Here is a 114842-nt window from a genome sequence, read left to right on the forward strand (position 1 = left end):
CTTGCACCGTGTTTCTCAACAAGACCATGCGATCTCGTTGCCTATCCGGTCTTAGCATTCGTTTCCGAATGTTATCCCGGTCTTCAGGGCAGGTTGCCTACGTGTTACTCACCCGTCCGCCGCTAACCTCTTCAGGAGCAAGCTCCATCAGAGATCCGCTCGACTTGCATGTATTAGGCACGCCGCCAGCGTTCGTCCTGAGCCAGGATCAAACTCTCCATAAAGGGTAGTTCGACTTGCTCAATTCAATGCTGGTATAACTTTTGCTTCAGCCCCGAAAGGCTTCAGCGTCCGTTTGTTTTAACGCTCGATGTTCAGTTTTCAAGGAGCAATCTTGTCTTCGCTCTCGGCCTCGTTCTCGGCGGCCTCTCAGCGGCGACTTGAATAATATATCACACTCGCCTAATCCATTGCAACCCACAATTTCTGGAATTTTGCTTTCTTCCCGACGGCCGCTTGGCCGCCGCTCTTAGGCGCGAGAATTAATTTAACATATCTAAGCATAGCTCGTCAATGCGTTTCTCGATTATTTTTGCATTTAAATGACGAGCATGTGTTGCAGACCGAGTACGAGCGCGACGCCAGGCAGTCCGAGCAGCGTCACTGCACCGATCGTCGCCGGATTCAAGGGCACGTGCCATCCGCTGATCCAACCCGAAAAATTGAGCGCATAGATCGCAAAGGCAGCCAGCCCCATATGGGTTCCAAACCTCAAAAGCCAGCCTCCCGGCGCGCTCCTTCGCAATAGAAGCAGCAGCAGGGAGGCCGTAGAGACGATCAGCACGATGAGCCATATCGTCTTCATGCGCCCTCGCTCCCGACTACAGCAGATTCCATGCTAAACTCAGGCAGTTGCGCGGCCAGGTCCGCATGCCAGTGCATGCGCGCGCGCCGTAGCGTCATATCGAGCTTCTGCTCGGCAGCCTCAAGCAGATAGATGGCATAGTCGACTTGGTCCGCTCCGAGCGCATCGTCAAATCGCACGCACGCCTGTCTCCATTCCGCCTCGGCCAGACGAACCTCGTCCACGAGCCGTTCCCGTTCGGACTTGCGCTGCTGCGCCGCCAACCTCTCCCGTCTCCCCTTCAGCATTGCTCACCGCTCCCTCTCCTGTGTGGTCAAGCGCCCGCAAGGGACAACCCGATACCATTTATATGTCACAGAATCGGCATTCAGAATCAGGCAGGCATAGAAAAAAGCGCCCTAGGGCGCTTTTCGGTAAATATATGGATTGAGATTCTTAAGACAAGTAGAGACGTCAGAAAAGTTCGCGACGCCCTTCGAGCGCCTTAGAGAGCGTCACTTCGTCCGCGTACTCCAAGTCTCCCCCAACCGGAAGCCCGTGCGCGATACGCGTAACCTTGATGCCAAAAGGCTTCACCAATCTCGACAGGTACATCGCGGTTGCTTCTCCCTCGATGTTGGCATTGGTCGCCAGAATCAGCTCCTGCACGCGTTCGTCGCTGAGGCGCTGCACGAGCTCTTTGATGCGAATATCGTCGGGACCCACGCCGTCCATTGGCGAGATCGCCCCGTGCAGCACGTGGTAATAGCCTGCGAACTCGCGCGTGCGCTCCATGGCGACGAGATCCTTGGGCTCCTGTACGACGCAAATCGCGGACGGATCGCGGGTCTTGTCGGAGCAAATCCGGCAGGGGTCCGTATCCGTTATGTTGCAGCAAATCGAGCAATAAGTCAGATTGCGCTTGACGCTGACCAGCGCCTTCGCAAAATCGATCGTATCCTCTTCCTTCATCCGAAGCACGTGGAACGCAAGCCGGGCCGCCGTCTTGGGGCCGATGCCCGGCAGGCGGGAGAAGGACTCGATCAGCTTGGCGATCGGTTCAGGATAGAACAAGAGTCAGACGCCTCGCTTAGAACAAGCCCGGAATCTTCATTCCGCCCGTATACTTGCCCATGTCTGCGTTCGCCAACTCGTCCGCCTTGGTCAGGGCGTCGTTGACGGCGGTCAGCACCAGATCCTGCAGCATCTCGACGTCCTCGGGATCGACCGCTTCAGGCTTGATCGTCACGTTCAACAGCTTTTTATGGCCGTTCATGGATACCGTCACGACACCGCCGCCGGCCGTACCATCAATCGTCTTGTCGCCGAGCGCCTCCTGGGCCTTCAGCATTTGCTCCTGCATCTTCTTCACTTGCTTCATCATTTGGTTCATGTTGTTCATCTTATATTCCTCCTCAGTCTTCTCTAATGACAACCAATTCTTCTCCGAAAAGCCGAAGCGCCTCGTCGATCAACGGCTCGCTCTGCGGCCCTGCGCCGTCGTCCGGCACGAGCTGCAGCACTTCGGGTTCTTCTCTGCCCGCTCCGGAGGCGTCCGCGGAGGCTAACGCTTCCTGCCATTCCTTCTGAAGGAGCGTAGCAAGTTGAGTAGGTCTGCCGAGCACCGCGCTGAGCACGCCTTCGATTACCTGCCTGTTGGCGGGCTTCTCCGTCGTCTCGCGGTGGATCGAGTTGCGGAAGGCGACGAGCACCGTATCGTCCGCATAAGACACCGGTTCTCCGTCGACCAGCCAGGCGTGCACGGTCACGCGCTCTTCCTTGACCCGCTGCATGGCCTGCGGCCACTTGCCAAGCGCCTGCAGCACGTCCGGCGAACCCTTGACCGCAAGGAACGGGTCGACCTTGACGCGCGCGCGGAGCGGCGCCTTGGCCGCCCCCGACGCCGCGGCCCCTGCGGAGCCGCGAGCCGTGCCGGCTCCGCTGACGCGGTTGCCGCCGGCGTCGCCAGGACCGCCGGTACCCGCGGCCCCGGCCGGCACGCCTGTGCGCGCCAGCTCCGCGAGCTTGCGCTCGAGGCCGGCAACCTGCTGCTGAAGGCGCTGCAGGTCTGCGCCGGCGGAGGCGGGAGGAGCCGAAGCGGCCCCCGCTTGTCCGCCGGCGGCGGTTGCGCCGCCGTCCGAGCATAGCTTGAGCAGCGCGATCTCGAACATCGTCTGCGGATGCGCCGCGTACTTCATCTCCGTCTGATAGCGGTTCAAATGGTCGATGACGGCGAACAGCCGCTCCCGGCTGAAGCCGGATGCCGCCTGCGCAAGCGCCGCCGGATCTCCGGCACGGCCCGTCGCCCCCTCGGCATCCGGAGCCAACTGCGCCAGCAGCATGTCGCGGAAATAATGCATCAGTTGCTCGAGACACTTGTCCGCGCTCTTGCCGGCTTGCATCATCTCGTCGATCTCGCGAAGCGCCGCGGCGGCATCCTGGTCCCTGATCGCGGTCGCCATGCGCACGAACTGATCGGCCGGCAGTCCGCCCGTCGCGTCGACGGCGCCTTGAAGCGTGACCTCTCCGCCCGTGAACGAGGCGATCTGATCGAGCAGGCTTACCGCGTCGCGCATCCCGCCGTCGGACAGCCTGGCAATATAGCCCAGCGCATCCGGTTCGGCCGCAATGCCTTCCTCGCCGGAGATCTCGCGCAGCCGCTCGACCTGCTCCGATAGCGGCACACGGCGGAACTCGAAGCGCTGACACCGCGAGATGATCGTCGCGGGCAGACGATGCGATTCGGTCGTCGCCAGGATGAACATCACGTGCGCCGGCGGCTCCTCGAGCGTCTTGAGCAGGGCGTTAAAGGCCTCTGTCGTCAGCATGTGCACTTCGTCGATAATATACACTTTGCGCCGAACCTCTGTCGGCGCGTACTTTACTTTGTCGCGGATGTCGCGAATCTCCTCGACGCCCCGATTGGAGGCGGCGTCGATCTCGACGACATCCATCACCGCGCCGGACGTAATCCGCCGGCAGGCGTCGCATTCGTTGCAAGGCTCCGTCGCTGGGCCGCGCTCGCAGTTAACGGCCTTGGCCAGAACCTTGGCCGCCGTCGTCTTGCCGGTTCCCCTCGGACCGCTGAAAAGATATGCATGAGACAGCCGGTCTTCCCGGATGGCGTTCTGCAGCGTCTGGACGATATGTTGCTGCCCGACCATGTCCTTGAACGTCTGGGGACGCCAGGCACGGTACAATGCCATATGGGCCATTCCAAGTCGCTCCTGCCTGTGGTGTATTGCTATTTATTATACATCATCGCGGGGAAACGCTCCACCGCCGGATGCATGGCTTCCGGTACCGGAAGCGGCGCAAGGGATCAGAACGGTGAACACCGTGCCGGCTTCCGAGGAAGAGACCGCGATCCTCCCGCCCAAATCGTGAACGATCCGTTGACAAATGGACAGACCGAGCCCCGTTCCGCTTTCCTTCGTCGTATAAAAGGGGTCGAATATGCGGTCTAACGCGGCTTTGGGAATGCCCGGCCCCGAATCGCACACCTCGATGGCGACGAATCCGGGAATCGAGGGACTGCCGTGCCGCTCGCGAATGAGCAGACGGCCGCCCTTTCCCATGGCCTCGATCGCATTTTTGCCCAAATTCAGAATGACCTGCTTGAGCATCTCTTTGTCGGCGAGCACAGGCGGCAGATCAGGCTTAGTCTCATACAAAAGGACGATGTCGTGTAGAGTGGCTTCATTGCGGAGCATCGGCATCATCTCGCGCATCACGTAGCCGAGACGCATCGACGATAACTTGGTCTCCTTCGACTTGCCGAGCAGCAAGAATTCGCCTACCAGCTCCTGCACGCGATCCAGCTCGGACAGCACGATATGCGCATACTCCTGCTCCTTGGCCATCCGGCGCTCGTCGAAGGACTTTTTCATCAATTGGACGAAGCCCTTAATCGCCGTGAGCGGATTGCGAATCTCGTGCGCGGTTCCCGCCGCGACTTGTCCGATCATCTTGAGCCGGTCCGAACGGCGCACCTGCTCCTCGAGCATCATCCAGGGCGTGACGTCGTGGAAAAGCAGATAGGCTCCGATCACCTCTCCGCCGGAGACAAGCGCATCCCCGTCGACGACGACTTCCCGGGCCGCCCCTTCTTTGGTCCAAGCCAGCCGGCGGTTGCGGAAAGCTTCTCCCTGAAGAAGAGACCGGCCGAAGGGCAGCGGCAACCCCAGCGTCTCGGCCCAAACGTCCGCCGGCTGCCCGGCCCACGCGGACCGGTCTCCGCCGAATATGTCCCCCGCCATCGGATTCGCCTCGACGATCCGAAAATCGGCATCGACGAGCAAGACGCCCGTCCATTCGTCAGCCAGCATCCGATTCGCGAACAATCGCACGAAGTGATCCCGGCGCGCGCGGGAATCTCCCCGCCACTGCGCGACCGCTCTCACCGCTCCCTGCTGCTGCCCCTTGTCCCCCATGCTTCCCCTCCGCTCTGACACCTTAACCGCTCGCGCCGCCCGCCCTCTCGCGTTGGAATACGCTTACGCAGAAAATAAAAAAACACACCCCGGCGCAGCTCTGTCTACGCTGAGGTGTGTTGATATTGAGATATGAAAATCGTCATCGAATGAAGGACCGTGCACCTGCCCTCGATCGATACCATCCAGCCGTACTTCGTTCGTACGCTCCCGAAAGGCTACCCTTCAGCACAAGAACGTGACCACTTACGGCTGCTTCCTTCCGGACCTGACCGGGTTCATGGGCGTCCCTCGCGAAGGACCCTGCGATCAACGCGCCGGGACGAAGCCGGAACTGCGTGGCATGACCTCAAACAGGAATTCGATCTCGCTATAGCGGATTGCGAGTGACAGGGCACCGCTACCTCCCCATCTAGCACGGCATGACCTAGTATAACGAATATCGTCGTCAGGCGCAACTCACTCCGGCATAACGTTTCGCGGGAATCGTTCCCTGGCCGACGAATGCCGATATTAGCGGCCTCCGACCGTTCGAACGTGAATGTTATATCTCGGAAAATTGAAGCGAAGCACGGTCGTCGCCTGACTCTCCACCGTCTGCCGTTGCTGCGCGTCAAGCCCCGGCTTCAGCTTGACGGTCACGTAAGCGTCGGCGCCGTTGAAGGTAACCTGCGAACCGGCCACGCCGTTCAGGTTTTGAATCGTCGTCGACATCATCTTGTAGTCGTTGTCGTAATTGAGCGCCATGTGGCGTCCCGGAATGCGCGGGTAACTGCTCGTCCTCCCGAGCAGGCCGTCGTCTGCGTAGCTTTGCTGCTTGATGGAGCTGCTATTCGAGCCGCCCGAAGCGCCGCAACCGGCGATCGGAAGCGCAGCCGCGAGCAACGCGGCAGCCAGCAGCATATTAAGGCGGATCCCCGTTGGCTTAATCATGAAAAAAACCTCCCTTCGTATCCGTTAGGATGCGGAGGGAGGCTGCGCTCTATTCGTGGTTATACGGCTTGAATTAGATGCCGTACTTCTTCTTGAACTTGTCGATCCGGCCGCCGGCGTCCAGGAACTTCTGCTTGCCGGTGAAGAACGGATGGCACGCGGAGCAGATTTCGACCTTGATGTTCGGGCGAACCGAACCGGTCTCAAACGTGTTGCCGCAAGCGCACGTAGCCGTCGTGACGGAGTACTTCGGGTGGATGGCTTCTTTCATCTTAGAATTCACCTCTTCTGCCCTGGAACACATGCGGCTCCAGAGTTAATGGACATACTCGCACATTATATCACCGATGCACGCGTCCCGCAATGGGGGTCATACGCCAACTTCAAACGCGTGCGGCGACCCGATTTTTCCGCGATGGCGGGATATGCGTATAGGAGCCGATAACGACGTCCGGCAGCTCCTCGCGGAAGATCTCGAGCAGCGTCTTCATGCCGTAAATTTCGCCCTTGGCCTTCGGAATAAGGTTCAGGTAGGCGTCGGGATCGATGTTCAGGTTGCGCATCTGGATAAGCTTGAGCTTGGTCCGGCGCGCGAACTCGATCATGGCCTCGATCTCTTCTTCGCGGTCCGTGACGCCCGGGAAAATTAAATAGTTGATCGAGGTGTAGACGCCTTGGCTTTCCGCATACTTCATCGTCTTTTCTACGTTGGCGAGCGTGTACCCCCGCGGCTTGTAGTAAGCGTTGTAGTGCTCGTCGATCGCGCTGATCGTGCTGACCCGCATCAGATCGAGTCCCGCATCGGTGATGGCTCTCAGATGGTCGCTGAGCCCGGCATTCGTATTAATGTTGATATAGCCGTTCGACGTGCGCTCGCGCACTTTTTTAATCGCTTCGATGATCGTCTTGGCCTGCGTCGAGGGCTCGCCCTCGCAGCCTTGGCCGAAGCTGATGATCGTGTCGGGCTTTTTCAAATGCTCGAGCATGATGTCGACGACTTCGTCCGTCGTCGGCTTGAACTTGAGACGCGTCTGCGGGGACACGAAGCCGCTGTCGTCAGGCTGTTCGGAGATGCAGCCGAAGCACCCGGCATTGCAGGCGAACGATACCGGTACGGCTCCCTCAAGGCGCTGGAGGAACGTGTTGGACGATGTCAGGCATTCGTAGCCGAGCGCGCAATGAGACAAGTGCTGGTACAGCCGATTGTCCGGATAGGCGGCAAGCAGCCTGTCCACCTCGACCTTCAGCTCCTTGCGGTCGCAATTGTCAGGATTCCAAGGTTCGGGATCGTCCGTGGCGGCAGCCGCCACGTAGAATTCGCCGTCCTTCCAGACAACCGCCGTGTATCCGAACAAGGGAAACATCTGCTTCTTGTCCGTCTTGGTGTAACCCGGAACATAAAAGCGCGTGAAGCCTTGGGGCAGCAATGCCCCGACCGCCTGGCTGCCCGCAGGCAAAGCCTTCATCTCGCCGGTCTTGGGATTCATCCCGATCGCGCGCGTATGCGGCAAGCCGACCAGCGTAGCCCCGGCGGGGAGCGGAATCAATTCGTCTTCAAGCAGCTCGACCAGCCTGTCGCCGCTCCGCGCAACGGCATGAAGTTTATCGTGATCGTATACATTGCCGTGCTCGTCGGCGTAAACCAGGTACATGGCGTATAGCTCCTTTCGTGACTTGGACGCGCCCGGAAGATGCCGGGCGCGTCCTGTATGGCTTGGGCGGGCTTATTCGCCCGCCGGATTGTTCTTGGTCGTGCGCCGCTGACGGGGCGCCTTGGCCGCAGGGGCTTCGGCGTCCGCGGGCGCAGCAGGCGCGGCTGGAGCAGGCGTCGCGAGCGTATCGCCCGTGGCGCTGTCCGCCGCCTTGGCGGCGCGAGCGCTAGTCTTGGCGCCCGCGGCGGAAGCGCGCGTGCGCGGCTTGGCCGCGGCTGGCGGCGCTGCAGCCGGCTCCGACGCCTGCGGCGCTGCGGCCGACTCTGGCGCCTGCGCGGCAGGCGCGTCTTCGGCCGCTGCCTTGGCAGCGCGGCTGCCGCGGGTAGTGCCGCGCGGCGTCGAAGACAGAGCGCGCGTGCGCTTCGCGGGAGCCGGCGTGTCGCCGCCGGTTGCCGGCGCCTCAGGCGCTGCTGCGCTTGGCGCGGCGGCCGGCGCGGATGCTGCCGGCGTCGCTGCGCTCGGCGCGGCAGCCGGGGCAGATGCCGATGGCGCTGCTGCGCTTGGCGTGGCGGCCGGTGCCGTCGATGCCTGCGTTGCCGCGGCCGGTGTAGATCCCGTCGGCGCAGCAGTCGCATTGGACCGCGCAGCCCCCGAAGCGGCGTCGGCGCCGCTTGATGACGGTCGGCTGGATGCCGCGGAAGTGCTGCCGGACGCCGGCCTCGAAGTACGAGCTGCCGCTCCCGGCGAAGAAGCGGTCGGCCGCGCCGAAGACCTCGCCGCCGAAGATGCCGACGACGACGTGCCCCCTGTTCTGGATGACGCGCTCGTACGAGGCGCCGCTCCCGCCGGTGGCACGCCGCCCCCCGTTGTCGAGGTCGTGCCTGCGCCCGCGTTCCCGACGTTCGGGTTCGTCGCAGCCGAAGGCGCGATCGGCGTACCGTTGCCCGTTCCCGGGGCTACGCTCGGCGGGTTCCCGGCCCCTGCGCCCATCGACGATGATCCCGCAGGCGAAGACGGCATCTGCGATGCCGGCGAACTGCCGCCGGCGGACGGCGAAGTGGCGTTTGGACGCCCTCCATAAGAGGACGTGCCGTTCGAGTAGGTCGGACGGCTGCTTGAATAGCTGCCGCCGCGCGGCCCTGCATTGTAGCTGCCCGGACGGGACTGCGACAGCGGCCGGGAGCCTGAGGCCCCGGAATAACGCGAACCGCCGGTCGATCCGGACGAAGCGGAGCCGTAGCCCGCCCCGGTTCCCGAAGCCGCGCTGCCGGAAGAAGAGCTAGCGGAGGCGGAGCTGCCGCTAGCCGGCGAACCGCTCGAAGCCGCGCTGCCGGAAGAGCCGGAAGTTGTCGTGCCTCCGGTCTGTCCCGGACGCAGCGGGCCGCGCCCCGGCGTATTCGCTGCATTGTCCAGGACGGCCAGAAACTCCACGTTGGTCTTCGTGCCGCCCAGCTTGCGCAGGAACTGATCCACGAACTCGATCGAGTCGTTCATGCTCTTGCGCAGCGTCCATACCTTGTCGAGCTCCTCCTTGGAAAGGAGCATCTCCTCGCGGCGCGTGCCGGAGCGGCGAATGTCGAGCGCCGGGAAAATCCGGCGTTCGGCGAGCTTGCGGTCGAGATGCAGCTCCATATTGCCCGTTCCCTTGAACTCTTCATAGATAACGTCGTCCATCCGGGACCCCGTCTCGACGAGCGCGGTCGCCAGAATGGTCAGACTGCCGCCCTCCTCCACGTTGCGCGCGGCGCCGAAGAAACGCTTCGGCCGATGGAATGCCGCGGGATCGACACCGCCCGAAAGCGTACGGCCGGATGGCGGCACGACGAGGTTGTAGGCGCGCGCCAGACGCGTAATGCTGTCGAGCAGGATGACGACGTCGCGCTTGTGCTCCACAAGACGACGCGCCCGCTCAAGAACAAGCTCCGCAACCTTGATGTGGTGCTCGGGCACTTCGTCGAACGTCGAGGCGACGACTTCGCCTTTGACCGAACGCTGCATATCCGTGACTTCCTCCGGCCGCTCGTCGATCAGCAGCACGAACAAGTCGATATCCGGGCGATTCGTCGAGATGCTGTTGGCGATCTCTTTGAGGAGAAGCGTCTTGCCTGCTTTGGGAGGAGCCACGATGAGGCCGCGTTGGCCGAGTCCGACGGGAGCCAGGAGATCCATGATGCGGGTAGACAGGCGATGAGGCGTCGATTCGAGTACGAGTTTCTGATCCGGGAAAAGCGGCGTCAACGCCGGGAAGTGAAGTCTCTCTTGCGCGACTTCGGGGGTCTCGCCGTTAACGAGATTGACCTGCAGCAAACCGAAGTAGCGTTCGTTTTCCTTGGGCGTCCGGCATTTGCCGGAGACGAGATCGCCGGTGCGCAAGTCGAACTTGCGAATCTGGGAAGCGGAGATATAAATATCCTCCGCGCTGGGCAAATAATTGATCGGGCGGAGAAAGCCATAGCCTTCGGGTAAAACTTCCAGCACGCCTTCGAGAAACATGTGTCCGCCGCGTTCGGCCTGCGCGCGCAGAATGGCGATCATGAGTTCCTTTTTTATCATCTGGCTGTAGCCAGCGATCTGAAGGTCCTTCGCCAGCTTGTAAAGCTGGGTCAGGCCGAGGCCTTCAAGATCGGACATTTTAAAATCCGTCAATACAATCCCCACTTCATATTAGGATGTGCGGAACGCCGGAGCGGCTGTCGCCGCTCAAGCTTCTCGCCATACGTCCGCGCCGAGACCTCGCAAATGCTCTTCGAGCCTCTCGTAGCCGCGATCGATGTATTCCAGACCGGTGATCTCCGTCACCCCTTCTTCGACGGTCAACGCAGCCACGACGAGCGCAGCTCCCGCGCGCAGGTCGGATGCCCGAACCTTAGCGGCGTTAAGCTTGCTGCCTTCGACGATCGCCGAACGGCCTTCTACGCGGATCTGAGCGCCCATCCGCGCAAGCTCGGGGACATGCTTAAACCGGTTGCTGTACACGTAATCGGACAAAATGCTGACGCCGGTCGTCTGAGTAAGCAGGCTTGTCATCGGCGACTGGAGATCCGTGGCAAACCCTGGATAGACGAGTGCCTTGACGTCGACTGCCTCGTAGTCTTGCTGGCCGACGACCCGGATGGATTCGTCCATCTCGTAGACGTGAACGCCCATTTCTTGAAGTTTGGCGGTGAGTGCTTCCATGTGCTTGGGAATGATGTTGTCGATGAGAACGTCGCCGCGCGTCGCGGCGGCCATGATCATATAAGTGCCGGCCTGGATGCGGTCGGGAATGATGGAGTGTCTGCAGCCGTGCATGCGCTCTACGCCTTCGATGCGGATCGTCTCGGTGCCCGCGCCCTTGATCTTGGCGCCCATAGAATTGAGCAGCGTGGCTACGTCGATGATCTCAGGTTCCTTCGCGGCATTTTCGATAATCGTGGAGCCCTTGGCTCTGGCCGCTGCCAGCATAATGTTAATCGTGGCGCCAACGCTGACGACGTCCATATATATTCTAGCTCCGCGTAATTCGTTAGCTTTGATGCGGATAGCTCCATGTTCGTTGGTTACGATTGCGCCCAGGGCTTCGAAGCCCTTGATGTGCTGGTCGATCGGTCTCGGCTCGAAGTTGCAGCCGCCCGGCAGTCCGATGGTGGCTTCCCCGAAGCGTCCGAGCAGAGCGCCCATTAAGTAATAAGAAGCTCTCAATAGCTTGACCCGGCCGTTAGGCATCGGGATCGACTGAATGCCGCTCGGATCGATGGATAAAGTCTCCTCTTGCCACGAGACCCGGCAGCCTAGTTCCTGAAGCAATTCCTTATAAATCTCGACGTCGCTGATATGAGGCAGATTGTCGAGCCTGACCTCGGATTCGGCGAGTATAGCGGCAGGAAGCAACGCGATCGCGCTGTTCTTGGCACCGCTGATGGAGACCGTTCCGCGAAGCGGACGTCCCCCGCGTATCATCAGTTTTTCCATGAATGCATGGTCCTCCTAGTAGATGCTTCATCTACTCCGGGGGCGCGTGGCGACCGCGTTCGATGAAGGAAAGGAAAGACGCCCGGCGAGGCGTCTTGTCCGTACGTAAGACAGACGCCGCCGTCCGTCCGGATCTCCGGCTGCGGACAAGCCGCGGCGCGGCGGGACGGATTGCGGCGACGATTCTTCGATTAGGCTTGGTTGCTGCTGCCGAAAAGACGGATCTTCTCTTGAACGACGGCCTTCATCGCGTTGCGCGCAGGCGTCAGATACTTGCGGGGATCGATGACGTTTGCGTCTTTGCCTAGCACTTCGCGGATCGATGCGGTGCAAGCCACTTGGTTTTCCGTGTTGACGTTGATCTTGCCGGCGCCCGCTTGAATCGCCTTGCGGATCATGTCGTCCGGTACGCCGGAGCCGCCGTGCAGAACGATCGGCACAGGGATCTTGGCGACGACTGCTTCAATGATATCGTAGTGAATCTTGACTTCGCCCTTGTACATGCCGTGAGCCGTGCCTACTGCGATAGCCAGCGCGTCGACGCCGGTTTCTTCGTAGAAACGGATCGCTTCTTCAGGCTTGGCCAGCGAAGCGTCGGCCTCGTCCACGCTCAGGTCGTCCTCGACGCCGCCGATCGTGCCCAGCTCGCCTTCGACGGAAACGCCCATCGCGTGAGCGGCTTTGACGATTTCCTTGGTCAGCTTGATGTTCTCTTCGTACGGGTGGTGCGAACCGTCGAACATGACGGAGGAGAATCCTGCGCGGATACACTTCATGGCGATGTCGAAGGTGCTGCCGTGGTCGAGATGCAAGGCGATCGGAAGGCCGGATTTCTTCGCTGCCGCCTCCGCGATGGCAACCGTGTACTCGATGCCCATGTACTTCAACGCGCCTTCGCTGACGCCGAAGATGAAGGGGGACTTTTCTTCCATGGCGGCTTCGGTGATCGCTTGGGCGAATTCAAGGTTGTTCATGTTGAATTGGCCTACCGCGAACTTGTTCGCCTTCGCCTTGGGAAGGAATTCGTTCATTGATACGAGTGGCATTGTGATTCCTCCTGCGCTCTGAATAAGTCGTGTGCTGTCTTACTGCCCGACTTGCATGCGACGTTATTATATCACAAATGAAAGAAGGATTGTAAAATGACTGCCTTCTCCGGACCGCCCACTTCCAGGCAGGAAAAGCAAAAACCGCCGGACGTCTCCGGCGGTCTCCGATTCCAATAATCCGAGCAGACTTCAGGTACCTGCCGCGAACCTTGGCGACGGGCCTTCCTCCGCCAGCTGCATGTTGACGGCCACCCGAAGTTCGTCGATATCGAACGGCTTCGTGAAGTGCATCAGCGCACCCAGGTCGGTGGCCTCCTTGATCATGTCCAGCTCGCCGTAGGCCGTCATCATGATGACCTTGACGTCCCGGTTCATTTCCTTGATCTTTTTCAAAATCTCAAGCCCGTCCATGCCGGGAATCTTCATATCCAGCAGAACAAGATCCGGGGTATGCGTACGTACGATCTCCAGCGCCGCGCGTCCGTTCGCCGCCTGGAAAGTCTCGTAACCTTCGACGCTGAATACCTCTAGCAGCAAGATCCGAATGCCGATCTGATCGTCCACAATTAGCAGTCTCTTCTTGGCCACCTCATGATCCTCCTCTTCCTGTTGGTTCCTTCTTCCCGTATTCGCGCCCCGACCGGGAATTCCTTCCTAACTTCTGGCAATTGCAAAAAAAAGCTCCGGCTTTTGCCGAAGCTGGAATACCCTATGTTGAAATAATCAAGATTCTGCGCCGACCAGCGCCGCCTTGACGAATTCGCGGAAAAGCGGCTGCGGACGATTCGGACGCGAGATAAACTCCGGATGGAACTGCACGGACAGGAACCAAGGGTGACCCGGCAGCTCGACCATCTCCACCAGCCTGCCGTCCGGGGACGCGCCGCTGATCTTGAGACCCGTCGACTCGATGAGATCGCGGTACTCGTTGTTGAATTCGTAACGGTGACGATGGCGCTCGTAGATGAGCTCCTCGCCGTAGCATTCGGCCGCGAGCGTGCCCGGCACGATCTTGCAAGGATAGAGACCGAGACGCAGCGTGCCGCCCATGTCTTCGATATCCTTCTGATCGGGCAGCAGGTCGATGACCGGATACGGCGTAGCCGAATGGAACTCGGAGCTGTGCGCGCCGTCCAGACCGGCCATGCTCCGCGCAAACTCGATAACGGCGACCTGCATGCCGAGACAAATGCCGAAGAAAGGCACCTTGTTTTCGCGCGCATACCGGATAGCCGTGATCTTGCCCTCGATTCCCCGGTCGCCAAAGCCGCCCGGCACGAGGATTCCGCCGACGCCGCCCAGCAGCTGCTGCACATTGGCAGGCGTGACTTCCTCGGCATTCACCCATCGGATGTTCACTTCGGCGTCCGCGTCGATGCCCGCATGCGCGAGCGATTCGACGATACTCAGATATGCGTCGTGCAGCGCGACATACTTGCCGACGATGGCGATCTCCGTCGTACGCTTCAGCGACTTGACGCGGTTCACAAGCTCGATCCACTCGCCCATATCCGGCTTGTCCGCTCCGCCAAGCTTGAGATGGCTCACGACATAGTCGTCGAGACCTTGCTCCTGCAGCATGAGCGGGACCTCGTACAGCGTCGAAGCGTCGCGGCATTCGATGACCGCATTCGCGTCGATATCGCAGAACAGCGCGATCTTGCGCTTGAGGTCTTCGGCCAGCGGATGCTCGGTACGGCAGACGATGACGTTCGGCTGGATGCCGATGCTGCGCAGTTCCTTGACGCTATGCTGGGTCGGCTTGGTCTTCACCTCGCCGGCAGCCTTGATATATGGAATCAGCGTCACGTGGATATACATGACATTGTCGCGTCCGATGTCGCTCTTGATCTGGCGGATCGCTTCAAGGAACGGGAGACTCTCGATATCGCCGACCGTGCCGCCGATCTCGGTGATGACGACGTCGGATCCGGTCTCGCGTCCGGCGCGGAACACGCGGTCCTTGATTTCGTTGGTAATGTGGGGGATAACCTGCACCGTACCGCCCAGATACTCGCCGCGACGTTCTTTGCTGATGACGGTAGAGTAAATTTTGCCGGTCGTCACGTTGCTGTTCTTGGAAAGATTGATATCGATAAAGCGTTCGTAGTGGCCAAGGTCGAGGTCCGTCTCCGCGCCGTCGTCGGTTACGAACACCTCTCCGTGCTGATACGGGCTCATCGTGCCCGGGTCAACGTTAATGTACGGATCGAACTTCTGGATCGTCACTTTGAGGCCGCGATTCTTGAGCAGACGCCCCAGCGACGCCGCCGTGATTCCCTTGCCGAGCGAGGAAACGACGCCGCCCGTCACGAATATATATTTGGTCACCCTCTGTCATACCTCCCGCATGTGCCCCTGGCATCATGTTAATGGTCTCCAAAAAAACAAAAAAAGTGACACCCAATTAAATGGGGGCACTTTTAAAAATAACGCTATTGAAATGCCTGCTTGAAAAGCCCAAGCATAAGTTTACCCGCTGACTACAATGGTGTCAAGCCTCCGGAGCCCTCCGCGATATCGGCCGATCGAGCCTCGAAACGCCAGCAAAAAGACCCAGACCAAGCCGCGCGCTCGCCGCAGCCGGTCGCGGAAAGGGACGCCGATTCGGCGTCCCGCACGGTAGGAATTAGCGTTCTTCTTCCTCTTCTTCCGCGTCTTCCTCGTCCTCATCCTCGTCGAAGCCGTCTTCCTCGTCGACTTCGCCTTCGATGCCTTCTTCTTCCTCGGATTCCTCGTCGATCGCGACTTCTTCGTCGGACTCGCTGGCTTCTTCGCCTTCGTCGAAGATCTCCTCGCGATCTTCGTCGAACAGGTCGAAGCCCTCTTCGGCTTCCGTGAAGGTCTCTTCCTCGTCCTCGCCGTACAGATCCTCGTCGTCGAGATCGTCGTCGTCGTTGATGATGCGCGGACGCTTGGCGCCGCCCGTGATCGGATCGTCGGAGCGATCGACCGGATACCAGCGCTTCAGGCCCCAGACATTGCTGCCGACGCACGCGAAGCGGCCGTCGATATTAATCTCTGTATACACCTGTGCGATAAATTCATTGATCTGCTCGGGAGAGAATCCCCGCAGCTTGGCAATCTCCATCATGAGATCCCGGTAATAGAACGGCGTATTGGCCGCCTTGAGCACCTCGAAGGCCAGGTCGACCATCGGCATCTCCCGGATCTTCTCGGCGTCGAACTTCAGGACGTATTCAGCGCTCACGCTCTAAGTCCCCATCCTCTCTGTATGTTAAACGTACTTATACCCCTCGGGCGTCAACCTTTAGTTAACCGCATTTGCCGTCAAAATGCAAGTACGGCGGCCCGCTAGCAAGGCCTCTCAAGCGATTGCCCGCATATGCTTTTATTCGTCATTTTCCGCGAGAACGAAGCGGAGAATGAAAGTTTTGCGCAGTCCGGGCTTGTCCTCCGCGATGAAGACGCCATTAAGCGAAGGCGCCTCGGAGCCGCGCCTTCGCTTAACCGACTGTACCCTTCCGCGCTCCTCGGGAGGAGGAACCTACATGGGTGCGAGAGTCTCTCCGGGGAAACTCCCACTTCATACTATGTGCCGGGATTCGAAATGACACTGCCTGTCGCCCAATTTAAACGGTTCCGGGCCATACTCCCAAGCTTTGCTCCGCCGGTACACATAGTATGGGGAATCTAAGCCGGGAAGGAGACCAGCACATGGACTCGAGCGCTCTCCTTCGCCTCCTCCGCCGCCTGCTCGCCGGTGGCGGAGAGCGTGGCGCCAGAACGATCGTACGTTTTGCGAGGCACGAGGACGGCCGCAGGTTTCTCGCGAAGCTGGCCGCAAGGCGATCGCGCGGTATGGCGCTGCGCGCCGCTCGTCCGATCCGGGTCATCGGCGGCTTCAGCCTGCCGTTGCGCGCCGACTCTCTTATACCCCTGCTGAGTTACGGCTGCGTGTTGGAGGAAGACCGCAGCGTCAAGATTAGCCGCCGCGCGCTGCCCAGGCCGTTCGTTCAGACGGACAGCAAGATGGACATTCCTTGGGGCGTGCGGCGCATCCGCGCCCCCCAGGCCTGGAGCCGCACGACAGGTCAAAGGGTAAAGGTCGGCGTAATCGACACCGGCGTCGACTTTGGCCACCCCGACCTTCGCCATGCCTTAAGCCGTGGCATCAATCTCCTGCAGCGAGCCTCGCTGCCGCATGACGACAACGGGCACGGCACCCACATCGCGGGGACGATCTCAGCCGCGAATGCCTCGCGCGGCATGATCGGCGTCGCGCCGCGGACAGAGATTCACCCCGTGAAAGCGTTCGATACCGACGGTTCCGCATACGTGTCCGACATCATCCTCGGCATCGAGTGGTGCGTCCATCACGGCATGGACATCGTCAACATGAGCTTCGGCATGCCGAACCGGAGCGAAGCGCTGCTGAAGGCGGTGGAGAGCGCGCATAGGGCCGGCGTGCTGATCGTCGCCTCGTCGGGCAACGACGGCAGGAAAGGCCGGATCGACTATCCGGCCGGCTACGGGCACACCGTGGCCGTCGGCGCGCTCGACCGGCGCGGACGGATCGCGCGCTTCACAAACCGCAGCGCCGCCATCGACATCTACGCCCCCGGCGCGAAGGTGGAATCCGCCTGGCCGAACGGCCGCCGCCGCGTAATGAGCGGCACGTCGATGGCGACCTCCCACGTGACCGGCGCGGTCGCGCTGCTGCTGGCGCTCCGGCCAGGGCTGTCCCCAAGCCGGATCAAGGACATCCTGCGCCGATCCGCAAAGCCGCTCGGATACGACAAAGCTCCCCAGGGAGCCGGGGAGCTGGATGTGTTGCGCATGCTGGAGATCGCGGGCGAGTCTTCCGGCGGAACCGGGGGACCGCCGGGGGACCGCTCCGCAAGGCCGAAGGTGCTGTAGAGGGGGCGGACCTTCGCTATCTTTCTATGCGCTATGCGTTTTTTCGCAAGCGAGGAGCTTGAAGCTTTAGCGGCATGAAATGCCGCTAGCGCCGAAATCTTCGCTGCTCTGGCGTTTTTTTTACGGCATAAATTGCCGTTAGCCGTCCTAGCTAGCCGCCCTGCATGCATTTAGCGGCATAAAATGCCGCTAACGCCTACATACATTCGGCCAACGTGGCCTTAGCGGCATAAAATGCCGCTATCACCTTCAGCTTGCCGTCCTAAGCACCTTTAGCGGCATAAAATGCCGCTATCACCTTCAGCTCGCCCTCCTAGTTACCTTTAGCGGCATGAAATGCCGCTAAAGCTTGTGGCTCGCCGTCCCAGTCGCCCTTAGCGGACAAAAGTTCCGCTATCCGGCACAACCTCACCATCAAATGAGTGTTAGAGGAAAACACTTCCGTTGTAAGTGCCAAATTCACCATCTCAGGGTCCCTCAGCGGAAAATACTTCCACTATCTACTGCAACTCCACCGTCCGAGAGGCCGTCAGCGGAGAATCATTCCGCTATCGACTCCTCCCGCACCGTCTTAGCTGCCCTCAGAGGACAATTTTTTCCGTCCGTTTTCCACCATTTCCATGCCCTACCGGTACCAAATAGGGCCAGCTCCAGCCAAGCCCCTCTTACATCTGCTCCGGCGCGGATACGCCGATCAGGCGCAGACCGTTAGCGAGCGTGTGGCGCAGCGCGGCCAGCAGTTGCAGACGCGCCTGGCTCTGTGCGGCATCCTCGGTGATGACCCGCTCCGCGCGGTAATAGCTGTGGAACAACGCCGCCAGCTCGTATACGTAACGCACGATATGGTGCGGCGCGTAGTCCTTCGCCGAGTCTGCGACGACGGCAGGGAACTCGCCCATTTTGCGCAGCAGATCGTACTCGTGCTCGGCCGCGAGCAGCTCCAGGTTTGCCTCGGCCACAGGCAGCACGGCGACGCCTTGCTCCTCGGCCTGGCGGAAAATACTGCAGATGCGCGCGTGGGCATACTGCACGTAGAACACCGGATTCTCGTTGGACGTCGAGACGGCCAGATCCATGTCAAAGTCCAGATGCGTATCCATGCTCCGCATCGTGAAGAAGTAGCGGATCGCATCGACGCCGACTTCGTCCATCAGGTCCTCGATCGTGATCGCTTTGCCCGTACGCTTGGACATTTTGACCTTCTCGCCGTTCTGGAACAGACTGACCATCTGTGCGATCAGCACTGTCAAGCGCTGCGGATCGTGGCCGAGCGCCGCCATGGCCGCCTTGACGCGCGGGATGTAACCGTGGTGGTCTGCGCCCCAGATGTTGATCAGCTCGTCGAAGCCGCGCGCGAACTTGTCCATATGGTACGCGACGTCCGGCGTCAGGTAAGTGTAGCTGCCGTCGTTTTTAACGAGCACGCGGTTCTTGTCGTCTCCGAACGCCGTCGTATTCAGCCAGACCGCGCCTTCCTCTTCGTAAACATGGCCTTGCGCGCGCAGCGCTTCAAGCGCGCCTTCGACCTTGCCCGTCTGGTAAAGCGAGGTCTCGCTGTACCAGCTGTCGAAGCTCACGCCGAACCGGCCGAGGTCGCGCTTGATCTTGTCCAGCTCGCGCTCGAGGCCGTAGCTGCGGAAATAGTCGAAGCGTTCTTCCTCCGTCTTTTCCAGCAAGCGCGCGCCTTCGCGCTCCGCCAGCTCCTTGGCGAACCCGATAATATCCTCGCCGTAATAGCCGTCCTCCGGCATCGCCGCATCCTCGCCGAGCGCCTGACGATAGCGCGCCTCGATGGAGCGAGCCAGGTTATTGACCTGGTTGCCCGCGTCGTTAATGTAATATTCGCGCGAGACGTCGTAACCCGCAAACGCAAGCACGTTGCACAACGCATCGCCGACCGCGGCGCCGCGCGCGTGGCCCAGATGCAGGCTTCCCGTCGGATTCGCGCTTACGAATTCGACCTGCACTTTGCGCCCGTTGCCCGCGTCCGTACGCCCGTAACCCCCGCCCTGCTCCAGTACCGATGCGACGACAGGCAGCAGATAGCGCTTGTCCATTCGGAAATTGATGAAGCCCGGACCCGCGATTTCCGCGGACGTGACGTTGGCCTTCGCTTTGTCCAGGTGCTCGATGATCGCGGTTGCGATCTCGCGCGGATTTTTCTTCGCGATGCGCGTCAGCTGCATGGCCGCGTTGGTGGCCAGGTCGCCGTGCGCCTTGTCGCGCGGCACTTCGATGACGATCGCCGGCACCTGTTCCCGCTCCACGACCCCCGCCTTGACCGCGGCTTCCGCGATCGCTTCTTTTAACACCTCGTATGTCTGCTCCAGCACGTTCATGAACTTATTCCTCCCGTATATCCAGTCCGATCTCGAACCGGCCCATCTCCTGATCCTCATTGCGCATATCGTAGCGCCAGAACAGCGTGCCGCCGGCATCCGTCAACGCAGCCGTCAGCTCGTGCGTGAACGCCTCAACGGCCATCGAGCCCTGGGGCAAGCGCACCGCGCCCGGCGTCGCCGCGCCCAGCCGAAACGTCTGCTCCACGCCGACCTCTCCCTGACGGACGACGCGCACGTCGCCTTTCAGGATCGAAACCGTCATCGCGTCCGGGCAGCGCAGCACCCAACCCGTCGCCATACGGAACCATTGCCCCGTCAGCCGCTCCTCCGACCATGCGCCGGATTCGCCGCCGTGCCGGCTGCGGAACACGACCGTCACGCGCCTGTAGTCCGGCATTTCGATCCGCTCCCGTCTGTCCGATTGTCTGTTATTACTATATACACAACGCACTTTGAATTCAACGATGGAGGCCGCTCGCCCCTCTTGTCTCCCGCCGCCTCGGCATGCTATGATATGGGCCAATATCCGATCGACGATGAACGGGAGAGTACCGGATCGCATAGCCGTACCAGAGAGCCGGAGGGGTGGAACCCGGCACGGCGGGATCTTCGGGAAGCGGACCCGGGAGTCGGTCGCCCGAACCGGCGCGGCGCCTTAGCCGATAGTCCGGATGTAGGGCGATCCGGCCTTGCGGCCGTTATCCTTTTGAGCGGCGTCCAGCGCAGACCATCTGCCCGGGCGCTATAAGAGTGGTACCGCGGACTAACCTCCGTCTCTTGATGAGACGGAGGTTTTTTGCGTTCGGATTTTGCGGTTGGATTGCTCGTTCGTTGGATTGCTCGTTCGGTTGGATTGCTCGTTCGGTTGGATTGCTCGTTCGGATTGCTATTTGGGTGGAGTGCATCCGGATGGCGTGCGTTTGGATTTTGCGTCTCGAATAAAGCGAAGGAGGACATCGACATGCTGTTAGAGCAAGCCGCAGCGCTGCTGCAACCCCACGTTCCGTTAGAAAAGGAGGCGCTGCTCCGCCGGCTCGAAACGCCTCCGGAGCCGAAGCTCGGCGACGTCGCATTCCCTTGCTTCGTCCTGGCGAAGCAGCTTCGCCGCGCGCCGGGCGTCATCGCCGCAGAGCTCGCCGATGCGGTGGGCGCCGCCGGCCAAGGCGTCCGCGCCGAGGCCGCGGGCGGGTACGTCAACCTATTTTTCGATCCCGCCGTCTGGCTGGGTCGAATCGTCGACGCGTCGATCGAACCCGGCTACGGACGCAGAGATGTAGGCCGCGGCCAACATGTCGTTATCGACATGTCTTCGCCCAACATCGCCAAGCCTCTCGGCGTCGGCCATCTGCGCTCCACGATGATCGGCAATGCGCTGGCCAACCTTTACAGAGAGACCGGGCACGCCGTAACGACCGTCAATCACCTCGGCGATTGGGGCACTCAGTTCGGCAAGCTTATCGTCGCCTACCGTCGCTGGGGAGACAAGGCAGCGCTCGATGCCGATCCGATCGGCGAGAGCCTGCAGCTTTACGTCCGTTTCCACGAGGAAGCGGCAGCGAATCCGGAACTCGAGGACGAAGCAAGAGAAGCGTTCCTGCGATTGGAGCAGGGGGATGAGGAGACGACGGCGCTCTGGCGATTTTTCGTCCAAGCGAGCATGAAGGAGTTCGAGCGCGTTTACGCGCGTCTTGGCGTCCGATTCGACGCGGTGCTCGGCGAGAGCTTCTATAACGACAAGCTCGGGCCTGTACTGGAACGCCTCCGTGCGCAGGGGTTGCTCGAGGAGAGCGACGGCGCGCTCGTCGTCAGACTGGACGAGGAAGGGCTGCCGCCTTGCCTGATTCTCAAGAAAGACGGCGCCACGATCTATCCGGTGCGCGACCTCGCGACCGCGATCTACCGCAAGCAGGCGATGAAGGCGGACCGCTTGCTCTACGTTGTCGGCGCCGAGCAGCAGTTGCACTTCAAGCAGGTGTTCGGGGTACTCGGGAAAATGGGAGAGCCGTGGACGGGAGACTGCGAGCATGTGCCTTTTGGACTCATGACCGTGGAAGGCAAGAAGATGTCCACCCGCAGGGGGAAGGTCGTCTTCCTGGACGAGGTGCTGGACGAAGCGGTACGCAGAGCGCGCGAGATCATCGCGGCCAAGAGCCCGGATCTGCCGGACGCGAACGAAGTCGCCGAGGCCGTAGGCATTGGCGCGGTCGTGTTCGGCGATCTGAAAAACCGCAGGCAGCTGTCCGTGGACTTCAAGCTCGAAGAGGTCGTCAGCTTCGACGGCGAGACGGGACCTTACGTGCAGTATACGTACGCGAGGATTGCCAGCCTGCTGCGCAAGGGCGGCTTCCTGCCGGAACAAGCGCTCGGGCAAGAAGGCGCGAATGTCTCGGTCGAGGGCTTCGCCATGGCGGAGGCCGCCTGGGTTTGCGCCAAGCGACTCACGCTGTGGAGCGATGCTATGAGCGAGGCGGTGCGGGACAACGAGCCGTCGGCCGTGGCGCGTTATCTGCTGGAGCTGGCGCGCGACTTCAATCGCTTTTACCACGACGACAAAGTAATCCAACCGGACGACGAGTCTGGCACGCAAGCGCGCTTGCGCCTATCGGCGGCGGTCGGCTCCTTGCTGGGCCGCGGCTTGAAGCTGCTGGGCATTGCCGTGCCGGAGCGTATGTAAAGGATAGTCGGCAAGAAGACGGATGAGGGCGTTTTGATGGGTATGTTGCACCAACTGCGTCACTCCAGCGAAAAAGCCCGGAACGAGATACGTCTAACGACGTTCCCGCCCGGGCTTTCTACCATACAACCCTACATCCTTTACCGGACCCGCGTCTCCGTCAACTGGAACTGCCCGACCAGCTGCCGCAGGAAGGCGGTGATGCCTTCGACGCTGTGCGACGTATGCCGGACGCCCAGAATCTCGCCGAGCAGCGCCTGCACCTTGGTCTCGACCTCGGCCGAGATGGCGCGGTTCTCCTTGCTGACGTCGGCGATCTTCTCCATCAAAGCGACGACCTCGTCCACGACCTGCGTCTTCATCGCTTCCTCCGACTTGGCGGCGACAAGCGTCTCGGATGCGACGGCGACAAGCTCCGTCCCCTCCTCGACCACGCGGGTACCTTCCTCCATCGAGGCAGAGGCAAGCTTCGCATGGTCGTATATTTTGGCCACGATCGCGTTGACTTCCTCCGTCGACCGCCGCGTCGAGTCGGCCAGCTTGCGGATCTCGCCTGCGACGACGGCGAAGCCGCGCCCGTGCTCGCCGACGCGCGCCGCCTCGATAGAAGCGTTAAGCGCGAGCAGATTGGTCTGCGCGGAGATCTCCTCGATGACCGAGAGCACGCTGCGGATCTCGCCCGCCGTATCGATGAACAAGCGGATCGTGCCGTTCGTCTGCGCGACGCGGTCCGAGATCTGCGACATTTTGCCGCCGATCCGCTCGACCTCGCCCTGCGCGACTTCGATCTGCACCGCAGCCTTCCGTTCGAGCTTGGCCAGCGTCTCCCGCATCTCGCCGGCCACGTCCTTGGCCACATCGATATCCTTCAGTTGGCGGCGGAGACTGCGGATCATATCGTGGATGCGCTCGCTGACCCGCTCCGTCGATCCGGCCGTGGAAGCGGCGGTCTCGTACATGAGCCGCTGGCTGCTGGATACGTCGGATGCAGCAAGGCGGACCTGCAGCATGATGCCCTCGAGCGAGTCGATCATATTGTTAATCCACTTGGCCAGGTCGCGGATTTCATCGTCGTCGTATTCTGCCGTTCGTATTCGCTGTGTCAGGTCGCCTTTGCCTTCGGCATTGATCCGGATGAACTTGCTCAGGCTGCGCAGCGGCTCGGACACGCGGCGATCGCTTCTGCGATGCACCAGCCCGATGCCCGCCCAGCCGGCAACCAGCGACAAGACTAGCTCGCAGACGGCCGTCCATACGGGGGACAACTCGGATGCGAGGTATCCGACCAACGCCGCCGACAATGCCGAAAATGCGACGACGCCTATCCACAGCGGCTTCGCGAGCCGCACCGACACGCTGCGAATCCGGTACACTTCCTCCAGATCGCCCTCGCACATCATGCCCCAACGATCCGGACAATGCGGCAGCTCGAAGGTCACCCCTTTGCCGATGACGGGAATGTGGCGGTAATCCGAGTAGCCGGGAAATTCGACGAACAGGTTGCTGCCGTTGCGGATCGTGCTCTCGACGCCCGGATGAAGCCGCCCGGTGGCCGGATCGGTGAACACAAGCTCGAGCTCGGTATGTTCCTTGACGGACACGACGCCCCAGTCGGTGGTGACGCCGTCCTTCAGATTTTCGCCGTGGGTGAAGGTCCTGTCCTCGAACCGGCTGCGCGACAACGCGGTGCCCGGCGCAATGTGCGTGCTCAGCGAGGGCTTCGCCATGAACAGGTAGTTGTCCCCCGAATCGGGATAGACATGGCCGGATTCGCGCTGGATGAGATCCCCGACGACGTCGTTCGGCACTCTTCCGCACAACGCGCCCTGCCACTCGCCATTTTCCGAGAACGGCAGAATGAAGAGCAGGGTCATCTTATCGTGAAAAGCGGACGAGCGCGCGCCGATCTCCGCCGTCATCGGATCGGGGTAAGGACCGAACAGGCAGGGACGCGCGCCGATGCCGCCGCCTTTCGCATAATCCATGCCCGCCGCGAATCCGGCTCCGTTCCCGTAGGTCCGCCCCTCGTGGGGCTGGTGCGTCGAATAAACGACCGTTCCCGCTGCATCGGTCACAAAGATCTCGGTAAAATCGATCGCGCGCGTATATGCCGAGCCGATCAGCTTGCCCATCGCTTCGCGGGCTGCCCCGCTGCCGGCAGGCGCCGGACCGCTGCCATTCGACCGAAGCTGCTCCAGCAGCCGGTCCAGATGACGCCAGTAGTCCGTCGTCCAATCCTTCAGGAGCTGCATCCGCGTCTCGGCGATGCCTTCGAAGATCTCCTCGATGTCTCGCTTCAACCGCCTGTTGAGCCTGTACGACCACCATAACGGTAGTCCTTTTTTAAAGCCGAGCCAGTCGAACATGCCGCCACCCCATTTTTATGTATGATGTAAGTAATAATAACATTTAAGATTGCGAATTTCCTCATATTTCCGAATGTTTCGGTCTATTTGTTTAAATAATGTTAGTCTTTGTAACGCATTCATCATTCAGCGCATGAAAAAAGCCCAACTCTTTAAGGAGTGGGGCTCATTCTACGTAATTAGCGTCAAATTACTTGGTCAGATCCTCGACGAACTTCGGCAGCGCGAAGGCTGCGTGATGCAGGCGAGGCGTGTAGTACTTCGTGTCGAGCTCCGGCAGCTGGGCGGCGTCGACTTGAAGCGGATCGTGCTTTTTGCTGCCCATCGTGAACGTCCACAGACCGCTCGGGTACGTCGGAATGTTCGCCGTGAACACGCGCACGATCGGGAACACTTCCTTCACGTCGCGGTTTACGCTTTGGATCAGGTCCGCTTTGAACCAAGGGTTGTCCGTCTGGGCGACGAACAGTCCCTCCTCCTTCAGCGATTCGTAGATGCCCTGGTAGAAGCCGCGCGTAAACAGATGCGCCGCGGGGCCGACTGGCTCGGTCGTATCCGCCAGGATGACGTCGTACGTGTTTTTATGATCGAGAATATGCTTGAAGCCGTCGTTCACCTGTACGTCGACCCGCGGGTCTTCGAGCTTGCCGGCGATCGAAGGGAGATATTGCTTGGAGTATTCGATAACCTTGCCGTCGATGTCGACGAGAACCGCCTTTTTCACCTTCGGATGCTTCAGCACTTCGCGGATGACGCCGCCGTCGCCGCCGCCGACGACCAGTACCTGCTCCGGGTTCGGATGCGTGAACAGCGCGGGATGCGCGACCATCTCATGGTAAACGAACTCGTCCTTGACTGTCGTCATGACCATGCCGTCCAGCACCAGCATATTGCCCCACTCTTCCGTCTCGATCATCGCCAGTTCTTGAAAATCGGTTTGCTCGTGTACGTATGTTTGCTTGATCTTCGCCGTGATGCCGAAGTTTTCGGTTTGCTTCTCGGTGTACCACAATTCCATGGAGGACATGGGATCCCTTCTTTCCTGTCGGATTCGACTAAACAAGTTGTATTATAGGGGATCGTGCGCAAAAAGCAATGTAGATTTGGCCGGGTCTGGAATAAGAGAAAGCCGTCTTTTCCATAATAAGGGGTGAGTGTGTTCGGAATGTAACGTTAAACGTCGACCTGTGTCAGACAATTGTCGGATGATGAATAGAATCGCTCGGCGCGAAGCCCGCAACATTCGCATACGGCGCAAAGGAGGGTTCGCATTTGGACATGTACTCGGAAAAAAGGGCAGCCGGCCGGGAGGCTGGCGGCGCTCCCGTGCGCGCGGAGACGACTCCGCGGCCCGAACGCCCGGAACGGGCAGGCGGCGGCAAAAGGCGCAGACTCGGTTGGCGGATGGCGCTTGCCATCGCCCTGTTGCTGCTCGCGGGCGGGGTCGCCGCTGCCGAGCTGGCGCTTCGGTTCGGCAGTCTGCCTATGGCCGAGATGCCGCAATCGACCCGCATACTAGACATGGACGGCCAAGTGCTGTCCTCCCTGCAGGGCGGCGTCAACCGGCGGACGGTGGCGCTGCGCGAGATCTCGCCCTGGCTGACGAAGGCGACGCTCGCGGTAGAGGATCGCCGGTTTTACTCGCATTCGGGCGTCGATCTGCGCGGACTCGCGAGAGCCGCCTGGGTCGACGCGCGCCACCTGTCCCGCGAGCAGGGTGCCAGTACGCTGACGCAGCAGCTCGCCCGCAACCTGTACTTGAGCCACGAGCGCACCTGGACCCGCAAAGCCAAGGAAGCCTGGTACGCGGCTATGCTGGAGCGCAAGTACAGCAAGGACAAGATTCTCGAGATGTATCTGAATCAAATCTATTACGGCAACGGCGTTTATGGGGCCGAGGCGGCGGCACAGCTCTACTTTGGCAAGCCGGCTGCCTCGCTCACCTTGGCGGAGAGCGCGTTGCTCGCCGGCATTCCGAAGGGACCGCGCTACTATTCGCCGTATACGCGGCTGCCGCAGGCGCTCCAAAGGCAGCGCATCGTGCTGCAGTCGATGGAGGACAGCGGCGCGATCGATGCGCAGCAGCGGCGGCAGGCGCTCGCCGAAAAGATCGTCGTCCGGCCGATGCCGGACAACCGCGGACAGAGCGCGCCTTACTTTGCGGACTATGTGCGGAAGTTGGCAGCCAGCAAGCTCGGCATCGAGGAACGGCTGCTCAACGAAGGCGGACTGCAGATCTATACGACGCTCGACAGCCGGATGCAGCGCGAGGCGGAAGCGGCCGTAGAGAAGCAGATGCCCAAGAACAGCCAGCTGCAAGCCGCCCTCGTCTCGATCGATCCTGCGACTGGATACATCAAGGCGATGGTGGGCGGCCGACATTACGTGGAAAATCCGTACAATCGCGTCTTCGCGGCTACGCGCCAGCCCGGCTCCTCGTTCAAGGCGGTCGTCTATGCGGCCGCGCTCGAGAGCCGCGCCGTTACCGCCGCGACGACCTTCCGCAGCGAGCCGACCGTCTTCTACTACGACGACTACCGCAAAGTGTATCGGCCGAGCAATTACAACGACCGTTATTTCGGCGCGGACATCGGACTGCGGCAGGCGATCGGCACGTCGGACAATATTTTTGCGGTCCAGACGCTTATGAAAACAGGGCCCGATAACGTCATCGCGATGGCGCGCAAGCTTGGCATCGCCGGCAAGTTGGACGCGGTGCCGTCTCTCGCGCTCGGCACGTTTCCTGTGAGCCCGTATGAAATGGCCTCGGCCTATGCCGTATTCGCCGCAGGCGGCGTGAAGCGGGAGCCGACGGCGATCCTTCGCATCGCGGACAGCGGCGGGCACACGTTGTACGAAGCGCGGCCGAAGACGGAACAGGTCGTGTCGCCGGCACTTTCCTACGTGCTGACCGACTTGCTGGGCAGCGTGTTCGAACCCGGCGGCACAGCTCGGCGCGTCGCCCACCTGCTGCACCGGCCGACGGCAGGCAAGTCGGGCACGACGAGCTCCGACGCCTGGTTCGTCGGTTACACGCCGGACCTGGTCACGTCCGTCTGGGTCGGCTACGACAAAGGACGGGCGATCACCTCCAGCGAAGCGCACAGGGCCGCTCCCATCTTCGCCGAGTATACCGAGGCAGCGCTGGCGGGCGTGGAGCCCCACACTTTCGCGATACCGGAAGGCGTCGTCTCGACGGATATCGATCCCGTGTCGGGGCTGCTCGCGTCCGTCGCTTGCCCGGCGCGCGTGCATGCGGCGTTTCTGGCCGGCACGGAGCCGACCGGCACTTGCGGCCAAAATTCGGAAGCCGCGGACCCAGACGGCGGCGGAACAAAGTCGCTCTGGCGCAAAATACGCGGTTGGTGGAAAAGCTGACGCGCAAAGACGTTGAGGCATCACTATTTCACGCCCGGGGCAACAATTCCGGCGAATAAGACGATGGCACATCGTTATTTCGAGCCCGAGACGACTTTTTCGGCGAATAAGACGCTGGCACATCGTTATTTCCGGCTTGGGACGACCATTTTGGCAGACAGGACACCGGCACATCGCTGCTCCGACACGAGCCCGCCATTTCGGCTCCCCCTCCTAATACCGCAGCAGCACCTAAGCTAAACCAAAAAGACTGCCTACGCTCGCGCGGGACATTCCCCCGCAAGCAGGCAGTCTTTGTTCATGCCGCGACAACGCTTAAGCCAGCTGGTCCTTCAGTTCCTCCGGCGAGCGGTCCCACCACTCGTAGTTGTGCGATTGCAGCAGCCGGCGGAGCGCCGCCTTGTCCTCGTCGCCCAGGTCCTCGAGCAGGAACTTGCGCTTGATCGCGCGGTCCATCCGGTTCACATGCTCGGCCAGCAGCTTCCAGCCGCGCCGCGCTTCGGTATCGATCAGCATCTCGCAGGCCGTCGCGCCTCCGTAGAAGCTGCCCCGCTCGTCGCGGTCGACGGCCACCCATACGATCCACACCTGGCGGCCGTTCGGGACGTTTTCTTTTTCCGGCGAGAACTTGATGCCCTTCTCCACCTTGCTCTTCGCATGCATCGCGCCTACGTCAATATAAGCCTCTCCGCCGTCGATAATGACGGGCGATACCTGGCTGAGATCGATGGTCCCCGCACCGAAGCCTTTATGTTCTTTACTGCTTACTACATTCAGCGCCAGCTTCTTTTTCTCCGGCTTCGGCTGCTGATCGTTCGCGTTCGTATCCACGACTCATCCTCCATCCTTTTCGCTAACCCTATTTTATCGAAAAGCAGCATAAAAAGCACCACGCGGCACCGCTCCTCCGGAGTGCCTTGCGGAAGAGCATTAGTCGCGGGAGATGCAGATGTTTGGGACAAACCAAGACATTGCGTTAAAAAAACCGCCCGCCGCATCTTCCCGCGGCAAGCGGCTTCCCTATCTTAAATATCGTCGTTCGGCGTCGTCGGACCTTCGGACATGAGCAAGTCCTTATGCGCGAGGGGCTTGCCGCCCGCGTCCGTTAGCGTCTCAAGCTCGGGCACGAACGCGCCGTACCGATACGTATAAGCGGTCGTCAGCCATCCGATCGCCGACCGTTCGCCGTCTGCCTCTGCCGCGGATACGCGCTGCACCGTAACGATTTTTCCGGGAGAAATTTTATAAGAGGACACCGGGTCCACAGCCGCTCCCTTGGCGCGAACGCCGGGGATGACGCCGCCGAGCCCGCTCGCAGGATCGGTCAGCTTGACGCCGCCGCCCGCGATTCCTTTCAACTCATAGCGCTGCGCCAGGTCCGCGATCGTAAAAGCCGGGTCCGTCACATCGAACAATAGTCTGAAGCCTTCCGCGCCGTCGTAGACGCTAAGCCCTGTTCCCGCCTCGACTTTCGCCGCCTTGCGATAGATGAGCAGCTCCGGTACGCCGTCGCCGGTCAGATCCTCGAACTTAACCTCAGGCTTCTTTAAGTAATCGATCTCGGCCGCCTGCATGAAGGCGAACCGGAGCGAGCCGTCCGCCAGTACCCGCCACCTGATCGGACGTCCCGATTCGTCGAGATCCGCCTCAATATCAATCCCTTCCCGAAGGTTCAGCGCCTTCGCCAAATCGGGATTGCGATTCGTAAATACGGTTTCCGTGCGCGCGATCGGCAACGTGCCGCCGTCGGATACGCCGCCGGCCAAGGGAGGCCCGGCGAGAGCTATGGATGGGATTCCCGCGAACGCGGCGGCAGCCGTGCCTGCCGCGATCAAGCGGAGCGTACGATGAATGGGGTTCATGACCATCCCTCCTTCTAATATAGTTATACCCATTCTATGTAGATGGACAACCGCCTAGACCGGCTTGTCCTTCCGATGCCGGGCTTGCCGCTTGCGGCGGCGCGCGAATTTCAATTGTTTGGGACAAAGATATAATCTGCGGACAACCCACATATACATCTGCTAGATGCTTGTCAACGGGAGGGTTACCGTCATGCCCCAACGCCCCATTTATCGTATCGCCGCGCTCGCCGTTTCCGCCGCCGTGCTGCTGAGCTCGGCCAGCTTCGGATTCGATGCCGCCTGGCAGTCTCAGTTCACCCTGCCCGCCTATGCCGCACAGGACCCCCTGACGGCCGCCTCCCGGGATTCCGGCGATTTGACCGGAGCGCCCGACGCCAATGCCGCAGTCGACCCCGTCGAGTCGCCCGCCGACTCGCCCGTCGGCTCCGACGCTGCCGGCGCCTCGGAAGGACAGCACAGCGCGGCTGCGGCGCCGCAGCCTTCTCCGATTCCAGCCCCGCAGCAGTCCGTAGCGCTCAGCAACCGGATCGTCGACTACGACATCTCGGTCAAGCTTCTGGACGGCGGCCAGCTCGAAGGCTCCGAGACGCTGACTTGGAAAAACCCCGGTCGCAAGCCCGTGACGGATCTGTACCTTCATTTGTATCCGAACGCGTTCGCGCCCGGCAGTACGTTCCTGAACGAATCGAACGGCCAGCTTCGCGGCGTGAAGATGACGCCGGGCAAGGACGGCGCCATGGAGCTGAGCGAGCTTACGACCGAGGATGGCGAGACGCTGCTGCCGCGCCTTCGTTATGTCCAGCCGGACGACGGCAACGCGCAGGACCGCACGCTGGCCTCCTTCCGTCTTCCCAAGGCCGTAGCGCCGGGACAGAGCGTCACCGTCCGCATGAAGTTCACCGTCAAGCTGCCGCAGGTATTCGCCCGCATGGGACAGGCAGGAGACTTCGTCATGGCCGGCCAATGGTTCCCGAAGGTCCCCGCCTACGAAACTGCGGGCGTCCGCGGACGCGCGGCGGAGGGCTGGGATCTCCACCAGTATCACGGCAACTCGGAATTCTACTCGGACTTCGGCGTATACGGCGTGAAGATCGACGTACCCGAGGACCGGACCGTGGCGGCAACCGGTTTTCAGTACAAGCAGCCCGTCGTCAAGGACGGACGCAAGACGTACCAATTCTATGCAGAAGACGTGCACGACTTCTCCTGGTCCGCCTCTCCCGACTTCGTGACCGCGGAGGACTCCTTCTCCTCGGCCGGCGTGCCCGGCGTGCGGATCAAGCTGTACCTGGACCCGCTGCACGCAAAGCAGGAGGAGCGCTACATGCACGCGGCCAAATCCGCGCTGGCAAAGCTCGGCGAATGGTACGGCGACTATCCGTACACGACGCTCTCCATCGTTATCCCCCCTGCCGACGCGGAGGGCGCGGGCGGCATGGAATATCCGACGCTCGTCACCGGCGCGGCGGCAAAGGACGACAATCCGGGGTACGAGCTCGAGCGCACGCTGGTGCACGAGATCGCGCATCAATACTGGTACGGCATCGTCGCTTCCAACGAATTCGAGGAGGCTTGGCTGGACGAGGCCTTCACGTCCTACACCGAGGATAAGCTGATGGCCGCCATCTACGGCGTCTCGGCCCGCACGCCGATCGAGTCCCTCTACATGACGAACCCGCTGCCGCTCAAGCTCGACGCCTGGAATTACGGAAGTTCGGACGCTTACGCCGAAAACGTATATATGCGCGGCAAACTCGTACTCAAAGCGATCGAGGCCAAAACCGGGGAAAAAACGATGTCGAAGATCATGCGGACTTATTTTCAAAAATACCGCTTCAAGCACCCCGACAGCCAAAGCTTCCAGCGTGTCGTCGAAGCCGTAACCAAGGATGACTGGAAGGATTTCTTCCAGGCCTACGTGTACCGGGGAGAGTCGGCCGACTTCGCGGTAGCCTCCATCCGCACGGAGCCGGACGGCGAGGGCGGCTATCAGTCCATCGTCCTGCTCACGAGGACCCAGGGCAGCCCGCAGGCGGCGACGGTGCAATTCGGCTTCAAGGACGGCAAAACCGTACGCAAGACGTGGGACGGCATTCAGAGCCACATCCAGATCCGCCTGCAGTCGGCATCGCCGTTGTCGTACGTGGCGGTCGATCCGATGCTCGACATCGTGCTCGATCACAGCCGTTACGACAACTATCTGAAGGCCGAAGCGCCCGCGCGCAAGCGGACCAAGCTCGACGTGACGCTAGGACAGCTGATCGACGCGATCGTCGGCAGCATGGCCTGGTGATGGAGGAGGAAGCGACATGAACGACGCGATCCGAAAAGGCTGGGAGACGACCAAGCGACACAAATTCGTACTCGTCGCCTTATTCCTTTACCGCCTGTTGTGGGGATTTTTCCTCTACCGGTTTATCGATTCGGTCGTGGCGCCAATCCTGACCCGGTATCCCGACGAACATCCGCTCGGCGCGGCAGCCAAGCAGCTTTTTGCGATCGAAGCCCAGTTCCGTCTGCTCAAGACGGGTCTGGCCGATCGCACGCTGCTCATGCTGGGCTGTATGCTCCTCTTCCGCATGCTGATCACGCCGATTCTGAATGCGGGACTTTACTACTCCTTCACCCATGCCGAGGAGCAGGGCGGCACCCAAGTGCTCAAGGGCATCCGCCGGTCGTGGAAAAAGGTGTCCTTGCTCTACGGCACCGAGAAGCTGATCGCCCTGGCGCCGGCGATCTGGCTGATTCCGTTCGGACGGAACGCATACATGGAAATGCCCGACGCCGCTTCATGGCTCGGACAGATGCTCCCTTACGCCGCGGGCTGGGCGCTCTGGATGCTGGCGGTGCATCTCCCCTTCTTATTCATGCAGTTCAGCGCCGCCGCAGGGGACAGCCCTTGGCAGGGCGCGCTTCGCTCGATAAGCCGCCTGCTCCCCCTGCTCGGCGTAACCCTTTTGCTGCCGCTGCTCTCCCTGCTCGGTTCCGCCGCCGTATCCGGCGCCACGCTGATCTGGACGGGCTTGCTCGCGATCGCGCTGAACCAGGCGTTCCACTTCGTCCGGTCGATGATCGCGCTCTGGACGGCGGCCTGCCAGCATCGCTTGTGGCAGCGCGAACAGGCTTAAAATAACGCTTATAAACAGAAAAAGACGGCGCGCCGTTCATCGGATGATGAGCGGCGCGCCGTCTCTTTTTTTTTGCAGGCTATTAATATCGGTCGAGAGGGCGGCATAGACTACGTTCATACTCTTGCGACTGCAGCCTTGTCGAAGACTTGCGTCCTCTTAATCTTTCTCATTTATTCATAGGCTTGGCCTTTCGCGGGCGCAAACCCCGCATCCCTTGCTGTGATTGGGTTATGAGACTTCGCCAGCATATTCCTTTTGATTTGGGACATTAAGGATTTCTAATCTTGAAGGAGCAGGAGTTGGGGCCTAAAAATCGAATTTCTAAAGCTAAGGTGCGAAAACTGCCGAATTCCCGCGCACTGGGAAACGGGGGAACCAGTCTTTACCGGGTGAATTGGCTTTGCCTCGCGCAGAAGCCATAGGGAACCTTCAACCGAACCCTCCAGCTAACCTCGTAGGCACTTGGAAGGAGCTTCTTGTTTTGCGCAAAGTTACTGTACTTCTACTTGCTTTAACCTGCCTCCTGGCTTTCCAGTTGGGCAGCGCGTCCGCAGCTTCCAAGCTCGACTCGACCGTCTCCAAGCTGATCGGCATCGACTACGATTACGGCGGCACGACGACTAGCGGCTTCGATTGCTCCGGATTCACGGCTTATGTTTTCAAGAAGTTCGACGTCAAGCTGCCTCACTCGTCCAAAGGCCAATTCGCCATGGGCGACAAGGTCGCTCGCGACGATCTTCGTCCGGGAGATCTCGTATTCTTTAATACGAGCGGCGAAGGCGTGTCCCACGTAGGCATCTATGTCGGCGACAACAAATTTGCGCACTCGGCTTCCAAGGGTGTTACGATCTCGGATCTGGATGAAAAGTATTACGCGAAGCGCTATGTCGGCGCTCGCCGTGTAATGGACTCCGACACTTACACGTCCGTGGCAATCGATCACGTGTAAACTCGGCTGAAGTGGAATGGCTTAGGCAAAGACCCGCCCCAAAGCGGGTCTTTGCTGCTGCTTGGAGTGAATGGAGAGGTTACTTAGGTTGTACCCCCCCGTAAAGATTTCGAAACAGGCTTTGCGTAAAAAGTTGCACGAAAAACGGGCTTTGGCGTCGTATGCCAAAGCCCGTTTTTTCGTCATTTTTTCCAGGGGAATTCCGCGCCGAGCCGTTCGGCTTCCTCCGGCTTCACCCGGCCGCCGTAGCGCGCTCTGCCATACAGCTCGCCGAGCTGACGGGACGCGCTCGCCAGCCAACCTCGGGATGCCGTTTCCGGCGTACGGGCCCGGGGCGCTTCGTTTTGAACGCGCCACGCCTCGATCGCCCGGAGCGTCTCCGACGGCGTAAGCGATTCGCGGTGCGCGTATCCTTCTTTGACCGCATCGGCGATGAGCGCGGCATATAGACTTCTGACCTTGTCCTCCGCCGACATCGCCGTCCACTCCTCGCGCCCGAGCGCGCGTTTCGCTTTCGACCGATTCCGCGAGAACAGTCTGCCCAGCAGCTTTTCTCCTTGGAGCAGGCTCTCTCGTTCTTCGGTGTAACCGAGATCCGCCTCGGCCGCGCGCCGCCCCGCGAGCAGCCTGCCGTACCACGCTTTCAGACGATCGGAGATGCGCCGCCACCAGACGGCGCTGAGCAAATATCGCCGCGCCAGACGATAAACGACGGCAAGCGCCAGCAGCGCGAGTACGACATACAGCGCATACTCGAGCCATACCCACAGCCGTCCGGTGCCTCCCTCCTGCGGCGGGAACGCCGGCGGCTGCGCGGACTGCACGGGTTCGGGCGTCTGTTCGGGGGCAGGTTCGCCCGCCGGGACGCGCGAGACCAACCAGCGGATGAGCCGAAGGACCTGCGGCCAGATCGGAAGTCCCGCAAACGGGAGAAAGACGAGCGCGACGACGATGCCCCACAACGCGAGGTACCGCTTGCCCGCGGCGGCAAGCCGTCTCGTGACGAGACCGGCATGAAGACCGGCTTCGGCCAGCGACTTCGACTGCTGAAAATATAGCGCCGCCGCCAGCCAGGCGATGCCCGCGGCGAGCAGCAGCGGCTTCGCGCCGTCTGCAATGCCAAGCGGCGATGCCGCCGCGAGGACGATCGCGTGGAGGCCGACCGCGACGGCACAGCGTACGCTGCGCGCCCAGTCGAAGCGGGCGATCCACGACAGGAAACCAAGCGGCAGCACGAGCCAGAGCAGCCGCCAGTCTACGGCGCTTGCGGCGGCGATGAATGCCGCGACGAGCGCCAAGTGAACGAGCGACGCCGGCAGCTTGCCGCGCAGCACCGAGGGCAGCGATCGCCCGACCGCGGCGCTTAGCCAAGCGAGGGCGATCCAGCCGACCGTCGGGAAAGCGAGACCGGCTTGCGCGTGGAGAATCAGCAGAAGCGGGTAGACGGCGAGCGCGTCAGCCAGGCTGCGGAGAATGAGCTTCATGGCGTTCCTCCTGCGGCTTGGCGTGATGCCTGCTTGTCCTTGTACAACAGCATGACCTCTACACGGTTGCCGGCCTGCCGCAGCATCCGCACGGCCAGCTCCTGCTTGGGCGTCAGAAAAGCGGTAATGAGCAGCAGATTCGCTCCGCGCATCCGTCCCTGGATCAGATCGCCGAGCAGATAGCCCAGCTCCAGCCGGACGACGGGCTCAAATCCGGTCATCGCTTCGAGCAGCGCGTAGAGTTGGCTGCGGCCGCGCGCAGGCTCGATTCGCAGCGGGACCGCCTCCCCGCCCTGTACGCGGCCGTTGAAGATCAGTCCCGCCCTGCCCCCGCTATCGAGCGTCTGCTTGGCGACGGACGCGGCGATGCTGATCGCTTCTTCGAACTGCTCGAGCGCAATCCGCCTGTTCGTCGAAGCATCGGCAAGCTCTGCGTTGAGCAGCACGGTCACGTCGCCGCCAACCATCGTCTCTCTGCGGTTGACGAGCAATTCGCCGGTTCTGGCGGTGGCGTTCCAATTGACCTGCTTCATGGCGTCGCCGCCGCGATAGGCTCTGACGCCCGCGGTATGGTAATGATCCTCGCGGAAGGCGTCGGGCGAGCTGAGCGCGCTCTGCATCCATTCGCGGGCCGCGCGAGGCAGCTCTCTGGCGCCGAGCAGCCTCGGGTACACGGTAACCGAACAATCCGACTCGACCTGCAATGCGCCGCTCGTCATGCCCATGAGATCCCCGTGCGTGATCGTCAGCGTCTGCGTCCGGTATCTCCCCCGCTGCAAGCAAGTCACTTCATGACGGCGCACAAGCTTGGTGTAAGGCCCAAGCGTAAACAAGCTCGCGTGGTTTTGCAGCGTCTGCCCGACGCTTACCGCGAGATCCGACGTTTCCTTGCCGAATCTTAGCGCGGCAGGCATCTGCGTCTCGGCCCGCAGCCAGGGGAGCGGCAGCCACTTGGCATTGACGAGCCGCTCTTCCATCCAGATCTTGTCCCCCGCAAACGCCCGAGGCACGCTGAACTTGCGTTCATACCGAATCTTGCGCAGCCCGAGCCAACTGAAAAGCATTCGCTGCACCATCGCGAGGACTGCGACGACGACGAGCAATTTGATGATCGGCATGCCTTATGCGTATACCGCGTCCTGCTCGGCAGGCACCGCGGTCTTGTTCACGATCTCGCGCACGATCGCTTCGGCGCGGCCGCTTCCCGCGAGCGGGTCGTGAAGAACCAGCCGATGAGCGAGTACCGGAACGGCCAGCGCCTTGACGTCCTCGGGCAGCACGAAGTCGCGTCCGCGAAGCAGCGCCCTTGCCTGCGCCGCGCGCATGTACTGGAGGCTTGCGCGCGGGCTCGCGCCGACGGCCGTGTCCTCGCTGTCCCGCGTGGCGGAAACGATCGCGAGCATGTACCGCAGCACGTCATCGTGGCAGCGGACATTTTGCAGCGCGCCCTGGAGCTGCACGACTTCTTCGAGCGCGAGGACAGGCTCGGCCGTCGCCAGCGGATCGCCGCTCATGAACCGGCGCAAGATCTCGGCTTCCTCCCCGGCGGCGGGGTAGCCCATCGGAATCCGCAGCATAAAGCGGTCGAGCTGCGCTTCGGGGAGCGGGAACGTGCCATGGCTCTCTACCGGATTTTGCGTGGCGATGACCAGGAAAGGACGTTCGAGCGGATAGGTTTCGCCATCGATCGTCACCTGACGCTCTTCCATGCTCTCCAGCAGGCTCGACTGCGTCCGCGGCGTCGCCCGATTCAGCTCGTCGGCCAGGAGAATGTTCGTGAAGACCGGACCCTTCCTTAGTTCAAAGACGCCTGCCCGTTGATTGTAAAAGTTGATGCCCGACACGTCCGACGGCAGCAGGTCCGCCGTGAACTGGATACGCTTGAACGCGCAGCCGAGCGACCGGGCGAGCGACTTGGCGAGCAGTGTCTTGCCGGTACCGGGCACGTCCTCCAGAATGATATGCCCGGAAGCAAGCAGCGCAATCAGCGCATACTCCGTCGCATCCGGCTTGCCGACGACGATCGCGGCGATCTGATCCAACACGCGGCGCGTCTTGTCCCGTACGTCTTCCATATGAACCATGGATAAGAACCTCCTCTGCCTCAAACGCTTTCAATTGCCTCTACCTTCATATTACAGAGGCGTGGGCGGAATCACAAACGACAGTCGGATGCAGGCGGATGCGGGCCGGCGGGGTCACGGGGGTGGGGAAGCGCAGCTGCGGCGGCGTTCCAAAAGGCGAGCTTATCTTCGCAAGCGTCGTCTTTGCCGCAATGCCTGCAAATATACATCTAATTTCGCCGATCTCTATCCATCTGAGAAGAAAAGATGCAAATGCGCAGGTTTTTATCTCCATCAGCCCGATTTCCGGCTTGCGTTTTAAAATTACCTGCACATTTGCAGGTATTTCATCAAGTGTCGCGTATCGATAGAAAATACCTGTACAAATGCAGTTTTTTTCACGCGCCGGAGTAAAGGACTGAATAAATTCAGCCCCTCCTAGTGCCACTTGACTTCGGAAGGGCGTCCTTTCTTGTCATCAATCGTCGGAGTGCCGAGCGGACGCTTGCTTCCGCCTTTCTTCATTTACTTCATGTTACGGCCTGGCCCGCTGCTCGCACCGTCCCTGACGGTTACTTTCATCAGTGCGCTTCTGCGCACGGATTTCGCCATTTGCAAGCATCCTAGTTACGCGGGGACTTGGCCCCTCTCGCCCAAACTCAAAAAGGCCGCCTCCCCAGTAAGGGAAAGCGGCCTTCCATTGCCGATCGCTATACGACCGCAGCCGTCAAGCGACCGTCTTCGCGAACCGAGGCTGATTGGCCTGCTACCGACGCTTGAGCGACGTTCTCGGCCAAACCGTATGGCAAGCAGAGCGGCGCGCCCGTACGCGGATCCGGGATGACGTCGGCGTCGATGCCGAACACGTCGCGCAGCATATCCGGCGTCATGACGACTTCCGGATGCCCTTCGTAGAGTACCGTGCCGCGCTTGAGCGCGACGAGGTGCTGGGAGAAGCGCGCCGCATGGTTGAGATCGTGGACGACCATGATAATGGTGCGCTTTTGCTCGCGGTTCAGCTTCTCCAGCAGGTTCATGACCTCGATCTGATGCGCCATGTCAAGAAACGTCGTCGGCTCGTCGAGCAGCAGCACCTCGGTGCCTTGCGCGAGCGCCATCGCGATCCAGGCGCGCTGGCGTTGGCCGCCGGAGAGCTGGTCGACGGCGCGGTCGTGAAACTCGCTCATGCCGGTCGCCTGCAGCGCCCAGTCGATCATCCGGTTGTCCTCGGCGGACAAGGTACCGAAGCCGCGCTGGTGCGGGTAGCGTCCGAACGAGATCAGCTCCCGTACCGTCAGTCCTTCCGGAGATGTCGGGTTCTGCGGCAGAATAGCGAGCTGCTTCGCCACTTCCTTGGTCGGCTGGCGGTGGATCTGCTTGCCGTCCAAGAACACGCCTCCGCTCTGCGGATTCAGGATGCGCGCGAGCGACTTGAGGATCGTGGACTTGCCGGATCCGTTCGCGCCCACCAGAGAAGTGATCTTGCCGTCGGGTACGGACAAATTCAGATTCTCCACAATACGCCGGCTGCCATAGGCGAGAGACAGCTGATTCGTGCTTAACCGCGACATATCTTCACTCCTCCGGCGAACGGGTTCGCCTTTATGTTCGATCTATGATAATCGTTATCATTATCAATTCATACTAAGAATGATAATGGTTCTCAACTCGTAAGTCAACGATTTACCATATTTGTTTTTGAATTTTTTAAATGCAGCAGCTCGGATACCGTCACGAACCGGTACCCCTCTTCCGTCAGCTTGGGCAAGATCACCCGCAGCGCGTCGATCGTCTGCGTCTTCCCGCTCACGTAGTCGTGCAGCAGGACGATATCCCCGCTCCGCACGTCGCCGAGGATTCCTTTGACGATATGGTTCACGCCCGGGCGCGCCCAATCGTCGGTCGGATGATGCCAAGACCAGAGCACGGTCATGAGCCCTTCTTCGCGCCCCACCGACAGCACCCGTGCGTTGAAAAAGCCTTCGGGCGGCCGGAAAAGGACCGGCTCCGTGCCCGCGGCCAGCGTAATGCTCTTCTGAGCCATCGCGATCTCGCCGCGAATTTGCGCGTCCGTGCAATGCAGGAGCATCTTGTGCGTGTATGTATGGTTGGCGACTTCATGGCCTTCCATCGCTTCCCGCTTCACGATGCCGGGGTATTGCTCCGCTTTTTTGCCCGTAATAAAAAAGGTCGCATGCGCCCCGTAGGTCGCAAGCAGATCCAGAATCGCCGGCGTATCCGCCGGATCCGGTCCGTCGTCGAACGTCAGCGCGATGAACTTGCCATCCAGCGGCACTTCCCAGATCGCTTCCCCTCTGGACTCGTAGTACGACCTGCCTTTAAATGCCGGCTTGTACCCGACGGCGTCCGCCTTCCCCGTCGGCTCCAGCGCGAGCGCGATCGGCGCCGCGAAAAAAATCGCCGCCGCAACCGATTTTACCGCCAAACGGCGAATGATGGCCGACGCTTTCTCCTGCCGCATATAGTTGCCCCTTTCTAGCGAAGAAGGAGTCCCGGGCGAGCCGGAACTCCGATCCTCGAACAGAATTAGCGATTCTAGAATCCTTTGTACTGCGGCTCTTCCTGCTCCAACTGCTGTACGCGCTGCTCGACCTGGTCGACGATCTGCTGCGTCTGCGCGGCTGCATCGGTAAAGAGCTGCTTGGCTTGCTGATTTTGCGTGCTGATCGCGAATTGCTCCAGGCTCGCTTGAGCGCTTTTGAGCGACGCGACGGTTGTCTTCACTTGGGATGCTACAGTCATCTGAGCTACGCCTCTTTCTCTTCGGTGATGTTCCCCGCAGAGGGACCTGTGTACTTTGCCCGACTGCATGCGGATTCACAACTGTAAACATTTGGCGGTCACCTGAATACCGGCCGGAAGCGGGTAAAAATCCGCCCGGCGAGGCATCCTCAACCTATACTGCCCGACATTTGCTCAATCGCAGGAGGCGAACGCCATGGCGAACAATAAGATCAAAAAGCTGACGCCAACCCAGCAAGAGTACCGTCAGCTTGCCTTAAAGCGTCAGCCCGCGCGCCCCGTCGCTTTGAACTGTCTCCGGGCCTTCATCGTGGGCGGCCTCATTTGCGTGCTCGGCCAAGGCATCCAAGAAGCGTTCATGCACTTCGCGCATATGTCGCAAAAGGAAGCCGCCGCCCCGACGGTCGCCGTACTGATCGCGGCCTCGGTCGTGCTGACCGCGGCCGGCGTCTACGACAAGCTCGGGCAATGGGCGGGCGCCGGCTCGGCCGTTCCCGTGACGGGGTTCGCGAACGCGATGTCGTCCGCGGCCATCGAGCACCGCAGCGAAGGCCTCGTGCTCGGCACCGGCGCGAATATGTTCAAGCTGGCCGGGTCTGTCATCGTGTTCGGCACCGTGGCCGCGTTCGTCATCGCGCTATTGCGATTTATTTTCGGATATGGAGGGTGATCGAATGACGATTCTGAAAGGACATCAGAGCTGGCTGTTCCGCGACAAGCCCGTCCTCCTGTCGTCCGGCACCGTCGTCGGCCCCTTCGAGGGACGCGGCCCGCTCGGCCATGACTTCGACATCGTGCACGACGACTCGCTGGTCGGCCAGGACAGCTGGGAAAAGGCGGAGCGCACGTTCCTGGAGGAAGCGGCCAAGATCGCGCTGCAAAAAGCGGGCAAGACGCAGGATCAGATCAGCTTCTATATCGGCGGAGACCTGATGAATCAGATCACGAGCAGCAGCTATGCCGCCCGCACGCTGGCTATGCCCTACATCGGCATGTTCGGCGCTTGCTCCACTTCGATGGAGAGCCTCGCGGTCGCTTCTTATCTCATCTCGACGGGCGGCGCCAAGTATGCGCTGGCCGGCACCTGCAGCCACAATTCGACCGCGGAAAAGCAATTCCGCTATCCCACCGAATACGGCTCGCAGAAGCCGCCTTACGCGCAATACACAGTGACCGGCGCCGGCGCCGTTCTCGTCGCGGGCGAGGGAGAGGGCCCCCGCGTCGCGGCCGCCACGATCGGCCGGGTCGTCGACATGGGGATTACCGATCCGTTCAACATGGGCGCGGCGATGGCGCCGGCAGCGGTCGACACGATTATCTCGCACTTCCGCGATCTTGGCGTAGGCCCGGATCACTATGACCTGATCGTGACCGGCGACCTGGCGAAGGTCGGCCACGAACTCGCCGGCGACCTGTTCGAGAAGCATCGCATTCCGATGCACAAGACGCGTTTCCGCGATTGCGGCATGATGATCTACGATTATGACAAACAGATGGTGCAGGCGGGCGGCAGCGGCTGCGGCTGCTCCGCCGTCGTGACTTACGGCCACTTGCTGAAAAAGCTAAACGCGGGCGAGCTGCGCCGGATTCTTGTCGTCGCAACGGGAGCGCTCATGTCGCCGCTGGCGCTGCAGCAGAGCGAGTCCATTCCGGGCATCGCTCACGCAGTCGCGCTGGAGGCGCCCGATCTCATTTTGCAGAAAGAGGGTTGACGTCATGCCGATGTGGGGTCAAATCATATTCCGATCGCTGGGCGCGCTGATCGTTCTGTTCATCATGGCCCGGCTGCTCGGCAAAAAGCAGATATCTCAGCTTACTTTTTTCGAATATATACTGGGCATCACGCTCGGGGAACTTGCAGGCTTCATCTCGACGGATATCGAGACCCACTATTCGCACGGGCTCATCGCGCTTGCCGTCTGGTTTGCGGTGCCCTTCACGCTGGAGTACCTGTCGATGAAAAGTCTCCGGCTGCGCCACCTGCTCGAAGGCCGCGGCCGGGTCGTCATCAAAGAAGGCAAGGTCATGGAGGACAATCTAAAGAAGGAACACCTGACGACGGACGAGTTGATGGAACAGCTGCGCGGCAAGAGCGCCTTTAATCTGGCCGACGTCGAGTTTGCGGTCATGGAAACGAGCGGAGAGCTGAGCGTTCTGCTTAAAAAGGAAAAGCAGCCGCTCACGCCGAGCGACATGGGCATGCCGAAGGTGCACGAGGTCGAGCCGCAGGTCGTCATTATGGACGGCAAGATGATGAACGAGCCCCTCGCCACTGCGGGTCTTAGTCCGGGCTGGCTGGCGACGGAGCTGGAGAAGATCGGCGTTAGCGTGGACAACGTGTTCCTTGGTCAAGTGGATGCGTACCAGCAGTTGTACGTCGACCTGTACGACGACAAGCTCCAGGTACCGGCGCCGCAGGGCAAGGCGCTGCTGCTCGCCAACCTGAAAAAGCTGGAGGCGGACCTGGAATTGTTCGCGGTATCCACCAAGGACGCGGAAGCCAAAGCCATGTATACGCGCACTTCCGCTGCGCTGGCGCAGGTCATCTCTGATCTGAAACCGATGCTCATGTGTTGATGCGGCTGATACGTCGGAGCATCGAGCCGATCAATAGATGCGGCTGACAATCTCTTCGAACTCGGGCTCCTCGACGTGAACGTCCGCGATGTCGCCCCAATCGGACAGCAGCCGCAGCACCTCCATTACGCCGATTCGCTCGCGGTTAAAGCTCACTTCCGCTTCTCTTCCCTGCGCTTCTACCACGCGAACCTCGTCGGAGGCGGCCTGCCGGCTGCCTCCGATTCGCATGTCCGGCGCAAGCTTCGTGTCCTGGCCGTACGTCACGCGGACGGTCGTCGGCAGCCCGATTCGCTCACGGAGCTTATCCAGCGCCCCATCGTAGAGCAGCTCGCCGCGGCTGATTACGATGACCCGCTTGCAGAGCGTCTCGATATCGTCCATATCGTGCGTCGTGAGCAGAACCGTTTTGCCGTATTGTTCGTTTAGCAGCTTCAGATGGTCCCGAATCTGCCGCTTGGCCGCGGCGTCCATGCCGATCGTCGGTTCGTCCAGCACGAGCAGCTCCGGATCGTGGAGCAGCGCCGCGGCCAGATCGCCCCGCATCCGCTGCCCGAGCGACAGCCGCCGGACGGGCGTATCCCAGAAATCCCGAAGCTGCAGCACGTCCTCCAGCTTGGCCAGCTGGCGGTCCTTCTCCGCGGCGCCGAGCCGGAACATCGCGGCCAGAATGTCGAAGCTGTCCTTCAGCGGCAAATCCCACCACAGCTGCGACCGCTGCCCGAATACGACGCCGATTCGCCTCGCTACGCGCCGCCGGTCCCGCTGCGGGCTGAGCCCGCCGATCCGGACCTCCCCCGCGCTGGGGTGCAGGATGCCGCACAGCATTTTGATCGTCGTAGACTTGCCCGCGCCGTTGGGCCCGATGAAGCCGACGAACTCGCCCTCCGCAATTCGCATATCGAGCGCGTTCACGGCCGTAACGACCTTGCGTTCGCGGGAGAACAGCGTACGGACAGCCTTGAGCCTGCCCTCCTTGGGCAGCGTCGTCGTAAATGTCTTGCCGAGTCCCTTGGCTTCCAGCATCGTTGTCATAGCAATCCCTCCTCGGGTCGATTTATCTGTTAGCTGTCTGACACAGAGCAGTATCCAAAAAAGTCAGGTGCCCGTACTTTGATACTTCCGCACCCCGATGCGCCATAGGGCGAGCGCCGCTCCGAGCGCCGTCGCCGCCACGGCTGCCGTCGCCGGAATCGTCCACCATCCCCATTCGGACCGGACGATAAACATGGCGGGCACGTAATTGATGAAGCCGAACGGAACGACGGTCAACAGCAGCGTGCGAAGCCAATCGGGAAAAAGGCTGAGCGGCAGCTGGCATGCGGTCGTGGACGCGTTGTCCGTCAGGACGGACAGGTCCTCGGTTCGCGTCGTCCAAAATCCGACCGCCGCCGTCGCAAGCCCGACGGCGAACATGATGACGGTCCCCGTGCAGACGATCAGGAGCGTTGCCGGGACGGCCGTCCAGCCGATCCGGCCGTCGCCGAGCAGCTTGCCGAGGCATACGCCGAGCACGGTCAAGCTCTGCAGCAGCTCGCCGCCGACCATCCGCGTCCGCGATGTCAGCACCGACAGCAGCAGCGGCATCGGCCGCAGCAGCAGCTGGTCCAGCTGGCCGTTCACGAGATACGGCTCGAAATTGTTGACGGCGGAGCCGAAGCCCCGGTACAAATATTTGGCCGTCATGAGCACGCCGTAGAGATAACCGATCTCCCATACGTTCCAGCCCCTGATGGCCCCGAACGCATGCAGCACGACCGCCAGCCCAAGAAACTCGGCGACGGTGACGACCGACGCGAGCAGCGTCGTCAGCAGGAAGCTGACCCGGTACTGCATTCTCGCGCGGACGTTGATCTTATAGAGCATCCATGAGATACGCATCCAGTTCATCCGCCCTGCACCTCCACCTTGCGCCGTACGGCGGATGTCGCCGCCAAGCAGGCCAGCGAGAGCAGCAGACACCAAAAGACCGGCGCGAGCAGCGCCGCAGGGGCCGCATTGCCGAGATAGGTACGGGTTGGAATGTCGTTGAACACCGGATACGGCGACAGTCTCGAGACCGTCTGCAGCCAGCCTGGCATCCAAGAGATGGGCATGAGGAATCCCGACAGCACGAAGCTCAGCGAATAATTCAGCAGGCTGAACCAGCGGCTCTCCACCGTCCAGAGCGCCGTCACTCCGATGCAGTACGAGATGCATATGCCGGTATAAGCCGCCATGACGAGCGCCGCAAGCGTGCGGAGCCAGATTACGGGATCCGACGGAACCGGCAGTCCGACGAACAGCGCATAGAGGATATAAAGGGGCAGCGCGGTGAACAACACATTGTAGATGATGGAGCCGGCTTCCCGTCCGGCCGAAAATACGAACAGGTGCACAGGGCGGATCAGGTCGAGCGCGATCTGGCCCGTCCGGACCCGATCCTCCAACCCGAGCCCATGCGAGGTGAACGTCAGCCACAGAATCACTTGATTAAACGCGATATAAGCGACCATCCCCTCTCTGCCGTAGCCCTCCAGCGCATACTGCTCGCCGATCCCCTGCCAGATCGAGATATAGATCATGCCGAAAATTACGCTGGCAACCGTGCGCACGGCGTGCGATGCCGTGTACTGCAAACGGCTCTCGTACGCGCTTCTGGCCAGCACCCATAGCACAGTCATTCGGACCCTCTTTTCCGCGTTAGATTGGCTCTCCCGGGAAGAGCATTCCAAATCATAACAAATTCAGAAAAAAAGACTAGACTATTCTTTTCCGGCGTGCTAATCTAATATTATAGATGTCGAGGACGCATATTTCTTTTTCGATCAGCCAACACTGATCCCCCTCACTTAAAATTTGCCTAAAATCCGCCTTCGGCGGTTTTTTTATGTCTTAAAACGGTAATGTGGAGTAAATCCCCTGATTGTGCTTCCCACGTTATTTAAGTCTTTTCGATTCGAAGCAACCGGGGCTTCGGCCCGATCTCGAAGCATACCGACGGTGAGGCGAGGCATAGGATATAGGGGGCTTGGGACCCCCTAATCCAAAAAGTGGTTGTCGAAATGTGACATGGCTTGTAAAATCAGTATGGATTGGGGACAGGCTTCTGTACCACAACTCACGACGCAAAGGTGGAATTGAGCAAATGACGACAAGTTCGGAGCTTCGGGCACGGGCAAGAACGACATTGCAAGGCAAATGGACAGAGCCGGTGCTGCTGGCGCTGGTGTACTTTGTCATCTTGACGGTAATCGGCATTATCGAGCGAATCCCGCTGATCGGATGGGTGGCTTCTCTTGTTCTGACCGGACCGCTTATGTTAGGCGTATACGGGTACTTCCAGGACCTCGTTCGCGAGCGTACCCCGAGCATCGGCGGGCTGTTTAGCGGCTTCAATCGCTTTTCCGAAGCCTTTATCTTGAACTTGCTCATCGGCATCTTTGTGTTCCTCTGGACGCTGCTTTTTATCGTACCGGGCATCATCGCCGCCATTCGCTATTCTCAAGCCTTCTTTATCCTGCGCGACAATCCGGGCATCGGCGGCCTTGAGGCCATCAACCGCAGCAAAGCCATGATGGCCGGCAACAAGGGACGCTATTTCGGCTTTTGCCTGAGCTATCTCGGATGGGCCATTCTCGGCTCGATCCCGTTCGGCATCGGCCTGCTATGGGTTACGCCGTATTTCTACACCGGCCTCGCGCACTTCTATGAGGATTTGAATCAAGCCAACTACGTAGAACCGCCGGTCCAGCCCGGACTCAATAACTACCAATACTAATAATCGAAGCCTTTCCGCAAAGGGAGACTGAAAGATGACATCCGACGATTCGAACAACAATTGGAGCGGGGACGGACCGACGGACTCCGCTTCGGGCACCGATGCGGGCACGGAGCGGGACACCTCTTCGGGCCAGGCGACCGATCGGGGCGGCGAGGCCGCAGGGGAGCGCACGGCGAGCGAGCCGGCGCGTGCGCATGAATGGCAGGAGTCGGGTGGCGGATACCGCTCGGCGGATGACCCGGCGCGCGCATACGAGCGTCAAGGCGCAGACGGCGGTTACCGCTCGGCAAATGAGCAGGCGTGGTCGCCCGATCGGCAGGCGCCAGGCGGCGGTTACCGCTCGGCCGACGACCCGGCGCGGCCTGCGCAGGGTTGGCGCCCGGAGTCCCCGTCCGGCGGGTACCCGCCGCGCGACGGTCAACAGCCTGCCCAGCATGCGGGCTACCAGCAGGCGCAGCACCAAGGCGGCTATTATCCGCCTCCGCCTCAGGGCTCCGCTTATTCGCAGCATCCGAATCATGGCCAGCATCCATACGGCGGCGGACCGGCGCAGCCTTCTAATTATCGCCCGCCGGGCTATGATTACGCCCGCCCGCCTCAGTCGCCGCCGGCGCGTTCGAATAGCAAGTCGATCGCCGCGCTCATTCTCGGCATCGGGTCGATCGTCATCCCGTTCATCGGCTTTTTCCTGGGCGTCGTCGGCATTATCGTATCCGCGATCTCGCTGAAGGAAATCCGCGTTCGCGGCGAGCAGGGCTCCGGCATGGCGATCGCCGGACTCATATGCTCGATCGTAGGCACGGTGCTGTACTTCGTCATTATCTTGCTGATCATTATCTTCGCGATCGCCGGCGCGACGGACAACAGCTACGATTACAACAACTATTCGAACATTATCATGGAAGCCTAGGAGAAGAGCTGTTCCTTTCGGCGCATAATGCGACCGAATAGAACAGCTCTTTTTTCCTGCAATGATAGTTCTTCCTTAGAAACTACTTCGGCTGGCGTTGCTTATAAAGCGTTCGGGTGTTCCTAAGCAGGAACAATTCCGGATGGCCTGGCTTATGGAGGCTCGGGAGTTCCTAGGCAGGAACAATTCCGGATGGCCTGGCTTATGGAGGCTTGGGAGTTCCTAGGTAGGAACAAGCCCGTCGAGCCATGCGTATGGGGCGCCTAGGTGTTCCTAAGTAGTTATTAAATCTTTATAACATACGAAGAAGCCGCCAGGGAAAAATCGTTTCCTGACGGTTCGTTCGCTTCGCTTGCATCGGCGGCTCTCTCTGCAGCCGCACATTGCTCGCTTAAAGCACGCTCCTGCGCCCCCGCGGAAGGTTCTCTTATTCCTCGTAAATCTTCGACAGCAGCGGGCCGAGCTCGCGAAGCGCTTCGTCCTCGCGCTCGCCTTCGACCTCAAGCGTCACCTCGTCGCCTTTGGCGAGTCCCAGCGAGAGCAGGCCGAGCGAGCTTTTGCCGTTGACTTTCTTGGACCCCTTAATCAGGTTCACCTTGCAGTTGAATTGCGTCGCGGCGTGAACGAAAATCTTGGTCGGGCGGGCATGGAATCCGGACGGATGGATGACGGTAAACGTTTCGGACAGCATTAGGCATGACTCCTCTGTTCTACGAATTGTTTGACTTCCTCTTGCGTGCCGAGCTGCAGCGCCTCATCGGCGAGCCCCGCCCATTCTTCCTTGGATAGCCGGCCGATCAGCTCGCGGGCCGGCAGCACGGACGACGCGCTCATGCTGAACTCGCCGAGCCCGAGGCCGAGCAGCAGCGGGATTGCCGTGAGATCGCCCGCCATTTCGCCGCACATGCCCGCCCACTTGCCCTCGCGCTCCGCGGCCCGGATGACCATGCGGACGAGGCGAAGGATGGACGGATGGTAGGGCTGATACAAGTACGACACGGCGTCGTTCATGCGGTCCGCCGCCATCGTGTACTGGATCAGATCGTTCGTCCCGATGCTGAAAAAGTCGACTTCCTTGGCCAGGTAGTCCGCGTTCAGCGCGGCAGCCGGAATCTCGATCATGATGCCGACCTCGATGTCTGCGGCTACCGGGATACCTTCTCTCTCCAGCTTGGCGCGCTCTTCGGCCAGGATCGCCTTGGCTTGCCGCAGCTCGCCGGCAACGGCGATCATCGGGAACATAATATTCAGCTTGCCTGCCGTACTCGCGCGGAGCAGCGCGCGCAGCTGCGTGCGGAACACATCCTCGCGGCTCAGACAGAACCGGACCGCCCGCAGGCCGAGGAACGGGTTGCTCTCCTTGGGAAGCGAAAGGTAGGGCAGCTCCTTGTCGCCGCCGATGTCGAGCGTGCGGATGACGACGCGCTTGCCGTCCATTTTGGCCAGCACGTGGCGGTAGGTCTCGTACTGTTCTTCTTCGGTCGGAAGCGAATTGCGGCCCATGTACAGGAACTCGGTGCGGAACAGCCCGACGCCGTCGGCGCCGTTCTCCAGCGCCTTCGCGACGTCCTCGACGCCCCCGATGTTGGCCGCGAGCTCGACATGCGCGCCGTCGGCCGATACGGACGGTTCGGCCGCCAGCCGCTTCAGCTCGGCCACCCGCGCGTCGTAGGCTTCTTTTTTCGCCCGGTATTCCGCTAGCTCCTCATCGCTCGGATCGATGACGATCCGCCCCTCCGACGCATCAAGAACGATCGTCGTCCCGTCCGGAACGTCCGCCGCAGCCTTGCCGGCACCGACGATCGCGGGCAGCTCCAGCGAACGAGCCATGATCGCGGAATGCGAAGTGCGGCTGCCGATCTCGGTAACGAAGCCGCGCACGTAGTCCAGGTCGAGTTGCGCGGTATCGGACGGCGTCAGGTCCTGCGCCACGATGATCGTCTCCTCCGCGATTCCGGACAGCGCAGCGTACGGCCTGCCCTGAAGATGGCTCATGACGCGGCCGGAGACGTCCAGCACGTCCGTCGCCCGCTCGCGCAGCATCTCGTTGTCCATGCCGCGGAGCATCTCGACGATCATGCCCGTTACTTCGTGAAGCGCATATTCGGCGTTTACCGCTTCACTTTCGATCTGCTCAAGGACGGCGTCCACGAGGTCGGGGTCGTCGAGCAGCATCAGATGCGCTTCGAAAATCTCCGCCTTCGCGGCGCCGAGTCTGCGCTCCGTCGATTCGCGGATCGCATCGATCTCCGTCTTCGCCCGGGCGACGGCGGCGCGGAAGCGCTCCGCCTCTGCGGACGCTTCGGCGACTTCGGCGCGCTCCGGCGTCTCGGCCGCGGCATGCGCGTACCGAAACGCCTTAGCGATGGCGATGCCGGGAGAAGCGGCGATGCCGGTTAACTGTTGGGACATGGTGCATCTCTCCTTTTCGTCAGCTCTGAAACCCGGCAGCCAACGCATCGAACTGCTTCATCGCCAGCTGGAGCAGCGGGTGCTCCGGCGGCAGGGACGTATATTTTGCCAGCGTAACGCCTACGCCTGCATCCTTCAGCGATCGCTGCAGCTCAGCCGACTCCGGGTCGTCCGGGTAGTCGAAGCGCAGTGCAGCGGCCATGACCTTGGCGAGCGCCACGGGCTCGCCGCCCTGCTCCAGCGCCTGCAGCGCAGGGCTGACAAGACGGTCGTTCGGCGACAGCTTGCGGATCGGCGATCGGCCGACGCGCGTTATCTCGTCGGTCAGATGCGGATTGCGGAAGCGGCCGAGGATCGTATCGATATAATGCCGATGCGCCGCGGGATCGAAGCCATGATTGCGGACGACGACGGCGCCCGTCTCGTCCAGCACCGCGCGCACTTCGCCCACCAGCGTCTCGTCGGCCATCGCCTGCTGGATCGTCTCGTACCCCTTCAGGTTGCCAAGATAGGCGGCCGAAGCGTGACCCGTATTAACGGTGAACAGCTTCCGCTCAATATATGGCGTCAGGTCGTTTACGTAATGCACGCCTTCGACGCGACGGAAACCCGGGAACATGACCGACTCGTCGACCGCCCATTCGTAAAACGGCTCTACCGTCACCGCGAGCGGATCCTCGTTGTGCTGGATCGGCACGATCCGGTCCACCGCCGCATTCGGGAAGGCGCACGAAGCATCGGCCTTGCCGCGCGTCCTCTCGTCCAGCTGCCCGTACACATGCGCTTTAAGCTGGACGCTGCCGCCGATCGCATTCTCGCAGGCGATCAAGTGGAGCGGACCCGCTCCGTCGGCGATGCGGCGCTCGATACCGCGCGCGATACCTGGGGCGATATGCTTCAAAATGTTCACGCCGACGGCGGTCGTGACCAGATCGGCCTCGGCCACGGCGGAGGCGACGGCCGCAATGTCTGTGCCGTCAATCGCCGTCACGCCTGTCACCAGGATCTGCTCCTGTTCGTCGTCAGCCAATGTCACCGTATATTCGCCTCGCTCGCGAAGCGCGTCGACCAGCGTCTGGTTTACGTCGGAAAATATCACCTCGTAGCCGGCACGCGACAGCAGGAGTCCGATGAAGCCCCGCCCGATGTTGCCCGCTCCGAAATGCAGAGCCTTCATTCCTCCACACCGCTCTCGAAAATTTCGATCATCTCGGCGGGCGTCTTGGCCGCGAGAATCCGCTCCATGTTCTCGTCGTCCGAGCAGATCATCGCCACATTCGTCAAAATGTCCAGATGATCGTCGCCGACTGCCGCGATGCCGATGACCAGATGCGCCTTCTCGCCGTCGCCGAAATCGACGCCAGCCGGCAATTGGACGATCGACAGGCCCGTAGACTTGATTGTGCCCTTGGATTCGCTCGTTCCGTGCGGGATCGCAAGACCGCCTCCCATGTAGGTGGACAGCGAGTTTTCGCGTTCGATCATGCTCTCGACGTAAGCCGGTTCTACGTGACCAGCCTCTGCCAGCAGTTGGCCGGCCAGACGGATCGCCTCGTATTTGTCGCTGACGAATGCGTTCAGTTTTACTTTATTTGCGGAAAGGATGCTCATATCAGTCACTCGCTTTCGGTTTTAGTTAGAAAAAAGCTTCTCAGATGCATCGTCATTCGCTCGCGGATCGTCGTCTCGTCGCCTGCCTCGAGCAGCGCGACCGTCTCCTCGTCGAGCAGCATCGCGCTAATTTCGCTCAGCACCTCCAGACGCTCCCGCGCCAGCGCGCGGGGTGCCAGCATGAGGAGGAACCGGGCCAATCGGACGGGCGAACCGTCTTGCTCCGGCAAACGAACCTCCCGACGAAGCCGGTACAGCTTGAGGGCGGAAGTCTTGATCTCCGGCGCCCGCGTATGAAAGAGCGCGAGCCCCGTACCGGGGATCATCTGGCTGCCCTGTTCCTCCCGCCCCAGCAGCCTGTCGCGTACTGCTGCCGAGCCGCTCAACAGGCCCAGCGCTTCCTCTTGACGGCAGGCTTCGTCCAGCGCGGCGTACAAATCGCCTGCCTCCTCGCCCAGCTCGATCACCCGGAACCCGCCGACGAGAGACACGATCTCGTCGAGCGTCGTCTTTAGACGCTCCAGCCGGGCAAAGGCGTCTGCCGAAGAAACCGTCAAGCCGGCCTCTCCCTTCCGGACGGCGGCTTGCTTGTTCTCCCACGGCGCCTCGCGCACGAACGCCCGCAGCCGGTCGGCTTCCCCTTGCGTGAGCAGGGGGCTGACCTTCATGTAATGTCTCGGATCGATCGGGAGATCGATCGTGGAGATGATCAGGTCGTACGTGTCCTCGTCCAGACGGGCCGCCTCGTACCAGGATACCCGATCCCCGATCTCGATCTGGGGAAGCTCCTTGCGGATACGCATCTGCAGCAGCTTGGAGGAGCCGATGCCGCTCGTGCACACGAGGATCGCGCGTACGTTGCGCTGGAGCTGCCTGAGCCGTTCGTGAGAGGCGCCGAAGTGCATGACCAGGAAGCCGACTTCCTCGTCCGGCACCTCCAGTTGGGGCAGCGCCGCGCAAGCAGCCTCCTTGACGGACGCGAACATCATGCCGTATTCCCGGCGGATCTGCTCCAGCAGCGGATTGCGGATACGCTGACCCTCGCCTAGCCGCTGCACCGCCTGCTTCAAGTGCTCGAACAAGCCGTCCCGAAGCGACCGGTCTTCCTCGTAATCGATGCCCGTCGACGCTTGCACCGACTGGATCAGCCGTCGGACCGTATCCGCCAGCGCCAGATCGTCGCCCGGCAGCAGCGCGAGGTCTTTCCCGTGCGCATCCTGGAGCAGCTCGGCGGCGTAAGCCGTCTCGGCCGGGCCGATCTCCACGCCAGGCCGCGCCGCGAGCTGCTCCGCCAGCTGCGCGGCTTCCGCCGCGGCCTGCTCGGACAGCTGGCTGCCATGCGGCGGCGGGTGGTACGGAACGGGCGTATCCGCCATCGTCCTGCCTTGCCGGACGCGATGCAGCGAGATCGAGAGACGGATAAGCAGGTCGGTGTAAATCTGTTCGTTGAGACTGCCCGCCCATCTCCGCTCGAGGCTCCACAGCGCGCTCTCGACATCGGCCAAGTCGGCACGTCCGGCCAGCTGGAACAGCATGCGATCGAGCGGATGCGACGGCGGCTCGCCCCTGCTGGCGATCAGCTCGGCGTCGTCGAGGCGAAGCCGGATGAGCTGTCGGATCGCCTCCCGCAGCTCCGCCTCGCCCCCAGCGAGTTCGACGCCGTAGCCCCTGCGGCGGATAAGCCGCACGCCGAATCGTTCCACCCACTCGGCCAGCTCTTCCAGGTCGCTGCCGATCGTCTGCACCGTCACCTTCAGCTCGTGCGCCAGCGCGAATTGTTTGACGGGCTCCCGCTCCCGAAGCAGCAGGCACAGCAGGTAAATCTGGCGCTCGTCCGGCGAGAACTCGGCCTCCTCCGACGCGGATACGATGCAGCCGAGACGCTCTAGCGCAGCCGGATCGCCCTGCAGCGCGATACCCGAGCCGGATTTTTTCACCAGCGATACGGCCTGCCCTGCCAGCAGCTCCTCGACCGCGGCAAGTTCACGGTGTACGGTGCGCGAGCTGACCTGGAGCCCTGCGGCAAGCTCGGCGGCCGTCATCTCCCGCCCGCTGCGCAGCAGCAGCTCGAGGATGAGCCGGGTTCGGTTGGATACGCTCATGGACGGATCATTCCTATCTATCCAAAATGGGCTGAACGCCGGCGGTATGCTCGCCAGCGTCAGCCAATTCGATATGCGGAGCGAATGCGGCCTTAAGGACGCTCCGTTCCGGGAGAGCGCTTCGGCTCAGGCGAGCCTGTTCACCAGTACGTCGTACGCCGGGCTTTTGAGGAAGTTGTCGATCGAGATATGCTCGGCGTTCGGCGCTTTTTGTCTGGCGCGGTCGGTGAGCGTCTTATGCGTGATGACGATATCCGCGTCGTCCGGAATGTCGCTGATCGCCGTATTGATGACCGTGATGTCCGATCCCGCGGCCTTCATCTTCTTGCGCAAAATCGAGGCACCCATGGCGCTTGAGCCCATCCCGGCGTCGCAGGAGAACACGATCTTGCGCACGTCTTCTTTATCCTTTACCGCCGAGGCAGCCGTTTGAAGACCTGCGTCAACGAACGCCGTATCCGGAATCGAAGAACGCGATGCGCCTGCAACGGCTGCGCTCGCAGCGCCTGCCGCCGCAACCGTCGTGCCAGCAGCCTTCATCGCCTTCATACGGCTTTGCGCTTCCTCGATGTCCTCGTCCTGCGCGTTCTTCTTCGACGTCTTCAGCAGCAGCGCCGAGACTGCGAAGGACACGATGCCCGCGGTCAGCACGCCGCTCAGCACCGGCAGCAAGCCGCCCTTCGGCGCCATCGCGATGTAGGCGAAGATACTGCCCGGGGAAGGCGGAGCGACCAGTCCCGCGCCGAAGATCGAGAAGGTGAACGTGCCGGTCACGCCGCCGGCGATGACGGCCAGGATCAGGCGCGGATTCATCAGGATGTAAGGGAAGTAAATCTCATGGATGCCGCCGAAGAAGTGGATAATCGCGGCGCCCGATGCCGACTGGCGGGCGGAGCCTCGTCCGACGAACATATAGGCGAGCAGGACGCCGATGCCGGGGCCGGGATTCGATTCGAGCATGAACAGAATCGACTTGCCCGTGCGCGACGCTTCGTCGAGCGCGATAGGGCTTAGCACGCCGTGGTTGATCGCGTTGTTCAGGAACAAAATCTTCGCCGGCTCGATCAGGACGTTCGCCAGCGGAATCAGGTTGTGGTTGACGAGGAACTCTACGCCGTCCGACAGCCAGCTCGTCAACTGCTCGATGACCGGGCCGATGCCCGAGTATGCGAGCAGCGTCAGGGCCGCGCCGATGATGCCCAGCGAGAAGTTGTTGACCAGCATCTCGAAGCCCGCTTTGATCTTGCCCTCGACGGACTTGTCGAACTGCTTGAGCACCCAGGCCGCGAGCGGACCGCAGATCATGGCGCCGAGGAACATCGGGATATCCGTGCCGACGATGATGCCCATCGTCATGAGCGCGCCGATGACGCCGCCCCGCGTCTTGTGCACCATGGTGCCGCCGGTATAACCGATCAGGACCGGGAGCAGGTACTTGATGATCGGATCGACGAGCTTCGCGAGCTCCGAATTCGGCGCCCAGCCGGTCGGTATGAATAGTGCCGTAATGATGCCCCATGCAATGAACGCTCCGATGTTCGGCATGACCATGCCGCTCAGGAATCGTCCGAACTTCTGGACGCCTACTCTTATGCCACCGCTAGAAGCAGAACGCTGTGCATGCTCCATTTCGGTTCCTCCTTGGTTAACCGCTTTCTTTTTGCGGGATCCCGCAGCGGTCGATATGCGTTTATCGTACTGCGCGCACCTCTTGGCAGCAACAGAAGGATAACGCAAAAATGTCAATCATACTGTTGACAGCATTTGATGATTTTATAAGCCGACAGCCGGCGATGCCTGTTCTAGCGCGTTTTTTCGGGACAAAAAAACCGCCAGGGCTTGCCCTGACGGTCCTGTTAAGTTTAGCAGAAATTCGAAACCGGAGTTGCGCGGAATGCCTGCCGATACTCATCCGACAGCCGTTCCAATATTAACCTGCGTGATGCGGGGAACACCAAAGCCTCCATAAGCTTGGCCGGCCGGATTTGTTTCTACTTAGGAACACCTAGGCGCTTCATGCGCAAGATTAGCGAACTTGTTCCTACATAGGAACACCTAGGCGCTTCGCACGCAAGATTGGCTGGACTTGTTCCTACATGGGAACACCGAGGCGCCTCATGCGCAAGACTGGCCGGATTTGTTCCTACTTAGGAACACCTAGGCGCTCCATATACAACATCGGCCAAAGTGGTTCCTACTTAGGAACAATATGAACAAATGGGCAAGTGCAGTTATTCTCCTCCATCAGTCCGATTTTCGTTTTCCATCCCCAACCACCTGATCCGATTCGCGCCTACTCCGCGGCCGCGCCGGCCGGCAAGGTCTTGCCGGATTCGCGAGCCGTTTTCCGCGGCCGTTTGTAGAACAACAGCGTTGTAATGAACGCGGCACCTAGCATCCCGGCATACACGTACAAGACGGGGATCAAATGGCTCCCGAACTGGTCGGGCGACGCGATCTGACCGCCCTGGCGGAAGATCAGGCTGCCGATGGCGATGCCGAACACGCCGCCGAGCTCCCGCGTGGCGTTGGAGACGCCGCTTGCTTCGCCGGAGGAAGATTCGTCCACGGCGGATAATACGCCCTCCGACAGCGGCGTGAGGCTAAGCCCCATCCCGAGGCCGGCCAGAACCATGGCGGGCGCCAGGTAAGCGAAGGAGAAGACCGCGCCGTTCACGGCGATGAGGATCGCGAACAGGCATAACGCGGCTACCTGAAGCAGCAGGCCGGCGAGCAGTATGCGGCGGGTGCCGAGGCGTCCGATGAAGAGCCCCGCCAGCGGGGCGGCGACCATCGTGGCGCCGGTCCAGGCCATCTCGCGAATGCCCGCGCCGAGTGCGGAGTAGCCTTGCCCTTGTTGCAAAAACAGCGTGAGCAGGAAGATGGCGCCGAAGATGCCCGCGTTCAACCAGAATCCCGTGGCGATAAGCGCGGAATAGTCGCGGCTCTTAAACAATCCGAGCGACAGCAGCGGATAAGGATGGCGCCATTCCCAGGCGATGAAGACAGGCAGCAGCGCCAAGCCTCCCGCCAGCGGCCCCCATACTTCGAACGCCCCCCATCCCGCTTCATTGCCGCGCACGAGGCCGAACACGATGCCCAGCAGCGAAACGGCGATCAGCAGCAAGCCGGTCAGATCGAGACGTTTTTCCGCACCCTTGGACTCGCGCAGCCACAGCCAGCCGAATGCCACGGTCAGTACGCCGATCGGAACGTTGATCCAGAAGATCGTCTGCCAGGGAGAGCCGTTGACGATCAAACCGCCTACGAGCGGTCCCATCGCGAGACCCAAGCCCGATACGCCGGATACGATGCCGATCGCGGCCGCTCTGAACTTGGGCGGAAACGCCGCGCTGACCAGCGTGAGGCTGATCGGGGCGATTGCCGCGCCGCCGACGCCCTGGATAGCTCTCGCCAGCGTGAGGCCGATCGCATGGGTACTCAGCGCCGATGCCAGCGAGCCGAGCGTAAATACGACAATGCCGAGCAGGAACACTTTTTTGCGGCCGAAACGTTCTCCCAGCATGCCCAGAGGAATCAGCAGCACCGCGAAGGTCAGCGTATAGCCGTTGGTGAACCATTCCAGATCCGCGAGGTCCGCGTTAAACGAATTTTGAATCGAAGGCAGCGCTACGCCGAGCACCAGCGTATCCAGCATGACCATGAACAGGGCCAGGCAGACGATGACAAGCATCCGGTTTCTTTGCAAGGTCGACATGAACTCCACTCCTTATTTATCGATAAATAAATTAAATCCCTGAATTAACCGCCAAGCGCCAGGGCTTGACGGCAGTAACAACCAGATGTGCGCTTAAAGCGAGCCTTCCTTCCCCGCAAAGGCCGGCGCCCTTCTACTTATTCCTTGTCCGACCAGGGGAGAAGTTGAGGCAGCTCCAGAATCTGAGACAGCGCGATGAGGAGTCCCATACCGATAAACGTGCCCGCTTCCCCGGCGGCATTCGGAATGCCCGCCTGCGCAAACCGGCGTCCGACCATCTCATGGATCTCGGCGAACTTCGACTTCACTTCTTCGCGAATCGCCGGCTCCGGAATCGCATAGGCTTGCATGACCAGCAAAATCTCGTTGCGATGCGTGACCAGCAGCGCCTCGAATGCGCCGCCCAGCCGATGGACCAGCTCCTCCGGAGGGCTCTCTACGACGGAAAAGGCATGAACCAGGCGACGGTAACCGCGGTCCAGCACCGCGAGGAACAGTTCCTCCTTCGTCTTGAAGAAGTGGAATACGTAGGGCTGCGTCACGCCCACCGCCTTGGCCACGAGCGCCGTCGTCGTCTTGTAAAATCCTTGGAAAGCGAAAAGCTCGGCAGCCGCGTCGAGAATTTGTTCCTTGCGCGTCGCTGAGGTTGCATCGTCCCTGGGTGTCATTCGCCGCAGCTCCAAACTCGTTTTATTTATTGATTAATAAATAACATGGAGTAACAATCCCTGTCAATGGTCTCCGTTAAAAACTTCTTCTCCTGCATAACGAAGGATGGAAGGGCTTTGACTGCCGATTTTTGATAAAATAAAGCTATCTGTACAATTCGGAGGTCACTAACTTGGACTACATCATATTGGATATCGAATTCAACGGACGCAAATTCGCGAGCGAGCTGCCTATGGAAGTCATCGAGATCGGCGCGGTACGGCTGAACGATGCGCTGGAGACGGTCGACGAATTTTCGGCGCTTATCAAGCCCGTTTACTTTGCCAAGCTGAACAGCTTCATTAAGAAAAAAACCGGCATTCCCCAGGAGGATATCGACAGCGCGAGCGGCTTCGTACCGGTCATCCGGGCGTTCCTGACATGGCTCGGACGCAGCGAGTCGTGCCGCTTCGTCACGTGGGGCGGCGAAGACTTCAAGCGAATCGTGCTCGATACGCGCATGCACAAGCTCGACGACGCCTACTGGATGTCCGCCGTTTACTATGATCTGCTCAAGGTATACTTGCGCGGCCGCGGGTTGACCAACGATGTCAGCGTCGAAGCGGCGCTCGAGGAACTCGGCATTCCGTCCGAGGGCTCGGCCCACAGGGCGCTGGACGACGCACGAATGACGGCGGAGATCTTCCGCAAGACGTTCGCCGTGCTCGATCCCGAGAATGACGCAAGACAGTACAAGGACACGTTCAGCAACGCGAAGGAACGGCGCACGGTCAAAAACGCGATCAGGCTTGCGCAATCGCAGAAGCTCGCGCTGAGCTGGGAGCTGGTGGCGGAGCAGATGCTCGCAGGCAAGGTCGATCTCGCGGACCCGCGCAAGGCCGCGGAGCTCAAGGCCTATTTCGAGGCCGAGACGGCAAAGCCCCCCAAGCCGCCTAAGCCGAGAAATCCCGAGCGCCAGAGCCAGGGCCAAGAAAGCGGGACCGACGCCGAGGCGCCGGCCGCCGGTACCGTGGAAGCGGATGCGGGAGATGCGGATCCGGGAACTGCGGGCTGAGTGAGTTGCGGGCTATATGAGGTTCGGGCTATATGAGGTTCGGGCTATATGAGGTTCGGGCTATACGAGGTTCGGGCTAAGGAGGTTCGGGCTATATGAGTTCGGGCTATATGAGGTTCGGGCTATATGAGGTTCGGGCTATATGAGGTTCGGGCTATACGAGGTTCGGGCTATACGAGGTTCGGGCTATATGAGATGCGACTGACAAGTTCGCTTACGATTCAAAAAGAGCCATCAGGGAAGATCGCCCCGATGGCTCTTTTTCGTCTTCCGGATATCCGTAACGCCCAGGAATGGCTCATCCGACAGCCGTTAGCGATGGAGCGACCTATTGTTGGTCCGCGTCGAACCTTCGCCGTAAAAGCCTGCAAATATACATCTTATTTCACCAATATCCGTCGTTTCAATGAAAAAGATGCGTATATGCATGTATTTTCCCCTATTAACCGAATTTCCGGCTCTTGCCTTGAATTTACCTGCACATTTGCAGGTATTTAATCAAGTGTCACAGTTCGGTAGAAAATACATGTACAGATGCAGTTATTTGGACCCGCCAAACATCCGAAATTACCCGCACGCCAAAAGCAAGCTTGCTGGTCCACGAATCGCTGCAGCCCGAATGCTGCGGCCCGATACCCGATCGCCGCGGACCGTCAGGCCTTCTTATTTCGCATGGCCTTGAGCAACTTTACGTCCTCGATCTCCCCATCGACGAACCGACCGTATGCCTCCGATTCCTTGGGCACGAGCGCGACCTTTCCCTCGGCATTGAAGTGCAGCCCCCAGCCGTACTTCTTCGGCAGCATGGAAGCCCGCATGCAAGCCTTGGGCTTGCCGTAGAATTCAGCCCGCATCTCCGCCTCCCGCGCGTCCCGCTCATCGGGCGAGAGCTGCTTGTGGCGAACGTAAGTCTCGTACAAAATTTCTTCCTGCGTGTAAGCGTACGGCTCGCCGGCGATCATGTCGTATTCGATGCCCGGCTTGGTTTTGCCGGAGGCCTTGTCCGGCGGCACCGCCCCGTATTCGACGGGACAATCGTCCGATACGGCGATAAAGGTGTTGTAGTAGTTCCATTCCATGGCGGGAACCTCCTGCTAATCGTTCTTCATTGACGCGGGGGTAAAAATATTACTCTTGGCATGAAAGTAACATAGTTGGCCGCCGCTTACAATTCTGAATCTAGCATCGAAGGTTAAAGCAAACAACGCCCCGCCGGGCGCTTTTCCTTTATTATGATCTGAAATAGCGGCCTCGCCCGCCCCCTGCTGGGTGCATCGACATCTAGCCGCAGTTTCTGCGGCTACAGATCTATTTCTTTTGCCGGGTCGGGTTGTAGCCGCAATTTTGCGGCTGCAGATCTATTTCGCTTGCCGGGTCGAGTTGTAGCCGCAATTTTTGCGGCTGCAGATCTATTTCGCTTGCCGGATCGGGTTGTAGCCGCAGTTTTTGCGGCTGCTGGTTCGTCCGGTTCGACATGGCGGCCTGTAACCGCACAAACTGCGGTTACAGATCCAACATTCTCAATCTTTCCTTCCGTAACCACAGCTTTCTCGCTTACAGTCGGGCCACGGCGCTGCAGCGGTGCTTTACGCGCTTACGGCCGCTACTTCCGCACACTTCTCTTCCGTAACCGCGGCTTTCTCGCTTACAGTCGGGCCACGGCGCTGCAGCGGCGCTTTACGCGCTTAGGGCCGCGGCTTCCGCACACTTCTCTCCTGTAACCGCAGCTTTCTCGCTTACCGCCGGGCCCCGGCGCTGCAGCGGTGGTTTACGCGCTTACGGCCCCACTTTAGCGCACTTCCCCCCTGCAACCGCGGCTTCTCGCTTACAGCTGAGTCTCCGCGACTGCAGCTGCGCTTTCCCGGACAATGTCAGCCTGCAGCCGGCCCGCTCCCCTCGCCTGCGCCAGGTAACAGGCTTCGAGCTCGTCCGCCGGCATCGGCGGATCGATATAGTAGCCCTGCGCGATATCGCATCCCAGCTCCCGCAGGCGTGCCATTTGCGTTTGCTTTTCGACGCCCTCCGCGATGACGCGGAGCTCCATCCCCTGCGCCATCTGGATGATCGCCCGCGTGAGCGCATCGCTCTTCGGATCCGACGTCAGCTCGCTCAAGAAGCTCTTGTCGATCTTCAGGATATCGATCGGCAGCTGCTTCAGATAACCGAGCGCAGAGTAGCCTTTGCCGAAGTCGTCGATCGCCACGCGAAAGCCCATCGCCTTGAGCTCGCGCAGCACGCCGATCACCGACTCCATGTCGACGATGCCGAAGCTCTCCGTGATCTCGAGCACGATCTGGCGCGGATCGCAGCCGGCGTCCCGCACGATGCCGCGGACCGTCTCCGCCAGGTCTGGCGCCATGAACTGCCTTCCGGACAGGTTTACCGCAATCGCCGGGACGGTCCGCGACCTTCGGCTCCATGCGCCCAGCTGCTTGCAGGCTTCGCCGAGCACCCATCTGCCGATCTCGCGGATCAGGCCGGTCTCCTCGGCGATCGGGATGAACTCCGACGGCGGGATCGCCCCCAGCTCGGGATGGCGCCACCGGAGCAGCGACTCCAGGCCCTCCAGCCTGCCGCTCTCCACGCCGACCTGCGGCTGGTAGACGAGCTGCAGCTCTCCGCGTTCGGCCGCGAAGCGAAGCTCCCGCTCCAGCCGAAGCTTGCGCGAAAAGGCGCCTCCGATCCCCGCGTTGAACAGCTGCGGACCGGTGCCCTGCGACTTGGCCTCGTACATCGCCAGGTCGGCGTGCTGCATCAGCGACTCCAGATCCTTGCCGTGATCCGGGTACATGCTGATGCCGATGCTGGCATTCATATAAATCTCGTTGTCCGCCCCGTCGAACGGACGCGACATGAGCTCCGTCACCCGATGCGCCGTCTCCAACGCTTCGTCTGCGCTCTTCAAGCTCCGCAGCACGACGATAAACTCGTCGCCGCCCAGCCTCGACACGACGTCCTCCGCACGGACCGCCCGTTTCAGACGCTCGCCCATTTGCCGCAGCACTTTGTCTCCCGCGTCATGCCCCAGCGAATCGTTGACCGACTTGAACCGGTCCAGGTCGATAAACAGCACGCCGAGCCGCTCGCCTTTTCTCCGGCAGCCTTCCATGACGTCCTGAAGCATGTCCTGCAGCAGCGTGCGGTTGGGCAGTCCCGTCAGCATATCGTAATGGGCCAGATACTTCAGCCTGTCTTCCGACTGCTTGCGCTCGGTGATGTCCTTGAACATGCCGATGTAATTCGCGACTTCGCCCTGCTCGTCTCGCAGCGTCGTAATCGTCAGGAACTCGGGATAGAGCTCCCCGCTCTTCCGCCGGTTCCAGATCTCGCCCTGCCACCTGCCGGTGGCGCGCAAATTTTCCCACATGCGATCGTAAAAGTCGCGTCCGTGCCTTCCCGACCGGAGCAAGGCCGGCGTATGTCCGCAAGCCTCCTCCTCCGTATAGCCGGTGACCACGGTGAAAGCTTGATTGACGGATAAAATCTGGAGCTTCGTATCGGTAATCATGATGCCTTCACTCGCGTGACTGAACACTTGGGCATGGAGCCTGAGCTTGGAAGCCGCGCTTTTGTACTCGGTCAGGTCGAGAAACATCGCCATATAATTTTGCAGCTGCCCCGCCTCGTCCTTAACCGCGGAGATCGACAGCCATTGCGGGTAGACCTCGCCGTTTTTGCGCCGGTTCCAGATCTCGCCCTTCCACTTGCCGTCAAGATGAATCGCCGCCCACATCCGCGCGTAAAAGTCGGGCGACTGACAGTCGGATTTCAGCAAGCTCGGCGTAAGTCCGACAACCTCGCTCTCGTCGTAGCCCGTAATTCTGGAGAAGGATGGATTCACTTGTATAATGCGGGCGTGACAGTCCGTGATCATGATCGCTTCCTGCGAATCGCGGTAAATTCGGGCATAGAGGGGCCATAAGGTCTCGTCATGCTTCATGCCGCCCGCCGATGCCAAATATCCGCTCATGTCAATGCCTCCCTGGTGCCGCCGTCCCAATGTCGTTTAACGCGGAACCAACCCGACTGCATCAAGCTTCGGCGCCAGCCAAGAGCCCGCGTTTTTAAGCTCAAACGTCGCTCCGATATCCACGGATAGATTCCTCACGGCTAGCAGCAGGCCGAGCCCCGAGCTGTCCAGGTCTGTGACCTCGCCCATGCGCAGCACAACGCTCGTGATTCCCGCCGTTAATTCGGGAAATAGCCTGTGTCTGAGCTCTATCGCTTCGGCTACGCCGATCCTGCCGGACAGCACGATCTCGACCGTACCGCCGTCTCGCCTGATATCGCACTTCATGACGAACCTCCCGCGGCGTCGACAGCCGTGTGATCCGAACCGACAAACACCGGCAAAATTAGGTACTTTTACTTATATACACCCAGTCGACAGACCCTGTATGTGATAAATCTCACACTCATGATTCTTCCATTCGACACAGATCGGCGGCAGCAGGTAGAATTGTAGAAAGAGGATGATCGACGAAGGAGACAAAACGATGAAACTGGCGTCATGGAACGTGAACGGACTGAGGGCCGCGGTGAACAAAGGGTTCGGCGAATACTTCGACGCGCTGGACGCGGACCTGTTCTGCGTGCAGGAGACCAAGCTTCAGGAGGGGCAGCTGAATCTGGACCACGGGGAGCGGTACGGGCAATATTGGAATTATGCGAAACAGAAGGGTTACTCCGGAACCGCCGTCTTCACGAAACGCAAGCCGCTGTCGGTGCGCTACGGAATCGAAGAGGACGCCGAGGATGAAGGCCGGATCCTGACGCTGGAATTCGAAGGCTTTTACCTGGTCAACGTGTATACGCCGAACGCCCGCAGGGATCTATCGCGACTCGAGCTGCGTATGGCATGGGAGGACCGGTTCCGCCGTTATCTGGCCGAGCTGGACGCGGTCAAGCCCGTCGTCGTCTGCGGCGACCTGAACGTCGCGCACGAGGAGATCGATCTGAAAAATCCGAAGCCGAACCGCGGCAACGCGGGCTTCACGGACGAGGAACGCGCGAAAATGAGCGAGCTGCTGGACGCGGGATTTATCGATACGTTCCGCCACCTGTACCCCGACCGGACCGACACTTACTCTTGGTGGTCCTATATGCCCGGCGTCCGGGCGCGCAATGTCGGATGGCGCATCGACTATTTCCTCGTATCCTCGAGGCTCGCTCCATTCGTGCGCGAGGCTTCGATTGACTGCCACATTACCGGCAGCGACCACTGCCCCGTCCTGCTGGAGCTGGACGATTCAGTCTGGGACGGCGTCGAGACTGCCTGACTACGCCGTAATTTCGACGGAGAAGCTGACGATCTGTACCATGATCGGCGTGCCGGCAAAGAGCGTCGCTCCCTCGGGATCGATCGTCACGGATGCGGGAATCAGCGTGTAAAGGTCCTTCTCTTGCGGCACGCCGTTCAGATACAGCATCGAGTAGGCGCTCGGACCAAGTCCTCCGAACGCCGCCGCGGGCACGCCGTCGACAGTGAACTGGCCGGCACCGATCGTGATCGGGCTGCTCGTATCTTCTTGGAGAAAAGAAAGATACAGCACGTTGCTCGGGAGAACGGCAATGCCGGCGGGCAGCGGCCCTGTAGAACCGGTGGGACCGGCGGGACCGGCAGTGCCCGTCGCGCCGGTGGCCCCGGTTGGGCCCGTGGCTCCCGCAAGGCCTGCCGTGCCCGTCGCGCCGGCGGCCCCGGTTGGGCCGGTGGCTCCCGCCAGGCCTGCCGTGCCCGTCGCGCCGGGGGCCCCGGCCGGGCCGGTGGCTCCCGCCGGGCCTACCGTGCCCGTCGCGCCGGCGGCCCCGGTTGGGCCCGTGGCTCCCGCCAGGCCTGCCGTGCCCGTCGCGCCGGGGGCCCCGGTTGGGCCGGTAGCTCCCGCCAGGCCTGCCGTGCCAGTCGCGCCGGGGGCCCCCGATGGGCCGGTGGCTCCCGCCAGGCCTGCCGTGCCCGTCGCGCCGGTGGCCCCGGCCGGGCCGGTGGCTCCCGCCGGGCCTGCCGTGCCCGTCGCGCCGGTGGCCCCGGTTGGGCCGCTCTCTCCTGTAGGACCGACAGGGCCCGCCGGTCCTACAGGGCCCGCGTTTCCCTGCTCCCCGCGCGGTCCCGCATCCCCCCGAACGCCCTGTAAGCCATGCGGCCCCTGATTTCCCTGCAGGCCGTAACCGCCCTGCTGCCCCGGTTCTCCTCGCACGCCCGGAATGCCTTGAATGCCATGCGTTTCGCTTGCGCGCCGCGGCGCTCTACATTTCCCTCTCCCCGACGTTCGCGACGCTCGCTTTCCAGGATTCGTGACTTGCATGCACTTCGCGCCATTCCCGTCTTTCTTTCCGCGGGGCTGTCTTGCCCTGTCCGCCTTATCGCCGCTCACGCCGCAGGAGCGAAGGCGACGCCTTCTGCGGGGCGCGCAACCGCCGGTTTTAACGACCCGCTTGCAATGGCTGCCTCTCAACTTCATCACCGCCCCTCCAATCCTGCCGATTGCGGCCTTATACCGCGTTCCGGCTACGCTTGATGTTCGCCGCATCTTGCCGTTATGCCTATAGTATGCCGTTTCGGTCGATCCGCGTTGGGCCGCTGGCCGTAATGTCCGTACGACTTTGCGTCGCTGCCGCGTCAAGTTGAGCCGGATGACGCAGTCGATCAGCCGTACCCGATCGGTACGCAACGGCATGTACTATAGATAGAGCCGAGGCCCGAAGGCAGTCCGCTCGGCCCGGGGAGGTGAATGCGATGCCCGTTATCAAACCCGTCATTATTGCCATAGCCAGCACGCCCGTGGCGTCCGGAGGCGTCATCACGACGACCGTCACCCCGACCGTTGCCCGCTTCTATGCTGCGGTCACGGCCGGCATGATCGCAGGCGGCGTGACGACGATTCCCGCAGCCAGCTTCCTCGACGACGCCGACGCTCCCGTCGCCGCGCTGCCCGATCCGCCGACCGACGGTTATTACAACGTCTACGTCAACGGCATCCTGCAGCAAGGCGGCTTGTCCACGCTGACTACCGCCAGCCTGGTGCTTGCCACGGACGATCTGGCCGAAGGCACGCCGGTCCTGCTCGAGGTCAGCACGTTCGGCAGCGCCTCGACGATGACGACGCCGCCGGCCATCTCGGCGCCGACGATCACGATCATCTCTTAAGCCTGGCGAACGACAAAGAAGGCCGGCGCCCTCTGGGCCCGGCCTTCTTCGCATATAGCGGTGTCATGCGCTGATAAATTGCTGCGTCCAATAGCTGCGATAATCGGAACTCGAGTAATAAGCGTAGCCAACGCCCATCTGCTCATAGTCGCCCAGCATGTTCTTCAGGTGGCCTTGACTGTTCTCCCACGCCGTCACGACCGACGCGGGCGTCTCTTGCCCTGCAGCGATGTTCTCGGCCGCGGCCCGGAACTTGATTCCCTGGTCCCGCATCATCTCGAACGGATCCCCGTAGGTCGGCGACTCGTGGCTAAAGTAACCCTGTTCGCCCATATCGGCGGACTTCAGGCGCGCGACCAGGGACAACGGCACGCTGAGCGCAAACGGTTTGGTCTTGCCGTGCCGCGCGCGCAGGTCGTTGGTCGCGAAGAACGCTTCGATCTCCTCGTTCGACAGCTTGAACAGTTCGCCGTTCAGCGCGTACTGCTTAAACGTCATCTCCGGCGTTCCCGCCGCCTCGTCGGACTGAGAGATGACGGCGGTCTTGGACGACTGCCGCCATTCCAGCGCGTGTCCCGTCAGCTCCGCGCTCGCGCGCAGCGGGATCATCGTGCTGTCCGACAGCAACTGCGCGGCCACGTCCAGCTTTACGACGTAGCCGGCGGCCTTGCTGGACGGATCGGTCACCGTCCGCTGCACGTACGGCGAGCCGATCTTCAGCTTCAGCACGGTCGCACCCTGCCCCGCCTGCATCGTCGCCGTCACGATCCGCGCGTCGGGATCCCACGCCATGCGCGCGCCCATCGCTTCGAGCAGCGCGCGGGCGGGCACGAGCATACGCCCTTCCTTGATGACCGGCGCCGCCTCCGCGAAGACGACGGGCTTGCCGTCGACGATCGCGTTCGCGGCACCCGCCGCCCATGCAGAACCCTCGCCGCCGGGCGCCGGCACCGCCAGCCCGAACGCCAGCAGCAGCGCCAGCCCCGCCTTGCTCAACCAACCGTATCGCCTCAACGGCATCGCCTCCCTCTATGGTGTCTTTTTACCCGGATGCTAGAAGGCCTTACCTCGAGTCTCGCTTCTACCGCTCTCCCAGCAGAATTCGCGTATACGGCGAATCCGCAGGCAGCATGATGACCGGCTCGCCCTTGAACGTCGTCGTGTAGCTCTGCAGCGTGCGGTACAGCTTGTAAAACTTCGGATCCTTGCCGTACGCCTCGTTGTAGATGCGCGCCGCTTCCTTCTCGCCTTCGGCCACGATCTTCTTGGCGTCGGCTTCGGCCTGCGCGATCAGCTCCTGCGCCTGACGGTCCGCGTTGGAAGTGACCTTGCGCGACTGCTCGTCACCCTCGGACAAGTAGCCTGCCGCGATCGATTGGCGATCCGAGATCATGCGGTTGTACACGCTCTGCTTGTTCTCGTCGGGCAGGTCCGTCTTCTTGATGCGCACGTCGATAATCTCGATGCCGTAGCTCTGGTTCTCCGCGACGTCCCGGACGATCTGGGTGATCTCGTCGTTAATGTCGCCGCGCGCCGTCGTCTCGCTGATGATGCTGCCGTATTCGATCTCGGACAGCTTGCGCCGCACCGCATTGTAGACGGCGTCGCCGATGCGCCCCTCGGCAGCCGATACGGTCTGCAGCGAGCGCAGGAAGCGGTGCGGATCGCTGATCCGCCACACGGAGTAGTTGTCGACGATGATCGGCTTCTTGTCCTTGGTCAGAATCGTCGTCGGCTGGCTGTCGTAGATGCGCTGGTACTTGGGGAGCGTGCGCACGGATTCGATGAACGGAATTTTAAAATGAATGCCGGGAGACTGGTGGATGCGCGTGGCCTCGCCGAACTTGAGCACGACCTTGTACTGTCCCTCGCCGACGACGAACATGGAGCCGGAGAGGAGTATGATGAGGAGCAGCGCGCCGACGCCGGTCAGGATCCATTTGCGGTTGTTCATTGTCCGGCACCTCCCTGGGCGGCGTTAGGCTGCGTCGTCGTACCGCTCGAAGTCGTCGACTTCGCGCCGCCGTTCTTGAGGAAGCTGTCGAGCGGCAGGTAATTCACCGTGTCTCCGCTGCCGTCGGTGACGATGACCTTGGCGTTCGGCAGAATCTGCTCGAGCGTCTCGAGTACGAGGCGGTCGGCCGTGACTTCCGGATTTTTGGCATATTCGTTGTAAACGGCATTGAACTGCGCCACGTCGCCCTGCGCGTTCAGAATCCGCGACTTCTTCTGCGCCTCGGCCTGCTCGATGAGCGCCTGCGCCTCGCCCCGCGCTTTGGGCAGCCGGTCGTTCACGTACTTCTGCGCCTGGTTGATCTTGGTGTTCTTTTCCTCGCGCGCGTTGGTCACTTCCTTGAATGCCGTCTGCACCTGGCCTTCGGGCGGTTCGATGTCCTGGAACTTCAGGTCGATGATCTGAATGCCCGTGCCGTACTTCTCCTGAATCTCCTCCAGCTTCTTTTTGACGTCGGTCTGGATGACCGTCTTGCCTTCCGTGATCGCGTAGTCAAGCTTGGTCGCGCCCATGACCGAACGGATCGCCGCGCTGGCGGAGTTGCGCAAAAATTGCTCCGGATCGTCGATGTTGTACAAGTAATCGCGGATGTTGGCCACCTTCCACTCGATGACCGCGTCGGCGGAGACGATGTTCTCGTCGCCCGTGATCATGAGCGCCTCGGATTCGACCGGCGATACCTTCCCGCCGCTGTCCTCGCGGTAACCGATGTGCAGCTTCTGCGTCAGGTTGGCCGGCACCTTCACGACCCGCTGGATCGGCGACGGCAGCTTGAAGTGCAGGCCCGACTTCTCCTGCGTCGCCGTATACTTGCCGAACGTCAGGATCGCCGCCTGCTCCTGTTCCTGCACCGTGTAAAACGTCGTCGATCCGACCCAGACCACAATGACCGCTGCGATGCCGAGGACGATGAGCCGCCACGTTCGCTTGGGCAGCTTCGGCATCTGGTACACCTTCTGCGTATTGCCGCCTTGATAGACTTCCATGCGCAATCCCCTCCCATATGTGTGTAGGAGTACATACGGCGAAAGGGCGTAAGCGGTTGCTTCCGATTGCGCGAACGGCTGAAGTTGTTGGAGTAGGAGGCGCGGCGGAATAGCGCTGTGGGACATTCTTATTTGGCGGGGGACGGGGCTTTTCGGCGGAATAACGATGTGGCACATTCTTATTTGGCTGGTGGCGGGGCTTTGCGGCGGAATAACGATGTGGCGCATTCTTATTTCGCTGGTGGCGGGGCTTTGCGGCGGAATAACGATGTGGCGCATTCTTATGTTCTCGTAAAAAACCGAGCATCCGCCCGGATGCTCGGTCAAATGCTCGGTTCCAACACCTTTACGCTCGTCAGCCGTCAGACCGTCGCCCGCTTCAAATCGAGCCAGTCCATCTCTGCCTTCGTCAGCACAAGCCGCATCGCTTCGTCGCAGGAACGGAGCTCTTCCGCGTTGCGGGCGCCGATGAGCGCGCAGGCGGGGTACGGCTGGTTCAGCACGTAAGCGAGCGCGATCTGAATCGCGGTGACGCCTTTGTCCGCGGCAAGCCGCTCGGCGCGCGCAAGACGCTCCCAGTTATCGTCGTTGTAGAATACGCGAACCAGGTCGGCGTCGCTCTGGTTTTCCGGCGAGAAGCGTCCGGTGAAAAAGCCGCGCGCCTGCGAGGACCAGGAGAGCAGCGGAAGCTGGTGCTCCTCGTGCCAATCGATGGTCGCTTGATCAGCGGAGACCGCGTCCTTCCAATACGGCTCCTTGGCCTTGGCGAGGCTCAGGTTCGGACTGCTGAACGTGAAGCCGACGAGACCGTGCGCCGCGGCGTACTCGTTGGCCTCCTGCAGCCGCTGCCACGTCCAGTTGGAGCCGCCGATCGCGCCGATCGCGCCGGATTCGATATGCGCGTTCAAAGCCTCGACAATGGTGCCGACATGGACGTCGGGATCGTCGCGATGGAGCGCATACAGCTCGATGTGATCCGTCCGCAGCCTTTCGAGGCTCACGCTCAGATCGTCGGCGATCGCCTGCTTGTTCACGCGCGGGCCGTCCTTGTCATGGTGCGCGCCCTTGGTCAGGATCACGATCCGATCGCGGTTGCCGCGCTCCTCCATATACTTGCCCAGCACCTCTTCGCTCTGTCCGCCGCAGTAGATATGCGCGCTGTCGACGGCGTTGCCGCCGAGCGCCAGATAGGCGTCCATATTGGTCGCCGCCAGCTCGTACGAATGGTGGTAAAAGTAATCGGTCCCTTTGATCAGGCGGGATACGGGCAAGCGCGATCCCGGAATGTCGATATATTCCATGCGTGCAACCTCCTTCGGTTAAATGACGATGCGCGCGCGTTCGGATGCCGAGCGCAGCACCGCGTCGATGACCTTCATGTTGCATACCGCGTCCTCCGGTCCGAACGCCGGCGCCTCGCCGTCGAGTACCGTCCTCGCGAATTCGTCGCCCTGGAGCGCATATTGGTTGCCGCGCGGCACCTCGACCTCTCGTCTGCCGTCTTTGGAGACGACGAAGAAGTTGTACCCGCCGTCCGGTCCCGAGACGAATGCCGACGGCACTTCGATGCTTGCCTGCGTGCCCAGCACCTCGAGCGTATTGCGCGAGGACGCCCACATGCCGCAGTCGAAGGTCAGCGCTACGCCACCCGCGAACTCGACCAGCCCGGATGCCATCATATCGACGCCGTCATGCTCGGGCGAGAAAAACGCATGCGCCGTCGCCGCCTCCGGCTCCTGCCCGAGAATGAGCCGTGCCGCGCTAATCGGATAGCAGCCGACGTCGTACACCGAGCCGCCGCCCCAGTCGCGCCGGTAACGGATGTTGGCATGATTCGCCGCGTTGTTAAACGTAAATGTGCCGTGGATTCCCCGCACCTCGCCGATCTCGCCGGATTCGACCATTTGCCGGATCAGCCGGTAGCGCGGATGATGGCGGTACATGAACGCCTCCGCCAGATGCACGCCTTTGTCCCGGCAAACCTCGACCATGCGCGTCGCCTCCGCTGCATTAAGCGCGATCGGCTTTTCGCACAATATATGCTTGCCCGCCTCCGCCGCCCGAATCGTCCAAGGCAGATGCAGATGATTCGGCAGCGGCACGTAGACCGCGTCGATCGTGTCATCCGCGAGGATCGCCTCGTAGCTGCCGTAAGCGCGCTCGATGCCAAGCCGCTCCGCCGTCTCCTTCGCCTTGTCCGCATCCCGGCTTGCGATGGCCGCGACGACGTTCCGCTCCGACTGCTGCAGACCGGGAATAACCGCGCGGACCGCGATGCCCGCACACCCGAGAATGCCCCATCTCAACTTGCGCTCCATTTGACCGCAGCCTCCTTGCTCATGCTTGATTGATAAGATATTGTCAGTATAATAACAACTAATCAAAATGAAAATGACAGCTTATTGATCAACATTAGAACAATATTGTTAATTGGAGGCGGACTGTGAAAAGGCAAGCGCATCTGCTGACGCTATCCGGCAGCCCCTATCTCGTCATGCCCGAGTCGGTGGGCGTCTACAGCGACCTCCCCGACCATTCGGTCCTGCGGGAAGCCGGGATGCTCAATAATTTCAATATCCATTATGTCGCGGCCGGCAAAGGCTACGCGGAAACCGAGACGGGCGTGCACGAGCTGCGGGCCGGCGATGCCGTCCTGTATTTTCCGATGCAGCGTCAGCGCTACTATAGCAGCGAGGACGAGCCTTGGGACGTGCGGTGGATTCATTTTTACGGAGAAGAGCTGCGCGATTATCTGGTGCGTCTCGGCTTTCACCAGTCCGCGGTATGGTCCCTCCGGCAGCGGGAAGCCTGGGAAGCCGCGCATCTGGAGCTGTTGGCGGAGGCGGAGACGAATCAGCTGCTGCATCCCGTCCGGCTGTCCATGCTGACCTACGCTCTCTTCTCGGAGTTCGTGCAGCAGGCGGTCCCCGTGTCCGACATCAAGCCGGCCGGAACCGACCGTCGCATTCTGGATCTGCTGTCCGACATGCAGCGCGAAGCCTGCGCGCCCTTCATTCTCGAGGATTGGGCGGCGCGCGCGGGCGTGAGCCGTCATTATTTTTGCAAGCTGTTCCGGCAGGCGATGGGCTTCTCGCCCATGGACTTCGTCACGCGCTGCCGGCTCCAGGCGGCCAAGCAGTGGCTGCTCGAGCATCCGGCGCTGCCCGTCGGGCGCATCGCGGAGGATGCGGGGTATCCGAGCGCGAGTTACTTTAACAAGCGTTTCAGCGAGCATGAGGGGGTTACGCCGACGGAGTACCGAAGGCTGTTCGGGAAGGCGTAATGCGGGATGGCGGAGCGGGATGGCGGAGCGGGATGGCGGAGCGGGATGGCGGAGCGGGATGGCGGCTCAAATGCGGTGGATGCAGGACGAGGCACGGCAGCTGAGAACGAGATAGACTTGGCGCCGTGCGGTCATGCGTTGTAGCGCGAGGGAGTCGAAGACCAGTTGGTGTGCGACTTAAAAAAAAGCCAGCTTGAGACAAGGCTCAGGCTAGCGATTGGATGGCAATCGGCGACCGTAACCGTCCGCCGATCCGTACGCGCCGTGGGTTAGGCAGCGTACTCGGCGGACTGAGCGGCCGCTATTTCGCCCGATTCCGGCCGATTCTGTAAGTAAACGGACCACGGTTCCGTTATCGCCGCATAAACAGGGCTTGAAGGCACCGTATGAGACAAATAGCGTCCTCTCTGTCCGCAAAAGCGCACATAAGGCTGAATAGGCGAAAATAAGAGATCCTGAGTCCGCGAAAACGGCGAACGAAGCGTAATAGCGCTCAATCCGCGGCTCAAGCGGGCACGACTGGACACCACTGGGTACAACTGGACACGACTAGGCGCGGCAGGACCCGACTGGGCACGGCTGGGCACGGCTGGACACGACTAAGCGCGGCAGGGCACGACTAAGCACGGCAGGGCACGGCTTGTCCCGCCGCTCCCGGCTAGGCGTGATATGGGCCTTGCAGCCGTGGCAAGCCCGTCCCGTCAGCGATGCAGCGCGTAGCGATTGGCCTTGCTCGCGCCGCGGATCGCCTCGAGCTCCGCGTCCGAGAGCGGCGGCACCTTGGCGGCCGCGAGATTCTGCAGCAGCTGCTCGCGGCTGCTGGCTCCCGGGATCGCAGCGGCGACCGCCGGTTGCCCGAGCGAGTAGCGAATCGCGAGCTGCGAGAGGCTGCGCGCCGGCGAGGTCAGCCGCCCAAGCTCGCCGCGCAGCGCGACCAGCTCGTCCAGCTCGTAGTCGAGCACGCCCTTCGACGGCTCGCGGCCGTCCGCCAGCGCTCCGCTCGCTACGGGCCCCCGCGCGATGACGCTGATTCCCTTTTCCGCCAAAAGCGGCAGCACCGTCTCCTCGGCCCTGCGGTCGACGATGCTGTACTGGTTCATGACGCTCGCGATTCCCGAGCGCGCGACGTACTCGCGGATGACGTTGGGCCGGATCGAGGAGATGCCGTACGCGCGGATGACCCCCTCGCGCTTCAGCTGCTCGAACGCCTCGATCGTGTCGTCGATGGGGTCGTCCAACGTGCCTCCGTGCAGCTGATACAGATCGATATAATCGGTGCCGAGCCGTTTCAGGCTGTCCCGGACAGCCGACAGGATGTATGCCTTGGAGGCGTCCCACGTCCAGCCATCCTGTCCGGGAATGCGCCGGTTGCCGACCTTGGTGGCCAGCACGACCTTCTCGCGCCGGCCCCGGATCGCCTTGCCCACCAACTCTTCGTTGCGTCCGCCGTCGTAGAGATCCGCCGTATCGAGCAGCGTGACGCCGCGATCGAGCGCCTCTCCGAGCAAGGCCGCCGCCTTCGTCTCTTCCGTGCCGAGCGACATGCAGCCCAGTCCGATCTCGCTCACATAGAGCCCGGATTCGCCTAACCGATTTTCCTTCATACGCCCGATCTCCTCTCTTCATTCAAGTGTAACCCCAGCCTACAAGCCTAGCCGCGCACGCTTGCCCGCTGCCGGATCCGATACGGCCTCCGGCACATCGGCCGCCCCGAAAATCATCGTCATCCGTTCCGGCTCCCCGTAAGACGGCCACGCCAGCTTCGCCGTGCCCGGCGATCCCGCCTTCGCGAATGCAAGCCATGCGGCCCGCATCGCCCCGGCAAGCCGGCGCGCCTCCGGGCCCAGCGTCACGCCAAGCTGCCGCTCCAGCACCTGCAAATTGCCAAAGACAAAAACGATCTCCCGCGTGTGCACCGCCCGCGCCAGCGCCGGGTGCACAGCCGAGGTCCAATCGAACCTGTACATCCAGACCGGCGCATGACAGGCCTGCGCACGGGCGAGCCGCACCGCGGCGCGCCAGAAAAACAAATCCGTCATGATATCCGCCTGCCCCTGGGCAGTATGCGGATAAGATCGCACGAGCGACGCGGCGTCCTCGATGTCCGTCATGAGCTCGACGCCGAGAATCGCGCCCTCCATGGGCATAGGCGCAGAGCCTGGACGGATGAAGTATTCGCCTTCATCCCTGTTCGTGCCGACGATCAGCTCCACGCCGCCCGCCGTGCCCGACCGTACCGCTTCGAGCGGTTCGACCGGCAGCGTCGACGCGTCGACGACCGGCTGAAAGAGCATGGCCGGCCCGCCTCCCAGCATCCGGACCATCTCTTCGGCCGCCTGCATGATGGCAGGCGCGGGAAGCGTCTTCAGCAGTTGCGCCTCGGACCTGTCGATGCCGAGCAGCAGCAGGATGCCCGCCGTGACCTGCTCGGCTTGCTCCGACGGCAGCGTCTGCGCGGCGCCGCTCTGCAAGCTCGCACGCGCGAACAATCCCTTCGCGTCAGGCATCGCAAGCATCGCGGCGATGCTCATTGCGCCGGCCGACTCGCCGAAAAGCGTTACCTGTGCCGGATCTCCGCCGAATGCGGCAATCTCCGAGCGGATCCAGGATAGCGCCGCGATCTGGTCAAGCAGACCGGCATTAGAGACGAAGCCCTCTCCGAGCGGCGCGAGATGCAGAAATCCAAACGGCCCGAGCCGGTAATTGATCGTGACGACGATCGTGCCTTGGCGGGCAAATCCCGCGCCGTCGCAAGCCGAGTCCGCGCCGGTGCCGGTGACGAACGCCCCGCCGTGGATCCAGACCATGACGGGCAGCGGCTTTTTAGTTCGTTTGGCCGGCGCCCATATATTTAAGTAGAGACAATCTTCGCTAGCCGGCGGCGTACTCGCTGGAAGACCGTACTTTTCCGCGGGCTCGCCGGGCTGCAGGGACGGCGGACCGAACGTTTTAGCCGGCCTGACGCCCTCCCAGGACGCTGCTCGTTCAGGCGGCGCGAATCGCCGCTCGCCGACAGGCGGCCTCGCGTACGGAATCCCCTTCCAAGTTCTCGCGCCGTTCTCCGCCTGCCCTTCCAACCATCCCGAGCTTGTCTTGATCCGCAAGTCGTCCACAGGCGCGCACCCTTTCCTGTCAACCTTTCCTTATCTTATTATCAACGCTGGCAAATTGATTTTCCAGTCGCCGGCCCAAGCCGATGCCGATAAGCTTCATACGCTGTACCACATGGACCAATATAGCCGGCAAACGGCCTCCGTGAGCGGAAAGGAGTGGCAAGCGACATGGCATCAGCCAAATCAGGCGCAGGCAAGACGGGCCCCCGCATCGACGTGCTCATTCCCGCGATCGAAAAGGATCTGGGCACCTTGCCCCACGTGATCGACGGCATCCGCAAGCAGGTCAAGCATCCGATCGCCAGCTTCATGATCGTCTCGCCGGACAGCCGGCGAATCCGGGCGCTCTGCCGGAGAAAAGGCTGCAAATTCGTCGACGAACGGACCGTGCTGCCGATCGGCAAAAAGGATATCCGCTACGGCACGAAACGCTGGAACCGCGCGGGCTGGCTCTATCAGCAGCTGCTTAAACTCGCGGGCAGCAAGCTCGGCGCCGCAGGCCACTATCTCGTGGCGGATGCGGACACGGTGCTGATCCGGCCTCACCGGTTCGTGACCGGCGGCCGGCCGGTCTTCTACTGCCGGAGCTGGAGCCAAGGCGATTACTTCCGCACGTACCGCAAGCTGCTGGGCGTCAAGGCTTCCGCCCCGCGCTCCTTCGTCACGCACTACATGCTGTTCGATAAGGCGAAGGTCCGGCAGCTCAAGGGGAAAATCGAGAAGCGCCACGGCAAACGCTGGTACAAGGCGATCATCGGCAGCATCGACAAGACCAGGCAATTCGGTTTTTCCGAGTTCGAGACATACGGCAACTTCCTGCACGGCCGCAATCCCCGCGGCATCGTCATGAAGTCCGCGCTGAACAAAAGCCTGCATACTTCGTTTTCTTCGTTGTCTCCGGCGCGGCTGCGCAAGCTCGCAGGCAAATACCGGTCGATTTCGTTTCATAAGAGGAAGATCTATTCGAGGCCCGGCATATAACCGTTTCGGCAATGGCCCGGCGCGCGAGCGCGGGCTTTTTTGTCTCGAGACGGCACGCATCCAGCATACACTAAATTCCATTTTTATATTGTATAATTCCAGTCGGAATGATAGTGTATATATAAAACGAAGGAGCGGATGGCATGAGCAAGCCGTTGTTGGTCGTCGTCGGGGCGGGGGCGGGCGTGAGCGCCTCAGTCGCCAAGAAGTTCGGAGCGGAGGGCTTCAAGATCGCGCTGATCGCGCGCCGAACCGCCTCGCTCGCAGTGCTGGCTGAGGAATTGACAGGACAAGGCATTGAAGCGTTCGCCGTCGAGGCGGATGCGACCGTCCCGGCTGCCGTCGAGGAAGCGTTCGCCCGGATACGCGCGAGCTTCGGCGAGCCGAGTGCGCTGCTTTACAACGCGGCCGCGATCACAAGGTCTGCGGCGTCTAGCTTGGACGAACAACAGTTGATCGACGACTTCAAGGTGAACGTCGTCGGCGCGCTGACGAGCGTCAAACAAGTCGTGCCGTCGTTCGTCGAGCGCAAGCAGGGGACGATCCTCGTTACGGGCGGAGGTCTAGCGCTCTCCCCGAACCCGGCCTACGCCTCGCTGTCCATCGGCAAGGCCGGCGTCCGCTCCCTCGTCTACTCGCTGGCCGAAGAGCTGGCTCCGCAAGGCGTTTACGTCGGCACCGTCACCATCGGCGGCTACGTGTCCCCGGGTACGTTCTACGATCCGGACCTGATCGCCGAGTCGTTTTGGCAGCTGCACGCGCAGCGCGACCAAGTCGAAATCGTTTTCGCGGAAAATTGATCGTCTCCATGCCGTAGGCCGCCGTCGCCGGACGCTTGCCCGCACGCTCCTTCTGAGCTACGATACATTCGAGGCACGTCCGGTCCGCCGCATCCCAACGCCAACAACGCACCCCAGAACGCGGAAGCCGGCTCCTACATATCTCGGCTGGAGGAATCATACATGACCAAGATCGCCATCATCATCGGAAGCACGCGCCCCGGGCGCAAAGCCGAGGACGTCGCCAAGTGGGTATACGAGATCGCCGCGAAGCGGGACGACGCGTCGTTCGAGCTCGTAGACATCGCCGACTACGCCCTGCCCCTTTACGACGAGCCGATCCCTCCCGTCATGGGCAACTATAAGCACGCGCACACGCTGGCCTGGTCCGAGCGGATCAAAGGCTTCGACGGCTTCGTGTTCGTCACGCCCGAATACAATCACTCGACTTCGGGCGCGCTGAAGAACGCAATCGATTATTTATACCACGAGTGGAACGACAAAGCCGCAGGCTTCGTCGGCTACGGCAGCGCGGGAGGATCGCGGGCGGTCGAGCACCTCCGCCAGATCGCGGGCGAGCTGAGAATGGCGGACGTCCAGGCTCAGGTCTCCCTGTCGCTCTTCCATGACTTCGAGAACTTCAGCGTTCTGAAGCCCGGCCCCAAGCAGGAGGCTTCCGTGAACAACATGCTGAACCAGGTCGTCGCATGGAGCGGCGCGCTCAAGACGCTGCGGTCGTAAGAATGCACAGAGAGAGGCCAGGCTGCGACGATTTAACCGCGGCCTGGCCTTTCGGCATTTGCCGGCCGGTTCTCGCGAACGCCCCCCTTGGCGAAGGACGCCAATCCCGCAGACAGCGAGAGCAGCGCGAACGCGAGTCCCGCCCAGGGATGATAGCGGACCGTGGACGTCGCGTCGGCGAGCAGGCCGCCGGTCAAGGATCCGATCGCGACGCCTAGGTGCAATAGAGACGTATTGAGGCCGAGCACGATGTTTGCCGATTCCGGCGCGATTCGGACAAAGTAGGTCTGGATGGCCGGGATCGCCACGGAGTAGGCCAGCAGCCAGGCCGCAGAGACTGCGAGGCCCGAAGCGAGGCCGCCTGCGACGGTGCGGAAGACGAATGTCGCGAAGGGCATTAAGGCCAAGGCCAGCGCCATCGCGGCGAGACTCCGCAAGATGACCGCAGGAGGGCCGCGTCTGTCGGCCGCACCGCCGCCGAGGCGAGTGGCAAGCGTGCCGGCCAAGCCCAGCAGCAGCATCGTCAAGCCCGTATACGACGGCATTAACCCAAGAATGTCCTGTAGAAAAGGGACGAAGTACGTGTTCAGCAGGGCGATGCCCGACGAGAACAGGAGCGACATGAGCAGCCCCGCCGCAAGCCCAGGCCGGCCCAGCACCGCGAACTGTCGGCCTAATCCGGCCGGGACGTCGCCTTCCACGTCGGGCATGATGCGCAGGACGCCCAGCATCACGAGCAGCGCGCCTGCGCCGAGCAGCAGGTAAATGCTCCGCCAGGACCATCCGTCCGCCAGCGCGATGCCGAGCGGAGCGCCGAGCACGGAGGCGGCGCTGAACGCCATCATGACGGTGCTCATGGCGCGGCCGAGGCCGGCGGCGGGCATGAGCTTGGGGAGCGCGCCGAGCGCCGTCGTCAAGTAGACGCCCGCACTGGCGCCGATCAGGGCGCGCAGCGCGAGCATCGCCGGGTATCCGGCGATGAAATACGAGAGCAAGCTGCCTGCGGCGAATACGAGCAGCGCGGCCGCCAGCAGCCGTCGCCGCGATATTCGCTGCGTCAGCGAGACGAAGATCGGCGTGCCGACGGCAAAGCCCAGGGAGAAGGCGGTGACGAGCTGGCCCGCCTGCGAGATGCTAATCCCCGCATCCTTGGAGATGATCGGCAGGATACCGACGACGGCCAATTCGGCGAAGCCCGTCAAAAAAGTGCCAAGCGTAAGCATATACAGAATCATGCGATTCATTTTAACCACCTCTTAATATTGTCGCGGAGCCGCGCGGTCCTTGTAGCGACAGTATAAGCGAGGTACTATATTTAAGTAAGAACGCAATTCGTTTGGGGATAATCCTAATAATCGGACTTACTAACTAAAATAAAGTAAATTGTATGATCGGAGGCGACCATGTTGTCCGAACGCGTGGAAGATCAGGATAAGCCGATCTGCGAGGCGCTGCAGGTACTGGGGGCCAAGTGGTCCTTTGTGGTCATCGCGGAGCTCTGCAAAGGTCCCAAACGATTCAATCGCCTGCAGCGAGACGTCGCTATCGTCGGCACGCAGTCGCTCACGGATACGCTCCGTCACCTCGAGCAAGCGGGCATCGTGCGACGGGAGGTCTATCCGACGGTGCCCGTGACGGTCGAGTACAGCCTGACGGACAAGGGCATGGACTTCCAGGCGACGCTTGCCGAGATGGAGAAATGGGCGATGCGCTGGCGCAAATCAGGCGGCGAAGAGGCGCCGGCATCGAATGCCGCCGACGCCGGCTGAACGGCGGAAGACGTCCGCTTCGGACGCCGCGCGGCTCCCAGGGAGGTCAGGGCCGCCGCTCAGGCGCTACAGAGAAGCGGCCAAGTGAACCAGCAGCGGCAAGTACAAGAAGCTCGCGGCGGTCGAAAAGGCGACGTTCATTGCGACGAGCTCCTTGTCCCCGCCGTACCGCTCCATGAGCACCAGCGAATTGATCGCCGCGGGCATGGAGGATTGAACGAACAGCACGGCGGCAGTCAAGCCGTGCAGGCCAAGCATCGCGATCGCGGCATACGACAGCAGAGGCACGACGACGATACGCATGCCGAGCGAGATCCAGATCTCCCGGCGCAGGCTGCGGCGCCAATCCGTCTTGCGAAGCTGCATGCCCAGGAGCAGCAACACGACGGCCGGATATGCCCCGCCGACCAGCTCGAGCCCCGACGAGAGGCTCTCCGGCAGGCGCACCTTGAACAAGAACAGCGCGATGCCGACGGCGGCCGCGTAGACGAGCGGCGTCTTCGCGATCTGGCGGAACGCCTGCTTGGGCTTGAAGGACGCGCGCGCCGCCAGATAGAAGCCCAGCGTGTTCACCAGGATGACATGCGTCACGACGTTGGTCACCCCGATTGCGAAGCCTTGCGTGCCGAAGGCGAGCAGCAGCAGCGGCAGGCCGTAGTTGTTGGAGTTGGAAAAGATCGTCGTCAGCTCTAATGCGCGCCGCGAGGGCTCGTTCATCCGCAGCAGCCTCCCCGCCGCGGCGGACGCGGCCCAGCAGAGCGCCGTCTGCAAGAGCGTATAGATCGCTACCGTACCGAGCGTGCCCGTGTTCAGGTCGCTGCCGGCGAGCGCCGACACGATGAGGCAAGGCGAGAGCACGAACAGGCTCAGATCGGCCAGCAGGCGCGAATCGGGGGCCTTATACTTTTGGTACAAGTAGCCCAGGCAGCAAGCCAGCAGAATCGGAATACTAACGTTCGCGAACGTATGGAAGTAAGGCATGGCGTCTCGACTCCTTACCTGGCGGGCCAGGCGTTTCATTTGGTTCATTCATCATAAGCTCAATCCGATTATTGTTTAAATATATGTATGCAATAAAATTAATAGTTTTTAACTATATAAAGGGCGCGCGCTCGTGCCGGATCCGGACCCACGTTCCGCTATTTCCTCTTTTTTGTTCATCCAGCCGATGTTTCGGACACAGCATCCGTTATCTCCCGCCGATCGGCAATAATCGTCCACTCTTGACTAGAATAAGAGATCTATAGTCCGCAACACGCTCACAAACCTCGTTTTTTCGAAAATAGAGGCACTGGGGTCCGTTCGAATGGGACGAAGGGCGCTTGAGACGCGGGGGCGCTTGGGGCGCTTGGGGCGCTTGGGGCGCTTGGGGCGCTTGGGGCGCTTGGGGCGCTTGGGGCGCTTGGGGCGCTTGGGGCGCTTGGGGCGCTTGGGGCGCTTGGGGCGCTTGGGGCGCTTGGGACGCTTGGGGCGCTTGGGACGCTTGGGGCGGGCGCTCCCATTCGAACCAAATAAAAAGCCCGCCGCGAGAATCCACGGACGGACCTTGGGCGGGCCTTAAGCGCGCTTGCTGCGCCTAAACAACCAGTCTCAGAATCTGCTCTCCAACCTGCCACCCGCCGACTCGCCTTTCCTTTTACCAGCCCAGATCCAGCGTCTTGCCCGTCTCCACATAAGACTTGATGTTGCTAAGGACGATCGACCAGCTCTGCTGCGTGCTCTCGTAGGAGGGATGCCCCTCGGGCCAGCGGTCGTTGACGAGCGTCACTTTTGTGCTGCCGCCGACCGGCTCCAGCGTCATGGTAACGCGGGTCTCGAGCTCCGCATGATTGTCCCGGTAGGATGGCCCCGGATGCTCCGTATAACTCATGAGGCTGTGCGGCTCGTACGCCAACACCGTTCCGTACACGTGCACGGTCTCGTCGCCGGCGTTGCCCGGTCCGACATATGCGTAGGGCGCGCCGATCTCGAAGGTCGACTGCAGCACGCTGCCGAAAAAGATCGCGCGCGTCCCTTCGGGCGAAACAAGCGCCTCCCATACCTGCTCCGGCTTGCCGCCAATATAGATCGTATACTTCAAGTCTTCCATCATCGTTCCCTCGCTTCTATGGATTGTCGTAGCGTTGAATTGCGATGTTTATCGCGGACTGCTAGTATCGATTGTAAAAGAATGCCTGCCGTTTGTATTGGACAAACGCGACAGCCCCAGGAGGTCATAGGCCGTGCAGCCGATCGAGCGTCCCTTGGACAAAGCGATACTCAAGCCGCAAGAAGCCGTGCGCAAATTCGATCTGAAGCAGTACGAGCCCTCGGCGACGCTGTCGCAGTGGATCGAGAAGTTCTGGACGCTCTCTTACGATCTTGCCGGAGAGGCGCCGTTCAGCCAGACCGTCCTCTCTTATCCGAGCGTTAACCTGACGCTGGAATGCGAGGACGGCGCCTGGTTCGCCGGCGTATACGGCGTGCCGCGGAGCACCTTCACCCGCACGCTGGCGGGCCGCGGCGAATGCTTCAGCGTCAAGTTCAAGCCGGGCGGCTTCTACCCTTTCTGGCGACAGCCCGCATCGCGCCTGACCGGGCGTACCGTCGGCGTCGGCGAGCTGTTCGGAGCGGCCGGCGAAGCGCTGGCGCGGCAGCTGCCCGCAGCGCGCGAGCCCGAGGATCGGCTCGGGATCATGGAGCGCTTCCTGCTCGAGCTCCGGCCGGAACTGGACGAAGCCGCCGAGCTGGCCGCGCAGATCGTAGCGGCCGCGGCAGGCGATCGCGGCATGATTTACGTCGAGGATATGGCGGATCGCCACGGACTGAGCGTACGTTCGCTCCAACGGCTGCTCGACCGTTATATCGGCGTATCGCCCAAGTGGATCCTTCAGCGCTTCCGTCTCCAGGAGGCGGCCGAGCGGATCAGGCAGGGCGGCGCCGCGGACTGGTCGGCGCTCGCGGCGGATCTGGGCTACTACGATCAGGCGCACTTCATACGGGACTTCAAATCGGTCGTCGGGCAGACGCCCGATGCCTACGCCCGGGCTTCTGAAGCCGGACGCTAAGACGCGCGGCGGCCGCTACGGCGCCGCGCGCCTATTTTTATGGGCCATCTAGTCAGCGTATCTTTTCTATGATAATATCGATACAGATTGTATCATAGCTGAGGAGCTGATTTTTTTGTTCGCACGTCTGTTGCCAAGATTCGCTATTCCGCTTATCGCCAGTCTGATATTCGCTATTTTCGCCCCCTTATCCGCTTCGGCCGCTACCGGCGGCAGCTACATCCTGCTGACGCTGGACGGCATCAAAGGCGAGAGCACGCTAGAAGTCGGAAAAGGCGCCATAGACATCACCAGCATAACGTTTGGCGCCGTCAATCCAGGATCCGCATCCGCCGGCAGCGGATCGGGGTCCGGCAAGCCTGCCTTCCAGGAATTCTCGTTTACGAAGCTCCAGGATTCGGCCTCCCTGTCGCTGCTGGCGATCCTGGCTTCCGGCAAAACGATTAAAAGCGGCACGATCTCCTTCTATAACGCCAACACCGAAAGCAAAAAGCCCTACCTGACGATCAAGCTGGAAAATATCTTCGTCACGTCCGATACATACGCCACGAATGAAGGAAACGCCCGATTAACGGAGTCCTTCACGCTCGCGGCCAAAAAATTGACGTTTACATACCAGGCGATCGGCTCCAAGGGCGAGCCGTTGCCGGCGCAAACGTTCGAATACGATCTGGCTAAAAACAAAGTAAGCTAATCCGAACGAAGGAGCTGAATCGTCATGAATCCCGTGCGGAACCCCGAATCGAAGCTCCCCTGGCGTATGCCTGCGCTTGAAGTGCTGCCCATCAGCGACACGATGGACGACAGCGGCGTATGGTCCTTCGCGCCGACGGACGACTTCTACCAGCGGAGCTTGCTGCTGGACAGCTGAACCGGCGACCGGCGCCGGACGCCGGCCAGCCTCGGGCATCGCCCGACAAAGGAGTAGATCGATGTGTTCGCCAGATTGCTCAAAACAAGCCTGCTGACCGCTTTGGCCGCAGGCATCCTGCTGCTCTCCGCTTCCCCGCCTGCCGCAAACGCAGCCGATGCGGCGGACGCAGCGCCTCGCATTCTGCTCAAGCTCGACGGCATCAAGGGCGAATATGCCAGCGCGGCGCTGAATATTCAGGACGCGATCGTCCCGGCAAGCTTCACATTCGGCGCGGACGCGCCGGGAACGGCAAGCGGCAACAACTCGCCGGGCAAGCCCGTCTACCGTGATATCGTACTCACCAAGCCGCTGGATGCGGCGTCGCTGCCGCTGCTGCAGACGCTGACCGGCGGCAAGCATATCGCGGACGGGTATGCGTACTTTCAGACCGAAAGAGCGGGACAGAGCCGCACGTACCTGATCGTACACTTGTCCGACATTCAGGTGACCCGCTATATTGTCGGGGGTTCGCGCGATGCGCTGTCGGAGACCGTCACGCTATCGGCCCGCACGGTTCTGTCCAAGTACGTGCCCGACCAGTCGGGCGGCCCCACTAATCCGGACCCCGATCCGGAGAGCGCAAACGTGCTGACCCGGTACCATTTCGACCCGATTAACGCGGTGACGGCCAAGGGCAATCCCTACGTCAAAGGCTTCAAGGTCACGCTGCGCGCTGCCGGCAACGAAGGCGAGACGCTGACGACGCGATACCGGGTCAACGGAGGCGCCTGGACTGAATATACGGGACCGTTCGAAATTTACGCCGCGGATACGCACACGGTCGAGTACTACAGCACGGGTGCGGACGGACGCGTAGAGGAGACCAACCTGATGGATTTCGACAAGGGTACGTTCAACGGCCACGGCACCTTCTAGCTTTAGCGGCCGCAGCATTCGGTCATGTCTAGCAAGAACAACCGTCAGGAGATCGCAGATCTCCCAGGCGGTTGTTTTGGTTTGTCGGGTTTATGAAATTTGATTCGGTGCGAAGCGCTTACCGATGGCTCATCCGACAGCAGTTCCCATGGCTCATCCGACAGCAGTTCCGATTGATCGGCCGATCGTGCCCGCGCCGTTCTTTCTCCGTAATGCCTGCAAATGTACATCTAATTTCGCCGAGCTCACGCCTTTTGGACAGGATAGGTGCAAAAGTGCATTTATTTTCCTCCATCAGCCGAATTTCCGGCATGTTCGTTGAAGTTGCCTGCATATTTGCATGTATTTCATCAAGCGCCGCGGATCGATAGAAAATAGATGTACAGATGCAGTTCTTTTTAACCCGTCAAACATCTGAAAAGCTCCGCCCATCGAAAGTGCGCCTGTCCACGAATCTCCGCCCCCCGAGTCAGAAGGGAAGCAAGGTTTTGGCCTGGCCTGGCCTGGCCAGGATCTGCTCTGCTCTCGCCTGCGCCTCAAGGCATCCGGTCTGCGAGCCATTCCTTCACGCCGAGCGGCCTGGCGCCGATCAGCGCTTCCAGATCGGGAGAGACGGAAGCCGTATCGGAAAAAGGAAGCATCGCGTAAGCGCCGCCGTTCATCGCCGGGTCCGTCCGGTGCTCGATCCGTCTGCCCGACAGCTCGGACAACGCGCGGGCGAGCTCCTTCAGATCCCAGGAACGGGAGGCCGTCAATTCATATACCCGGTCCAGATGTTCGTCCTCCGCGAGCACGACGGCTGCGGCGGCGGCCAGATCTTCCCGCGCGACCGTGTTGAACCTCCATGTGCCGGGCGGGCTGAGCAGGACGCCGCCTGCAACCGCCGTGCGCCATCCGAGCATCTCGACGAGATCCATGTAGAAGGCGTTGCGGAGAATCGTATAGCTCAGTCCCGATTCCCGGATGAACCGCTCGGTATCCAGGTGCAGCCGATGCAGCGGCAAACGTCCCTTTTCCGCATAGGCGATGCCCGTATAGACAATTCGCCCCGTACCCGCTTCCTTGGCCGCGGCGACCACCGTCCGATGCTGCCGAAGACGCGCTTCCTCGTCCCGCTGCGGCGAGGAGACGAACAGCAGGCGATCCGCTCCCCTGAACGCCTCCGGCAGCGATGACGCATCTTCATAATCCCCGTACCGGACCTCGACGCCGCTATCGTTTTGAAATTCCGCCGGTCTTCGCGTCACGATTGCGATATTCACGGCAGGCACGCGCCTCAACAGCTCTTTCAGTACCAACGATCCCAGATGGCCCGTCGCTCCGGTCAAAACGATTTTCATCGTACATCACGCTCCCATCCTTCACATAGTTAAATATTTAACTAAATTGGCAGACGAACTGCGGGATTGCCCCTCGTTAGAACGGGGCAGCTCCCGCTTATTCCCTGAGCTTGGCGAGCAGGTCGAGCAGTTGGCGGGTCTCGTCCTCGCTCAGCCTGTCCATCCGGCTCCCGATGACCTCCCGGTTGCCGGGGAGCTTATCCCGCAGCAGCCGTTCGCCTGCTGCAGCCAGCGTCACCCTGCGCTTGCGCCCGTCATCCGGATCGTCGTCGATCTGGATGAGCTTCTCGCTCGCTAACGGTACGAGCAGCACGCTGATGTTCGCCTTCGTAACGCCGATGCGCTCAGCCAGCGCCGAGGGAAGCAGCGAGCCGCCGGCCTTGGCGATCTCGACCAGAATGCGGATACGCGCGCCGTTCAGGCCATACGACTGCCAATAGCGCTCGGACGCGGCGATCAGATCGGCCGTCGTCTCCACCAAGGCAAAAAACGCATGTACGCCGGGCGGCTGCTCCAACGCATACTTCTGCAAGTCGTCCATGCGATCTTCTCCAAACTAGTTAAACCATTAACTAACTGGAGGATACCCCAACGCTCGACAGTTGTCAATGAATCAGGTTAGCCCCTCTCATACCGGATCGGGCAACGCCCACACCGACACGCTGCCGCCTTTCACCGGGAAGCTGCCGAAGCCGTCCTCGCCGATGACGACCTTGTCGTCCAACGTCTGCGTAAAATCGACCCACGCCTCGCCTGCGCGATGCTCGCCGACATACATTTTTTTCTCGCCGCCCTCGCCCGTGCAGACGACGACCGCGCAGCCGGAGCGCTCGATCTCGGCGACGCCCCGCCGCACCCACCCGATCAGCTGCGGGTCGTCGAAGTAATCCTCCTGCTCGCCGTACGCCTTGTGATGGCGGCTGTAGAGCAGCGGATCGATCGCCAGCTTCTTGCCTTCGATCTCCTCTTCGTCGCCCCCGATGTGAAAATAGTCGCCGTAAAAGACGCACGGATAGCCGCCTTCCCGCAGCAGTACGAGCGCGTACGCGCTCTGCTTGAACCAGTCCGCGATCCACGACTCCAGCGCTTCGCCGGGCTGCGAATCGTGATTGTCGACGAAGGTGACGGCGTTGGTCGGGTTCGTCTGAACGAGCGTGTCGTCGAACAGCTTGGTCAGGTCATAATCGGCGCCCTGCTCGGAAGCCTCGTGCAAATTGTAGTGCAGCCGCACGTCGAACAAGCTGATGCGTCCGCCGACGTCCTCGAGAAATTGCTGGCAGGCCCCCGGATCGCTGTTCCAGAACTCGCCGACGATAAAAAAATCATCGCCCCGGTCGGCGTATACCGCTTCGGTAAACTCCCGCACGAAAGTATGGTCGATGTGCTTGATCGCGTCGAGCCGGTAGCCGGCGCAATCCAGCGTATCCGCGAGCCACTTTCCCCATTCGATCATTTCCCGGCGCACGTCCGGATGGTGGTAGTCGATATTGGCATACATGAGATAGTCGTAGTTGCCGAACGCGTCGTCGACGTTTTCGTTCCAGCGTTTGCCGTCTCCTACGATCCGATACACGCCCTGACGATCCTCGCGCGCGTCGCAGTCGGTGCCGTTGAAGTGCTCGAAGTTCCATTTGAACGACGAATACGCATCCCCGCGCCCCGGAAAATCGAACTTCGTCCACCCCTCGATGTCGAAAGGCTCGGAGATCTCCTCCAGCCGGTTGTCCGCCTGCACCTCGACGACCTGAAACGTTTCCGTCCCGTCGGCGCCGGCTTTATGGTTCATGACCAGATCCGCATAGACGCCGATACCCGCTTCCCGGCAGGCCGCGATCGCCTCGAGCAGCTCGTCCTTCGTGCCGTACTTCGTGCGCGCGTCGCCCTTTTGATCGAACTCGCCCAGATCGTAAAGGTCGTATACCGCGTAGCCTGTGTCCTCCGGCGATACGGCCTTCGTGGGCGGCGGAATCCAGACGGCGTCGATGCCGCGGTCCTTCAGCTTCGTCGCAAGCTTGGCAAGGCGACGCCAGTGCTTGCCGTCGGCTTCGACGTGCCACTCGAAAAACTGCATGATCGTATGATTGCGTTCCATTCGGGTGCCTCCAGTATATGTAGATGCATGTTTATCCGGCATTGATCCATTCCAACAATGACTTACCTCAACCGGCGCGCGCGTAAACAAATCCGGACGGTGCCGACTTGACCTTATCACGTTGAGAATGCGGCCCGATTCGTATATGATGATGGAGAACTTAAGCGGCATCCGTTCAATTCATAGCAAAGCGAGCTGAATCTCTTGTTCCCACGAGACCTCCAATATAAAATGCCCGCCGAATGGGCGCAGCACGAACGCACCTTCATGTCCTGGCCCGTCCGGGACTCCATGGTCTACCCGGACGACCACGAATCCGTATGCGCCGGCTACGCGCAGGTCGTCCTCGCCATCGCCGAGTTCGAGCCCGTCAGCGTGCTCGTCAATGAAGCGGATCTGGCGCTGGCGAAGCAGCATCTGGACGCGCCGGACATCGAGCTGGTCCCGATCGCGCACAGCGATGCCTGGCTGCGGGACAATGGCCCGACCTTTCTCGTCGGCGAGAAAGGTGAGCTGGCCGGCGTGAACTGGCGCTTCAACGCCTGGGGCGGCAAGTACGCGCCTTGGGATCTCGACGACGCGGTCGCGCCGCAGATTCTCGAGCGCCTGGGCGTGCGCCGGTTCGACGCGCCCGTCGTGATGGAAGGCGGCTCGATCCATGTCGACGGCGAAGGCACGCTGCTCACGACCGAGGAGTGCCTGCTCAACGTCAACCGCAATCCCGAGCTGGGCCGCGAGCGGATCGCGGAGCTGCTTGCGCAGTACGTCGGCATCGAGAAGATCGTCTGGCTGAACCGCGGCCTCGCCGGCGACGAGACGGACGGGCACGTGGACAATATCGCCTGCTTTGCGGCGCCTGGCAAGGTTATCATTCAGACCTGCTACGACACCGCCGACGAAAATTACGAGATCACGCAGGAGAACCTGCGCATCCTTCGCGAAGCGACCGACGCCCAAGGCCGGAAGTTCGAGATCGTCGAGCTCCCGCAGCCGCCGCTGGCTTCGTTCGAGGAGAGCCGGCTTACGCTGAGCTACCTGAACTTCTACTTCGTCAACGGCGGCATCATCCTGCCGGTATTCGGCGGCGCCGCCGAGGAGACGGACCGCGAGGCAGCGCGCATTTTGGCCGAGACGTTCCCTGAACGCCGCATCCGCACCGTGGACGGCATGGCGATCATCAAAGAAGGCGGCAACGTTCACTGCACGACGCAGCAGATGCCGGCGCGAGGCTGAGCGGCTCACAATGCAGATTCGCACGTTCCAGTCTTTTCGGCTCCAATAAGTGTTAAAAAGCATCTATTTCGTCTCGCAGCCGCTTTTCAGTTGGGATAAGTGTTAAAAGGCATCTATTTCACCAAAATGGACGCAAATTAGCCTCTCTCCCGCCCATTAACTGCTTTTTAACAATTATTCTTGATCTCTCCGCCGCGTGTCGAACAAATACCGGCCTTTTAACAACTAATCTCTGCCAACCTGCGAAAGATCGCATACAAAGGAGGAGTTCTGGATGAGAAAAGTCAAAGTAGCAGCTACCCAGATGAGCTGCTCCAGCGATATCGACGAGAACATCGCCAAAGCGGACAAGCTCGTGCGCGAGGCCGCGGCCCAAGGCGCGCAGATTATTCTGCTGCAGGAGCTGTTCGAAACGCCCTACTTCTGCCAAAAGGAGAAGTCGGACTACTACGTCTACGCGACCGAGCTCGAGCACAACAAGGCGGTCAACCACTTCAGGGCGGTGGCCAAGGAGCTGCAGGTCGTGCTGCCGATCAGCTTTTACGAGAAGAAAAACTATGCCCGCTACAACTCGCTCGCGGTCATCGACGCGGACGGCTCGATCCTCGGCCACTATCGCAAAAGCCACATTCCGGACGGTCCGGGTTACGAGGAGAAATTCTACTTCAACCCCGGCGACACCGGGTTCAAGGTCTGGAACACGCGGTATGCCAAAATCGGCGTCGGCGTCTGCTGGGACCAATGGTACCCCGAGGCAGCGCGCTGCATGGCGCTTATGGGCGCCGAGCTGCTGTTCTACCCGACGGCGATCGGGTCGGAGCCGCAAGACGGCTCGATCGACTCCAAGGACCACTGGCAAATGTGCATGAGAGGCCATGCCGCCTCCAACCTGATGCCGGTCATCGCCTCCAACCGCATCGGCCGCGAGGAAGACGAGGATTCGTCCATCGACTTCTACGGCTCCTCCTTCATCGCCGGCCCGCAGGGCAACATGATCGAGGAAGCCGGCCGCGCAGAGGAGACGGTGCTGACCGCCGAGTTCGACCTCGACCAGCTCGAGATCCAGCGCATCGAGTGGGGCATCTTCCGCGACCGCAGACCGGAGCTATACCGTGTCATCGCCTCGTACGACGGCAGCACGACGGTGTAAAAACGAAAGACCGCCTGTTCGGGCGGTCTTTTCGTTTGCGAAAACCCAGGAAGAACACGAATGTCAGCCAAGCTCCCAAGTATCGCTCTACGTTCACACTTCGCGCCGCTAAGTGGCCTCACTCGGTCCCGACGGCATAGTTAGCCGGTATTTCCGGCTATCTCGCTTGCTCCCACCGCCTCAGCGGACCCGTTAGCCGATTTTTCCAGCTATCTCGCGTGCCTCCATCGCCTCCGCGGACCGGTTAGCCGATTTTTCCGACGATCTCGCTCGGCATCTCGCCCACGTATGCGGATTGCGGCCGGAAGATGCGGTTGTGCCCGGCCTGCTCCAGCATGTGCGCCGTCCAGCCGACGACGCGCGCGGCCGTGAACGTGGGCGTGAACAGCGCCGTCGGCAGCGCGATCGCCTTCATGATGGCGGCGGCGAAAAACTCGACGTTCGTGTGCAGTCGCCGGCCCGGTTTGTATTCGGCGAGCAGCCGCGTCGCCGTCTCTTCCACGTGCAGGGCGAGCGCGAACGCCGGATCGTCGCCGGTCAGCCCGCGCGTCACTGCGCGCAGCGCCTCGGCACGCGGGTCGACGGTCTTGTAGATGCGGTGGCCGAAGCCCATCAGCCGGCCGCCCCGCTCCAGCACGTCGCGCAGCCAGGGTTCGGCGCGATCCGGCGTGCCGATCGCCTCCAGCATGGCGATCACCTCGCTCGGCGCGCCGCCGTGCAGCGGGCCGCCCATCGTGCCGATCGCCGCGCTAACGGCGGGGAACAGGCCCGCCTGCGTCGACAGCGCGACGCGGCCGGCGAAGGTGGAGGCATTCATGCCATGCTCCATGCCAAGGACGAGATACGCGGTCAGCGCCTTGGCATGATCGGGCGAAGGTCTGCTGCCCGTCAGCATGTACAGATAGTTGGCCGCGTGATCCAACTCCGCGTCCGGCTCCACGGGCTCGAGCCCCTGCAGGGCGCGATGCCGATAGGCGATGATGCTCGGCACCCGCGCCGTCATCCGCTCCGCCTGCTCCGACTGCGGCGGCCAAGCGGGCTCCGCCCCGTCACCCAGCGCGGCCGCGGCCGCCTGCAGCACGCCCATCATCGGCAATCCAGCCGGCAGCGCGTCCAGCAGGCGACGCAGATCGTCCGGCAGGACGCGCGCCGCGGCCAAGCGCCCCTTTAACGCCGCCAGCTGCCCCTCGTCCGGCAGTTGTCCGTACCACAGCAGGTGCGCCGTCTCCTCGAAGCCGCGGCTCACCGCCAGGTCCTTTGCCCAATAGCCCCTGTATACGAGATGCCCGCGTTCGCCGTCGACGAGCCCGATCCCGGTCTCCGCCGCTACGACGCCTTCCAGTCCGGTTACGCTAGCCATTCGATCACTCACTCCTTTTCTTCATGAATTCAATATACACCGCCATTTTAATTATGTATATTTATAGTATTTTTTATGGATGAAAGATATCATTTATCAATCAGACTTTCAATAACCCTTTCTAATCGCGGCAATTAACTTTTTTCATCAATACGGTTGACAAGGTTTGCCTATCCCCCTTAATATAGCCAATATCTCATCAGAAAGGAGGTCGGCCGACATGACCGCTATTCAACTCACCCGCCGCTACGACGCATGGACCCAACTGAATATGCCGCTCGATGTCCGCCGGCCTCTACGGGCCGCTCCAGGAGTCAGACCCGGATAATCCGTTCTCCCGCAAGGGAAGAGCGACGAATCCAGGTTATTGTATTGACGTATCCAGGGACCGCGAGCGAATCGGCTTGCGGTCTTTTTGTTTTCCCAAAAATCCAATTCGATAAGATAAGAGGTCAAGTGAATTTATGATACAGAACGAATCTTACTACCGGCGCATCGATCTGCCCGCGGGCGATCTGCATGTCTACGCCGGGGACGCGCTGTTCCGCGCCATGGGCGCCAAGCCGCTCGAGATGGCGAACAACAATCTGCAAATTCCCAATATCCGCTACATGAGCTACACGCCCGACGCCCACGTCGGGGTCGGCACCTGCATCGGCACGACGGCCGTCTGGAGGGCGGACGAAGGCTTTGTCTCTCCTTCCATCGTCGGCAGCGACATCGGCTGCGGCATGCGGGTGCACCTGACGAACCTCGACGCGGACGACCTCAAGGACGTCAAGCTCCGGCGCAAGCTGGTCAAGGCGATCGAGAAGCGGATCCCGACGGAAAATCACGCCCGGGGGCATTTCTCCGACATTCGGCTCGAGCATGTGCTCATCAAGGGACTTCACGGTCTGCCGGGAAAATACGTGCCCGACGCCTATACGCCCCGCCAGGCGACCTCGCTCACGCATGTCGAGCACGCTCGCTTCCGCTACGACGAAGACGCGCTGAACCGGATCCCCGAGCACCTGTGGCATCGGGCACATCGCCAGCTCGGCACGCTCGGCGGCGGCAATCACTTCGTCGAGCTGCAGGCCGTCACGCTGGACGAAGCCAATCGCGACATCGGCGAGCGCTGGGGACTGCGCGACGGGCAGGTCATCGTCATGATCCACTCGGGCTCGCGCTCGTGGGGCGGCGCCGTCAACCAGCACTGCGGCTCCGAGGTCGTCAAGACGATGCGCAAGCTGGGACTCGGCACGGCGGATCCCAAGCTGGCATTCGCGCCGCTGGACAGCGAAGCAGGCTCAACCTACGTCAATCTGATGTATGCCGCGCTCAACTTCGCCGTCGCGAACCGCCACCTGCTCGCCTACGCGGTGCGCGACGCGCTGCGCGAGACGCTGGGCCCGCAGGCGGAGACGCGCACGCTGTACGATCTGATGCACAACTATGCCTTGGAGGAAAGCCACGAAGAAGAGGCGCTGTTCGTGCACCGGAAAGGCGCGACCCGCTCCCTCCCCCCGGGGCATCCGGACAATCCGGAGCCGTACATGGAGACGGGGCATCCGGCGCTCATTCCCGGATCGATGGGAACGTCCTCGTACCTGATGGTCGGCGTCCCGTCCGGGGCGCGCAACTATCATTCCATCTGCCATGGGGCGGGCCGGGTCCGCTCGCGCAATGCAACCAAGCAGCTGGTCACGGTGGACGAATTCGCGGCATCTCTGCGCGTTGGCCAGGAAGACGAGGTCGTCGTCAACCATCGCGCGCTCGAGGCGATCATCGACGAATCGCCGCAAGCTTACAAGGACGTCGATCAAATCATAGAAAGCGTTGCGGGCGCAGGCCTGGCGGCTGTCGTCGCCAAATGCCGGCCGCTCGCGACCGTCAAAGGAGTATAAAGACACAAAATGACATTACTCAGTGAAAAAGCGCTGCACCCCTTTCTCATCAGGCGGAACGACTATGCAGCCGAGCCTGCCGGCATGCAGGCTTACTTCGACTATACGATGGCCGTGCGGCGCATCGCGGATTGGCTCTGCGAGCGTTACGGCTGCGAGTTCCACCTTTATTATCAAGAGGACAGCGACGATGCCTGGGACGGGCTCGCGGACGACATCCGCAGCGGTTATCCCGGCGTGACGCATGCCATCAGCCTTTTCGATCTCGTCGAAACGCGCATGTTCAAGTACGCGCCGGACCCGACGCACGAAGCGGATCGCGACAGCAAGCCGGAAGCGGGCGGCACGCCCGTCAGCGGCGGGCACGACATTTGCATGGCCGTCCGGAACAACGTCTTCGTCTACCCGGCGCATCGCGTCGCCTTCGCCCGCGTCCCTCGGCTCACGCAGTTCGGGCTGGGCTATGAGGATTTGATCTTCGCGCAGAGCGACGCGCAGCTCGGCTGCTTTCTAAGCGAGATGCGCGAGCGGCAGTTGTCGGACCGGCAGCTGCTCGTGTTCACGGATACCCGCGACGGACTGGAGCGCAGCCGCGAGACCGCGGAGCGCCCGGTCGACCGGGAGGGCGTGTTTATGGACGAGTCTCTGAAGGAGCAAATCTTCCGATCCGTGGATACCTTTTTCGCGGACGACCGCAGCTTCTACCAGACCTACGGCGTCCCCTACAAGCGGGGCATCCTGCTGTACGGCAAGCCGGGCAACGGCAAGACGACGCTCGTCAAATCGATCTCCGCCACCGTGAACGCGCCGGTCGCCTATTGGCAGATCACCGAGTTTACCGGCAGCGAGTCGATCCAGCAGGTGTTCGACGCGGCCGTGAAGCTCGCGCCGATGGTGCTCGTCGTCGAAGATATCGACTCGATGCCGGACTCGTGCCGCTCGTACTTCCTCAATACGCTCGACGGGGCGACCTCGCGGGAGGGCATTTTCCTCATCGGAACGACAAATTATCCGGAGAAGATCGACCCCGCGCTGATGAACCGGGCCGGGCGCTTCGACCGCGCCTACGAAGTCAAGCTGCCGAGCGAGCCGCTGCGGCTGGCTTATCTGACTTACAAGGGAGCAGGACGACTGACGGACGAGTCGGGGCTCCCCGAGATCGCTCGATTGACGGAAGGGTTTACCTTTGCGCAGCTGGCCGAGCTGTACGTGTCCGCTGCATTGGAGCTGCACCAGACCGGCAAGGCGGATTGGCAGTTGTTGATCGCTGGCATGAAAACCGATCTGTCCAAGGGACGGAGCCGGGAGTGGATGAGCGAGAGCGCGGGGCGCAGGCTGGGGTTTGCGGCGGGAGACTAATCTTCTAAACGATCGCATGCCCCAAGGCATGCGCGAAGAGGCGGGGTGTCTGCGTTCGGCGCTCAGTCGTCCGACGTCTCCGACTGCGGCAGCACCGCCCGACCCGCTACCGGGGACGACAGAATGACCGACGTATTCAGCATGCCGCAGGGGATCAGCCGCTCGACGAGGCGGTTCAGCGCATTTAGGTCCGTCACAGCCGCCTTGATGACGAATGTAACGGCGCCCGTAACGCGGTGGCACTCCAAAACGTCGCTTTCTTCGGCGATCCGGCGCTCGAACACGAGCGGCGATATCTTGAGCTCGCTGACCTGAATAATCACCTGTACGCTTCGTCCGACGGCCGGCGCCGACACGACGGCGCTGAAGCCTGTAATGATCCCCCGCTCCTGCAGGCGCGCGAGACGCTCCGAGACGCTGGGGCGGCTGAGCGACAGCCGCTTCGACAGCTCGCTGACCGTCATTCGGCCGTCCTCCTGCAGCAGCTTGAGCAGGCTGATGTCTATGCGATCCATGTAGATTCACCCTCACCTTCAAATTGCAGGACATCCGGCGTTTATTGTTTCAATGTGAGATTAAGTGACGCAAAAGAGCTTCACTTCAACATTTCTCGGCGCTTCCTCGCTGCGTATCATGGAATATAACATTACTTCATGGTAGGCAATCAGAAGCGGAGGCGTTTGTCATGAATCATATCATGCATCAGCGACGCAGGGAATGGCTGCTTATCGTACTGGGCTGCATCGTCACCGCCATCGGCGTATCGCTGCTGAAGGAAGCCCGGATCGTCACCGGAGGCAGCGCCGGATTGGCGCTCAGTCTCTCTTACTTGTTCCATATGAAGTTCCCGGTTCTGTTTATCCTGATCAACCTTCCATTCCTGCTGTTTGCCTGGGTCAAAATGGGCCGCTCGTTCACGCTTCGGACGATCGGGGCCATCGCCCTCCTGTCCGGCTTGACCTCCCTCGAAAGGCTGTTGCCGGAATATCACATGCCCGTCATGGGCGAAGCCGTCGCCGGCGGCGCGCTCGTCGGCATCGGCATCTGCATCCTGTTCAAAAACGGCGCATCGTTCGGCGGCTCGACGGTGCTGGCACGCTATTTGCAGCTAAAATACGGGCGCGATCCCGGCAAGACCGGCTTTGCTTTCGACCTGGCGGTCATTGCGACGAGCCTGTCCGCCATCTCCCTCGGCGGTGCGCTGATCTCCGCGCTCTCGCTCGCGATCACCGGCACGTTGATATCGCTGTACAAGGGACGCCTCAACGCCTCGCGGCACCAGACCCCCGGTCAGACCGCCTCCGCTACCGCTCCCACCGCTGCCGCAGGATAAAAAAACGCCAACGAAAAACACCGAACGGCTTGGTCCGCTCGGTGTTTTTCGTTGCTTATCGGTTGCTTATCGCATAGTCCGCGCGATCGTTCGCCCGGCACCGCGGCCTCCGGAGTGAGGTCCGGACGCCCTGCTTATTGGTATACGGTCATGGGCTGATGATTCGGCACTTCCCGGTAGATCTGGCCGACCGTCTCCATCAGGTTGCCCGTCGCGGGCACGATCGGATACCACCCTTTGCGGCCCATGTACGACCATACTTCGTGCGCCTGATGCGAGCACATGCGGAACGCATCCTCGAGAAACGCCCGCAGCTGCGGCGTCCCGCATTCAAAGGCGGCCCATGCGTATTCGCGGCCCGCGCGCTTCAGCGTCAGCAGGTAAGACGTCGCGATCGCCCGGTCGTCCAGCTCGGCAAGCTTCACCTGCGGCTCGACGGACGGATACGGCGGCGCGGCTACGGGCAGCAGCGCCGTCATCGACAGGCTCGGGACGTTGAGCTTGTCCGTGGAGCCGGTCATTTTTTTCACGAATTCGATCTTCATATTGTAATCCTGAACGTGGACCGGATAATGCTTCCCGATCATCTCCCTCAGCTCGGGATCCTTGGCTTGGTTCAGGAACAGCGCCATCGACTGAATGGAGTTCGTGCAACTCATCAGCAGTTCGCTCAACTCGAGCGCCTCATGGTTACCGAGATTCAACTTGGAAGGTCCTCCTTGGATTGGATGCGTGCCGGGAGTAGTATGCCAATAGGGACGATGGATATGCGAAGCGCTGCGCGACCAAGGTCTTTGGCATTATTTTCCCGAAAATAATTTGCGTACCCATTCCAGTTATTTCTATACTAGAATGGCATAATCGCAAACGAATGCCATGGGAGCGTGAACAAATTGAAGAAAAAGCTGACCGCAGCCGTCATCGGGCTGTCCATGGTCGCCAGCATGGGAGCGGGCGCCTACGCCGCTTCGAACCTGACGTCAATCAAAGCCTATTTAAATTCCGGACTGAGCTTCAAGGTGAACGGCAAGCCGTTCCAGCTGCGCGACGGCAACGGCGGCACGCTCGCGCCGATCACGTACAACAATACGACCTATCTGCCCATCCGATCCGTCTCCGACGCGCTCGGCATCGCCGTGCACGTGGACAACAAAGGCCTCATCCAGCTTGGCGAAACGGTCGACGGCGTCTCGATCGCAACCGGCTTTAACGGCGATTTCCATACGAAGGATCCGTCCAAGACCGTCTATGACGGCAAGGACTACAAGGAAGTCTACTTGAACAACAGCAGCGGCACGCGCGGCGCCTCGTTCATGCTCTATCCGAAAAAGAAATACCAGAAGCTGTACATTCAGATCGCGGCGATCGGCAAGGACATCAAGGAGTTTGCCGTTCAAGACAGCGATACGGATATCGAGCTGAAAACGACGCCGGTAGCCATGAGCGACGGGCTCCTCACCGTCGAGGTCGATATCGGCGGCTCCGATGCGCTCTATGTGAGGGCCGAAGCGTCCGACGGCGGTTCGGTATTTATTCCGCTCACGACTTCTTATTTCAAATAACGGATGCGCGAGAGCCGGAGAGTCGCGCAAAAACCCGTCAGCGATACGTCGCTGACGGGCTTTTTGGCATCTACGCCTATTTCGGCGTTCCGCCGGCATCGCGCAGCCGGCACTCATATTGAGAGAGCAGCTTGCGCAGCGCGCCGCAGCTGTCGGCGAGGCTGCTCTCGCGGTTGCGCGCGCGCCAGAGCCGTTCGAACTCGCGGATGGTCTCCTCCAGTTCGCTCTTCAGCCGAACCAGCCAGTCGCGGCTCGATTCGGCGTCGGGCAGATTCTGCCCGAAAACGTACCGGTGCAGTCCGGCTCCCTGGCCGATCAGGCTCAGCGCGTTGGCTAGCTCGGCACGCGTGATGTCCGCGTCCGCGCCTTCAAGCGCGAGCGCTTGCAACTCCTTCTCACGCTCCGCCAGCCAAGCCTCCATCTCCGGGTAGCGGTAGTCGAGCTCGAACGGCGTGCCGCTACCGCCCATCAGCCGCTGAATCTCGACGTTAACGGCGAGCTGCCGCTCCAGCTCCACCTGCGTCAGCAAGCCGCGCCCCAGCAAGTAGCTCGTGTAAGTCATATTCTCGGCCGAGCTCCGTTCAAGCAGGTAATAGCGTCCCATCTCGAGCAGCAGCCGCGCGCCGCCGCCGCTTTTCTCCCTCAGCATTCGGCGCGAGACGTGGCGCTCCAACGGCGCCATCGCTTCGAGGTTGGCGTCCGACTGCCAGGCCGCGCCGGCCGCATAAGCATAGGCGGGATAGCTGGCCGCGAGCGGCTGCCAGTGCCCGCTGTCGCCCCAATCGCACACGATGAGTCCTTCGGCGCCGTAAGCCTTGCCGTTTCTGGCGGCATCGGCGATGTTCGCGAGCATGTTGTCCGTGCGCCCCGTGATGGCGGACCAGGTGCTCGTGCCGGGGCACACGTAATACGGCACGCCGCTCTCCTGCAGCCTGCGGCAGTGCGGTTCGTAAGGAACCGGCGCATCGTAGTTCCAGTGCAGGACGGTGACGTCGGCAGGAAGCTCGGAAGCGAGCTCCGGATGATGCGCGAGCACGTCGCCCCACATGAGCGTTTTTTTGCCGTGGCTTCGCACGATCTCGATCATGCGCAGGGCATAGTCGAAGTAGAGCCGCCCGACGCCGATCTCGTCGGCGCGCACCTTGCTCGCGCCCGTGCCGAGTCCGAACGGCTCGTCCAGGTTGATATTGGCGTATTCGGACCGGAAATTCGGCAGCAGCTCGTCGAACAGATCCTTCGCCAGCGCGACGGATCCCGGGTCTGCCGGGTTCAGCGTGAGCGGCGGGATCTTGAACGGGATCGGCGGCGGCGCGGGCATCCCGTCCGGATGCTCGGCCAGCTCGCGAAACGCCGGCTTCGCGAGCCAAGGCCCCATATGGCCGAGACAATTCTGGTTCGGCACGAGGTCTATAAATCGGGCTGCCGCGTAGGCATCCAGCGCCTGGAATTCCGCGGCGGTAACCGGCGTCGTGTCCGGGAACTGATCCGCGTACTTGCGGTAGTCGAAAGCAAAGCCTTCCATATAAAGCTGCAGGTGGTTGAACTTGAGCGCGGACAGCAGGTCGACCAGCCCGTACAGCGTATCCATCTTCGGAATCTTGCCCCGTCCGATGTCCAGCATGACGCCGCGCACAGGGAAGTCGGGCTCGTCCCGGACGATACAGCGCGCCCACTGCCCCGCCTCGCGCTGGCCCTCGATCATCTGGGCAGCGGTCAGCAGCGCGTAGTGCAGCCCTTGGGCGGTAGCGGCGGCCAGACGCAGACCTGCCGCGTCCCAGCTCAGCTCGTAGCCCTGCGGATGCATACTCGGGTCGCAAACGATCCGTGCCGCAGTTGCCGGGCTGTCTGCAGGATCTGCCAGGCCGTCGGCCTTGCCATCGTCTCGGAACGCGGGAGCGACTGCCGCGCTCAGGCGCTCGGCAGCGCCCGCCTCCTCCGCCATGCGGGCGGCGGCTTCGTCAGCCGTCAGCGTCTCGAAGCGCGTCGCAGCCGGCGAGGCCCCGCCGCTCGCGACGTACAGGCGCGGCTGCGGAAATAAATACGCAGGCGCCGTCATCGTGCCGTCTCCCCTTCCCCGTTAAGCTTGCGCAGCGTCGCCTCGAGCGCTTCCTCGGTGAACTTGCCTCCGCTGAACGAGAGCAGGCCGCGCAGCGGCATATGCGCCATGAACGCCTTCAGCATGGCCGCATGCTCGGATTCGAGCGCCGAGGCGAACGGAAGCGCCGCGGTCAACTGCTTGACGAAAGCCGCGCCGGCCTCCGACTTCTCCAGCTCGGACAGGGTCGAATTCCGTTGATAGACCGCAGGGCGCTCCGCCGTCGACCGCACCTCGACGGCGCCGGACAGTGTGATATCGCGCGAAGAGCGGCCGATCAAAATCTCAAATGTTCCGGTCTCGACCGTCCAGTCCGCCGCTTCCGCGTCATAGTAGGCGAAGCTTCGTTTGTCCAGTCGGAAGACGACGGTCTTCGATTCGCCCGGCGCCAGTGCGATCTTCTCGAAGCCCTTCAGCTCCTTGTCGGGCCGGATGACGGTACTATAGGCGTCGCGTACGTACAGCTGGACGACCTCCTGGCCGGCGAGCCCGCCCGCGTTGGTCACTTCGACCGACACCGTCAGCGTGTCCGTATCGCGCATTTCCTGCCGATCGAGCGCCAGGTTAGCATAGGAGAAGGTCGTATAGCTCAGTCCGTGACCGAACGGGAATAGCGGCTCGATCCGCTTCTTGTCGTAGTAGCGATAGCCGACGAAGATGCCTTCGCGGTATTCGACGCGGTCGCCTTCGCCCGGGAAAAACAAATACGACGGATTGTCCTCCAGCCTCGCCGGGAAGGTCTCCGCGAGACGGCCCGACGGATTGGCGTCGCCGAACAGCAGATCCGCGATCGCGCCGCCGAGCGCTTGGCCGCCTAGATACGCCTCAAGCACGGCTTTAGCCGAACCGAGCCATGGCATCTCGACCGGCGCGCCGTTGCTAAGCACGACGACCAGATTCGGCTGCGCCGCGGCGACCGTCTCGATGAGCGCGACCTGATTGGCCGGCATCCGCAGATGCGCGCGATCGAAACCCTCCGACTCGTAGCGCTTCGGCAGCCCGACGAACAGCACCGCAACCTTGGCTTCCGCGGCTGTACGTACGGCCTCCGCCGCCAGCGCCTCGTCCGGCGCCTCCGCGTCAAGCGCGTAGCCCTGCGCGTAGACGAGCGCCGCGCCTTCGCCCGCCGACTTCCCAAGCTCCTCGTAAATGTCGTCGAGCCGCGTCGGGTTAATTTGCGAGCTGCCCGCCCCCTGGTAGCGGGGCTCGCGGGCCATCGCGCCGATGACCGCGATGCGGCGGCCCTTGGCAAGCGGCAAAATACCGCCTTCGTTCTTCAGCAGCACCATGCTCTCGCGGGCGACCTCGCGCGCCAGACGGTGATGCGCGTCGACGTCGTACGTCGCGTCCGGCTTGCTTGAATCCACCGCCTTGAACACGATCCGCAGCAGACGCGCTACGGCCGCGTCGAGCTTCGACTCGGGCAGCGTGCCGTCCAATACGGCGTTCACGATCTTCCGTTCGCCCTCGCCGTTGCTCCCCGGCATCTCCAGCTCGAGTCCGGCGGCCAGTCCTCGTGCCCGCTCGTCGATCGCCCCCCAGTCCGAGACGACGAATCCCTCGTGGCCCCACTCCTCCTTCAAAATGCCGGTCAGCAGCCGTTCGTTTTCAGACGCATACTCGCCGTTGACCTTGTTGTACGCGCACATGACCGTCCACGGCTGCGCCTGCTTGACCGCCCCTTCGAAGCTGGCCAGATAGATCTCGCGCAGCGTGCGCTCGTCAACAACCGAGTCGCTCGTCATCCGGCGATGCTCCTGGTTGTTCGCCGCGAAGTGCTTGAGCGAGGTTCCTACGCCCTGGCTCTGCACGCCCTTGATATGGTTCGCCGCCATCTCGGCGGACAAGTACGGATCCTCGGAAAAGTATTCGAAGTTGCGTCCGCATAGCGGCGATCGCTTGATGTTGGCACCCGGGCCGAGCAGGATCGCGACGTCCTCGGCCTGGCACTCCCGTCCGAGGGCCTCGCCCATGCGCCGGATTAGCGCGCGGTTCCATGAGCTGGCGACGCCCGCGGCCGAGGGAAAGCAGGTTGCGGGCACGCTGTTGAACATGCCGAGAATATCCGCCGACGCCTGCTGCTTGCGCAGGCCGTGCGGGCCGTCCGTCAACATGACGGACGGAATGCCGAACCGCTCGATGCCCCTCGTATGCCATGTATCGGCGCCGGAGCAGAGGCTCGCTTTTTCCTCCAGCGTCATCTGCGCGACAAGGGCTTCGATATCGCGTGTCTCTACCATGTCCGAATACCTCCTGTAAGTAACTGATTTAGTCAATCGTTGAGCAATAGCGGACAAAAGTTCCGTTACTCCTACGATAGGGCGCGCTTCTGCGGGCGATAGAGGAAGAAAGTTCCCTTATTTGTACGAGTAGCGCGCTCCTGCGGGCGATAGCGAAAAATAGTTCCTTTAACCGTTCGGGCGAGAGGGTTATCTCTGCCATCAAGACTCCAGCAATCCGAACGAAACCGTCCGCACGTCGCGGCTGTTCGGACCGACCATGAGGCGGAATTCCCCAGGTTCGGCCGCATAACCGGCTGCCGGCGACCAGAAGGCGAGGTCGGCCTCACCGATCGCGAAAACGATCTCACGGGTCTCGCCGGGTTCGAGCGCTGCCCGCACGAAGCCTTTCAGCTCCATCACAGGGCGAACGATGCTGCCGCACACGTCCTGGATATACAGCTGCACGGTCTCGACGCCCGCGGGACCCGAAGCGTTCGTCACCGTCACGCGCGCTTCGAGCTTGCCGCCCGGCGTCAGCGTATTGCCGTCGAGCCGCAGTTCTCCATATTCGAACCGGGCATAGCTCAAGCCGTAGCCGAATGGATACAGCGGCTCGTTCGAGCCGTCAAGGTACTTGGAAATGAATTTCTCGCCCGCGTTGGCCTCCGTCAGCGGCCGCCCGGTGCGGAAGTGGTTATAGTACACCGGCACCTGCCCTTCGTGCAGCGGGAAGCTCATCGTCAGCCGGCCCGACGGATTGCGGGCGCCGGTCAGCAGGTCCGCGATCGCATGGCCAGCCTGCGAGCCGAGGAACCAGGTCTCAACGATGGCGTTCATATGTGCGTCGAACCAGGTCAGATCGAGCGGCCGTCCGTTCGTCAGCACCAGGACGACGGGCTTGCCCGTCGCCGCGACGGCTTTGGCGAGCCGCAGCTGCGCGTCCGGCAGCGCGATGCGCATGCGCGAGGCGGCCTCGCCCGACATGCCGCTGTCCTCGCCCAGCGCGAGCAGGACGATGTCGGCCTGCGCAGCCTGCGCGACGGCGGCCTCGATGCCGCCCTCGACCGGCGCGCTCACGCCGCAGCCCTGCGCGTAGAGCAGCCGATCCTCGCTATAGCCCGCGGCGACGAGCCCCTCGTACAGCGTGACCGTCTCGTGCCCGAAGCGCGAGAACTGCCATGGCCCCAGCAGATCCTTGCTGTCGGCGAACGGCCCGATTAGCGCGAGCTTGCCGCGTCCGGCAGGGATGCAATCCCGCGAAACGCCCGAAGGAAGGGAGGCCGCCGCGCCGGCTCCCTCAAGCCGACCGCTCGCGCCGCCGAGCGGCAGGACGCCGTCGTTCTTCAGCAGCACGACCGACTTCGCCGCCAGCGCACGGCTCGCCGCGAGATGCGGCTCGCTGAAATGCAGCTCCGCCTCCCGCTCCGGGCGAATGTACCGATAAGGATCGTCCATGAGACCGAGCCTGTACTTAAGCGTCAGGATGCGGCGTACCGCGTCATCGATTTGGCTCTCGGACAGCTTGCCCTCCGCGATCAGCTGCGGGATATGGTCGTAAGCGCGCGTTACCATCTCGATGTCCATCGTCGCGTCGACCGCCTTTTTGGCAGCCTCCTCGGTATCCCGCGCATGCCCGTGCTGCACGATCTCGTCCACCGCGCCGTAGTCGGAGATGAGTACGCCGGCGAAGCCGAGCTCGTCGCGCAGCAGCTCCTTCAGCAGCGTAACGCTTGCCGCGACCGGCACGCCTTGATAGATATTGAAGGCGTTCATGACCGAACCCGCGCCCGCTTCGATGCCCGCCCGAAAAGGCGGTAGGAAGACATTGCGCAGCGTCGCCTCGGAGATGTCCACGGTATTGTAGTCGCGTCCGCCTTCGGCCGCGCCGTAGCCGATGAAGTGCTTGAGACAGGCGACGATCGTATCCGGATCGTGAAGCGAGCCCCGACCGTCCGCGCCGCCCTGGAAGCCCTCCACCTGCGCCTTCGCGATGAGCGCGCCGAGATACGGGTCCTCACCGGCGCCTTCGACCACGCGGCCCCAGCGCGGGTCGCGCGAGATGTCGACCATCGGGCCATGATTGTAGACGATGCCCGAGGCCGCGGCTTCGCGCGCCGCAATCGCGGACGCCTCGCGAATCGCGTCCATGTCCCAGCTGCACGCCCAGGCGAGCGGCACCGGGAAGATTGTCTGCGCGCCATGGATGATGTCGTTGTTGAACAGCAGCGGAATGCCGTGCGGCGACCGCTCGACGGCGATTCGCTGCAGCTCGAACACGCGGCTCAAATCGAAGGCGCCGAGCACGGAACCCGCGCGTCCTTCGGCCACGAGCCGCTCCGGCGGATCGGACGCGACCGCGCCGCCGAAGGAGAAGTTCGAAGCCATGCACTGGCACATCTGGCCGACCTTGTCGGCGAGCGACAGCTTGCCGAGCAGTGTCTCGACCGCCGCGCCGATCTCCGCTTCGTTGCGAGGCGGCGGCGCGTCCGTCTTCCGGTAAGCGGCGATCTCGTCCGCAAGCGAAGCGTAGAGCGTGGGACCTCGCCCGCGGATACCCGCCAGCGCGAACACGCCAAAGGACGGCAGCCGCAGGCTGCCCTCGAAGGCGTCTCCCGCGAAGCGCAGCTCCACGCTCGTTTCCTCGTCCGGCTTCCAATAAGCGCTGCCGGTCGCGCGCAGCGTGCCGCCTTCGGCCTCTACGCGATCGAACCGTACCGGCAGCGGGAACGGCTCCATCGCCATATCGAGCGCATAAGCGCCTTTTTTCGCCACCTTGAACTGGAGCTTAAGCTTCAGGCGGGGCGTCTCTATAAATGCATGCCATAGTCCGAACATTGAACAATGCCTCCTCGTCGGATGCTTATCCGCGCGTAAAAATCCCTATGTCCTCAGGCGCTATCGCCCGTCCCCTAACCTGCGAAATGGCGGGCAGCGCAGTCTCTCAGCCCTTCACCGCGCCGATCGTCATGCCCTTGACGAAGTACTTCTGAAAAAACGGATAAGCGATCAATATCGGCACGACGCCGATGACGGCGATCGCCATGCGGAACGTCTCGCTCGGCAACGCCGCCAGCGCCTGGCTGCTTCCCGCGCCGCCGCTAGTCGTCAGGAACTGGATGTCGTTCATGATGCGGTTGAGCACGTTTTGCAGGCTGAACAGGTTCGGCTCGGTCACGAACACGAGACCGTTGTTCCAGTCGTTCCAATAAGCGAGCCCCTGGAACATGCCGACCGTCGCCAAGATCGGCAGCGACAGCGGCAGGACGATCCGGTAGTAGGTCTTGAACTCGCCGGCGCCGTCGATGCTTGCGGATTCGAGCACGGCAAGCGGCACGGTCGTCTGGAAAAAGGTACGCATAAGCAGCACGTTGAAGCCGTTCATGAGGAGCCACGGGAGCAATAGCGCCAGCAGCGTGTTCTTCACGTCGAGCACCTGCGTGTACACCATGTAGGTCGGCACGAGGCCTCCATTGAACAGCAGCGTGAAGAAGACGACGAAGGCAATGAACTGTCCGCCGGGCAGATCCCTGCGCGACAGAGGGTAAGCGAGCAGCGACGTAATCACGAGGCTCGCGAACGTGCCGATGACGGTTACGAGCACGGTGATGCCGTACGCGTGGAAGATTTGACTAGATTGGTTCCACAAGTATTCGTAGGCGCTGAAGCTGATGCGGGACGGGAAAAACGAGTACCCGTTCACGACGATCGTTTTCTCCTCAGTGATCGAAGCCATAAAAAGCAGGATAAACGGCAGTACGCAGGCGAGCGACAGCAGGATCAGGACCGCATGCGCGGCCCATTGCCATTTCCGGTTTTCAACGTCCATGTCGGTCCCTCCTTAGAACAACGCGTTTTCTTTGTTGATTTTGCGGACGATATAATTGGAGATCAGCACGAGCACGAAGCCGACGACCGACTGGTAAAAGCCCGCGGCGGAGGACATGCCGATATCGCCGAGCTGCATCAGGCCGCGGAACACGTAGGTGTCGATGACGTTCGTCGTCTCGAACAGCGCGCCCGAGTTCATCGGCACCTGGTAGAACAGCCCGAAGTCCGCGTAGAAAATCCGGCCGATCGCGAGCAGCATGAGCATGATGATGACGGGCGTGATCATCGGAATCGTGATCTTGCGGATCTGCAGCCACTTGGACGCGCCGTCGAGGCGCGCGGCCTCGTAATATTCGCCGTCGATGCCGATGATGGCGGCGAGGAAGACGATGCAGTTGTAGCCCACGCCTTTCCACAGGTGCACGAACGTCAGAATATACGGCCAATACTTGGGCTCCGTATACCAGGCGATCGGCTCGATCCCCAGCGCCGGCAGCAGCGTCTTGTTGAAGAAGCCCGTATCGGTGCTCAGCATTGCGTACACGAGATAGCTGACGAGGATGATCGAGATGAGGAACGGCAGGATAATGACGCTCTGATACAGACGCGAAGCGAACCTATTCTTGATCTCGTTCAGCAGGATGGCGACCGCGATGGCGAGGCCGAGCCCGAGCACGATGAAGACCGCGTTGTACAGCAGCGTATTGCGGGTTATGAGCAGTGCGTCGCTCGTCTTGAACAAATATTCGAAGTTGTCGAAGCCGATCCAGTCGCTGCCCCAGATGCCCTTGCTGTAGTCGATGTTCTTGAAGGCGATGGAGAGCCCGAACAGCGGCAAATAATTGTTGAGGACCATGTACGCGAGTCCCGGCACCAGCATGAGGTACAGCGGTATGAACCGGCGGAGGCTGCGGCGTTTGTTGCGGTGCGCGATCGTGGCCACCGTATTCTCCCCTTTCTTGTCGGCGGCGTAGGGTGCCGCCGGCGCTATGATTCGATTGTATCGGAGAGGCGAACGCCCCCACTACCGCTGCGGCGACTTCCGGTTTGCGCTTTGCCGACCACCTGCCCGGACCGGTCCGGATGCGGCGGATGAAACGGCAAACAACCCGGCCAATGCAAGATTGGCCGGGCACGGATGCGCGATTGTGCGATGAACTATTGAGCCGGATTGGCCTTGACCCACTCGTCCAGCTGCTTCTGCTTCTCGGCGACGATCTTGTCGATACCCGCCGACTTCAGCTTGGCGATGAACTCGGGCAGCACCTTTTCCGGATCGACGCTGCCCGTCTCGAGCGGCAGCTTATACTGGGTGACGACGTTGGACACCGCAGCGAACTCCGTCTTGACCGGCGTCGCGTCGAAGGCGAAGCCCAGCGCCTTGGAGTGCTGCGCGGCCTTGTTGAACGCGTCCATCTTGTTCCAGATGTCGGCGTCGCCGCCTTCCATCGTGTAGGACAGGAACTGGTTGCCGAACATCCATCCGAGCGGCATGTTGTAGGTCGTGCTGGCGGCGTCGACGCCGTCCGGGTACTTGATGACGCCGTCTTGTCCTTCTACTTTTGCGTAGTGCTCGCCTTCGATGCCCCAGTCGAGTAGGTTGACGATATCCTTGTCCGAATACATCAAGTTGAGGAACTTCATCGCCGCTTCGCGATGCTTGGAATTGACGGGAATGCCCCACATGGCGCCCGTGACGGTGCCGGTCCGCGCGATGACGGGCGTCAGCTCCTTGGCGACGACCTCGGTGCCGGCGGCCTTCCCTTCCTGCTCGGCGATGCCCGGTTTAATCGCGGCGAAGTAGGCGAATCCCTTGCCGGAGCGGAGCAGCTCGAACGTCGACGTCTTGTTCGTCGATGCGTCCTTAAGTACGTAGCCGTCCTGATACCACTCGCGAAACTTCGTCACGAGCGCCTTGTATTCCTCCGACTCGTACAGATCGACGACCTTCAGATCGTTGTCGTAGTTCGGCAGCACGCCCAGCGAGTCGCCCAGATTGTCGTAAGTCATGAAGCCGTCCAGGAAAGACATGTTGACGCCCGGCGGCACAAGCGGCGCGAAGTTAGTCTCGCCCGCCTTGACCGCCTTCAGAGCGGCTCCGAAGTCGTCGAGCGTTTTGATCGCGTCCACGTCGATGTTGTATTTGTCCACGAGGTCCTTGCGCATGATTACGCCGTAGCTGCTCGCCAGGTCGCGGACGGACGGCACCGCGTAGACCGCTCCTTTGATCTTCGGGACGTTGATATAGTCGGCGCCGACCGACGACTTGATGCCATCGCCGTATTGGCCGAGCAGCTCGTCGAGCGCGACCAGCTGGTTTTTGGCGACCATGCTGCTGTACAGGCCGCCGCTCACGTACATCAGGTCCATCGTCTCGTTGCTGGTGAACATCAGATTCGTCTGCTGCACCCATTCGCCCGAGCTGATTGCCTTCAGCTTGACGGTCGTGTTGATCTTGGCTTGCGAAATTTTGTTGATCGCCGCTTCGATGGCCGGCATCTGCGGAATAACGGTGCTGATCATCGGAAAAGTGACGGTGATCTCTTCCATCTTGCCGCTCGGCGCGGCCGATCCGCTGCCGGACGGAGCCGGATTGCCGCTTGCCGCCGAGCTGCCGCCCGGCGCCGCGTTGTTGCCGTCGTTGTTGCCGCCGCACGCCGACAGCGCTACCGCCGTCGCGAGCAGCAGCGAAGCCGCTGCCGTATTTTTCTTGCTCATGTTCGTTCCCCCCGCTTTGCTTGAATGGTGACTGTCTTTATTGTAAGCAAGCGCTGTCTCGGGCACTGCTCCGCTCACGACCTCGGGCTGTCACTTTGCCGACTTTGTGCCTCGCCTTGCCGGCCTCCTGCGCGCTGCTGGCGATATTCGGCCGGCCCCGCGTTCATGTACTTCTTGAACATGCGCGAAAAGTGCGAGAAGTTGGCGTAGCCGATTTTGCTCGCGACGGCGCCGACCGGCATGTCCGTGTTCTCGAGCAGCTGGGCGGCGATGTCGAGACGCTGCTGCAGCAGGTAGTCCGAGATGGACTGACCCGTGTCCCGCTTGAACACGCGGGTCAGATAGTCGGGGTTGAGGAAGACGTGCGCCGCGATGTCCTCTCTGGAGATGTCGGCGTCCAGATGCTCGCGGATATACGCTTTGGCCTGCTCCACCACGCTGGGCGAATGCTCGAGCGCCGCCGCGTAGTCCATCGCCTTGCCGACCGCATGGCGGATCCATGCCAGCGCGTCTTGCGCCGACCGGGTCGCGCGGGCGTACAGCTCGGACGAATCGCGATCGCCGAGCAGCCGGTGCGCCTGAATGCCTTTAACTTGCAATACGTAATGGACGGTCTGTTGAAAATCCTGCACGAACGCGCCGAGCAGCGAAGGCGTCAGTCCGCCGGCGCGCAGCCGTTCGCCGATGTAGATCTCGGCGGTATGCAGCACCTTGTCCCGCGCGCCTTCCTTCAGCAGAACCGCCCAGACGCCCATATCCGGGAGCGAATGCGCGCGCGCGTCGGCCGGCTGCTCGCCGGGAAGGAACGCGCGGCTGTCGTACGATACGTTGTTCGCGTCCCGCTCGAGCAGCCGCCGGTAGGCGTCCGCGATCTCATGAACGTGCGCAGGCTCGCCGATATAACAAGCCACGTCGCAATAAAAATACCGCGGACACGCCGCAATATACGCTTCGCAGGATGCTTTGAGACGCTGCGGGTCGACCGCTTCCCGGCCGTCCCCGCCCAGGACCGCCAGCATCGTCTCCTCAGCCGGCGAGAGCAGCAGTCCGCTCTCGTGCCGCTCCATCACGAGCTCCTCGGCGGACTTGCGCAGCGCGTAGGACAATATTTTTTTGTCGCGCAGGGAGAACTCCTTGTACCATCTCCGAATCCGGATCAGGACCGGGACGAAAACCAGTTCGCCCGAGTACGGGATATTGCGCGCTTCGGCGGCTTTGGCCACGGCCTCCGGCTGCGACGGAATGTCGTGGTTCAGGATGTCCAGCCAGAACCGCTCGACGAGCAGCGGCTGATGCTGCACCCAATACTTGCCGTACTGGCTGAATTCGCTCAGCTCGCTCTCTTCGTCGAACTTAATCAGCGCTTTGCGCACCGACGCTTCCAGGTCCGCATAGGGAATCGGCTTCAGCAGATAATCCAGGCTGCCAAGCTGAATCGCCTGCTTGGCGTATTGAAAATCGGCATGGCACGTCAGGAAAATCGTCTGCGTCTTCGGGTAGTGCGCCCGCACCCACTCCAGCAGCTGCAGGCCCGAGCCTTGGGGCATCTCGATGTCGCACAACAAGACATCGACCGGTTCCTCGCCGAACGCGGCCCTGGCCTGCTCCACGCCGTGCGCGGTCAACACGCGGCCGATGCCGATTGCGGCCCAGTCCACGCCCGAGCGGATTCCCTCTACCGCAAGCGGCTCGTCATCTACGATTAAGAGCGTATGCATCGCCTTTCGTCCCCTTCCCGTTCGCGTTCAGCGGCACCGCGATCTCCGTCACCGCGCCGTGCGGGTCGTCGTTGTAGCATGCCATCCAGGCTTGATCTCCGTACTGAAGGCGCAGGCGCTCGCGGGCGTTCCACAAGCCGATATGGTCGCCCTCGAAGTCCGTCGGCACGCTACCGGACCGGAAGTTCGACAGCGCCGCCTCCGAGTAGCCCGGCCCGTCGTCCCGGACGGTCAGGCACACCATAGGCTGCTCGGCCAGATCGTCCAGCGAGGCCTCGATCGTCAGCGTCGTCCGTCCATCCGCCCGGACCGCGTGCTTCATCGTATTTTCCACGATCGTCTGCAGCAGAAGCGGAGGCATCCGCGTCTCGCCGAGATAGTCGGGCACATGGATCGCGCATTCCAGCTGCCCGGCGAAGCGCATCCGCTGGATGCGCAAATAGTTGCCGATATGGCCCAGCTCGTCCTGAAGCAGCACGAGCGACCGGCCGCTCTGGAACATATAACGGAAGTACTGGACCAGGGACATCGTCATCTCCTGGATGAGGCCATACTGCTTGACCTGCGCCAAGTTATATAGGATGTTGAGCGAGTTCATGAAAAAGTGCGGGTTGATCTGCAGCTGCAGCTGCTTCAGCTCGGCGCGCTGCTTGCTGATCTGCTCCTCGTACACGTTAATCTTGAGCGTCTCGATCTGGGAGATCATCAGGTTAAAGGTTTGATTGACCAGCTGAAATTCGTCCGGCGCCCGCCGCTCCTCCATGCGCATGCTGAAGTTGCCCTGGCCGATCAGCCGCATGGCCGCGACCATCTTGCGGAGCGGCAGCAGCAGCAGCTGGCGAAGGAACCAGAAGCCGAGCGGCAGCATCAGCACCGCTAGCGCGATGACGATCGCCGTCGCCCGCTTGAGATACGGCAGGTTTTCGAGGATCGAGCGGTCCGGGATCGCCGCGGCAAGGCCGAAGTCCCCTTTACCCGACGATTCGCCTACGATGAGATGCGAATGGCCGCGACCCGACAAATAATACCCGTCGTCGAATCCGCGCGAGAAGTCGAGCTGCGCATCGTCCAGCGGCTGAGTGCTGTACAGCTGCTCGCCCGCCTCGTTCACCATGAGAACCGCGCTCGCGTCGCCTTCCCGCGTGCTGCGGAGCGGCTCTACCAGCGAGGACACCCTCACCCACGCGCCGATATAGAGATTGCCGTCGCCGAAGACGCGCACGAGATGGTACGGTCCTCCGATGCGCTCCGTCTTCCATGCGGCATTCGTATACTCCGGGTGGGAGATCAGCGCATCCACCTTTTGTTCCATCGCTTGGCGCATGGCGACGAGCTCCGCATAGGTGAACGAGCCCCGGAATGCATCCACGATATCCCGCCGGGCCGTGGAGTAGACGAAGAAGCCGTCGATATACGGGTAGACGGTCAGGTCGGAAGACAGCTTGCGCGAGACCGCGCTTTTCGCCAGCATATAGGCGTCCTCCGAAGCCGACTCCCCCATCGCTTGCACGTTCGGGTCCGTCGTCTGCAAGGCGACCATGTGCCGCTCGGCCTCGGTCAGCTGTCCGTCGATCTGCTTCATATAAATGCGGATCAGATTTTCGTTCGACATTGCCACCTGGTTGTGGACGACATTCACGCTGTATTGGTTGTTGTAGATCAGCAGCGCGATCAGCGGCAGCGTAACGGCCAATAGGCCAAGCACCAGCTTGACCCGGATCGAGCGCCAAGGAATATTCGCCAGTCGGCTGAACATGCGGGTTCCTCCGATCGGTGAAGACGCGTTTTTCTCCAGCTTACCTTCATCGTCAAGTATTGACTACCCCTGCGGCGACTAATCGCTTGCGGTTTGACGACCTGGGGCCCTATAATATTGCGCAAAGCCGCAGCAAAAACCGCCAGGGTTCTCCCTGACGGTAATGGTAAATATGAGCGGTGCGTTCGCAGACCCTCATCCGCGCCGACGTCCCGCCCTGCCCGCGAACAACAGCACCAACTCCAACACGACGCCGATGACCAATCCAAGCCCAAGCAGCTCCAGATAAACGAGCAGGCTCGAGAGATCCTCCCACCCCGTATTGCCGCGCGACGCGAACGCCATGAACAGCAGCCCGAGCAAGTTTCCCGCCAGGGTCGACAGGGCGAGCCACCGCGCGCCGAGCCAACCGGATATAGCAGCGAACGCGCTTACGACTAGCGCGACCAACAAAAAGCGGAAAGCGTGCACGGTTGTCCAAGGCTGCCCCAAAATAACGAATCGCACGAGCCAAAACAGCAATGTCGTGGCCAGCCAGGACATCGCGCCCCAGAAGAGCCACTGCTTGCTTCGAGAAGCGGGAATGACGCGCATGACGTTCACCCTTTCACCGGCGAGAATCGGCAACTAGCTTGATGCCATTCATTCATACGCTTATTATGGCATACCCCGATTCCGTTGGGCTATAGGATGTGAGACAGACAGGCGCGCGGCGCGCGCCCCGCTACCAATCGCCCTTCTTTAACATAACCTTCTTCCCGGCCCTCCAGCTCATGGACGAGCCGTTCCCGCCACAACGCCACGCGGTCTGCCCGCGCTGGATCGTCGGCCATGTCGAAGAGCTCGGCCGGATCGGCCGTCAGGTCAAAGAACTGTTCTTCGCCGCTCTGCGAAAACCAAATATATTTCTCCCGTCCGTCCGTCACGAAGTGGTTGGACCTGTCGCCGTACGCGTGCTCTCCGTGCAGATAGGAGCGCCATTCCGCAGCTTCGCCTCTGGCCGGTCCGAGCAGGCTCGCGCCCTCGACGGCCTCCGGGATCGGCGCGCCCGCGGCTTCGAGCAGCGTCGGCATGATGTCGCGCAGCTCGACGACCGCTTCCGGGCGGCTGCCCGCCGGGAGGCCGAACCGGCCGCTCGGATCCCAGAGGATGAGCGGGATCTTGGCGCTGCCCTCATAGGGAAGCGACTTGCGAAACGCATGATGGTCCCCCATGAGCTCGCCGTGGTCGGACGTAAATAAGATGAGCGTATCGCTTAGCACGCCATACTCGCCCAGCGCCTGCAGCAGCCGACCGATCTGGTCGTCCAAATGCGTGATCAGCCCGTAGTAGGCGGCGCGCGCCCGGTCGAGCCTGCGCCTTGGCAGACGGCCGAAGATCGTCGTCGGATCGGCGGTGCCCACTCGCTCGGCAGCTTCCTCGTCTACCCAGTCGCCGACCGGCGGCTCCGGCAGTTCTAAATCTTTGTACAGGTCGAAGTAGGTCTGCGGCGGATCGAGCGGTGAATGAGGCCGTACGAACGATGACCACAAGAAAAAGGGCTTCGACGGGTCTCGCCGCCGGAGAAAGTCGATCGACTCCGTCACGCACCAGTTCGTCGGATGCAAGGCTTCGGGCAGATGCCAGGGACGGCCGACGGTCGAAGCGTTGCAATCCAGCCCCAGGTCCGTCAGATCCGCCGCCGCGCCCGCTTCCCGCCGAAGCCACCGCATGTAATCGTCTACCTGGTCGTAGTGCTCGGCGAACGCGGTGTCGCGCTTGTCCCGATTGTGATGCAAATAGCCGTCATGCAGCACGATATTGTGGAAGCCGCATAGGTTGCGCGCAGGGTAGACATGCATTTTGCCGACGCACTGCGTATGATAGCCCGCCTGCGCGAGCTCGCCCGCCAGCATGTGCGGATAGCGCCACGGCACCTGGTCCTGGTAGCCGACTCTCCCGTGGGATCGCTGGCTCATGCCGGTCATGATGGCCGCCCGGGCGGGGATGCAGGACGGGACAGCCGAATAGGCATTCGGAAAAAGCACGCC

The 114842-nt window shown here is 61.5% G+C and carries 99 protein-coding genes, 1 rRNA gene, 1 other RNA gene, 1 pseudogene, 1 riboswitch and 1 other annotated feature (1 of these 104 running past the window's edge); of the genes and pseudogenes, 31 read left to right on the forward strand and 71 right to left on the reverse strand.

Translation table 11 applies throughout. The annotated features are described in order from the left end of the window. The 17 genes and pseudogenes from ACFOTD_RS05395 to rpoE form a co-directional block, all read right to left on the reverse strand. Window positions 1–224 (reverse strand): 16S ribosomal RNA (locus ACFOTD_RS05395); the annotation flags it as partial. Window positions 225–538: 314 nt separating this feature from the next. After that, window positions 539–805: a pro-sigmaK processing inhibitor BofA family protein gene (locus tag ACFOTD_RS05400; protein ID WP_378116503.1), complete on the reverse strand. Its 267-nt coding sequence runs from the start codon at window positions 803–805 to the stop codon at window positions 539–541. Further along, window positions 802–1092 carry a DUF2508 domain-containing protein gene (locus tag ACFOTD_RS05405; RefSeq protein ID WP_378116505.1) on the reverse strand — a complete coding sequence of 97 codons (291 nt, stop codon included), beginning with the start codon at window positions 1090–1092 and terminating at the stop codon, window positions 802–804. Before ACFOTD_RS05405 ends, ACFOTD_RS05400 begins: the two co-directional genes overlap by 4 nt. Before the next feature lie 166 nt (window positions 1093–1258). After that, entirely contained in the window at window positions 1259–1858 is a 600-nt protein-coding gene (recR, locus tag ACFOTD_RS05410) for a recombination mediator RecR (RefSeq protein WP_378116507.1), read from the reverse strand. A 16-nt stretch (window positions 1859–1874) separates the two neighbouring features. Next, window positions 1875–2186, reverse strand: a complete 312-nt coding sequence (locus ACFOTD_RS05415) for a YbaB/EbfC family nucleoid-associated protein (RefSeq protein ID WP_378116509.1) — start codon at window positions 2184–2186, stop codon at window positions 1875–1877. Between the two features lie 13 nt (window positions 2187–2199). Next, window positions 2200–3999: a DNA polymerase III subunit gamma/tau gene (gene dnaX / locus ACFOTD_RS05420; protein ID WP_378116511.1), complete on the reverse strand. Its 1800-nt coding sequence runs from the start codon at window positions 3997–3999 to the stop codon at window positions 2200–2202. Between the two features lie 36 nt (window positions 4000–4035). Continuing rightward, the gene (locus tag ACFOTD_RS05425; protein ID WP_378116513.1) at window positions 4036–5217 is read right to left on the reverse strand and encodes a two-component system sensor histidine kinase NtrB; all 1182 of its coding nucleotides are present in this window, start codon (window positions 5215–5217) and stop codon (window positions 4036–4038) included. A gap of 157 nt (window positions 5218–5374) precedes the next feature. Further along, an RNA gene (gene ffs / locus ACFOTD_RS05430) (signal recognition particle sRNA large type) lies at window positions 5375–5638 on the reverse strand. 92 nt (window positions 5639–5730) lie between these two features. Continuing rightward, a complete protein-coding gene (locus ACFOTD_RS05435) occupies window positions 5731–6150 on the reverse strand; it encodes a hypothetical protein (protein ID WP_378116514.1) in 420 nt (139 codons plus the stop codon). A gap of 73 nt (window positions 6151–6223) precedes the next feature. Beyond that, window positions 6224–6421: a 50S ribosomal protein L31 gene (gene rpmE / locus ACFOTD_RS05440; RefSeq protein ID WP_090117667.1), complete on the reverse strand. Its 198-nt coding sequence runs from the start codon at window positions 6419–6421 to the stop codon at window positions 6224–6226. 112 nt (window positions 6422–6533) lie between these two features. Continuing rightward, window positions 6534–7802, reverse strand: a complete 1269-nt coding sequence (locus ACFOTD_RS05445; RefSeq protein ID WP_378116517.1) for a radical SAM family protein — start codon at window positions 7800–7802, stop codon at window positions 6534–6536. A gap of 1385 nt (window positions 7803–9187) precedes the next feature. Then, window positions 9188–10433: pseudogene (gene rho / locus ACFOTD_RS05450) on the reverse strand (transcription termination factor Rho); the annotation flags it as partial. A gap of 69 nt (window positions 10434–10502) precedes the next feature. Next, a complete protein-coding gene (locus ACFOTD_RS05455; RefSeq protein WP_378116519.1) occupies window positions 10503–11753 on the reverse strand; it encodes a UDP-N-acetylglucosamine 1-carboxyvinyltransferase in 1251 nt (416 codons plus the stop codon). A gap of 191 nt (window positions 11754–11944) precedes the next feature. Further along, window positions 11945–12799, reverse strand: coding sequence for a class II fructose-1,6-bisphosphate aldolase (gene fba, locus ACFOTD_RS05460; protein WP_378116521.1), 855 nt, complete (start codon window positions 12797–12799; stop codon window positions 11945–11947). A 192-nt stretch (window positions 12800–12991) separates the two neighbouring features. Then, window positions 12992–13390 carry a response regulator gene (locus ACFOTD_RS05465; RefSeq protein ID WP_378116523.1) on the reverse strand — a complete coding sequence of 133 codons (399 nt, stop codon included), beginning with the start codon at window positions 13388–13390 and terminating at the stop codon, window positions 12992–12994. Window positions 13391–13525: 135 nt separating this feature from the next. Continuing rightward, on the reverse strand, window positions 13526–15133 hold the full coding sequence (locus tag ACFOTD_RS05470; RefSeq protein WP_378116525.1) for a CTP synthase: 1608 nt from the start codon (window positions 15131–15133) through the stop codon (window positions 13526–13528). Window positions 15134–15431: 298 nt separating this feature from the next. Then, complete coding sequence (gene rpoE / locus ACFOTD_RS05475) at window positions 15432–16013, reverse strand: DNA-directed RNA polymerase subunit delta (RefSeq protein ID WP_378116527.1); 582 nt, start codon at window positions 16011–16013, stop codon at window positions 15432–15434. A 467-nt stretch (window positions 16014–16480) separates the two neighbouring features. On the opposite strand from rpoE, the gene ACFOTD_RS05480 reads away from it, so the two are divergent. After that, a complete protein-coding gene (locus tag ACFOTD_RS05480) occupies window positions 16481–17683 on the forward strand; it encodes a S8 family peptidase (protein ID WP_378116529.1) in 1203 nt (400 codons plus the stop codon). 665 nt (window positions 17684–18348) lie between these two features. Here ACFOTD_RS05480 and argS (ACFOTD_RS05485) read toward each other — a convergent pair. After that, complete coding sequence (argS, locus tag ACFOTD_RS05485) at window positions 18349–20022, reverse strand: arginine--tRNA ligase (protein ID WP_378116531.1); 1674 nt, start codon at window positions 20020–20022, stop codon at window positions 18349–18351. Between the two features lie 4 nt (window positions 20023–20026). Continuing rightward, window positions 20027–20422, reverse strand: coding sequence for a DUF1934 family protein (locus ACFOTD_RS05490; RefSeq protein WP_378116533.1), 396 nt, complete (start codon window positions 20420–20422; stop codon window positions 20027–20029). A gap of 130 nt (window positions 20423–20552) precedes the next feature. Next, window positions 20553–20806 (forward strand) — a binding site (T-box leader). A 180-nt stretch (window positions 20807–20986) separates the two neighbouring features. On the opposite strand from ACFOTD_RS05490, the gene argS (ACFOTD_RS05495) reads away from it, so the two are divergent. Next, window positions 20987–22699 (forward strand): arginine--tRNA ligase, encoded by a 1713-nt coding sequence (argS, locus tag ACFOTD_RS05495; RefSeq protein WP_378116535.1) that lies wholly within the window; start codon window positions 20987–20989, stop codon window positions 22697–22699. A gap of 140 nt (window positions 22700–22839) precedes the next feature. Here the strand turns inward: argS (ACFOTD_RS05495) and ACFOTD_RS05500 are convergent, their stop codons facing one another. Then, the gene (locus ACFOTD_RS05500; RefSeq protein ID WP_378116537.1) at window positions 22840–25065 is read right to left on the reverse strand and encodes a methyl-accepting chemotaxis protein; all 2226 of its coding nucleotides are present in this window, start codon (window positions 25063–25065) and stop codon (window positions 22840–22842) included. A gap of 190 nt (window positions 25066–25255) precedes the next feature. Next, window positions 25256–26083 carry a polyamine aminopropyltransferase gene (gene speE / locus ACFOTD_RS05505; protein WP_378117048.1) on the reverse strand — a complete coding sequence of 276 codons (828 nt, stop codon included), beginning with the start codon at window positions 26081–26083 and terminating at the stop codon, window positions 25256–25258. A 260-nt stretch (window positions 26084–26343) separates the two neighbouring features. Between speE and ACFOTD_RS05510 the strand changes: the two genes are divergently transcribed. Then, entirely contained in the window at window positions 26344–28443 is a 2100-nt protein-coding gene (locus ACFOTD_RS05510; RefSeq protein WP_378117050.1) for a transglycosylase domain-containing protein, read from the forward strand. 315 nt (window positions 28444–28758) lie between these two features. Here ACFOTD_RS05510 and ACFOTD_RS05515 read toward each other — a convergent pair whose 3' ends face one another. Then, entirely contained in the window at window positions 28759–29274 is a 516-nt protein-coding gene (locus ACFOTD_RS05515) for a YwhD family protein (RefSeq protein WP_378116539.1), read from the reverse strand. Window positions 29275–29468: 194 nt separating this feature from the next. Next, window positions 29469–30305 carry a hypothetical protein gene (locus tag ACFOTD_RS05520; protein ID WP_378116541.1) on the reverse strand — a complete coding sequence of 279 codons (837 nt, stop codon included), beginning with the start codon at window positions 30303–30305 and terminating at the stop codon, window positions 29469–29471. A gap of 193 nt (window positions 30306–30498) precedes the next feature. Here ACFOTD_RS05520 and ACFOTD_RS05525 point away from each other — a divergent pair, with 193 nt between their 5' ends. The 3 genes from ACFOTD_RS05525 to ACFOTD_RS05535 all read left to right on the forward strand — a co-directional run bounded on the left by ACFOTD_RS05525 (window position 30499) and on the right by ACFOTD_RS05535 (window position 34388). Continuing rightward, window positions 30499–32601 carry a M1 family metallopeptidase gene (locus ACFOTD_RS05525; protein WP_378116543.1) on the forward strand — a complete coding sequence of 701 codons (2103 nt, stop codon included), beginning with the start codon at window positions 30499–30501 and terminating at the stop codon, window positions 32599–32601. A gap of 16 nt (window positions 32602–32617) precedes the next feature. Beyond that, window positions 32618–33436, forward strand: a complete 819-nt coding sequence (locus ACFOTD_RS05530; RefSeq protein WP_378116545.1) for a hypothetical protein — start codon at window positions 32618–32620, stop codon at window positions 33434–33436. 335 nt (window positions 33437–33771) lie between these two features. Continuing rightward, window positions 33772–33915, forward strand: a riboswitch (cyclic di-AMP (ydaO/yuaA leader). Between the two features lie 5 nt (window positions 33916–33920). Continuing rightward, on the forward strand, window positions 33921–34388 hold the full coding sequence (locus ACFOTD_RS05535; protein WP_378116547.1) for a C40 family peptidase: 468 nt from the start codon (window positions 33921–33923) through the stop codon (window positions 34386–34388). 182 nt (window positions 34389–34570) lie between these two features. Here ACFOTD_RS05535 and ACFOTD_RS05540 read toward each other — a convergent pair whose 3' ends face one another. From ACFOTD_RS05540 to ACFOTD_RS05570, 7 genes are all read right to left on the reverse strand, one after another. Beyond that, window positions 34571–35872, reverse strand: a complete 1302-nt coding sequence (locus tag ACFOTD_RS05540) for a hypothetical protein (protein ID WP_378116548.1) — start codon at window positions 35870–35872, stop codon at window positions 34571–34573. Further along, the gene (locus tag ACFOTD_RS05545; protein WP_378116550.1) at window positions 35869–36990 is read right to left on the reverse strand and encodes a DUF58 domain-containing protein; all 1122 of its coding nucleotides are present in this window, start codon (window positions 36988–36990) and stop codon (window positions 35869–35871) included. Before ACFOTD_RS05545 ends, ACFOTD_RS05540 begins: the two co-directional genes overlap by 4 nt. Window positions 36991–36993: 3 nt before the next feature. Then, the gene (locus tag ACFOTD_RS05550) at window positions 36994–37956 is read right to left on the reverse strand and encodes an AAA family ATPase (RefSeq protein ID WP_378116552.1); all 963 of its coding nucleotides are present in this window, start codon (window positions 37954–37956) and stop codon (window positions 36994–36996) included. Window positions 37957–38002: 46 nt separating this feature from the next. Continuing rightward, window positions 38003–38383, reverse strand: coding sequence for a hypothetical protein (locus ACFOTD_RS05555; protein WP_378116554.1), 381 nt, complete (start codon window positions 38381–38383; stop codon window positions 38003–38005). 262 nt (window positions 38384–38645) lie between these two features. Further along, window positions 38646–39506: an ABC transporter ATP-binding protein gene (locus ACFOTD_RS05560; RefSeq protein WP_378116556.1), complete on the reverse strand. Its 861-nt coding sequence runs from the start codon at window positions 39504–39506 to the stop codon at window positions 38646–38648. 104 nt (window positions 39507–39610) lie between these two features. Next, window positions 39611–40417 carry a polysaccharide deacetylase family protein gene (locus ACFOTD_RS05565; RefSeq protein ID WP_378116558.1) on the reverse strand — a complete coding sequence of 269 codons (807 nt, stop codon included), beginning with the start codon at window positions 40415–40417 and terminating at the stop codon, window positions 39611–39613. A gap of 74 nt (window positions 40418–40491) precedes the next feature. Beyond that, window positions 40492–40698 carry a DUF1657 domain-containing protein gene (locus tag ACFOTD_RS05570; RefSeq protein ID WP_217595695.1) on the reverse strand — a complete coding sequence of 69 codons (207 nt, stop codon included), beginning with the start codon at window positions 40696–40698 and terminating at the stop codon, window positions 40492–40494. Window positions 40699–40894: 196 nt separating this feature from the next. On the opposite strand from ACFOTD_RS05570, the gene spoVAC reads away from it, so the two are divergent. From spoVAC to ACFOTD_RS05585, 3 genes are read left to right on the forward strand one after another with little or no spacing between them, the layout of a single operon-like run. Beyond that, entirely contained in the window at window positions 40895–41368 is a 474-nt protein-coding gene (gene spoVAC / locus ACFOTD_RS05575; protein ID WP_378116561.1) for a stage V sporulation protein AC, read from the forward strand. A gap of 10 nt (window positions 41369–41378) precedes the next feature. After that, window positions 41379–42410, forward strand: coding sequence for a stage V sporulation protein AD (gene spoVAD, locus ACFOTD_RS05580; RefSeq protein ID WP_378117052.1), 1032 nt, complete (start codon window positions 41379–41381; stop codon window positions 42408–42410). A 4-nt stretch (window positions 42411–42414) separates the two neighbouring features. Then, complete coding sequence (locus ACFOTD_RS05585; protein WP_378116562.1) at window positions 42415–43275, forward strand: DUF421 domain-containing protein; 861 nt, start codon at window positions 42415–42417, stop codon at window positions 43273–43275. Window positions 43276–43305: 30 nt separating this feature from the next. Here ACFOTD_RS05585 and ACFOTD_RS05590 read toward each other — a convergent pair whose 3' ends face one another. The 3 genes from ACFOTD_RS05590 to ACFOTD_RS05600 all read right to left on the reverse strand — a co-directional run bounded on the left by ACFOTD_RS05590 (window position 43306) and on the right by ACFOTD_RS05600 (window position 45938). Further along, window positions 43306–44301 (reverse strand): ABC transporter ATP-binding protein, encoded by a 996-nt coding sequence (locus ACFOTD_RS05590; RefSeq protein WP_378117054.1) that lies wholly within the window; start codon window positions 44299–44301, stop codon window positions 43306–43308. 72 nt (window positions 44302–44373) lie between these two features. Next, window positions 44374–45165, reverse strand: coding sequence for an ABC transporter permease (locus ACFOTD_RS05595; RefSeq protein WP_378116564.1), 792 nt, complete (start codon window positions 45163–45165; stop codon window positions 44374–44376). Next, the gene (locus ACFOTD_RS05600) at window positions 45162–45938 is read right to left on the reverse strand and encodes an ABC transporter permease (protein WP_378116566.1); all 777 of its coding nucleotides are present in this window, start codon (window positions 45936–45938) and stop codon (window positions 45162–45164) included. The genes ACFOTD_RS05595 and ACFOTD_RS05600 overlap by 4 nt, the downstream gene beginning before the upstream one ends. A 464-nt stretch (window positions 45939–46402) precedes the next feature. Between ACFOTD_RS05600 and ACFOTD_RS05605 the strand changes: the two genes are divergently transcribed. After that, a complete protein-coding gene (locus ACFOTD_RS05605; RefSeq protein ID WP_378116568.1) occupies window positions 46403–47035 on the forward strand; it encodes a DUF975 family protein in 633 nt (210 codons plus the stop codon). Window positions 47036–47069: 34 nt separating this feature from the next. Further along, complete coding sequence (locus tag ACFOTD_RS05610; protein ID WP_378116570.1) at window positions 47070–47948, forward strand: DUF4190 domain-containing protein; 879 nt, start codon at window positions 47070–47072, stop codon at window positions 47946–47948. A gap of 427 nt (window positions 47949–48375) precedes the next feature. On the opposite strand, the gene ACFOTD_RS05615 is transcribed toward ACFOTD_RS05610, so the two are convergent. The 8 genes from ACFOTD_RS05615 to ACFOTD_RS05650 all read right to left on the reverse strand — a co-directional run bounded on the left by ACFOTD_RS05615 (window position 48376) and on the right by ACFOTD_RS05650 (window position 58459). Next, window positions 48376–48639: an HPr family phosphocarrier protein gene (locus tag ACFOTD_RS05615; protein WP_378116572.1), complete on the reverse strand. Its 264-nt coding sequence runs from the start codon at window positions 48637–48639 to the stop codon at window positions 48376–48378. After that, entirely contained in the window at window positions 48639–50360 is a 1722-nt protein-coding gene (ptsP, locus tag ACFOTD_RS05620) for a phosphoenolpyruvate--protein phosphotransferase (protein ID WP_378116574.1), read from the reverse strand. The genes ACFOTD_RS05615 and ptsP overlap by 1 nt, the downstream gene beginning before the upstream one ends. Window positions 50361–50379: 19 nt before the next feature. Next, a complete protein-coding gene (locus ACFOTD_RS05625; protein WP_378116576.1) occupies window positions 50380–51537 on the reverse strand; it encodes a mannitol-1-phosphate 5-dehydrogenase in 1158 nt (385 codons plus the stop codon). Further along, window positions 51534–51971 carry a PTS mannitol transporter subunit IIA gene (locus ACFOTD_RS05630; protein WP_378116578.1) on the reverse strand — a complete coding sequence of 146 codons (438 nt, stop codon included), beginning with the start codon at window positions 51969–51971 and terminating at the stop codon, window positions 51534–51536. Before ACFOTD_RS05630 ends, ACFOTD_RS05625 begins: the two co-directional genes overlap by 4 nt. 5 nt (window positions 51972–51976) lie before the next feature. Next, on the reverse strand, window positions 51977–54073 hold the full coding sequence (locus ACFOTD_RS05635) for a BglG family transcription antiterminator (RefSeq protein ID WP_378116580.1): 2097 nt from the start codon (window positions 54071–54073) through the stop codon (window positions 51977–51979). A gap of 126 nt (window positions 54074–54199) precedes the next feature. After that, window positions 54200–55702, reverse strand: coding sequence for a PTS mannitol transporter subunit IIBC (locus ACFOTD_RS05640; RefSeq protein WP_378116582.1), 1503 nt, complete (start codon window positions 55700–55702; stop codon window positions 54200–54202). Window positions 55703–56366: 664 nt separating this feature from the next. Continuing rightward, window positions 56367–57791, reverse strand: coding sequence for an MFS transporter (locus tag ACFOTD_RS05645; protein ID WP_378116584.1), 1425 nt, complete (start codon window positions 57789–57791; stop codon window positions 56367–56369). A gap of 137 nt (window positions 57792–57928) precedes the next feature. Further along, entirely contained in the window at window positions 57929–58459 is a 531-nt protein-coding gene (locus tag ACFOTD_RS05650; protein ID WP_378116586.1) for a TetR/AcrR family transcriptional regulator, read from the reverse strand. Window positions 58460–58632: 173 nt separating this feature from the next. Between ACFOTD_RS05650 and ACFOTD_RS05655 the strand changes: the two genes are divergently transcribed. Together ACFOTD_RS05655 and ACFOTD_RS05660 are read left to right on the forward strand one after the other, a co-directional pair. Continuing rightward, window positions 58633–59514 carry a 3'-5' exonuclease gene (locus ACFOTD_RS05655; protein WP_378116588.1) on the forward strand — a complete coding sequence of 294 codons (882 nt, stop codon included), beginning with the start codon at window positions 58633–58635 and terminating at the stop codon, window positions 59512–59514. A gap of 252 nt (window positions 59515–59766) precedes the next feature. Next, complete coding sequence (locus ACFOTD_RS05660) at window positions 59767–60012, forward strand: hypothetical protein (protein ID WP_378116590.1); 246 nt, start codon at window positions 59767–59769, stop codon at window positions 60010–60012. A gap of 155 nt (window positions 60013–60167) precedes the next feature. On the opposite strand, the gene ACFOTD_RS05665 is transcribed toward ACFOTD_RS05660, so the two are convergent. From ACFOTD_RS05665 to ACFOTD_RS05675, 3 genes are all read right to left on the reverse strand, one after another. Beyond that, entirely contained in the window at window positions 60168–60593 is a 426-nt protein-coding gene (locus ACFOTD_RS05665) for a DUF6157 family protein (protein ID WP_378116592.1), read from the reverse strand. Between the two features lie 746 nt (window positions 60594–61339). Then, entirely contained in the window at window positions 61340–63484 is a 2145-nt protein-coding gene (locus ACFOTD_RS05670) for an EAL domain-containing protein (protein WP_378116594.1), read from the reverse strand. Window positions 63485–63520: 36 nt separating this feature from the next. Continuing rightward, window positions 63521–63811 carry an STAS domain-containing protein gene (locus ACFOTD_RS05675; RefSeq protein ID WP_378116596.1) on the reverse strand — a complete coding sequence of 97 codons (291 nt, stop codon included), beginning with the start codon at window positions 63809–63811 and terminating at the stop codon, window positions 63521–63523. A 199-nt stretch (window positions 63812–64010) separates the two neighbouring features. Here ACFOTD_RS05675 and ACFOTD_RS05680 point away from each other — a divergent pair, with 199 nt between their 5' ends. Further along, window positions 64011–64793: an exodeoxyribonuclease III gene (locus ACFOTD_RS05680; RefSeq protein WP_378116598.1), complete on the forward strand. Its 783-nt coding sequence runs from the start codon at window positions 64011–64013 to the stop codon at window positions 64791–64793. Here the strand turns inward: ACFOTD_RS05680 and ACFOTD_RS05685 are convergent, their stop codons facing one another. Continuing rightward, complete coding sequence (locus tag ACFOTD_RS05685) at window positions 64794–65705, reverse strand: DUF4183 domain-containing protein (RefSeq protein ID WP_378116600.1); 912 nt, start codon at window positions 65703–65705, stop codon at window positions 64794–64796. 539 nt (window positions 65706–66244) lie between these two features. Between ACFOTD_RS05685 and ACFOTD_RS05690 the strand changes: the two genes are divergently transcribed. Then, the gene (locus ACFOTD_RS05690; protein ID WP_378116601.1) at window positions 66245–66655 is read left to right on the forward strand and encodes a DUF4183 domain-containing protein; all 411 of its coding nucleotides are present in this window, start codon (window positions 66245–66247) and stop codon (window positions 66653–66655) included. A 63-nt stretch (window positions 66656–66718) separates the two neighbouring features. Here the strand turns inward: ACFOTD_RS05690 and ACFOTD_RS05695 are convergent, their stop codons facing one another. The 5 genes from ACFOTD_RS05695 to ACFOTD_RS05715 all read right to left on the reverse strand — a co-directional run bounded on the left by ACFOTD_RS05695 (window position 66719) and on the right by ACFOTD_RS05715 (window position 71973). After that, window positions 66719–67669, reverse strand: coding sequence for a stalk domain-containing protein (locus ACFOTD_RS05695; protein WP_378116602.1), 951 nt, complete (start codon window positions 67667–67669; stop codon window positions 66719–66721). Between the two features lie 67 nt (window positions 67670–67736). Beyond that, window positions 67737–68609 (reverse strand): protease modulator HflC, encoded by an 873-nt coding sequence (gene hflC / locus ACFOTD_RS05700; RefSeq protein ID WP_378116604.1) that lies wholly within the window; start codon window positions 68607–68609, stop codon window positions 67737–67739. Next, window positions 68606–69655 (reverse strand): FtsH protease activity modulator HflK, encoded by a 1050-nt coding sequence (hflK, locus tag ACFOTD_RS05705; protein WP_378116606.1) that lies wholly within the window; start codon window positions 69653–69655, stop codon window positions 68606–68608. Before hflK ends, hflC begins: the two co-directional genes overlap by 4 nt. Window positions 69656–70017: 362 nt before the next feature. Continuing rightward, window positions 70018–70956 (reverse strand): aldo/keto reductase, encoded by a 939-nt coding sequence (locus ACFOTD_RS05710; protein ID WP_378116608.1) that lies wholly within the window; start codon window positions 70954–70956, stop codon window positions 70018–70020. Between the two features lie 18 nt (window positions 70957–70974). Then, window positions 70975–71973 (reverse strand): Gfo/Idh/MocA family protein, encoded by a 999-nt coding sequence (locus tag ACFOTD_RS05715; protein WP_378116610.1) that lies wholly within the window; start codon window positions 71971–71973, stop codon window positions 70975–70977. A 125-nt stretch (window positions 71974–72098) separates the two neighbouring features. Here ACFOTD_RS05715 and ACFOTD_RS05720 point away from each other — a divergent pair, with 125 nt between their 5' ends. After that, window positions 72099–72938: a helix-turn-helix transcriptional regulator gene (locus ACFOTD_RS05720; protein ID WP_378116612.1), complete on the forward strand. Its 840-nt coding sequence runs from the start codon at window positions 72099–72101 to the stop codon at window positions 72936–72938. Between the two features lie 701 nt (window positions 72939–73639). Here the strand turns inward: ACFOTD_RS05720 and ACFOTD_RS05725 are convergent. Both ACFOTD_RS05725 and ACFOTD_RS05730 read right to left on the reverse strand, forming a co-directional pair. Then, window positions 73640–74542 (reverse strand): aldo/keto reductase, encoded by a 903-nt coding sequence (locus ACFOTD_RS05725; protein WP_378116614.1) that lies wholly within the window; start codon window positions 74540–74542, stop codon window positions 73640–73642. 39 nt (window positions 74543–74581) lie between these two features. Then, a complete protein-coding gene (locus tag ACFOTD_RS05730) occupies window positions 74582–76051 on the reverse strand; it encodes a carboxylesterase/lipase family protein (protein WP_378116616.1) in 1470 nt (489 codons plus the stop codon). A gap of 168 nt (window positions 76052–76219) precedes the next feature. On the opposite strand from ACFOTD_RS05730, the gene ACFOTD_RS05735 reads away from it, so the two are divergent. From ACFOTD_RS05735 to ACFOTD_RS05745, 3 genes are all read left to right on the forward strand, one after another. Further along, window positions 76220–77032, forward strand: a complete 813-nt coding sequence (locus ACFOTD_RS05735; protein ID WP_378116618.1) for a DUF6492 family protein — start codon at window positions 76220–76222, stop codon at window positions 77030–77032. A gap of 143 nt (window positions 77033–77175) precedes the next feature. Continuing rightward, entirely contained in the window at window positions 77176–77832 is a 657-nt protein-coding gene (locus ACFOTD_RS05740) for an SDR family NAD(P)-dependent oxidoreductase (protein WP_378116620.1), read from the forward strand. 162 nt (window positions 77833–77994) lie between these two features. Continuing rightward, complete coding sequence (locus ACFOTD_RS05745) at window positions 77995–78552, forward strand: NADPH-dependent FMN reductase (RefSeq protein ID WP_378116622.1); 558 nt, start codon at window positions 77995–77997, stop codon at window positions 78550–78552. A 32-nt stretch (window positions 78553–78584) separates the two neighbouring features. On the opposite strand, the gene ACFOTD_RS05750 is transcribed toward ACFOTD_RS05745, so the two are convergent. Then, entirely contained in the window at window positions 78585–79796 is a 1212-nt protein-coding gene (locus ACFOTD_RS05750; protein WP_378116624.1) for an MFS transporter, read from the reverse strand. A gap of 159 nt (window positions 79797–79955) precedes the next feature. Between ACFOTD_RS05750 and ACFOTD_RS05755 the strand changes: the two genes are divergently transcribed. Next, window positions 79956–80321, forward strand: coding sequence for a winged helix-turn-helix transcriptional regulator (locus ACFOTD_RS05755; protein WP_378116626.1), 366 nt, complete (start codon window positions 79956–79958; stop codon window positions 80319–80321). 66 nt (window positions 80322–80387) lie between these two features. Here the strand turns inward: ACFOTD_RS05755 and ACFOTD_RS05760 are convergent, their stop codons facing one another. Continuing rightward, complete coding sequence (locus ACFOTD_RS05760; RefSeq protein ID WP_378116628.1) at window positions 80388–81302, reverse strand: AEC family transporter; 915 nt, start codon at window positions 81300–81302, stop codon at window positions 80388–80390. A gap of 341 nt (window positions 81303–81643) precedes the next feature. Here ACFOTD_RS05760 and ACFOTD_RS05765 point away from each other — a divergent pair, with 341 nt between their 5' ends. Then, window positions 81644–81901, forward strand: coding sequence for a hypothetical protein (locus ACFOTD_RS05765; RefSeq protein ID WP_378116630.1), 258 nt, complete (start codon window positions 81644–81646; stop codon window positions 81899–81901). Window positions 81902–81957: 56 nt separating this feature from the next. On the opposite strand, the gene ACFOTD_RS05770 is transcribed toward ACFOTD_RS05765, so the two are convergent. After that, window positions 81958–82410: an SRPBCC family protein gene (locus ACFOTD_RS05770; RefSeq protein WP_378117056.1), complete on the reverse strand. Its 453-nt coding sequence runs from the start codon at window positions 82408–82410 to the stop codon at window positions 81958–81960. A 133-nt stretch (window positions 82411–82543) separates the two neighbouring features. Between ACFOTD_RS05770 and ACFOTD_RS05775 the strand changes: the two genes are divergently transcribed. The 4 genes from ACFOTD_RS05775 (at window position 82544) to ACFOTD_RS05790 (ending at window position 85157) form a co-directional block, all read left to right on the forward strand. Beyond that, on the forward strand, window positions 82544–83368 hold the full coding sequence (locus tag ACFOTD_RS05775) for a DUF6597 domain-containing transcriptional factor (RefSeq protein ID WP_378116632.1): 825 nt from the start codon (window positions 82544–82546) through the stop codon (window positions 83366–83368). 115 nt (window positions 83369–83483) lie between these two features. Beyond that, window positions 83484–84062, forward strand: a complete 579-nt coding sequence (locus ACFOTD_RS05780) for an Hcp family type VI secretion system effector (protein ID WP_378116634.1) — start codon at window positions 83484–83486, stop codon at window positions 84060–84062. A 24-nt stretch (window positions 84063–84086) separates the two neighbouring features. After that, window positions 84087–84239 (forward strand): hypothetical protein, encoded by a 153-nt coding sequence (locus ACFOTD_RS05785; RefSeq protein WP_378116635.1) that lies wholly within the window; start codon window positions 84087–84089, stop codon window positions 84237–84239. 63 nt (window positions 84240–84302) lie between these two features. Then, window positions 84303–85157, forward strand: a complete 855-nt coding sequence (locus ACFOTD_RS05790; RefSeq protein ID WP_378116637.1) for a type VI secretion system tube protein Hcp — start codon at window positions 84303–84305, stop codon at window positions 85155–85157. 536 nt (window positions 85158–85693) lie between these two features. Here the strand turns inward: ACFOTD_RS05790 and ACFOTD_RS05795 are convergent. From ACFOTD_RS05795 to ACFOTD_RS05805, 3 genes are all read right to left on the reverse strand, one after another. Further along, the gene (locus ACFOTD_RS05795) at window positions 85694–86497 is read right to left on the reverse strand and encodes an NmrA family NAD(P)-binding protein (RefSeq protein ID WP_378116639.1); all 804 of its coding nucleotides are present in this window, start codon (window positions 86495–86497) and stop codon (window positions 85694–85696) included. A 97-nt stretch (window positions 86498–86594) separates the two neighbouring features. Beyond that, complete coding sequence (locus ACFOTD_RS05800; protein ID WP_378116641.1) at window positions 86595–87038, reverse strand: MarR family winged helix-turn-helix transcriptional regulator; 444 nt, start codon at window positions 87036–87038, stop codon at window positions 86595–86597. Window positions 87039–87125: 87 nt separating this feature from the next. Beyond that, the gene (locus tag ACFOTD_RS05805; protein WP_378116643.1) at window positions 87126–88589 is read right to left on the reverse strand and encodes an alpha-amylase; all 1464 of its coding nucleotides are present in this window, start codon (window positions 88587–88589) and stop codon (window positions 87126–87128) included. Window positions 88590–88820: 231 nt separating this feature from the next. Between ACFOTD_RS05805 and ACFOTD_RS05810 the strand changes: the two genes are divergently transcribed. Beyond that, window positions 88821–89822 (forward strand): agmatine deiminase family protein, encoded by a 1002-nt coding sequence (locus ACFOTD_RS05810; protein WP_378116645.1) that lies wholly within the window; start codon window positions 88821–88823, stop codon window positions 89820–89822. Window positions 89823–90096: 274 nt separating this feature from the next. Further along, window positions 90097–90972, forward strand: coding sequence for an N-carbamoylputrescine amidase (aguB, locus tag ACFOTD_RS05815; protein ID WP_378116647.1), 876 nt, complete (start codon window positions 90097–90099; stop codon window positions 90970–90972). 244 nt (window positions 90973–91216) lie between these two features. On the opposite strand, the gene ACFOTD_RS05820 is transcribed toward aguB, so the two are convergent. Further along, window positions 91217–92332 carry a citrate synthase gene (locus ACFOTD_RS05820; protein WP_378116649.1) on the reverse strand — a complete coding sequence of 372 codons (1116 nt, stop codon included), beginning with the start codon at window positions 92330–92332 and terminating at the stop codon, window positions 91217–91219. Between the two features lie 464 nt (window positions 92333–92796). Here ACFOTD_RS05820 and ACFOTD_RS05825 point away from each other — a divergent pair, with 464 nt between their 5' ends. Next, window positions 92797–94221, forward strand: coding sequence for an RtcB family protein (locus ACFOTD_RS05825; RefSeq protein WP_378116651.1), 1425 nt, complete (start codon window positions 92797–92799; stop codon window positions 94219–94221). A 9-nt stretch (window positions 94222–94230) separates the two neighbouring features. Next, window positions 94231–95580 carry an AAA family ATPase gene (locus ACFOTD_RS05830; RefSeq protein WP_378116653.1) on the forward strand — a complete coding sequence of 450 codons (1350 nt, stop codon included), beginning with the start codon at window positions 94231–94233 and terminating at the stop codon, window positions 95578–95580. 62 nt (window positions 95581–95642) lie between these two features. On the opposite strand, the gene ACFOTD_RS05835 is transcribed toward ACFOTD_RS05830, so the two are convergent. Continuing rightward, on the reverse strand, window positions 95643–96095 hold the full coding sequence (locus ACFOTD_RS05835) for an Lrp/AsnC family transcriptional regulator (RefSeq protein WP_378116655.1): 453 nt from the start codon (window positions 96093–96095) through the stop codon (window positions 95643–95645). A 170-nt stretch (window positions 96096–96265) separates the two neighbouring features. On the opposite strand from ACFOTD_RS05835, the gene ACFOTD_RS05840 reads away from it, so the two are divergent. After that, window positions 96266–96913 (forward strand): YitT family protein, encoded by a 648-nt coding sequence (locus ACFOTD_RS05840; protein WP_378116657.1) that lies wholly within the window; start codon window positions 96266–96268, stop codon window positions 96911–96913. A gap of 134 nt (window positions 96914–97047) precedes the next feature. Here the strand turns inward: ACFOTD_RS05840 and ACFOTD_RS05845 are convergent, their stop codons facing one another. Beyond that, a complete protein-coding gene (locus tag ACFOTD_RS05845; RefSeq protein ID WP_378116658.1) occupies window positions 97048–97617 on the reverse strand; it encodes a spore coat protein in 570 nt (189 codons plus the stop codon). Between the two features lie 180 nt (window positions 97618–97797). On the opposite strand from ACFOTD_RS05845, the gene ACFOTD_RS05850 reads away from it, so the two are divergent. Beyond that, a complete protein-coding gene (locus tag ACFOTD_RS05850; RefSeq protein WP_378116660.1) occupies window positions 97798–98475 on the forward strand; it encodes a stalk domain-containing protein in 678 nt (225 codons plus the stop codon). A gap of 76 nt (window positions 98476–98551) precedes the next feature. Here ACFOTD_RS05850 and ACFOTD_RS05855 read toward each other — a convergent pair whose 3' ends face one another. The 10 genes from ACFOTD_RS05855 to ACFOTD_RS05900 all read right to left on the reverse strand — a co-directional run. Then, window positions 98552–100531, reverse strand: a complete 1980-nt coding sequence (locus ACFOTD_RS05855) for a beta-N-acetylhexosaminidase (RefSeq protein ID WP_378116662.1) — start codon at window positions 100529–100531, stop codon at window positions 98552–98554. After that, window positions 100528–102810, reverse strand: coding sequence for a beta-glucosidase family protein (locus tag ACFOTD_RS05860; protein ID WP_378116664.1), 2283 nt, complete (start codon window positions 102808–102810; stop codon window positions 100528–100530). The genes ACFOTD_RS05855 and ACFOTD_RS05860 overlap by 4 nt, the downstream gene beginning before the upstream one ends. 201 nt (window positions 102811–103011) lie before the next feature. Continuing rightward, window positions 103012–105627, reverse strand: coding sequence for a glycoside hydrolase family 3 N-terminal domain-containing protein (locus tag ACFOTD_RS05865; protein WP_378116666.1), 2616 nt, complete (start codon window positions 105625–105627; stop codon window positions 103012–103014). 106 nt (window positions 105628–105733) lie between these two features. Then, window positions 105734–106618 carry a carbohydrate ABC transporter permease gene (locus ACFOTD_RS05870; RefSeq protein ID WP_378116667.1) on the reverse strand — a complete coding sequence of 295 codons (885 nt, stop codon included), beginning with the start codon at window positions 106616–106618 and terminating at the stop codon, window positions 105734–105736. A gap of 12 nt (window positions 106619–106630) precedes the next feature. After that, window positions 106631–107500: an ABC transporter permease gene (locus tag ACFOTD_RS05875; RefSeq protein ID WP_378117058.1), complete on the reverse strand. Its 870-nt coding sequence runs from the start codon at window positions 107498–107500 to the stop codon at window positions 106631–106633. Window positions 107501–107778: 278 nt separating this feature from the next. Next, entirely contained in the window at window positions 107779–109338 is a 1560-nt protein-coding gene (locus ACFOTD_RS05880) for an ABC transporter substrate-binding protein (RefSeq protein ID WP_378116669.1), read from the reverse strand. Between the two features lie 74 nt (window positions 109339–109412). Then, the gene (locus ACFOTD_RS05885; protein WP_378116671.1) at window positions 109413–111056 is read right to left on the reverse strand and encodes a response regulator; all 1644 of its coding nucleotides are present in this window, start codon (window positions 111054–111056) and stop codon (window positions 109413–109415) included. After that, entirely contained in the window at window positions 111031–112812 is a 1782-nt protein-coding gene (locus ACFOTD_RS05890) for a sensor histidine kinase (protein ID WP_378116673.1), read from the reverse strand. The genes ACFOTD_RS05885 and ACFOTD_RS05890 overlap by 26 nt, the downstream gene beginning before the upstream one ends. A 195-nt stretch (window positions 112813–113007) precedes the next feature. After that, on the reverse strand, window positions 113008–113406 hold the full coding sequence (locus ACFOTD_RS05895) for a hypothetical protein (RefSeq protein WP_378116675.1): 399 nt from the start codon (window positions 113404–113406) through the stop codon (window positions 113008–113010). A gap of 89 nt (window positions 113407–113495) precedes the next feature. Next, window positions 113496–114842, reverse strand: the 3' portion of a protein-coding gene (locus tag ACFOTD_RS05900; protein WP_378116677.1) for an arylsulfatase. 114 nt of this gene lie beyond the right edge of the window; the window shows 1347 of its 1461 coding nt (coding positions 115–1461); its start codon lies beyond the right edge, outside the window; it ends in the stop codon at window positions 113496–113498.

The organism is Cohnella sp. GCM10012308 (assembly GCF_042649185.1).
Classification (GTDB): Bacteria; Bacillota; Bacilli; order Paenibacillales; family Paenibacillaceae; genus Cohnella.

What these genes read in the sequence shown, in the direction of transcription:
- spoVAC (WP_378116561.1), top strand. Translation starts at nt 40,895, where the DNA reads ATGGCGAACAATAAGATCAAAAAGCTGACGCCAACCCAGCAAGAGTAC.
- ACFOTD_RS05455 (WP_378116519.1), bottom strand. Translation starts at nt 11,753, where the DNA reads ATGGAAAAACTGATGATACGCGGGGGACGTCCGCTTCGCGGAACGGTC.
- ACFOTD_RS05635 (WP_378116580.1), bottom strand. Translation starts at nt 54,073, where the DNA reads ATGAGCGTATCCAACCGAACCCGGCTCATCCTCGAGCTGCTGCTGCGC.
- ACFOTD_RS05745 (WP_378116622.1), top strand. Translation starts at nt 77,995, where the DNA reads ATGACCAAGATCGCCATCATCATCGGAAGCACGCGCCCCGGGCGCAAA.
- ACFOTD_RS05880 (WP_378116669.1), bottom strand. Translation starts at nt 109,338, where the DNA reads ATGAGCAAGAAAAATACGGCAGCGGCTTCGCTGCTGCTCGCGACGGCG.
- ACFOTD_RS05545 (WP_378116550.1), bottom strand. Translation starts at nt 36,990, where the DNA reads ATGCCGATCATCAAATTGCTCGTCGTCGTCGCAGTCCTCGCGATGGTG.
- fba (WP_378116521.1), bottom strand. Translation starts at nt 12,799, where the DNA reads ATGCCACTCGTATCAATGAACGAATTCCTTCCCAAGGCGAAGGCGAAC.
- ACFOTD_RS05735 (WP_378116618.1), top strand. Translation starts at nt 76,220, where the DNA reads ATGGCATCAGCCAAATCAGGCGCAGGCAAGACGGGCCCCCGCATCGAC.
- ACFOTD_RS05590 (WP_378117054.1), bottom strand. Translation starts at nt 44,301, where the DNA reads ATGCTGGAAGCCAAGGGACTCGGCAAGACATTTACGACGACGCTGCCC.
- ACFOTD_RS05540 (WP_378116548.1), bottom strand. Translation starts at nt 35,872, where the DNA reads ATGAAGCTCATTCTCCGCAGCCTGGCTGACGCGCTCGCCGTCTACCCG.
- ACFOTD_RS05585 (WP_378116562.1), top strand. Translation starts at nt 42,415, where the DNA reads ATGCCGATGTGGGGTCAAATCATATTCCGATCGCTGGGCGCGCTGATC.
- ACFOTD_RS05480 (WP_378116529.1), top strand. Translation starts at nt 16,481, where the DNA reads ATGGACTCGAGCGCTCTCCTTCGCCTCCTCCGCCGCCTGCTCGCCGGT.
- hflC (WP_378116604.1), bottom strand. Translation starts at nt 68,609, where the DNA reads ATGAACAACCGCAAATGGATCCTGACCGGCGTCGGCGCGCTGCTCCTC.
- ACFOTD_RS05435 (WP_378116514.1), bottom strand. Translation starts at nt 6,150, where the DNA reads ATGATTAAGCCAACGGGGATCCGCCTTAATATGCTGCTGGCTGCCGCG.
- hflK (WP_378116606.1), bottom strand. Translation starts at nt 69,655, where the DNA reads ATGGAAGTCTATCAAGGCGGCAATACGCAGAAGGTGTACCAGATGCCG.
- ACFOTD_RS05840 (WP_378116657.1), top strand. Translation starts at nt 96,266, where the DNA reads ATGAATCATATCATGCATCAGCGACGCAGGGAATGGCTGCTTATCGTA.
- speE (WP_378117048.1), bottom strand. Translation starts at nt 26,083, where the DNA reads ATGGAATTGTGGTACACCGAGAAGCAAACCGAAAACTTCGGCATCACG.
- ACFOTD_RS05890 (WP_378116673.1), bottom strand. Translation starts at nt 112,812, where the DNA reads ATGTTCAGCCGACTGGCGAATATTCCTTGGCGCTCGATCCGGGTCAAG.
- ACFOTD_RS05895 (WP_378116675.1), bottom strand. Translation starts at nt 113,406, where the DNA reads ATGCGCGTCATTCCCGCTTCTCGAAGCAAGCAGTGGCTCTTCTGGGGC.
- ACFOTD_RS05405 (WP_378116505.1), bottom strand. Translation starts at nt 1,092, where the DNA reads ATGCTGAAGGGGAGACGGGAGAGGTTGGCGGCGCAGCAGCGCAAGTCC.
- ACFOTD_RS05795 (WP_378116639.1), bottom strand. Translation starts at nt 86,497, where the DNA reads ATGAAAATCGTTTTGACCGGAGCGACGGGCCATCTGGGATCGTTGGTA.
- ACFOTD_RS05810 (WP_378116645.1), top strand. Translation starts at nt 88,821, where the DNA reads ATGCCCGCCGAATGGGCGCAGCACGAACGCACCTTCATGTCCTGGCCC.
- ACFOTD_RS05610 (WP_378116570.1), top strand. Translation starts at nt 47,070, where the DNA reads ATGACATCCGACGATTCGAACAACAATTGGAGCGGGGACGGACCGACG.
- ACFOTD_RS05560 (WP_378116556.1), bottom strand. Translation starts at nt 39,506, where the DNA reads ATGTCGCGGTTAAGCACGAATCAGCTGTCTCTCGCCTATGGCAGCCGG.
- argS (WP_378116535.1), top strand. Translation starts at nt 20,987, where the DNA reads ATGCTGTTAGAGCAAGCCGCAGCGCTGCTGCAACCCCACGTTCCGTTA.
- ACFOTD_RS05670 (WP_378116594.1), bottom strand. Translation starts at nt 63,484, where the DNA reads ATGAGCGGATATTTGGCATCGGCGGGCGGCATGAAGCATGACGAGACC.
- ACFOTD_RS05820 (WP_378116649.1), bottom strand. Translation starts at nt 92,332, where the DNA reads ATGGCTAGCGTAACCGGACTGGAAGGCGTCGTAGCGGCGGAGACCGGG.
- ACFOTD_RS05400 (WP_378116503.1), bottom strand. Translation starts at nt 805, where the DNA reads ATGAAGACGATATGGCTCATCGTGCTGATCGTCTCTACGGCCTCCCTG.
- ACFOTD_RS05715 (WP_378116610.1), bottom strand. Translation starts at nt 71,973, where the DNA reads ATGGAGCGCAAGTTGAGATGGGGCATTCTCGGGTGTGCGGGCATCGCG.
- ACFOTD_RS05640 (WP_378116582.1), bottom strand. Translation starts at nt 55,702, where the DNA reads ATGGAGCATGCACAGCGTTCTGCTTCTAGCGGTGGCATAAGAGTAGGC.
- ACFOTD_RS05725 (WP_378116614.1), bottom strand. Translation starts at nt 74,542, where the DNA reads ATGAAGGAAAATCGGTTAGGCGAATCCGGGCTCTATGTGAGCGAGATC.
- ACFOTD_RS05415 (WP_378116509.1), bottom strand. Translation starts at nt 2,186, where the DNA reads ATGAACAACATGAACCAAATGATGAAGCAAGTGAAGAAGATGCAGGAG.
- ACFOTD_RS05785 (WP_378116635.1), top strand. Translation starts at nt 84,087, where the DNA reads ATGAATCCCGTGCGGAACCCCGAATCGAAGCTCCCCTGGCGTATGCCT.
- ACFOTD_RS05740 (WP_378116620.1), top strand. Translation starts at nt 77,176, where the DNA reads ATGAGCAAGCCGTTGTTGGTCGTCGTCGGGGCGGGGGCGGGCGTGAGC.
- ACFOTD_RS05750 (WP_378116624.1), bottom strand. Translation starts at nt 79,796, where the DNA reads ATGAATCGCATGATTCTGTATATGCTTACGCTTGGCACTTTTTTGACG.
- ACFOTD_RS05615 (WP_378116572.1), bottom strand. Translation starts at nt 48,639, where the DNA reads ATGCTGTCCGAAACGTTTACCGTCATCCATCCGTCCGGATTCCATGCC.
- ACFOTD_RS05875 (WP_378117058.1), bottom strand. Translation starts at nt 107,500, where the DNA reads ATGCTGGTGCCGGGACTCGCGTACATGGTCCTCAACAATTATTTGCCG.
- ACFOTD_RS05595 (WP_378116564.1), bottom strand. Translation starts at nt 45,165, where the DNA reads ATGAACTGGATGCGTATCTCATGGATGCTCTATAAGATCAACGTCCGC.
- ACFOTD_RS05570 (WP_217595695.1), bottom strand. Translation starts at nt 40,698, where the DNA reads ATGACTGTAGCATCCCAAGTGAAGACAACCGTCGCGTCGCTCAAAAGC.
- ACFOTD_RS05755 (WP_378116626.1), top strand. Translation starts at nt 79,956, where the DNA reads ATGTTGTCCGAACGCGTGGAAGATCAGGATAAGCCGATCTGCGAGGCG.
- ACFOTD_RS05500 (WP_378116537.1), bottom strand. Translation starts at nt 25,065, where the DNA reads ATGTTCGACTGGCTCGGCTTTAAAAAAGGACTACCGTTATGGTGGTCG.
- ACFOTD_RS05600 (WP_378116566.1), bottom strand. Translation starts at nt 45,938, where the DNA reads ATGACTGTGCTATGGGTGCTGGCCAGAAGCGCGTACGAGAGCCGTTTG.
- ACFOTD_RS05680 (WP_378116598.1), top strand. Translation starts at nt 64,011, where the DNA reads ATGAAACTGGCGTCATGGAACGTGAACGGACTGAGGGCCGCGGTGAAC.
- ACFOTD_RS05525 (WP_378116543.1), top strand. Translation starts at nt 30,499, where the DNA reads ATGCCCCAACGCCCCATTTATCGTATCGCCGCGCTCGCCGTTTCCGCC.
- ACFOTD_RS05520 (WP_378116541.1), bottom strand. Translation starts at nt 30,305, where the DNA reads ATGAACCCCATTCATCGTACGCTCCGCTTGATCGCGGCAGGCACGGCT.
- ACFOTD_RS05830 (WP_378116653.1), top strand. Translation starts at nt 94,231, where the DNA reads ATGACATTACTCAGTGAAAAAGCGCTGCACCCCTTTCTCATCAGGCGG.
- ACFOTD_RS05870 (WP_378116667.1), bottom strand. Translation starts at nt 106,618, where the DNA reads ATGGACGTTGAAAACCGGAAATGGCAATGGGCCGCGCATGCGGTCCTG.
- ACFOTD_RS05665 (WP_378116592.1), bottom strand. Translation starts at nt 60,593, where the DNA reads ATGGAATGGAACTACTACAACACCTTTATCGCCGTATCGGACGATTGT.
- ACFOTD_RS05770 (WP_378117056.1), bottom strand. Translation starts at nt 82,410, where the DNA reads ATGGAAGACTTGAAGTATACGATCTATATTGGCGGCAAGCCGGAGCAG.
- ACFOTD_RS05835 (WP_378116655.1), bottom strand. Translation starts at nt 96,095, where the DNA reads ATGGATCGCATAGACATCAGCCTGCTCAAGCTGCTGCAGGAGGACGGC.
- ACFOTD_RS05825 (WP_378116651.1), top strand. Translation starts at nt 92,797, where the DNA reads ATGATACAGAACGAATCTTACTACCGGCGCATCGATCTGCCCGCGGGC.
- ACFOTD_RS05860 (WP_378116664.1), bottom strand. Translation starts at nt 102,810, where the DNA reads ATGGTAGAGACACGCGATATCGAAGCCCTTGTCGCGCAGATGACGCTG.
- ACFOTD_RS05630 (WP_378116578.1), bottom strand. Translation starts at nt 51,971, where the DNA reads ATGAGCATCCTTTCCGCAAATAAAGTAAAACTGAACGCATTCGTCAGC.
- ACFOTD_RS05645 (WP_378116584.1), bottom strand. Translation starts at nt 57,791, where the DNA reads ATGTCGACCTTGCAAAGAAACCGGATGCTTGTCATCGTCTGCCTGGCC.
- ACFOTD_RS05760 (WP_378116628.1), bottom strand. Translation starts at nt 81,302, where the DNA reads ATGCCTTACTTCCATACGTTCGCGAACGTTAGTATTCCGATTCTGCTG.
- ACFOTD_RS05675 (WP_378116596.1), bottom strand. Translation starts at nt 63,811, where the DNA reads ATGAAGTGCGATATCAGGCGAGACGGCGGTACGGTCGAGATCGTGCTG.
- ACFOTD_RS05550 (WP_378116552.1), bottom strand. Translation starts at nt 37,956, where the DNA reads ATGGTTCATATGGAAGACGTACGGGACAAGACGCGCCGCGTGTTGGAT.
- ACFOTD_RS05650 (WP_378116586.1), bottom strand. Translation starts at nt 58,459, where the DNA reads ATGACACCCAGGGACGATGCAACCTCAGCGACGCGCAAGGAACAAATT.
- rpmE (WP_090117667.1), bottom strand. Translation starts at nt 6,421, where the DNA reads ATGAAAGAAGCCATCCACCCGAAGTACTCCGTCACGACGGCTACGTGC.
- ACFOTD_RS05490 (WP_378116533.1), bottom strand. Translation starts at nt 20,422, where the DNA reads ATGCCGGACTACAGGCGCGTGACGGTCGTGTTCCGCAGCCGGCACGGC.
- ACFOTD_RS05865 (WP_378116666.1), bottom strand. Translation starts at nt 105,627, where the DNA reads ATGTTCGGACTATGGCATGCATTTATAGAGACGCCCCGCCTGAAGCTT.
- ACFOTD_RS05625 (WP_378116576.1), bottom strand. Translation starts at nt 51,537, where the DNA reads ATGAAGGCTCTGCATTTCGGAGCGGGCAACATCGGGCGGGGCTTCATC.
- ACFOTD_RS05885 (WP_378116671.1), bottom strand. Translation starts at nt 111,056, where the DNA reads ATGCATACGCTCTTAATCGTAGATGACGAGCCGCTTGCGGTAGAGGGA.
- ACFOTD_RS05510 (WP_378117050.1), top strand. Translation starts at nt 26,344, where the DNA reads ATGTACTCGGAAAAAAGGGCAGCCGGCCGGGAGGCTGGCGGCGCTCCC.
- aguB (WP_378116647.1), top strand. Translation starts at nt 90,097, where the DNA reads ATGAGAAAAGTCAAAGTAGCAGCTACCCAGATGAGCTGCTCCAGCGAT.
- ACFOTD_RS05855 (WP_378116662.1), bottom strand. Translation starts at nt 100,531, where the DNA reads ATGACGGCGCCTGCGTATTTATTTCCGCAGCCGCGCCTGTACGTCGCG.
- argS (WP_378116531.1), bottom strand. Translation starts at nt 20,022, where the DNA reads ATGAACGTGCTGGAGCAGACATACGAGGTGTTAAAAGAAGCGATCGCG.
- ACFOTD_RS05710 (WP_378116608.1), bottom strand. Translation starts at nt 70,956, where the DNA reads ATGGAATATATCGACATTCCGGGATCGCGCTTGCCCGTATCCCGCCTG.
- ptsP (WP_378116574.1), bottom strand. Translation starts at nt 50,360, where the DNA reads ATGTCCCAACAGTTAACCGGCATCGCCGCTTCTCCCGGCATCGCCATC.
- ACFOTD_RS05805 (WP_378116643.1), bottom strand. Translation starts at nt 88,589, where the DNA reads ATGGAACGCAATCATACGATCATGCAGTTTTTCGAGTGGCACGTCGAA.
- ACFOTD_RS05660 (WP_378116590.1), top strand. Translation starts at nt 59,767, where the DNA reads ATGGCTCTTTTTCGTCTTCCGGATATCCGTAACGCCCAGGAATGGCTC.
- ACFOTD_RS05800 (WP_378116641.1), bottom strand. Translation starts at nt 87,038, where the DNA reads ATGGACGACTTGCAGAAGTATGCGTTGGAGCAGCCGCCCGGCGTACAT.
- dnaX (WP_378116511.1), bottom strand. Translation starts at nt 3,999, where the DNA reads ATGGCCCATATGGCATTGTACCGTGCCTGGCGTCCCCAGACGTTCAAG.
- ACFOTD_RS05605 (WP_378116568.1), top strand. Translation starts at nt 46,403, where the DNA reads ATGACGACAAGTTCGGAGCTTCGGGCACGGGCAAGAACGACATTGCAA.
- ACFOTD_RS05445 (WP_378116517.1), bottom strand. Translation starts at nt 7,802, where the DNA reads ATGTACCTGGTTTACGCCGACGAGCACGGCAATGTATACGATCACGAT.
- ACFOTD_RS05530 (WP_378116545.1), top strand. Translation starts at nt 32,618, where the DNA reads ATGAACGACGCGATCCGAAAAGGCTGGGAGACGACCAAGCGACACAAA.
- ACFOTD_RS05565 (WP_378116558.1), bottom strand. Translation starts at nt 40,417, where the DNA reads ATGCGGCAGGAGAAAGCGTCGGCCATCATTCGCCGTTTGGCGGTAAAA.
- ACFOTD_RS05690 (WP_378116601.1), top strand. Translation starts at nt 66,245, where the DNA reads ATGCCCGTTATCAAACCCGTCATTATTGCCATAGCCAGCACGCCCGTG.
- ACFOTD_RS05425 (WP_378116513.1), bottom strand. Translation starts at nt 5,217, where the DNA reads ATGGGGGACAAGGGGCAGCAGCAGGGAGCGGTGAGAGCGGTCGCGCAG.